Origin of the sequence: Geobacillus uzenensis (assembly GCF_002217665.1) — a bacterium.
GTDB classification, from domain to species: domain Bacteria; phylum Bacillota; class Bacilli; order Bacillales; family Anoxybacillaceae; genus Geobacillus; species Geobacillus subterraneus.
Genome location: NZ_NEWL01000010.1, coordinates 114,963 through 230,305, shown reverse-complemented (window position 1 = coordinate 230,305; position 115,343 = coordinate 114,963). Strand labels below are relative to the sequence as shown.

113 protein-coding genes and 3 pseudogenes (2 of these 116 cut by a window edge) are annotated in these 115,343 nt (G+C 53.0%); 29 read left to right on the top strand and 87 right to left on the bottom strand.

Annotated elements, in window-relative coordinates; genetic code table 11:
* The 33 genes from B9L21_RS16615 to B9L21_RS16455 all read right to left on the bottom strand — a co-directional run.
* On the bottom strand, positions 1-1,165 hold the 5' portion of the coding sequence (locus B9L21_RS16615; protein ID WP_063167201.1) for an NADH-quinone oxidoreductase subunit C. The gene continues 485 nt to the left of window position 1, outside the view; 1,165 of the gene's 1,650 nt are visible here — the first part of the coding sequence; it begins with the start codon at positions 1,163-1,165; the stop codon falls past the left edge of the window.
* A gap of 3 nt (positions 1,166-1,168) precedes the next feature.
* Positions 1,169-1,681: a NuoB/complex I 20 kDa subunit family protein gene (locus B9L21_RS16610; RefSeq protein WP_063167200.1), complete on the bottom strand. Its 513-nt coding sequence runs from the start codon at positions 1,679-1,681 to the stop codon at positions 1,169-1,171.
* A complete protein-coding gene (locus B9L21_RS16605) occupies positions 1,672-2,040 on the bottom strand; it encodes an NADH-quinone oxidoreductase subunit A (protein ID WP_063167199.1) in 369 nt (122 codons plus the stop codon). The genes B9L21_RS16610 and B9L21_RS16605 overlap by 10 nt, the downstream gene beginning before the upstream one ends.
* A 373-nt stretch (positions 2,041-2,413) precedes the next feature.
* Positions 2,414-2,815 (bottom strand): F0F1 ATP synthase subunit epsilon, encoded by a 402-nt coding sequence (locus B9L21_RS16600; protein ID WP_063167198.1) that lies wholly within the window; start codon positions 2,813-2,815, stop codon positions 2,414-2,416.
* A gap of 22 nt (positions 2,816-2,837) precedes the next feature.
* On the bottom strand, positions 2,838-4,259 hold the full coding sequence (atpD, locus tag B9L21_RS16595; protein WP_063167197.1) for a F0F1 ATP synthase subunit beta: 1,422 nt from the start codon (positions 4,257-4,259) through the stop codon (positions 2,838-2,840).
* 27 nt (positions 4,260-4,286) lie between these two features.
* The gene (gene atpG / locus B9L21_RS16590) at positions 4,287-5,144 is read right to left on the bottom strand and encodes an ATP synthase F1 subunit gamma (protein WP_063167196.1); all 858 of its coding nucleotides are present in this window, start codon (positions 5,142-5,144) and stop codon (positions 4,287-4,289) included.
* Between the two features lie 65 nt (positions 5,145-5,209).
* The gene (gene atpA, locus B9L21_RS16585) at positions 5,210-6,718 is read right to left on the bottom strand and encodes a F0F1 ATP synthase subunit alpha (protein WP_063167195.1); all 1,509 of its coding nucleotides are present in this window, start codon (positions 6,716-6,718) and stop codon (positions 5,210-5,212) included.
* A 24-nt stretch (positions 6,719-6,742) separates the two neighbouring features.
* Complete coding sequence (locus B9L21_RS16580) at positions 6,743-7,279, bottom strand: F0F1 ATP synthase subunit delta (RefSeq protein ID WP_063167194.1); 537 nt, start codon at positions 7,277-7,279, stop codon at positions 6,743-6,745.
* Entirely contained in the window at positions 7,276-7,818 is a 543-nt protein-coding gene (atpF, locus tag B9L21_RS16575; protein WP_063167193.1) for a F0F1 ATP synthase subunit B, read from the bottom strand. The genes B9L21_RS16580 and atpF overlap by 4 nt, the downstream gene beginning before the upstream one ends.
* A gap of 187 nt (positions 7,819-8,005) precedes the next feature.
* Complete coding sequence (gene atpE, locus B9L21_RS16570) at positions 8,006-8,218, bottom strand: F0F1 ATP synthase subunit C (RefSeq protein WP_003253662.1); 213 nt, start codon at positions 8,216-8,218, stop codon at positions 8,006-8,008.
* Positions 8,219-8,296: 78 nt separating this feature from the next.
* Entirely contained in the window at positions 8,297-9,007 is a 711-nt protein-coding gene (gene atpB, locus B9L21_RS16565) for a F0F1 ATP synthase subunit A (protein WP_063167192.1), read from the bottom strand.
* 18 nt (positions 9,008-9,025) lie between these two features.
* The gene (locus B9L21_RS16560; RefSeq protein WP_063167191.1) at positions 9,026-9,394 is read right to left on the bottom strand and encodes an ATP synthase subunit I; all 369 of its coding nucleotides are present in this window, start codon (positions 9,392-9,394) and stop codon (positions 9,026-9,028) included.
* Positions 9,395-9,400: 6 nt separating this feature from the next.
* On the bottom strand, positions 9,401-9,619 hold the full coding sequence (locus B9L21_RS16555) for an AtpZ/AtpI family protein (protein ID WP_063167190.1): 219 nt from the start codon (positions 9,617-9,619) through the stop codon (positions 9,401-9,403).
* A 378-nt stretch (positions 9,620-9,997) separates the two neighbouring features.
* Positions 9,998-10,627, bottom strand: a complete 630-nt coding sequence (gene upp, locus B9L21_RS16550) for a uracil phosphoribosyltransferase (RefSeq protein WP_020961512.1) — start codon at positions 10,625-10,627, stop codon at positions 9,998-10,000.
* Positions 10,628-10,828: 201 nt separating this feature from the next.
* On the bottom strand, positions 10,829-12,067 hold the full coding sequence (gene glyA, locus B9L21_RS16545) for a serine hydroxymethyltransferase (protein ID WP_063167189.1): 1,239 nt from the start codon (positions 12,065-12,067) through the stop codon (positions 10,829-10,831).
* A 93-nt stretch (positions 12,068-12,160) separates the two neighbouring features.
* A complete protein-coding gene (locus B9L21_RS16540; protein ID WP_063167188.1) occupies positions 12,161-12,739 on the bottom strand; it encodes a TIGR01440 family protein in 579 nt (192 codons plus the stop codon).
* Between the two features lie 68 nt (positions 12,740-12,807).
* Positions 12,808-13,254 carry a ribose 5-phosphate isomerase B gene (gene rpiB, locus B9L21_RS16535; RefSeq protein ID WP_020961515.1) on the bottom strand — a complete coding sequence of 149 codons (447 nt, stop codon included), beginning with the start codon at positions 13,252-13,254 and terminating at the stop codon, positions 12,808-12,810.
* A 142-nt stretch (positions 13,255-13,396) separates the two neighbouring features.
* Positions 13,397-14,686, bottom strand: coding sequence for a methyl-accepting chemotaxis protein (locus tag B9L21_RS16530; RefSeq protein WP_063167187.1), 1,290 nt, complete (start codon positions 14,684-14,686; stop codon positions 13,397-13,399).
* Positions 14,687-14,714: 28 nt separating this feature from the next.
* Complete coding sequence (locus B9L21_RS16525) at positions 14,715-15,161, bottom strand: low molecular weight protein arginine phosphatase (protein ID WP_063167186.1); 447 nt, start codon at positions 15,159-15,161, stop codon at positions 14,715-14,717.
* A 123-nt stretch (positions 15,162-15,284) separates the two neighbouring features.
* Complete coding sequence (locus B9L21_RS16520) at positions 15,285-15,836, bottom strand: manganese efflux pump MntP family protein (RefSeq protein ID WP_020961518.1); 552 nt, start codon at positions 15,834-15,836, stop codon at positions 15,285-15,287.
* Between the two features lie 247 nt (positions 15,837-16,083).
* Positions 16,084-17,127 carry an L-threonylcarbamoyladenylate synthase gene (locus B9L21_RS16515; RefSeq protein WP_063167185.1) on the bottom strand — a complete coding sequence of 348 codons (1,044 nt, stop codon included), beginning with the start codon at positions 17,125-17,127 and terminating at the stop codon, positions 16,084-16,086.
* 147 nt (positions 17,128-17,274) lie between these two features.
* Positions 17,275-18,210 (bottom strand): stage II sporulation protein R, encoded by a 936-nt coding sequence (spoIIR, locus tag B9L21_RS16510; protein ID WP_051391606.1) that lies wholly within the window; start codon positions 18,208-18,210, stop codon positions 17,275-17,277.
* 59 nt (positions 18,211-18,269) lie between these two features.
* Positions 18,270-19,136, bottom strand: a complete 867-nt coding sequence (prmC, locus tag B9L21_RS16505) for a peptide chain release factor N(5)-glutamine methyltransferase (protein ID WP_063167184.1) — start codon at positions 19,134-19,136, stop codon at positions 18,270-18,272.
* Complete coding sequence (prfA, locus tag B9L21_RS16500) at positions 19,126-20,202, bottom strand: peptide chain release factor 1 (RefSeq protein WP_063167183.1); 1,077 nt, start codon at positions 20,200-20,202, stop codon at positions 19,126-19,128. The genes prmC and prfA overlap by 11 nt, the downstream gene beginning before the upstream one ends.
* A 93-nt stretch (positions 20,203-20,295) precedes the next feature.
* Entirely contained in the window at positions 20,296-20,736 is a 441-nt protein-coding gene (locus tag B9L21_RS16495) for a hypothetical protein (protein WP_063167182.1), read from the bottom strand.
* 319 nt (positions 20,737-21,055) lie between these two features.
* The gene (locus B9L21_RS16490; protein WP_063167181.1) at positions 21,056-21,679 is read right to left on the bottom strand and encodes a thymidine kinase; all 624 of its coding nucleotides are present in this window, start codon (positions 21,677-21,679) and stop codon (positions 21,056-21,058) included.
* 161 nt (positions 21,680-21,840) lie between these two features.
* Positions 21,841-22,041: a 50S ribosomal protein L31 gene (rpmE, locus tag B9L21_RS16485; protein WP_008880715.1), complete on the bottom strand. Its 201-nt coding sequence runs from the start codon at positions 22,039-22,041 to the stop codon at positions 21,841-21,843.
* Between the two features lie 255 nt (positions 22,042-22,296).
* On the bottom strand, positions 22,297-23,571 hold the full coding sequence (gene rho, locus B9L21_RS16480; protein WP_063167180.1) for a transcription termination factor Rho: 1,275 nt from the start codon (positions 23,569-23,571) through the stop codon (positions 22,297-22,299).
* Between the two features lie 262 nt (positions 23,572-23,833).
* Positions 23,834-24,796, bottom strand: coding sequence for a class II fructose-bisphosphatase (gene glpX, locus B9L21_RS16475; RefSeq protein WP_011888409.1), 963 nt, complete (start codon positions 24,794-24,796; stop codon positions 23,834-23,836).
* A gap of 34 nt (positions 24,797-24,830) precedes the next feature.
* On the bottom strand, positions 24,831-26,117 hold the full coding sequence (locus B9L21_RS16470) for a UDP-N-acetylglucosamine 1-carboxyvinyltransferase (protein ID WP_063167179.1): 1,287 nt from the start codon (positions 26,115-26,117) through the stop codon (positions 24,831-24,833).
* Positions 26,118-26,247: 130 nt separating this feature from the next.
* Entirely contained in the window at positions 26,248-26,889 is a 642-nt protein-coding gene (gene fsa / locus B9L21_RS16465) for a fructose-6-phosphate aldolase (RefSeq protein WP_063167178.1), read from the bottom strand.
* Positions 26,890-26,981: 92 nt separating this feature from the next.
* Positions 26,982-27,845 carry a class II fructose-bisphosphate aldolase gene (locus B9L21_RS16460; protein ID WP_063167177.1) on the bottom strand — a complete coding sequence of 288 codons (864 nt, stop codon included), beginning with the start codon at positions 27,843-27,845 and terminating at the stop codon, positions 26,982-26,984.
* Between the two features lie 163 nt (positions 27,846-28,008).
* Positions 28,009-28,371: a response regulator gene (locus B9L21_RS16455; RefSeq protein WP_063167176.1), complete on the bottom strand. Its 363-nt coding sequence runs from the start codon at positions 28,369-28,371 to the stop codon at positions 28,009-28,011.
* A gap of 123 nt (positions 28,372-28,494) precedes the next feature.
* Here B9L21_RS16455 and B9L21_RS16450 point away from each other — a divergent pair, with 123 nt between their 5' ends.
* Positions 28,495-29,016: a DUF2529 domain-containing protein gene (locus tag B9L21_RS16450; protein ID WP_063167175.1), complete on the top strand. Its 522-nt coding sequence runs from the start codon at positions 28,495-28,497 to the stop codon at positions 29,014-29,016.
* A gap of 79 nt (positions 29,017-29,095) precedes the next feature.
* On the opposite strand, the gene B9L21_RS16445 is transcribed toward B9L21_RS16450, so the two are convergent.
* The 9 genes from B9L21_RS16445 to B9L21_RS16405 form a co-directional block, all read right to left on the bottom strand.
* Positions 29,096-30,691, bottom strand: coding sequence for a CTP synthase (locus B9L21_RS16445; protein WP_063167174.1), 1,596 nt, complete (start codon positions 30,689-30,691; stop codon positions 29,096-29,098).
* Positions 30,692-30,856: 165 nt separating this feature from the next.
* A complete protein-coding gene (gene rpoE, locus B9L21_RS16440) occupies positions 30,857-31,414 on the bottom strand; it encodes a DNA-directed RNA polymerase subunit delta (RefSeq protein WP_063167173.1) in 558 nt (185 codons plus the stop codon).
* Positions 31,415-31,706: 292 nt separating this feature from the next.
* A complete protein-coding gene (gene icmF / locus B9L21_RS16435; RefSeq protein WP_063167172.1) occupies positions 31,707-34,964 on the bottom strand; it encodes a fused isobutyryl-CoA mutase/GTPase IcmF in 3,258 nt (1,085 codons plus the stop codon).
* 17 nt (positions 34,965-34,981) lie between these two features.
* Complete coding sequence (locus B9L21_RS16430) at positions 34,982-35,614, bottom strand: TetR/AcrR family transcriptional regulator (protein ID WP_063167171.1); 633 nt, start codon at positions 35,612-35,614, stop codon at positions 34,982-34,984.
* Between the two features lie 284 nt (positions 35,615-35,898).
* Positions 35,899-37,041 (bottom strand): acyl-CoA dehydrogenase, encoded by a 1,143-nt coding sequence (locus tag B9L21_RS16425; RefSeq protein ID WP_063167170.1) that lies wholly within the window; start codon positions 37,039-37,041, stop codon positions 35,899-35,901.
* A 42-nt stretch (positions 37,042-37,083) separates the two neighbouring features.
* A complete protein-coding gene (locus B9L21_RS16420; RefSeq protein ID WP_063167169.1) occupies positions 37,084-38,226 on the bottom strand; it encodes an acyl-CoA dehydrogenase in 1,143 nt (380 codons plus the stop codon).
* 48 nt (positions 38,227-38,274) lie between these two features.
* A complete protein-coding gene (locus B9L21_RS16415) occupies positions 38,275-39,126 on the bottom strand; it encodes a 3-hydroxybutyryl-CoA dehydrogenase (RefSeq protein ID WP_063167168.1) in 852 nt (283 codons plus the stop codon).
* Positions 39,127-39,566: 440 nt separating this feature from the next.
* A complete protein-coding gene (locus B9L21_RS16410; RefSeq protein ID WP_063167167.1) occupies positions 39,567-40,745 on the bottom strand; it encodes an acetyl-CoA C-acetyltransferase in 1,179 nt (392 codons plus the stop codon).
* A 164-nt stretch (positions 40,746-40,909) separates the two neighbouring features.
* A complete protein-coding gene (locus B9L21_RS16405) occupies positions 40,910-43,006 on the bottom strand; it encodes a (Fe-S)-binding protein (protein ID WP_063167166.1) in 2,097 nt (698 codons plus the stop codon).
* A gap of 359 nt (positions 43,007-43,365) precedes the next feature.
* Here B9L21_RS16405 and cls point away from each other — a divergent pair, with 359 nt between their 5' ends.
* Positions 43,366-44,556: a cardiolipin synthase gene (gene cls / locus B9L21_RS16400; protein ID WP_063167165.1), complete on the top strand. Its 1,191-nt coding sequence runs from the start codon at positions 43,366-43,368 to the stop codon at positions 44,554-44,556.
* Positions 44,557-44,853: 297 nt separating this feature from the next.
* Here cls and B9L21_RS16395 read toward each other — a convergent pair whose 3' ends face one another.
* From B9L21_RS16395 to speE, 6 genes are all read right to left on the bottom strand, one after another.
* On the bottom strand, positions 44,854-45,021 hold the full coding sequence (locus tag B9L21_RS16395; protein ID WP_063167442.1) for a XapX domain-containing protein: 168 nt from the start codon (positions 45,019-45,021) through the stop codon (positions 44,854-44,856).
* A gap of 74 nt (positions 45,022-45,095) precedes the next feature.
* Positions 45,096-46,769, bottom strand: a complete 1,674-nt coding sequence (gene argS / locus B9L21_RS16390; RefSeq protein WP_063167164.1) for an arginine--tRNA ligase — start codon at positions 46,767-46,769, stop codon at positions 45,096-45,098.
* 4 nt (positions 46,770-46,773) lie between these two features.
* Positions 46,774-47,205 (bottom strand): DUF1934 domain-containing protein, encoded by a 432-nt coding sequence (locus B9L21_RS16385; RefSeq protein ID WP_063167163.1) that lies wholly within the window; start codon positions 47,203-47,205, stop codon positions 46,774-46,776.
* Between the two features lie 119 nt (positions 47,206-47,324).
* Entirely contained in the window at positions 47,325-47,702 is a 378-nt protein-coding gene (locus tag B9L21_RS16380; protein WP_063167162.1) for a hypothetical protein, read from the bottom strand.
* A gap of 366 nt (positions 47,703-48,068) precedes the next feature.
* Positions 48,069-48,944 (bottom strand): agmatinase, encoded by an 876-nt coding sequence (gene speB / locus B9L21_RS16375; RefSeq protein ID WP_063167161.1) that lies wholly within the window; start codon positions 48,942-48,944, stop codon positions 48,069-48,071.
* A gap of 13 nt (positions 48,945-48,957) precedes the next feature.
* Positions 48,958-49,785, bottom strand: a complete 828-nt coding sequence (gene speE / locus B9L21_RS16370) for a polyamine aminopropyltransferase (RefSeq protein ID WP_063167160.1) — start codon at positions 49,783-49,785, stop codon at positions 48,958-48,960.
* A 236-nt stretch (positions 49,786-50,021) separates the two neighbouring features.
* Between speE and B9L21_RS16365 the strand changes: the two genes are divergently transcribed.
* Positions 50,022-52,067, top strand: a complete 2,046-nt coding sequence (locus tag B9L21_RS16365; protein ID WP_063167159.1) for a transglycosylase domain-containing protein — start codon at positions 50,022-50,024, stop codon at positions 52,065-52,067.
* A gap of 131 nt (positions 52,068-52,198) precedes the next feature.
* Here B9L21_RS16365 and B9L21_RS16360 read toward each other — a convergent pair whose 3' ends face one another.
* A complete protein-coding gene (locus tag B9L21_RS16360) occupies positions 52,199-52,714 on the bottom strand; it encodes a YwhD family protein (RefSeq protein ID WP_063167158.1) in 516 nt (171 codons plus the stop codon).
* Between the two features lie 17 nt (positions 52,715-52,731).
* The gene (locus B9L21_RS16355) at positions 52,732-53,400 is read right to left on the bottom strand and encodes a site-2 protease family protein (protein ID WP_063167157.1); all 669 of its coding nucleotides are present in this window, start codon (positions 53,398-53,400) and stop codon (positions 52,732-52,734) included.
* A 132-nt stretch (positions 53,401-53,532) separates the two neighbouring features.
* Here B9L21_RS16355 and B9L21_RS16350 point away from each other — a divergent pair, with 132 nt between their 5' ends.
* Both B9L21_RS16350 and B9L21_RS16345 read left to right on the top strand, forming a co-directional pair.
* Complete coding sequence (locus B9L21_RS16350) at positions 53,533-53,721, top strand: 2-hydroxymuconate tautomerase (protein ID WP_020961553.1); 189 nt, start codon at positions 53,533-53,535, stop codon at positions 53,719-53,721.
* Positions 53,722-53,823: 102 nt separating this feature from the next.
* Positions 53,824-55,125, top strand: coding sequence for an NCS2 family permease (locus B9L21_RS16345; RefSeq protein WP_063167156.1), 1,302 nt, complete (start codon positions 53,824-53,826; stop codon positions 55,123-55,125).
* A gap of 56 nt (positions 55,126-55,181) precedes the next feature.
* Here the strand turns inward: B9L21_RS16345 and B9L21_RS16340 are convergent, their stop codons facing one another.
* The 3 genes from B9L21_RS16340 to B9L21_RS16330 form a co-directional block, all read right to left on the bottom strand.
* Positions 55,182-55,700, bottom strand: a complete 519-nt coding sequence (locus B9L21_RS16340) for a YwgA family protein (protein WP_063167155.1) — start codon at positions 55,698-55,700, stop codon at positions 55,182-55,184.
* A gap of 13 nt (positions 55,701-55,713) precedes the next feature.
* Positions 55,714-57,012, bottom strand: coding sequence for an HD domain-containing protein (locus B9L21_RS16335; protein WP_063167154.1), 1,299 nt, complete (start codon positions 57,010-57,012; stop codon positions 55,714-55,716).
* A 144-nt stretch (positions 57,013-57,156) separates the two neighbouring features.
* On the bottom strand, positions 57,157-57,384 hold the full coding sequence (locus B9L21_RS16330; RefSeq protein ID WP_011232879.1) for a DUF1450 domain-containing protein: 228 nt from the start codon (positions 57,382-57,384) through the stop codon (positions 57,157-57,159).
* 173 nt (positions 57,385-57,557) lie between these two features.
* Between B9L21_RS16330 and B9L21_RS16325 the strand changes: the two genes are divergently transcribed.
* Positions 57,558-58,214 (top strand): RsfA family transcriptional regulator, encoded by a 657-nt coding sequence (locus tag B9L21_RS16325; protein ID WP_063167153.1) that lies wholly within the window; start codon positions 57,558-57,560, stop codon positions 58,212-58,214.
* A 144-nt stretch (positions 58,215-58,358) separates the two neighbouring features.
* Here B9L21_RS16325 and B9L21_RS16320 read toward each other — a convergent pair whose 3' ends face one another.
* Together B9L21_RS16320 and pta are read right to left on the bottom strand one after the other, a co-directional pair.
* Complete coding sequence (locus B9L21_RS16320) at positions 58,359-59,210, bottom strand: biotin/lipoate A/B protein ligase family protein (protein WP_033011015.1); 852 nt, start codon at positions 59,208-59,210, stop codon at positions 58,359-58,361.
* Positions 59,211-59,409: 199 nt separating this feature from the next.
* Positions 59,410-60,390: a phosphate acetyltransferase gene (gene pta, locus B9L21_RS16315; protein ID WP_015376084.1), complete on the bottom strand. Its 981-nt coding sequence runs from the start codon at positions 60,388-60,390 to the stop codon at positions 59,410-59,412.
* 228 nt (positions 60,391-60,618) lie between these two features.
* On the opposite strand from pta, the gene hemQ reads away from it, so the two are divergent.
* The 5 genes from hemQ (at position 60,619) to B9L21_RS16290 (ending at position 64,296) form a co-directional block, all read left to right on the top strand.
* Positions 60,619-61,365 (top strand): hydrogen peroxide-dependent heme synthase, encoded by a 747-nt coding sequence (gene hemQ, locus B9L21_RS16310; protein WP_011232883.1) that lies wholly within the window; start codon positions 60,619-60,621, stop codon positions 61,363-61,365.
* Between the two features lie 321 nt (positions 61,366-61,686).
* Complete coding sequence (locus tag B9L21_RS16305) at positions 61,687-62,133, top strand: cell wall hydrolase (RefSeq protein WP_011232884.1); 447 nt, start codon at positions 61,687-61,689, stop codon at positions 62,131-62,133.
* 18 nt (positions 62,134-62,151) lie between these two features.
* Positions 62,152-62,739, top strand: a complete 588-nt coding sequence (gerQ, locus tag B9L21_RS16300) for a spore coat protein GerQ (RefSeq protein WP_015376086.1) — start codon at positions 62,152-62,154, stop codon at positions 62,737-62,739.
* Positions 62,740-62,873: 134 nt separating this feature from the next.
* The gene (locus B9L21_RS16295) at positions 62,874-63,374 is read left to right on the top strand and encodes a hypothetical protein (RefSeq protein WP_033011019.1); all 501 of its coding nucleotides are present in this window, start codon (positions 62,874-62,876) and stop codon (positions 63,372-63,374) included.
* A gap of 19 nt (positions 63,375-63,393) precedes the next feature.
* On the top strand, positions 63,394-64,296 hold the full coding sequence (locus tag B9L21_RS16290) for a prenyltransferase (protein WP_063167152.1): 903 nt from the start codon (positions 63,394-63,396) through the stop codon (positions 64,294-64,296).
* Between the two features lie 52 nt (positions 64,297-64,348).
* On the opposite strand, the gene B9L21_RS16285 is transcribed toward B9L21_RS16290, so the two are convergent.
* The 6 genes from B9L21_RS16285 to B9L21_RS16260 all read right to left on the bottom strand — a co-directional run bounded on the left by B9L21_RS16285 (position 64,349) and on the right by B9L21_RS16260 (position 69,701).
* Entirely contained in the window at positions 64,349-64,720 is a 372-nt protein-coding gene (locus B9L21_RS16285; protein ID WP_015376087.1) for a DUF423 domain-containing protein, read from the bottom strand.
* A gap of 70 nt (positions 64,721-64,790) precedes the next feature.
* Positions 64,791-66,044: an RNA-guided endonuclease IscB gene (iscB, locus tag B9L21_RS16280; protein ID WP_255211279.1), complete on the bottom strand. Its 1,254-nt coding sequence runs from the start codon at positions 66,042-66,044 to the stop codon at positions 64,791-64,793.
* 109 nt (positions 66,045-66,153) lie between these two features.
* A complete protein-coding gene (iscB, locus tag B9L21_RS16275) occupies positions 66,154-67,386 on the bottom strand; it encodes an RNA-guided endonuclease IscB (protein WP_063167151.1) in 1,233 nt (410 codons plus the stop codon).
* 761 nt (positions 67,387-68,147) lie between these two features.
* A complete protein-coding gene (locus tag B9L21_RS16270) occupies positions 68,148-68,447 on the bottom strand; it encodes a YwdI family protein (RefSeq protein WP_063167150.1) in 300 nt (99 codons plus the stop codon).
* An 18-nt stretch (positions 68,448-68,465) separates the two neighbouring features.
* Entirely contained in the window at positions 68,466-69,155 is a 690-nt protein-coding gene (locus B9L21_RS16265; RefSeq protein ID WP_011232888.1) for a uracil-DNA glycosylase, read from the bottom strand.
* 162 nt (positions 69,156-69,317) lie between these two features.
* A complete protein-coding gene (locus B9L21_RS16260) occupies positions 69,318-69,701 on the bottom strand; it encodes a YkvA family protein (RefSeq protein ID WP_063167149.1) in 384 nt (127 codons plus the stop codon).
* Positions 69,702-69,831: 130 nt separating this feature from the next.
* On the opposite strand from B9L21_RS16260, the gene B9L21_RS16255 reads away from it, so the two are divergent.
* The 3 genes from B9L21_RS16255 to B9L21_RS16245 are packed head-to-tail and all read left to right on the top strand — an operon-like array spanning position 69,832 to position 71,400.
* Positions 69,832-70,182: an STAS domain-containing protein gene (locus B9L21_RS16255; protein ID WP_063167148.1), complete on the top strand. Its 351-nt coding sequence runs from the start codon at positions 69,832-69,834 to the stop codon at positions 70,180-70,182.
* Positions 70,179-70,667: an anti-sigma B factor RsbW gene (rsbW, locus tag B9L21_RS16250; protein ID WP_063167147.1), complete on the top strand. Its 489-nt coding sequence runs from the start codon at positions 70,179-70,181 to the stop codon at positions 70,665-70,667. Before B9L21_RS16255 ends, rsbW begins: the two co-directional genes overlap by 4 nt.
* On the top strand, positions 70,627-71,400 hold the full coding sequence (locus tag B9L21_RS16245) for a sigma-70 family RNA polymerase sigma factor (RefSeq protein ID WP_063167146.1): 774 nt from the start codon (positions 70,627-70,629) through the stop codon (positions 71,398-71,400). Before rsbW ends, B9L21_RS16245 begins: the two co-directional genes overlap by 41 nt.
* Before the next feature lie 49 nt (positions 71,401-71,449).
* On the opposite strand, the gene B9L21_RS16240 is transcribed toward B9L21_RS16245, so the two are convergent.
* The 4 genes and pseudogenes from B9L21_RS16240 to B9L21_RS16225 form a co-directional block, all read right to left on the bottom strand.
* Entirely contained in the window at positions 71,450-73,330 is a 1,881-nt protein-coding gene (locus tag B9L21_RS16240; protein WP_413229280.1) for a SpoIIE family protein phosphatase, read from the bottom strand.
* Between the two features lie 245 nt (positions 73,331-73,575).
* Positions 73,576-74,211: an FMN-dependent NADH-azoreductase gene (locus tag B9L21_RS16235; RefSeq protein WP_063167144.1), complete on the bottom strand. Its 636-nt coding sequence runs from the start codon at positions 74,209-74,211 to the stop codon at positions 73,576-73,578.
* Between the two features lie 181 nt (positions 74,212-74,392).
* Entirely contained in the window at positions 74,393-74,539 is a 147-nt protein-coding gene (locus B9L21_RS17760) for a hypothetical protein (protein WP_168157863.1), read from the bottom strand.
* Between the two features lie 549 nt (positions 74,540-75,088).
* Positions 75,089-75,451: pseudogene (locus tag B9L21_RS16225) on the bottom strand (transposase).
* Positions 75,452-76,058: 607 nt separating this feature from the next.
* On the opposite strand from B9L21_RS16225, the gene B9L21_RS16220 reads away from it, so the two are divergent.
* Complete coding sequence (locus tag B9L21_RS16220; protein WP_063167441.1) at positions 76,059-77,378, top strand: IS4 family transposase; 1,320 nt, start codon at positions 76,059-76,061, stop codon at positions 77,376-77,378.
* Between the two features lie 145 nt (positions 77,379-77,523).
* On the opposite strand, the pseudogene B9L21_RS16215 reads toward B9L21_RS16220, so the two are convergent.
* From B9L21_RS16215 to B9L21_RS16205, 3 genes and pseudogenes are all read right to left on the bottom strand, one after another.
* Positions 77,524-77,740, bottom strand: a pseudogene (locus B9L21_RS16215) (UPF0236 family transposase-like protein); the annotation flags it as partial.
* A gap of 158 nt (positions 77,741-77,898) precedes the next feature.
* Positions 77,899-78,396, bottom strand: coding sequence for a PIN domain-containing protein (locus tag B9L21_RS16210; RefSeq protein WP_033009759.1), 498 nt, complete (start codon positions 78,394-78,396; stop codon positions 77,899-77,901).
* A 3-nt stretch (positions 78,397-78,399) separates the two neighbouring features.
* Positions 78,400-78,696 carry a hypothetical protein gene (locus tag B9L21_RS16205; RefSeq protein WP_033009761.1) on the bottom strand — a complete coding sequence of 99 codons (297 nt, stop codon included), beginning with the start codon at positions 78,694-78,696 and terminating at the stop codon, positions 78,400-78,402.
* A 106-nt stretch (positions 78,697-78,802) separates the two neighbouring features.
* On the opposite strand from B9L21_RS16205, the pseudogene B9L21_RS17985 reads away from it, so the two are divergent.
* A pseudogene (locus tag B9L21_RS17985) lies at positions 78,803-78,964 on the top strand (DUF4351 domain-containing protein); the annotation flags it as partial.
* 756 nt (positions 78,965-79,720) lie between these two features.
* On the opposite strand, the gene B9L21_RS16195 reads toward B9L21_RS17985, so the two are convergent.
* The 9 genes from B9L21_RS16195 to B9L21_RS16150 all read right to left on the bottom strand — a co-directional run bounded on the left by B9L21_RS16195 (position 79,721) and on the right by B9L21_RS16150 (position 89,938).
* Complete coding sequence (locus tag B9L21_RS16195; RefSeq protein ID WP_063167142.1) at positions 79,721-81,103, bottom strand: glycine--tRNA ligase; 1,383 nt, start codon at positions 81,101-81,103, stop codon at positions 79,721-79,723.
* Positions 81,104-81,397: 294 nt separating this feature from the next.
* Positions 81,398-82,228 (bottom strand): glycosyltransferase family 2 protein, encoded by an 831-nt coding sequence (locus tag B9L21_RS16185; RefSeq protein ID WP_089135023.1) that lies wholly within the window; start codon positions 82,226-82,228, stop codon positions 81,398-81,400.
* Between the two features lie 83 nt (positions 82,229-82,311).
* Complete coding sequence (locus B9L21_RS16180; RefSeq protein ID WP_063167140.1) at positions 82,312-83,508, bottom strand: MFS transporter; 1,197 nt, start codon at positions 83,506-83,508, stop codon at positions 82,312-82,314.
* 224 nt (positions 83,509-83,732) lie between these two features.
* Positions 83,733-85,184 carry a glycoside hydrolase family 32 protein gene (locus B9L21_RS16175; protein ID WP_063167139.1) on the bottom strand — a complete coding sequence of 484 codons (1,452 nt, stop codon included), beginning with the start codon at positions 85,182-85,184 and terminating at the stop codon, positions 83,733-83,735.
* A 10-nt stretch (positions 85,185-85,194) separates the two neighbouring features.
* Positions 85,195-86,568: a sucrose-specific PTS transporter subunit IIBC gene (locus tag B9L21_RS16170; RefSeq protein WP_063167138.1), complete on the bottom strand. Its 1,374-nt coding sequence runs from the start codon at positions 86,566-86,568 to the stop codon at positions 85,195-85,197.
* 188 nt (positions 86,569-86,756) lie between these two features.
* The gene (locus B9L21_RS16165; protein ID WP_063167137.1) at positions 86,757-87,587 is read right to left on the bottom strand and encodes a PRD domain-containing protein; all 831 of its coding nucleotides are present in this window, start codon (positions 87,585-87,587) and stop codon (positions 86,757-86,759) included.
* Between the two features lie 18 nt (positions 87,588-87,605).
* The gene (locus B9L21_RS16160) at positions 87,606-88,100 is read right to left on the bottom strand and encodes a PTS glucose transporter subunit IIA (RefSeq protein ID WP_063167136.1); all 495 of its coding nucleotides are present in this window, start codon (positions 88,098-88,100) and stop codon (positions 87,606-87,608) included.
* A gap of 90 nt (positions 88,101-88,190) precedes the next feature.
* Entirely contained in the window at positions 88,191-89,252 is a 1,062-nt protein-coding gene (locus tag B9L21_RS16155; RefSeq protein WP_063167135.1) for a tartrate dehydrogenase, read from the bottom strand.
* Positions 89,249-89,938: a GntR family transcriptional regulator gene (locus tag B9L21_RS16150; protein WP_063167134.1), complete on the bottom strand. Its 690-nt coding sequence runs from the start codon at positions 89,936-89,938 to the stop codon at positions 89,249-89,251. The genes B9L21_RS16155 and B9L21_RS16150 overlap by 4 nt, the downstream gene beginning before the upstream one ends.
* 439 nt (positions 89,939-90,377) lie before the next feature.
* Between B9L21_RS16150 and B9L21_RS16145 the strand changes: the two genes are divergently transcribed.
* The 5 genes from B9L21_RS16145 to B9L21_RS16125 all read left to right on the top strand — a co-directional run bounded on the left by B9L21_RS16145 (position 90,378) and on the right by B9L21_RS16125 (position 95,771).
* Positions 90,378-91,613, top strand: a complete 1,236-nt coding sequence (locus tag B9L21_RS16145) for a PucR family transcriptional regulator (RefSeq protein WP_063167133.1) — start codon at positions 90,378-90,380, stop codon at positions 91,611-91,613.
* 116 nt (positions 91,614-91,729) lie between these two features.
* On the top strand, positions 91,730-92,863 hold the full coding sequence (gene ald, locus B9L21_RS16140) for an alanine dehydrogenase (protein ID WP_063167132.1): 1,134 nt from the start codon (positions 91,730-91,732) through the stop codon (positions 92,861-92,863).
* 213 nt (positions 92,864-93,076) lie between these two features.
* Positions 93,077-93,676 (top strand): Uma2 family endonuclease, encoded by a 600-nt coding sequence (locus B9L21_RS16135; RefSeq protein WP_063167439.1) that lies wholly within the window; start codon positions 93,077-93,079, stop codon positions 93,674-93,676.
* Positions 93,677-93,721: 45 nt separating this feature from the next.
* Positions 93,722-94,537 carry a pyridoxine/pyridoxal/pyridoxamine kinase gene (gene pdxK / locus B9L21_RS16130; RefSeq protein ID WP_063167131.1) on the top strand — a complete coding sequence of 272 codons (816 nt, stop codon included), beginning with the start codon at positions 93,722-93,724 and terminating at the stop codon, positions 94,535-94,537.
* A gap of 343 nt (positions 94,538-94,880) precedes the next feature.
* Positions 94,881-95,771 (top strand): carbon-nitrogen hydrolase family protein, encoded by an 891-nt coding sequence (locus B9L21_RS16125; RefSeq protein WP_063167130.1) that lies wholly within the window; start codon positions 94,881-94,883, stop codon positions 95,769-95,771.
* A gap of 141 nt (positions 95,772-95,912) precedes the next feature.
* Here the strand turns inward: B9L21_RS16125 and putP are convergent, their stop codons facing one another.
* On the bottom strand, positions 95,913-97,370 hold the full coding sequence (putP, locus tag B9L21_RS16120) for a sodium/proline symporter PutP (RefSeq protein ID WP_063167129.1): 1,458 nt from the start codon (positions 97,368-97,370) through the stop codon (positions 95,913-95,915).
* 408 nt (positions 97,371-97,778) lie between these two features.
* Between putP and B9L21_RS16115 the strand changes: the two genes are divergently transcribed.
* From B9L21_RS16115 to B9L21_RS16105, 3 genes are all read left to right on the top strand, one after another.
* On the top strand, positions 97,779-98,591 hold the full coding sequence (locus B9L21_RS16115; RefSeq protein ID WP_063167128.1) for a basic amino acid ABC transporter substrate-binding protein: 813 nt from the start codon (positions 97,779-97,781) through the stop codon (positions 98,589-98,591).
* Between the two features lie 69 nt (positions 98,592-98,660).
* Positions 98,661-99,317, top strand: coding sequence for an amino acid ABC transporter permease (locus B9L21_RS16110; RefSeq protein ID WP_063167127.1), 657 nt, complete (start codon positions 98,661-98,663; stop codon positions 99,315-99,317).
* Positions 99,314-100,036, top strand: coding sequence for an amino acid ABC transporter ATP-binding protein (locus tag B9L21_RS16105; protein ID WP_063167126.1), 723 nt, complete (start codon positions 99,314-99,316; stop codon positions 100,034-100,036). The genes B9L21_RS16110 and B9L21_RS16105 overlap by 4 nt, the downstream gene beginning before the upstream one ends.
* Before the next feature lie 113 nt (positions 100,037-100,149).
* On the opposite strand, the gene qoxD is transcribed toward B9L21_RS16105, so the two are convergent.
* The 7 genes from qoxD to B9L21_RS16070 form a co-directional block, all read right to left on the bottom strand.
* Positions 100,150-100,449, bottom strand: coding sequence for a cytochrome aa3 quinol oxidase subunit IV (gene qoxD / locus B9L21_RS16100; protein ID WP_063167125.1), 300 nt, complete (start codon positions 100,447-100,449; stop codon positions 100,150-100,152).
* A 1-nt stretch (position 100,450) separates the two neighbouring features.
* Positions 100,451-101,065, bottom strand: coding sequence for a cytochrome aa3 quinol oxidase subunit III (gene qoxC / locus B9L21_RS16095; protein ID WP_063167124.1), 615 nt, complete (start codon positions 101,063-101,065; stop codon positions 100,451-100,453).
* A gap of 3 nt (positions 101,066-101,068) precedes the next feature.
* Positions 101,069-103,015 carry a cytochrome aa3 quinol oxidase subunit I gene (qoxB, locus tag B9L21_RS16090; RefSeq protein ID WP_063167123.1) on the bottom strand — a complete coding sequence of 649 codons (1,947 nt, stop codon included), beginning with the start codon at positions 103,013-103,015 and terminating at the stop codon, positions 101,069-101,071.
* Between the two features lie 17 nt (positions 103,016-103,032).
* Positions 103,033-103,944, bottom strand: a complete 912-nt coding sequence (gene qoxA, locus B9L21_RS16085) for a cytochrome aa3 quinol oxidase subunit II (RefSeq protein WP_413229279.1) — start codon at positions 103,942-103,944, stop codon at positions 103,033-103,035.
* A gap of 259 nt (positions 103,945-104,203) precedes the next feature.
* Entirely contained in the window at positions 104,204-104,917 is a 714-nt protein-coding gene (locus B9L21_RS16080; RefSeq protein WP_063167121.1) for a TrmH family RNA methyltransferase, read from the bottom strand.
* A gap of 71 nt (positions 104,918-104,988) precedes the next feature.
* Positions 104,989-105,225 carry a hypothetical protein gene (locus B9L21_RS16075; RefSeq protein WP_089135020.1) on the bottom strand — a complete coding sequence of 79 codons (237 nt, stop codon included), beginning with the start codon at positions 105,223-105,225 and terminating at the stop codon, positions 104,989-104,991.
* Between the two features lie 436 nt (positions 105,226-105,661).
* Positions 105,662-107,050 (bottom strand): ATP-binding protein, encoded by a 1,389-nt coding sequence (locus B9L21_RS16070; protein WP_063167120.1) that lies wholly within the window; start codon positions 107,048-107,050, stop codon positions 105,662-105,664.
* A 184-nt stretch (positions 107,051-107,234) separates the two neighbouring features.
* Here B9L21_RS16070 and B9L21_RS16065 point away from each other — a divergent pair, with 184 nt between their 5' ends.
* Positions 107,235-108,761, top strand: a complete 1,527-nt coding sequence (locus B9L21_RS16065) for an FAD-dependent oxidoreductase (protein ID WP_063167119.1) — start codon at positions 107,235-107,237, stop codon at positions 108,759-108,761.
* Between the two features lie 156 nt (positions 108,762-108,917).
* Entirely contained in the window at positions 108,918-109,880 is a 963-nt protein-coding gene (gene manA / locus B9L21_RS16060; protein ID WP_063167118.1) for a mannose-6-phosphate isomerase, class I, read from the top strand.
* Positions 109,881-110,145: 265 nt separating this feature from the next.
* On the opposite strand, the gene B9L21_RS16055 is transcribed toward manA, so the two are convergent.
* Positions 110,146-111,300, bottom strand: coding sequence for a glycerate kinase (locus tag B9L21_RS16055; protein ID WP_063167117.1), 1,155 nt, complete (start codon positions 111,298-111,300; stop codon positions 110,146-110,148).
* Between the two features lie 584 nt (positions 111,301-111,884).
* Between B9L21_RS16055 and B9L21_RS16050 the strand changes: the two genes are divergently transcribed.
* From B9L21_RS16050 to B9L21_RS16040, 3 genes are all read left to right on the top strand, one after another.
* Entirely contained in the window at positions 111,885-113,123 is a 1,239-nt protein-coding gene (locus B9L21_RS16050) for a GGDEF domain-containing protein (RefSeq protein ID WP_063167116.1), read from the top strand.
* 177 nt (positions 113,124-113,300) lie between these two features.
* Positions 113,301-114,224 carry an NAD-dependent epimerase/dehydratase family protein gene (locus B9L21_RS16045; RefSeq protein WP_063167115.1) on the top strand — a complete coding sequence of 308 codons (924 nt, stop codon included), beginning with the start codon at positions 113,301-113,303 and terminating at the stop codon, positions 114,222-114,224.
* 187 nt (positions 114,225-114,411) lie between these two features.
* Positions 114,412-115,173, top strand: a complete 762-nt coding sequence (locus tag B9L21_RS16040) for a glycosyltransferase family 8 protein (protein ID WP_143424862.1) — start codon at positions 114,412-114,414, stop codon at positions 115,171-115,173.
* A 69-nt stretch (positions 115,174-115,242) separates the two neighbouring features.
* Here the strand turns inward: B9L21_RS16040 and rlmH are convergent, their stop codons facing one another.
* A protein-coding gene (rlmH, locus tag B9L21_RS16035; protein ID WP_063167113.1) for a 23S rRNA (pseudouridine(1915)-N(3))-methyltransferase RlmH crosses the window boundary here: on the bottom strand, positions 115,243-115,343 show its 3' portion. The gene runs 379 nt beyond the window's last position; the window shows 101 of its 480 coding nt (coding positions 380-480); the start codon falls outside the window, past its right edge — the gene reads right to left on this strand; its stop codon occupies positions 115,243-115,245.

The window sequence follows — 115,343 nt, the reverse complement described above, 5'->3', positions numbered from 1 at the left end:
AAGACGGCTGTTCCGTTCCGCCGTCAGCGCCAGCGGCTTTCGCCTTCGCCCGGGCGGCGGCTGCTGCTTTTGCCTTCGCGGCGGCTGCTGCCTTTTGTTTCGCCGCGTCATCATCGGCGGCGTCGCCTTGTTGCTTCGCCATGGCGGCAGCCCGCGCTTTCGCCGCAGCGGCAGCTTTCGCCTTCGCGGCGGCTGCCGCTTTTTGCTTCGCCAGCTCGTCGTCGCTTCCCGCCGCTTCAGCGGCCTTTTGTTTAGCCAACGCCGCCGCCTTCGCCTTCGCCGCGGCGGCGGCCTTTTTCTTCGCTAACTCGAGGTCTTCTTCCGCCGCCCCTCCGGACGCCGCTGCCTCGCGCTGCCGGCGCAGTTCGGCCGCCTTCGCTCGCGCTGCTTCCGCCGCTTTTTTCTTCGCCGCCTCAAGGTCGTCGCCTGTCGCCCCTCCGGACGCTGCCGCCTCGCGCTGCCGGCGCAGTTCAGCCGCCTTCGCTCGCGCTGCTTCCGCCGCTTTTTTCTTCGCCGCCTCAAGGTCGTCGCCTGTCGCCCCTCCGGACGCTGCCGCCTCGCGCTGCCGGCGCAGTTCGGCCGCCTTCGCTCGCGCTGCTTCTGCCGCTTTTTTCTTCGCCGCCTCAAGGTCGTCGCCTGCCGCCCCTCCGGACGCCGCTGCCTCGCGCTGCCGGCGCAGTTCGGCCGCCTTCGCTCGCGCTGCTTCCGCCGCTTTTTTCTTCGCCGCCTCAAGGTCGTCGCCTGTCGCCCCTCCGGACGCCGCTGCCTCGCGCTGCCGCCGCAGTTCAGCCGCCTTCGCTCGCGCTTCTTCCGCCGCTTTTTTCTTCGCCGCCTCAAGGTCGTCGCCTGTCGCCCCTCCGGACGCCGCTGCCTCGCGCTGCCGGCGCAGTTCGGCCGCCTTCGCTCGCGCTTCTTCCGCGGCCCGTTTTTTCGCTGCTTCGAGGTCTGCGGGTGATGCCGGCTGCGCTGCGCCCGACTCTTCCTTTACCGGGCGGGTGGACGAATCCGAAGGCGTTTTCAAATCGCTGTCCGGAGCGCCGCCTTGGCCAGCGGCTGACTTGGCCTGTTCGGCTGCCTGCTTGGCGGCCAGCCGTTCACGCGCCAGCTGCTTCGCCCGCTCGGCTGCTTCTTTTTTTCGCTGGGCCAAATCTTTTTCCTCATCCATCGGTTACAACACCTTCTTCCCTGTTTTGGCTTCCAAGCGGATTTTTTCTTTTAATTTATGGATGCCGTAAATCAGCGCCGCAGGGTTCGGCGGACAGCCGGGTATGTACACGTCGACCGGGACAATTTGGTCAACCCCTTTCACGACGCTGTACGATTTGACGTACGGTCCGCCCGCCGTCGCGCACGACCCCATGGCGATCACCCATTTTGGCTCCGGCATTTGATCATACAGCCGGCGCAAAAGCGGCGCCATTTTTTTCGTCACTGTTCCGGAGACGATCATGACGTCTGATTGCCGCGGCGAGGCGCGGAAAAATGAGCCGAACCGGTCAAGGTCATAATGGGCGCCGCCGACGGCCATCATCTCAATCGCGCAACAGGCAAGGCCGAACGTCAGCGGCCAGAGCGAGTTGCTTCGCGCCCATCCTTTTAACTGTTCCAGCGTCGTAAAAAACACGTTTCGCTTTACTTCTTCCATCTCGGCGAAAGTTAAACCATCCCATTTTACATCCATCGTAACACCTTCTTTTTCCAGGCATAAATGAGGCCAATGGCAAGCAAAACGATGAAAATGATCATTTCCACTAAAGCAAACAGGCCGAGTTGATCGTAGACGACCGCCCACGGATATAAAAACACCGTCTCGACGTCAAAAATGACAAATAACAAAGCAAATAAGTAATAGCGGACTTGGAACTGGATGCGCGAGTCATGAAACGGAATGTTACCGCTTTCATAAGTCGTCGCCTTCATCTCGTTCGGTACGTTCGGGCGCAGCCATCGTCCGGCCGTAAGCGCCCCGATCGGCAGCAGCACGCCGAGGCAAAGAAAGACAAAGACAATCAAATAACTGTTGGCGTAAATGTTGCTCAACAAGCTCGCCCCCTTCCTGGTTTACTACATACGTATGATGTTAATGGTGAAATTTTTAAACAATTCCTTCGATTTCATTATAACATTTATATCCAGCCGTGTCAGCAACACTTCGGGTTATCACTGCCAACACTGTAGGAAATCGTGAAACGCAGCCACACCTTGTTCGATTGACGCGCCAAGCGCAGACAGCATGCTCTTCTCCCCATTTGGTCCAAGGCGAATCAGGCCCCCGACAGCCCCCTTGATGCCCAATGGGATGGTTCGAGTCGAGTTTTCACCGAACGCTTACGCCGCCTACGCTCACGCGTAGAAGCGGGGATCTGCCCGGTTTAGGATAATAAAAAAAGCAGAGAAGCGTTTGCTTCTCTGCTTATCTCGTTTCAGCAACGTTCAAGCGATTCAAGGCGCGTTTTAACGCCAGTTCGGCCCGCTTGAAGTCAATATCATCCTGCTGGCTTTGCAGGCGGCGTTCCGCCCGTTCTTTCGCCGCTTTGGCGCGGAGGACATCGATGTCTTCCGCCCGCTCAGCCGCTTGGGCCAAAATCGTCACTTTGTCCGGGCGGACTTCTAAAAAGCCGCCGCTGACCGCAACATAGTCCGTCTTGCCGTCCTTTTTCAGACGGGCTGCGCTAATCTCAAGCGGAGCGACAAGCGGAATGTGCCCCGGCAAAATACCGAGCTCGCCGCTTTTCGCCTTCACGCTTACCATCTCCACATCGCCTTCGTACACCGGGCCATCAGGAGTGACCACGCTCACATGGATCGTTTTCATTGTCCAATCCCCCTATCCCGGGTCACACTGCGACACCCATAGCTTTCGCTTTTTCGACAACTTCTTCAATGCGGCCGACTAAGCGGAACGCATCTTCCGGAAGGTGGTCGTATTTGCCCTCCAAAATTTCTTTAAAGCCGCGCACCGTTTCCTTAACCGGCACGTACGAACCCGGTTGGCCCGTGAACTGTTCCGCCACGTGGAAGTTTTGCGACAAGAAAAACTGAATGCGGCGGGCGCGGTGGACGACGAGCTTGTCTTCGTCCGACAGTTCGTCCATCCCTAAGATGGCGATAATGTCTTGCAATTCTTTATAGCGCTGCAGCGTTTGTTGCACGCGGCGAGCCACTTGGTAATGCTCTTCGCCGACAATTTCCGGCGCCAATGCCCGCGATGTCGACGCAAGCGGGTCAACGGCCGGATAAATCCCCATCTCGGCGAGCTTCCGCTCAAGGTTGGTCGTCGCATCCAAGTGCGAGAACGTCGTTGCCGGAGCCGGGTCCGTATAGTCGTCGGCCGGGACGTAAATCGCCTGGATCGAGGTGATCGAGCCTTTGGCCGTCGACGTAATCCGCTCCTGCAATTGACCCATCTCCGTCGCCAATGTCGGCTGATAACCAACAGCTGACGGCATACGGCCTAACAACGCCGACACTTCCGAACCGGCCTGCGTGAAGCGGAAAATGTTATCGATAAAGAGCAGCACGTCTTGCCCTTGCTCATCGCGGAAATATTCGGCCATCGTCAAGCCGGTCAACGCGACGCGCATCCGCGCGCCCGGCGGCTCGTTCATTTGCCCGAACACCATGGCCGTTTTGCTGATAACGCCGGAATCTTTCATTTCATGGTACAAGTCGTTCCCTTCGCGCGTCCGTTCCCCGACGCCGGCGAAGACGGAAATCCCGCCGTGCTCTTGGGCGATGTTGTGGATCAGCTCTTGGATCAAGACCGTTTTTCCTACGCCGGCACCGCCGAACAAGCCGATCTTACCGCCTTTAATATACGGGGCAAGCAAGTCGACGACTTTAATCCCTGTTTCCAAAATTTCGACTTCCGTCGCCAATTCCTCGAATTTTGGCGCCGGACGGTGAATCGGGTCGCGGCGGGCTTCAGCCGGAATGTCATCTTGCAAATCGATCGGCTCGCCTAAGACGTTAAAGACGCGGCCGAGCGTGACATCGCCAACCGGAACCGAGATCGGCGCACCGGTGTCCACCACTTCCATGCCGCGGATCAACCCGTCGGTGGACGCCATCGCGATCGTCCGTACCGTATCATCGCCAAGGTGCAAGGCGACTTCCAATGTCAAGTCGATGTCGACTTCGTTTTCGTTGCGCGCTTGATGTTGAATTTTCAGGGCGTTGTAGATGGCCGGCAAGTGACCGTTTTCGAACTTGACGTCTACAACCGGACCCATGACTTGAATAACGCGTCCTCTTGTCATCGTTTTCCCTCCTAACTTGCTAGTCCGCTATTGCAAGGCGTTTGCCCCGGCGACAATTTCTGTAATTTCTTGCGTGATCGAAGCTTGGCGAGCGCGGTTGTAGGAAAGCGTCAACGTGCGAATGAGTTCGTGCGCGTTGTCGGTCGCGTTCTTCATCGCTGTCATCCGGGCGGCGTGTTCGCTCGCTTTCGCATCGAGCAACGCGCCGTAAATGAGGCTCTCCGCATATTGCGGCAATAAGACGTCCAAAATTTCTTCTTGCGACGGTTCAAATTCGTATATCGTGCGCTTCTCGTTATCAGCCAAATCGGTGAGCGGAAGCAGCTTCCGTTCCGTCACATCTTGCTGGATCGCGCTCACATAATGGTTATAGTACATATACAGTTCATCAAACGTGCCGTCGGCGAACAATCCGACCGTTTTGTTGGCAATTTCTTTAATATCGGCGAACGACGGCTGATCCGGCAAGCGGGTAATGTCAAGAATGACCGGCATGTTCCGTTTGCGGAAAAAGTTTAACCCGACGCGGCCGATGACGATGATCGCATACTCATCCGGGGAGGAGTGGCGCGCTTGAATCGTCTGGTAGACGGTGCGCAACACGTTGCTGTTGTATGCTCCGGCCAAGCCGCGGTCCGACGTAATGACCAAATACCCCGTCTTTTTCACCGGGCGCGAAACGAGCATCGGGTGGGAAGCGCCGCCGGCGCCAAGTGCGACGTTGGCCACGACTTCCTGCAGTTTTTCCATGTATGGAATGAACGACTTCGCGTTTTGCTCCGCGCGGTTTAATTTCGACGTCGAGACCATTTCCATCGCTTTCGTAATTTGGCTCGTTTTTCTCGTCGAGTTGATGCGCGTTTTAATGTCGCGTAACGATGCCAAAGGTTTCACCACCTTTTTGCTGCACGAGATCTAACAGGCGCGGGGGCCGAACGCCCCCGTCAGCCTTATTGGGAAACGACAAACGTTTTCTTGAACGCTTCGATCGCTTTATTGAAATCTTCCTCGTTCGGAAGGTCTTTCGTCGTACGGATGTGTTCAAGCAAGTGCTGTCCGTTTTGGTCAAGCCACAAGAAAAATTCTTTTTCAAAACGGCGCACGTCTTCGACCGGAATGTCATCCAAAAAGCCGCGCGTCAAAGCGTAAATGATGGCGACTTGCTTTTCGACCGGAATCGGTTGGTGCAAGTCTTGTTTCAGCACTTCAACCGTGCGCGCCCCGCGGGCAAGCTTCGCTTGCGTCGCTTTATCGAGGTCGGAACCGAATTGGGCGAACGCTTCTAATTCACGGTATGCCGCCAAGTCGAGACGGAGCGTCCCCGATACTTTTTTCATCGCTTTAATTTGCGCGGCACCACCGACGCGCGAAACGGACAGCCCTGCGTTGATCGCCGGGCGGACGCCGGAGAAGAACAAGTCCGATTGCAAGAAAATTTGTCCGTCCGTAATCGAGATGACGTTCGTCGGGATGTAGGCGGAGATGTCGCCCGCTTGCGTTTCGACGAACGGAAGCGCGGTCAAGGAGCCGGCGCCTTTGGCATCGCTCAATTTCGCTGCGCGCTCAAGCAGGCGGGAGTGCAGGTAGAAGACATCCCCCGGGTACGCTTCACGGCCTGGCGGACGGCGAAGCAACAGCGACAGCTCGCGGTACGCAGCGGCTTGCTTCGACAAGTCGTCGTAAACGACTAAGACGTGTTGGCCTTTGTACATGAAATACTCGCCCATCGATACGCCCGCATACGGCGCCAAGAACAAGAGCGGAGCCGGCTGCGACGCCGAAGCGGTGACGACGATCGTATAGTCAAGCGCGCCGTGTTTGCGGAGCGTTTCGACAACCGTACGAACCGTCGATTCTTTTTGCCCGATGGCGACGTAAATACAAATCATATTTTGGCCTTTTTGGTTGATGATCGTGTCAATCGCAACGGACGTTTTCCCGGTTTGCCGGTCGCCGATGATGAGCTCGCGCTGTCCGCGGCCGATCGGCACGAGCGCGTCGATCGCTTTAATCCCGGTTTGCAGCGGCTCATGTACCGATTTCCGATCCATAACGCCCGGCGCCGGGCTTTCGATTGGACGCGTTTCCGTCGTTTCCACCGGACCTAGGCCGTCGACTGGCTGGCCGAGCGGGTTGACGACGCGACCGATGAGCGCCTCCCCGACTGGCACTTCCATAATCCGTCCGGTACGGCGCACTTCGTCTCCTTCTTTAATGCCGGTGTACGGACCTAAAATAACAATACCGACGTTGTTTTCTTCCAAGTTGAGCGCCATGCCCATGACGCCGTTGGCGAATTCAACGAGCTCGCCGGACATGACGTTATCAAGCCCGTGAACGCGGGCGATCCCGTCGCCGATTTGGATGACGGTGCCGACGTCGCTCACTTGGATTTGCGATTCGTAGTTTTCAATCTGCTGCTTAATGAGCGCGCTAATTTCTTCCGCTCTAATGCTCATGCCTTTCACCCCTGTCTCCAAATGTTAACTAATGAGCTGCCGCTGAATCCGTTCCAGCTGTCCGCTGACGCTGCCGTCATAAATGCGGTTGCCGATGCGCAACTTCACACCGCCAATGAGTTCCGGGTCGACGATATTTTCAATGCGGAGCGTCTCTTTGCCCACCTTTTTGGCAAATACGTCAGAAAGCGCCTGCAGTTCTTCATCCGTCAACGGCCGTGCTGAATAGGCGATCGCCTCGGCGATGCCGCGCGCGTCGTTAGCGAGGACGATAAACTGCTCGGCCAGTTCGGGCACAAGGCCGAAGCGATGGCGCTCAAGAAGAAGCAAAAGCGTATGTTGCACCGGAGCGGAAATGCCGGCAAACGCTTCGCGAACGAGCGCTTTTTTCTTGTCTAAGGAAAGTTTCGGATTGGAAAGAAGCGATAAAAACTCGCCGTTTTCCACCAACGCTTGGCGCACGGCGCGAATGTCTTCCTCGATCTTGTCCAGCTGCTGCTGTTCAAGCGCGATTTGAAACAGAGCGGATGCATACCGTTTAGCGATCACTTCTTGGTTCATCGCGCTCCTCCTACCTCTTGCACGTCTTTAATGTACGCTTCAATCAGCTTGCGCTGGTCTTGTTCGGTCAATTCTCTTTCAATCACTTTCGAAGCGATGAAGACAGACAACGACGCCACTTGTTCGCGAAGCGCGGCCATCGCCTGTTCTTTTTCGCGCTCGATTTCTTGTTTCGCCGCTTCTTTTACCCGCTCCGCTTCCGCACGGGCCGAGGCGACGATTTGTTCCTTTTGCTCTTCGGCGAGCTTGCGCGCATTTTCAATGAGCGTTTGCGCTTCCTGGCGCGATTGCTTCATCAGTTCACGCTGTTCTTCAAGCAGTTTTTCCGCCTCTTGGCGGCGTTTTTCCGCTTGGTCAATTTCATTGGCAATATGCTCTTCGCGTTGTTTCATGACGCTCATAAGCGGTCCCCAGGCAAATTTGCGAAGCAAAAGCATCAACAAAATAAACGCGACAAGCTGAAAAATGATGTCCCCGGTGTTGACCGCTCCATGCCCAGCCGCTGCGCCGAGCGCCGCTGTTTGTAATGCTGCCAACATATTTTCGTTCACTCCTTTCGGCCGTTGCGTCTTGACCGAACATTGCTGATCGGTCGTCCCTCTATATCAAGGCATACATAAAGCAATGGCGAAGGTTCTTATCGAATGATCTTCGCCATCATGACTTTGACCTTTCTTTTTGCTGAAGGCGCTTGTTAACATTCCGTTAACAAGCGCTCCCCATTTGTTATCTTCCTTGTACCATAAACGCGATAACGACCGCGATGATCGGAATCGCCTCAACAAGCGCAACCCCGATAAACATTGTCGTTTGCAGCATGCCGCGCGCTTCCGGTTGGCGTGCAATTCCTTCTACTGTACGAGAAACGATTAAACCGTTACCGATACCCGCACCAAGTGCGGCAAGACCAATAGCAATTGCTGCAGCTAATACACCCATCTGAAGAATCCTCCTTATTAACTAAAAAGTTGATTTATTTTTTAAAAATAGTAAACAGAACATGGATCAAGATGAAGATTAATGATCATGGCTAACTTTATGCGCCATATATACCATTGTTAACATGGTGAATATGAATGCTTGAATGGCCCCGACGAAAATACTAAACGCTTGCCATACCATCGTCGGAATGATCGCGGCAATCGTTCCTCCGACACCGGTGGCCAGCCCCCCGACAAGCAATGCAAGCAAAATTTCGCCGGCAAAAATGTTTCCGTAAAGACGGAGACCAAGTGTCAATGTATTGGCGAATTCTTCAATGATCTTGAGGGGAAACATAAACCACATTGGGCTTGCAAACCCTTTTAAGTATTCGGAAGCGCCGCGCAGTTTAATGCCGTAGTAGTGGGAAAGGGCTACAACCATCACAGCCAACGTCAACGTAATAGCCGGATCGGCTGTCGGTGATTTCCACCATAATTCATCATGGACGACAACGGAGAATGGAAGACCTAACATGTTGGCGACAAAAACATACATAATTAACGTTAAACCGAGTAAATGAAAACGCCCCCCTGTTGCCCAGTCCATGTTGCTTTTAATGATTCCTTTCACAAAATCGACAACCCACTCGATAAAATTTTGCAATCCTGTCGGCCTCATCGAAAGATTACGCGTTGCCGCAATGGCAATAGCCAGTACAATGACGCAAGTGATAGTCACCATTAATACGTTGGCCAAATTAAATGTAAGACCAAACAATTCATAAAGTGGCGCTTTATGATCCATTATCGCTCACCTCACTTTCTATGCAGCTGATTGATCATTATGTAAAAAATGATTTACTACCAACAAAATATACGGGGTGGATAGGCCGATCACCGCCGGCACCACCGACAAATGTTGGGGGTAACGGGACACAAGAAAGGCAACCGCCATCGCCAACGCAAAACGGATCATTGTCCCAAGCGACGGAGGGCGACGCCCTTCAGCGACCGCTTCTCCGACCTTTCTTACACGCCGAGCCAACAGCCGTATGCTGTACCATCCTGCCGCTGTACCGACGAGCAGACTAAAAAACCACCCTTCATACTTTGTCCATATCGCCCCTAATGCATAACAAGCCATCAAGATGAACAGTTGGTTTTGAATTCGTTTGATGATCGTATCGAGCATGGCTCCTTATTCCTCAAAAAAGCGTCGGACTGTTTTCAGCGTGGCAAAAACTCCTGCCGCTAAACCGAGCAACAGGCCAATAATTAGAAAAATCGGCTCACTGTCTAATTGCCGGTCGGCCCATCTTCCACCGAACAAACCGACTAACGTGCAGCCGACAAGTTGTGATGTAATTGCCGACATCAACCCGATCGCTCGAAACGGGTGGCGGTCATTTTTTTTCATAGACCATATACCCCACTAAGTTGATAACAAGAGTAGTTTTAGACAGTGAAAACCCTCTCAACATATCCCCTGTAAAGCATACAATACCAATAGGTTCATGTCAATGTATTTCCACACAAAACCTCATTAACACAGGGCAAATATTAATAATTTGTGACAATTTCTCATTTTCTTTTCACAAATATCATGTATAATGGTATATTTTATTTTTAGCTGCTCTTTCTGCCTGACTTGGCCGTTCAGCTTCCCGCCATAGCAGGCGGCGTCGCAGGTAATCATAACGCAAGAAGGTTTCCATATGTATGCCGAAAAAGGGTGTCCCGGCCATGCGGGCACCCTTTTGTTCGCCGTATGCGCGGCGTCTTGTTCAGTTGACTGTCATTTTGTTCCAAACAGCCGGTCGCCGGCATCGCCGAGGCCGGGGACGATATAACCGTGGTCGTTCAGCCGCTCGTCAAGGGCGGCGATGTAAATGTCGACGTCCGGGTGCGCCGTTTCCACCGCCTTGACCCCTTCCGGCGCCGCGATCAGGCACATAAACTTAATGCTTTTCGCCCCCCGCTTTTTCAACGCTTCGATCGCCGCCACTGCCGAGCCGCCGGTCGCGAGCATCGGATCGACGATGATGAAATCGCGCTCTTCGACATCGCTTGGCAGCTTGACGTAATATTCCACTGGCTTGAGCGTTTCCGGATCGCGGTATAGGCCGACGTGGCCGACTTTCGCTGCCGGGATGAGCTTCAAAATGCCGTCCACCATGCCGATACCGGCGCGCAAAATCGGGATGACGCCTAGCTTTTTGCCGGCGATGACTTTCGCTTTCGCCCGGCTGACAGGAGTTTCGATCTCCACTTCCTCAAGCGGAAGGTCGCGCGTAATTTCAAACGCCATCAGCGTCGCCACTTCTTCAACGAGCTCGCGAAATTCTTTTGTACCTGTATGCTTGTCGCGAATGTACGTCAGTTTATGCTGGATGAGCGGATGGTCAAATACATACACTTTTCCCATGGGTCATCTCCTCTTCCGTATGTATGGCAGTACACTTCTATACATTCTACTGGAAAACGGGCGCCCGTTCAACTGTTGAAACAAAGGAAAAGGCACACTGCCGAACCGATCATTGGCAGTGTGCCTCGCCCATTCTGAGCCGAGAAGACCCCCATGTCTACATGTGAACGCAGACGGGAGCGTTCCATTGCCGTTGTCTCCTTAGTCTTGGTAGAGCGGGAATTTTTCCGTCAAAGCGGCGACGCGTTGGCGCGCTTCTTCAAGCGCCTGTTCATTATCTTTGTTTTTCAGCACGAGACCGATAATGGCGGCGATTTCATCCATTTCTTCCAAGCCGAAGCCGCGCGTCGTGACCGCGGCCGTCCCGATGCGGATGCCGCTCGTGACAAACGGGCTTTCCGGATCATATGGAATCGTGTTTTTGTTGACGGTAATGCCGACTTCATCCAATACTTTCTCCGCTGTTTTCCCTGTCAGCTGCTGCGGGCGCAAGTCAACAAGCAGCAAATGGTTGTCCGTGCCGCCGGAGACAAGGGTGAACCCTTCTTTTTGCAAGGCGTTCGCTAAGCGCTGGGCGTTGTCGATGATGCGCTTGGCGTACACTTTAAAGTCCTCTTGCAGCGCCTCGCCCAACGCGACTGCCTTCGCAGCAATGACATGCATGAGCGGGCCGCCTTGAATGCCAGGGAAAATCGATTTGTCGATTTGTTTCGCAAACTGCTCTTGGCATAAAATCATCCCGCCGCGCGGGCCGCGCAATGTTTTATGCGTTGTCGTCGTGACAAAGTGGGCGTACGGCACCGGATTCGGATGAAGACCTGCCGCAACAAGACCGGCAATATGGGCCATATCGACCATTAAATAGGCACCGACTTCATCAGCGATTTCCCGAAACTTGGCAAAATCGATGACGCGCGGATAGGCGCTGGCGCCGGCGACGATCAGCTTCGGCCGATGGAGGCGCGCTTTTTCGCGCACATCGTCATAGTCGATGACATGCGTTTCCGGATCGACGCCATATTCGACAAAGTTGTACTGGATGCCGCTGAAATTGACCGGGCTGCCGTGCGTCAAATGTCCGCCATGCGACAAGTTCATGCCGAGCACGGTGTCGCCGGGCTTGAGGACGGTGAAATAGACGGCCATGTTCGCCTGCGCTCCGGAATGCGGCTGGACGTTCACATGCTCTGCCCCGAACAACTGCTTCGCCCGTTCACGCGCCAAATCTTCGACCACGTCGACGTACTCGCAGCCGCCGTAATAGCGTCGGCCCGGATAGCCTTCCGCATATTTGTTCGTCAATACCGATCCTTGCGCTTCCATGACGGCGCGGCTGACGAAGTTTTCCGAAGCGATCAGCTCGATTTTCGCGTGCTGCCGCTTCCGCTCTTGTTCGATGGCCGCGAACACTTGCGGATCTTGTTGTGGCAAGTAGTTCATCAATAGCTCCCCCTTACACAAAATTCAGTGAATATCCGTTTTTATTTTATCAGCTTTCACCGGACAAATCCAAAGAAAAAGTGAATAAAATGACTAGAAAGTGCAGGAATCATTCGGATTTTCCAACGAATAGACAGCGCGGGCGCCGCCGATCAGCTTCGGCCGTGTTTTCGCCAACGTCACATGCGCCGCTCCGACTTGCTTCACCGGGACGCGCACGGGGACGACGACCGGCTTCAAATGCATGCCGATGAGCGTATGGCCGATATCGATCCCGGCGTCGGCGCGAATCGCCTCGACGACGACCGGATCCGCGAGATTTCGATAGGCGTAAGCGGCCATCGCTCCCCCCGCCTGCGGCACCGGAACGACGGAAACGACCTCCAGCCCGTGAGCGCGCGCCGTCTCCCGCTCAACGACAAGCGCCCGGTTTAAATGTTCGCAACATTGAAACGCCAGCTCAATGCCGGTTTCACGCCGCCACGCCTCAAGCTCGGCAAAAAGCATGGCGGCGACATCCATCGACCCGGCCGTGCCGATTCGCTCGCCAAACACTTCGCTCGTGCTGCAGCCGACCACCACAATGTGGCCGCGGCCAAGCGGCGCCTGTTCGCGAAACGCGCGCAAGATGGCTTGCCATTGTTGCCGCCATTCGGTCAATGGTGCGTCCATGGCCATCCCCCCCTTATTGATGCGCCGATATATCGGCAATTTTTGCGAAACGATGCGCCTTTTATTTTTTACAAATGTTCGTTTTCATAATCGGCGATTTTGTCGATCCGCCGCGCGTGACGGCCGCCTTCGAATTCTGTCTCGAGCCACGCTTTCGCGATCTCACGCGCCAAGCCAGGGCCGATCACGCGCTCCCCCATCGCGAGGATGTTGCTGTCGTTATGCATGCGTGTCAGTTTGGCGCTGTAAACATCATGACAAAGGGCGCAGCGCACCCCTTTCACTTTATTGGCGGCGATCGTCATGCCGATGCCGGTCCCGCAAATTAAAATGCCGCGGTCAAACTCGCCGCGCGCCACTTTTTCAGCGACCGGGAGCGCGTAATCCGGGTAATCGACCGACGTTTCACAGTCGCAGCCAAAATCGGTATATTCGATGCCCATTTCATCAAGAAGGGCTTTAATTTCTTCACGGATACGAATTCCGCCATGGTCGGAAGCAATGGCCACTTTCATGTTCGTTCGTCTCCTTTCTGTTCGCTCTGCCCCTTGTCTCTCGGAGCGGGCGTTTCATCGATACCCTATCACATGATGCTAGCGCGGTTTTTTTGTTTCCGGCAGCGAAGTCGACAGCGTGTTTGTCGGTGCGCCTGTCATGTTAACTGGCGCGAAAACGGGCGACCGCTGCCTGCAGCTGTTCCGCCTGTTCGACGAGCTCGTTGGCCAGCTTGTGCACGTCGCCGATCGCTGCCGTTTGTGCCCGCGTCGCCGCCGCGACTTCGAGCGCACCGGCGGATGTCTGTTCGGCAATCGCTGCCACTTCTTGCGCCTGTGCAGCGGCTCGCCCCATATGCACCATCTGATTTTTCGCCAACCCGGCGATCTCATGGACGGCGCGGATCAATTCATCCGCCGACGCCGTCATGGCCGCAATGGCCGCGTTCGTGCGCTCCCCTTTGGCCGCCGCAGCGTTGGAAGCGGCTACTTGCTTGTCCATTTGTGCCACAACATGGGCGACTTCGTTTTGAATGTTGCCGACGAGTTCAGCGATTTGCTTGACCGCTTTAGCGCTTTCATCGGCTAGTTTGCGCACTTCTTCAGCCACAACGGCAAAGCCGCGGCCATGCTCGCCGGCGCGGGCGGCTTCAATCGAGGCGTTGAGCGCCAGCAAGTTCGTTTGCTCGGCAATATCGGTGACAAGCAACGTAATATTGCCAATTTGTTTGGCGTTTCCTTCAAGCTGTTTGACGACTGCCCGCGACCTTTCTTGATCGTCGGCGAGCTGTCCGATGCCGTCGACAAGGGAACGGATCGCATCGCAGCTCGCTTTGAGCGTTTCTGCCATCGCCTGCGCGGATTGTTCGGCGCGCTCGGCCGTCCCTTTCACTTGCTCGGCGATGGCAAGCACATCTTCGACCGCCGCGGCTGCCGCCTGCGTCGCTTCAGCCGAGGCCGCTGCCCCTTTGGAGATGTCGTCAATCGTCGCCGCGATGTCGTGCGCACGACCCGCCGCCGCCTCAGACGCTTCTTTTATCTCTGCCGTCTTTTCGTTCGTGCGCACCGCGTTTTCTTCAATGTTGGCGACGACCGCGCGCAAATGGCCGAGCATGCGGTTGAAAGCGACAGCAAGCGAGCGGATTTCGTCATTGGACGGAGGGAGCGGGACGTCCGCTTCAATGTGCCCGCCGGCTGCCTTCACAGCGGCTTCTTCGAGGCGTTGCAGCGGCCTCGTAATCCAGCCGGCCGCGACATAGGCGAGCACCCCCGACCAAAAAATGCCGAGCAGCAGCACAATAATCGTGAACACGCCTTTATTGAACGATGCAAACCACCAATCGTACAACACATACAAGAACAAGGCGCTCGTTGAATATGTAATGAGCGCCAGCGCCGTCGTAAAGACGACAAGCTTCAGGCGCAAACCAAACGAACGATCTGTTCCCCCCATCGTTTTCCCCCTCACCGATCATGTCAGATCATTGTCTCTCTTGCAATTTTTCCGCCAAGCGGTCAATGAGCGCCGCCAACTCATCGCGCGCCGCCCGGTACGCCTCGACCGGGCCGCCGAACGGATCGGCGATGTCACCGTCTGTTCCTGAAGCGAACTGTTTTAACGTAAACGTTTTGTCTTTCGCCTCCGGAAAACGGCCAATGATCATCTCTTTATGGCCGGACGTCATCGCCAACACATGCGTCGCCCAATCAATATGCTCTTTTTTTAACGGCGAGGAACGGTGGGATGCGTCAATCCCCTTTTCTTTCAGCACCGTTTTCGCATGGGCGGACGCCTCGCTTCCTTCCGCAGCAAACACCCCAGCCGATTTCACCTCGACACCGGGCAGCTGCTTGCTCTCAAGCAATGCCGCTGCCATCGGGCTGCGGCACGTATTGCCTGTGCAGACGAACAAAATGCGGTACGACATGACAACCACCTCTTCACAACAATGGCCTACCACCAATATACCATAGGAAAAAGAGCAAAAAAAAGCAGGCAGTCCGCTTTTTCCCACGTAAATGAAAAAGCCGGCATCGCCTGCCCCGATTTTTCACGAAAAGAGCAGCTTCAGCCCGAACGCGAGCAAAATGCTGCCGCCGAGCGCTTCGCTGTATGAACCGAGCCATTGCTGAAAATGGCGGCCCACCAACAGCCCGATCCAAGTCAATACCGTGCTGAATAGGCCGAACAGAAGGATCGTCACCATCGTCCGCGCCCCGAAAATGCCAAGACTTAGCCCGACCGAAAAGCTGTCGAGGCTAACGCTGAACGCAAAAAAAAGCAGCCCCGCCCCGCGCGGAAACAACGGTGACCCGTCTCCCCGCTGAAACGATGTAACGATCATTTGCCCGCCCAGCCATAATAGCAACAGCCCGCCCGCATAAGTAGCGATGCTGCCGAACTCGCGCGACAAAAAGCGGCCGACTGCCATGCCGACAAGCGGCATAAAAATATGAAACAAGCCGATCGTGAGCCCAATATAAAAAATTTGCCGAAGCCGAAGACGCAACAGCCCCATTCCTAGAGCGACCGAAAATGCGTCCATCCCTAGCGCCAGCGCCATTAGCGACAGCGCGATCATTTCGCCGATTAACGCGCCCATTCCCCTTCCCTCCCGGACTGGCCTTACTGCTAACATATGCACGTCCAGAATCGTTTAGAAGCAAACTGGTCATACAGGGGGAAAGACGGCTTCATGTGCAGAACGGCGAAAAGAAAAAGGGTGCCGCAACACAATGAGACCCCCTTTTTCACCGCTCTATATACACATCAAATGGATTCGTTTCACTAGCAGATGACCTTTTGCGTCAGCTTCTTTGCGCTTTAGCCAACGGGCGCTTTCGTTTCCGCTATTCGCGAATGACGCGCCCGCCGGCTGCTTTCTTCAACCGGTTCATGATCGCAACGCCGATCCCTTCTTCTGGAAACGCCTCGCTGTAAATGAGGTCGACGCCCGTCTCATCAAATCGGCGCAGCGTATCGTACAGGCGATGGGCGACCGTTTCGAGCTCGCGGCGCGTCCCGCACGCCAACACGACATCAGCGGCATAACGGCTTTTATTTTCTTCAGTCGTCAGCACACCGACGGTTTTTCCCCCCGCCCGGCTTTCATCGACAAGCTGCTGCAACAACGACGGCGGGCCGGAGACGATCGAAAGCGGCGCTTTTGGCGCGTAATGCGTATATTTCATCCCCGGCGCTTTCGGCGCTGTCTGTTCATCTCCCATGCCGACGGCCTCCTCAACGCGGCCGACCGCTTCGCTCAGCGCCTCCTTCGTCACCCCGCCCGGGCGCAAAATCGTCGGCACCTCCCCGCTGCAATCGAGCACAGTCGATTCGACGCCGATGCCGGTCGGCCCGCCATCAATCACCCCGGCGATGCGCCCGTTTAAATCGGCGAGCACGTGGGCGGCCGTCGTCGGGCTCGGTTTTCCTGACCGGTTGGCGCTCGGAGCGGCAAGCGCCAAGCCGCTCGCCTCGATCAAGGCGAGCGCCAGCGGGTGATCCGGCATGCGCACCGCCACCGTCGGCAGCCCAGCCGTCACCCGTTCAGACACCGCTTTGGCCCGTTTTGGCAATACTAACGTGAGCGGCCCCGGCCAAAACCGCTCCATCAATGTTTTCGCCATCGGCGGGATCGCTGCGGCGATCGCTTCCACTTGCGCTACGTTCGCGACGTGAACGATGAGCGGATTGTCGCTCGGCCGCCCTTTGGCGGCAAAAATTTTGCCCACCGCTGCCGTATTGGCCGCATCCGCCCCTAAGCCGTACACCGTTTCCGTCGGGAACGCCACCACTTCCCCGGCCCGCAGCCATTCGGCCGCCTCTTGTATTTGTGGATAAATTTGCTGTTTATCAACAATATTATCCACAGTCCAAACACGCGTTTTCAATCGTTTCACCTTCTCTATCGTCTTGATTCGCCTTGAAGATAGCGGCTTTGTCCGGAAGCGCTGAACCGGTTTTCGCCGCCCGTCCATAGTTACGCACAAGTTGTGAATAAATCTGTTATTTTTGTGGATAACTTTGTGGATAGGATCTTATGGAATGAGATGGGCCAGCCACTCTTTGAAGAAAAATTTCACTTCGATCCGCTGTTCCGGCTCAGCGATGACGACAGGAGAAGCGTTTCCGCCGTCTATTCCTCCCCCTTCACTCGCATCCTCGCCCGTGTTCTTCGCAGCGGTGCTCGCGTCGTCTGCCTCATTGTCCACACCGCCCACACGAATCCCCACGTCATCCACATCTTTGCTCACACTATCTGTCTCAGCACTTATCGTGTCCTCGGCCGCTGCGCGGCGCCCCGTCTTCTCCATGGCCGCCGCGGTGCTCCCGCCTTCTTGTTCATCCGGCTGCACCGCCTCCTTGTCACTCTGCTTTCTCTTAACGGGCTGATCGGCCTCGGCCGGTGCCGGCTTACTTGTCTCGTTTGCCGGCCTTTCTTCCGCTCTCATCATCACAGCGTCACCGTTGGAAAAGTCGAGAAAACAAAGCGGCGGGAACAAGACACACCACCAGTTTGACCCTTTCCCTTCCCCGAGCGTAATGAGGACCGCATCGTACGTGCCGGCCGGATAGACGTAGTCGCCATACACTTTCGTCGGAAAGCGAACCGGGCCAAACTCTACTTTGTACGACTGGCTGCTTTGCTCATCACGGAGCACGCGAGCGACTGTCTGTTCAATGTCCGGCAGGCGGGAGCGGATGACGCGCTTCGCTTCGTCGAACGACGTCAGTTCAGCGACCCAGCTGTTGATTTGCGCGTTCACCGCATCGCGCACGTTTCGTTTCAATTCTTGGTCAGCAGCCGCATCGCTGTTGGCTAAAATGCGCAAGCGAACCGCCTCGTCGGGAACCGCGACCGCGGCGTTGGCCCCAGCATCGGTCTGCTGGCCGTACAGCTGAACGAGGACGCCTGTTGTTAATAGAATGATATATAAACATACAGCGATGGAATTTCCCTTCATTCTCATCATCGGCACCGTCCTTTCACCTCTCATTGTGGACGGCGCCGCCTCATTTTAAACCTATGAATCTAATTTTTTCTTGTCATATAAACCATTCGGTCCTTGCCGTTCAAATCAAAGGCCACTTCGACCCGCGCCTCGGGAAACGCTGCCGCTAAAAGCGCAGCGACCGCTTCCCCTTGTCCGGCGCCGACTTCAAACGCGACAAGCGCCGGGACGCCGAGCACAAGCGGCAAATCGCGAGCGAAGCGGCGGTAAAAGTCAAGCCCGTCGCGGCCGCCAAAGAGCGCGGTGTGCGGCTCGTAGTCTTTCACGACCGGAGAGAGCAACGCAGCATCGGCCTCGGGAATGTACGGCGGATTCGAAACGACCACATCGACGGTTCGTCCTTGTTCGATGAGCGGCTGCAATAAGTCGCCGCGCAAAAACGAAACGCTTGCCCCAAGCCGGCGAGCGTTTTCCCGAGCGACTGTGAGCGCTGCTTCGGAAATATCGGTGGCAGTCACCGACAACGCTTTGTTCTCTAGCGCCAATGTCACAGCGATCGCTCCGCTGCCGGTGCCGACATCGACGACATCAATCCGCTCCCGGCCGGCAAATAGGCGCGGCACGCGCTCAAGGACGCCAAGCACCAACTCTTCCGTTTCCGGGCGCGGGATGAGCACATGACGGTTCACAAGGAACGGCCGTCCGTAAAACGATTCATGGCCGATCAAATATTGAACCGGCACATGGTGTAAGGCATGGCGGCGCACATCGGCCGTAAACCGTTCGTACACCGCTTCCTCAACGGGCTCGCGCCAACGGGCGAACAGCCCGGCCCGGTCAGTGCGCAAATGGTGGCACAACAGCCACTCGGCCGCCCGCTCCTCCTTCCCATGGGCGCGCAAAAAAGAAGAAGCCCAGGCGAGGACTTCATGCACGTTACGACGCATCGTTCGCTTGCTCCAATTTTTTCGCCTGGTCGTCTAAAATGAGCGCCTCGATAATTTCATCAAGCTGCCCGTCCAACACGAGGTCAAGCTTTTGAATCGTCAGCCCGATGCGGTGGTCGGTGACGCGGTTTTGCGGGAAGTTGTACGTGCGGATGCGCTCTGAACGGTCGCCGGTGCCGACCGCCTGCTTGCGCGTCTGGTCATATTCGGCGCGCGCCTCTTGCTGGTATTTGTCGTAAATGCGGGCGCGCAACACTTTCATGGCCTTCTCTTTGTTTTTAATTTGCGATTTTTCGTCTTGGCATGTGACGACAATGCCGGTCGGAATATGGGTGAGGCGTACGGCCGACATCGTCGTGTTGACGCTTTGCCCCCCTGGCCCGCTCGAGGCGAACGTATCGACACGAATGTCTTTTTCATGAATGTCGACTTCGACTTCTTCCATTTCCGGCAGACAGGCGACCGTTGCCGTCGACGTGTGGATGCGCCCGCCCGACTCCGTTTCCGGAACGCGCTGGACGCGGTGGGCGCCGTTTTCAAACTTCAGCTTCGAATACGCCCCTTTTCCGTTGACCATAAAGATGATTTCTTTATAGCCGCCAAGGCCGGTCGGGCTCGCTTCGATCACTTCTGTTTTCCACCCTTGCGACTCGGCATAGCGCGTGTACATTCGGTACAAGTCGCCGGCAAACAGCGCCGCTTCCTCGCCGCCGGCGGCGGCGCGAATTTCCATAATGACGTTTTTCTCATCGTTCGGATCTTTCGGCAAAAGCAGCACTTTCAACTTCTCAACGAGCGCCGCTTCCCGTTCTTCGAGTTCATCAATTTCCTCTTTCACCATCTCGCGCAGCTCTGGCTCAAGCTTTTCTTCCAACATGGCCTTCGCTTCCGCGAGCTGGTCGCGAACGGACTTGTATTCGCGGTACGTTTGCACCGTTTCCGCCAAATCGGCCTGCTCTTTCGAATAATCGCGCAACTTTTTCGGATCGTTGATGACGGCTGGATCCATCAACAGCTCGTTTAATTTTTCATACCGTTGTTCGACAGCTTCTAACCGGTCAAACACATCATTCACCTCTGTTTTTCAGCACAGTCTAATTTCAAATTATATCATGAAACAAGACCAAACAAAAACCCCCGCTTTTGGCAAGCGGGAGTGTTAGTTCACGCGCACGATAATTTCGTACGTCGGAATCGCTTTTGTCAGCAGTTTGTCGATGCGGCTCGCCTCACGTTGCCGCTCTTCGGCGGACAATGTTTCCGGCACATCGACTGTGACATACATATTGCTGCCGTGAAACCAGATGGAGTCGGCGCGGTAATCGGTATGCCGCTCAATGAGTTGTGCGGCTTTCCGCGTATCGGCGCGCTGGTTTTCGCTTCCTTCGGTCAAACTAATGAAGTTCGGGTTTTGCCGCGTTTTTTCTGGGTCGTCAAAGTTGTTGTACAAGTCGTGATCCGCATCCATTTTCGGCCGCTCGTCCGTCATCAGCCGCGTACCGTTTTTGTCTTCGCTTTGCTGGCGGTAAGACGAATGATCCGGGGTCAACGAACAGGCCGAAAGCAACAAGGCAATCCCTAACAGCCAGATGCGTTTCATTGTTTTCGCCTCCCTGCTGTTAGGATGCCCGTGACAAGCCATAATATTTATATCCTCTCCGAGCGGAGAGGCCACCGCCTTTAAACAAAGGAAAAAGCCAAGCCGCGGTTTGTGGGCAACTATGTCATTCATTCCCCCATTGAGCGGGGCGGCGGAAACATCCGGCGCGCGCCGGCATTGGTCACCGTTGGTAAATGGCGCATTCAGTAAACAAACGGCTTGCGGTTTGCCGCGAATTTTCTCTTTTCCCGTTGTTTACCGACACGTCTAGCAAGCGATGGGAACACCGATACGTATCGTTCTTGATCCCCTGATCCTGTCACTCGCCGGCACGTTCAGCGAGCGGATGGCCATGGCGCTTTTTCGGTTTGCCCGGCACTTCGTGATGATGGCGGCAACGGGGTTCGTACGCTTCGCTGGCACCGACAAGAATGATCGGATCGTCATAAGAAGCAGGCGCACCGTTAATAAGCCGCTGCGTCCGGCTGGCTGGGGAACCGCAGACGGTGCATACCGCTTGCAGTTTCGTCACCGACTCGGCGATCGCCATGAGCGCGGGCACCGGTCCGAACGGTTCGCCGCGGAAGTCTTGATCCAACCCGGCGGCGATGACGCGATAACCGCGATCCGCGAGCGTCTGCACAACATCAACAATGTCATCGGAAAAAAACTGCACTTCATCAATGGCGACGACATCGGTGGCAGCGGAAATGTAACGAAACAGTTCGGCCGGCGTCGCGACCGGGATGGCGATCACCGAATTGCCGTTGTGCGACACGACTGCGTCTTCGCTATAACGATTGTCGATCGTCGGTTTGAACACTTTCACTTCCTGCTTGGCAAACTGGGCGCGGCGGATGCGGCGGATCAGTTCTTCCGATTTGCCGGAGAACATGCTGCCGCAAATGACTTCCAGCCAACCGGACTGCGTCATCACATACATCGGGGGCCTCTCCTTTCGCTCAACACTGTCATCGAAAAACGAGCCAACCGCACCGGACCGAAACGGCCGGCAAGATCCGCTCTATGGGCAACGGTTCGTCCATCTGCCCTCACGAAAAAGCAGGCAAGCGGTGCGCTTGCCTGCTTTCGTCCGTTCTTTTTTTACTTAAGGCCGTATTTTTTATTGAATTTATCGACGCGGCCCGCTGCCGAAACGAATTTTTGTTTGCCCGTGAAGAACGGATGGCATTCCGAGCAAATCTCGACGCGCAGCTCGTCTTTGACCGAACCGCTTTCGAACTCGTTTCCGCATGCGCAGCGGACGATCACTTTTTTGTACGCTGGATGGATCCCTTGTTTCATCGTTTTCATCTCCTTCCGCCCTGTATCTCATCGAAACAGAGTTATTCGTTCGTGCGGGCTCGATGCCCGAGGCGCTTCCGCCTTTCCGGCGAAGCGCCGCGCATGGAACGGCCGGGGCTTTATGAGAGCAGCCCGGCCGGTGCAGACGGTTCATCGTGTGAACACATAAGCGCTAGCTAAAACACACATGTTAAGATTATAACAGCTTTTCCGCTGATTTGCAATGGGCGATTCCCGGCAAATTCCGCCAGCCATTTAGAGGCGAAGCGGGCCGCCGCTTTTCCATTCTTGATCGAGCAAGGCGAAAAATTCTTCGTTCGATTTCGTGCGGCGCAGCTTGTTTAAAAACCGCTCGATAAAGTCCGGAGAATCAGCCATCGTTTTGCGGATCGCCCACAGTTTATCCAAATGTTCTTTCGGAATAAGCAACTCCTCTTTGCGCGTTCCGGAGCGGCGAATGTCGATCGCTGGGAAAATGCGACGCTCAGCGAGCGACCGGTCGAGGTGGAGCTCCATGTTGCCTGTTCCCTTGAATTCTTCGTAAATGACATCGTCCATGCGCGAGCCGGTATCGACTAAGGCCGTCGCCAAAATCGTTAAGCTGCCGCCCTCTTCGATGTTGCGGGCCGCACCGAAAAACCGTTTCGGGCGGTGAAATGCGGCCGGGTCGATCCCGCCGGAGAGCGTGCGACCGCTCGGCGGAATGACTAAGTTGTACGCCCGGGCCAAACGGGTGATGCTGTCCATTAAAATGACGACATCGCGCTTATGCTCGACCAAACGCATCGCCCGCTCTAAGACGAGCTCGGCCACTTTAATATGGTTTTCCGGCACTTCGTCAAACGTCGAGCTGACGACATCCCCTTGTACGGACCGCTCGATGTCGGTCACTTCTTCCGGCCGTTCGTCAATCAAAAGGACGATCAGCTCGACGTCCGGGTGGTTGGCGGTGATGCTGTTGGCGATTTCTTTAAGCAGCATCGTTTTCCCTGCTTTCGGCGGCGCGACGATCAGCCCGCGCTGCCCAAAGCCGACCGGGGCGATGAGGTCGATGATGCGGGTCGACAACTTGTCCGGCGTTGTCTCGAGCTTCATTTGCCGATTCGGATATAAAGGGGTTAACGCTGGAAAATGGACGCGCTCTTTCGCGATTTCCGGGTCTTCCCCGTTGACCGCCTCGACGTGGAGCAAGCCGAAATAGCGCTCGTTTTCTTTCGGCGGCCGCACTTTGCCGGATACTTTATCCCCGTTGCGCAAATCAAAACGGCGAATTTGGGAAGCGGAAATGTAAATGTCTTCCGAGCTCGGGGAGTAGTTGATCGGGCGCAAAAAGCCGAATCCTTCCGACGGAATGATTTCGAGGACGCCTTCCATGAAAAAGAGGCCGTCTTGCTCGGCACGCGCTTTCAAAATAGCAAAAATAAGCTCTTTTTTTGTCAATTTGCTGTAATACGAAATTTTATATTGCCTGGCGAGCTCATACAGCTCTTTTAACTTCATGTTTTCTAAAGCCGCTAACGTTAACTCCATCTTGACACCACACTTTGCAAAGTTTCCTATGCTCCCATCGTTCGCGTTCGGACATATTTGTCATCAATTCGACAGGCGAAGGGATCATTCGTTTAGAAGATGATGAAGGCTGAAATAAGGAAGTAGAATGGCAGAGCTTATTTTTGCACAGGTAACACGACTATTTTACCCTTTTTTCCTATTTTTAATCAATCTTTTTTTGCTTTCCCGGTCAGGGAGCGGCCCGGGAAACCGGCGCCGCCGCCAAGCCGGATAAGGGGCGCTACTTAATGACTAAGTTCGGTTTTTTCTTCAAGCTATGCCGCCCCTCAATGAAGCGGACAGTGCCGGATTTGGCGCGCATGACGACCGAGTGGGTGAGGCCGTATGCCCCTTTCAGCTGCACGCCGCGCAGCAGCTCGCCATCCGTGACGCCGGTGGCGGCAAAAATGGCGTCGTCCCCTTTCACTAAGTCGTCCATGCGCAACACTTTGTTCACGTCGATCCCCATTTGTTTGCACCGCTCAAGTTCGGCGTCATTTTGCGGCAGCAGTTTCCCTTGCAGTTCGCCGCCAAGGCACTTTAACGCAACGGCCGCGAGCACCCCTTCCGGTGCGCCGCCTGAGCCGAATAAAATGTCGACGCCGGTATGGTCAAACGCCGTGTTAATGGCGGCGGCGACATCGCCGTCATTAATGAGCTTAATGCGCGCGCCAGCCTCGCGCAGCTCTTGGATGAGCCGTTCGTGGCGCGGACGATTGAGGACAATGGCGACCACATCTTCAATGTCTTTGTTTTTCGCTTTCGCCACCGCTTTTAAATTGTCGATGATCGGCGCTTCAATATCAATCATGCCGACCGCTTCCGGACCAACGGCGATTTTTTCCATGTACATATCCGGCGCATGGAGCAAATGGCCGTGGTCAGCGACGGCGACGACAGCCAGCGCATTCCAGCCCCCGGAAGCGACAATGTTCGTCCCCTCAAGCGGATCGACAGCGACATCGACGCGCGGGCCGTAGCCGTTGCCGAGCTTTTCTCCAATATACAGCATCGGCGCCTCATCCATTTCCCCTTCACCGATGACGACCGTCCCTTTCATCGGCACCGTGTCAAATACATCGCGCATCGCCGATGTCGCTGCGTCGTCAGCCTCATTCTTTTTTCCGCGCCCCATCCAGCGGGCCGCGGCAAGCGCGGCTGCTTCGGTGACGCGCACAAGTTCCATCGACAAGCTTCGTTCCATTGTCGTTCTCCCCTTCCCCTTTACTTGCCAGACGTCAAGCGTTTTTCACCTGCTCAATTTCCTCATCGGTCATTTTTTCGCGCCAAATCGTAGCGCCGATCTCAGACAGCTTTTCAACTAACCCGCTGTAGCCGCGGTCGATATGCTCGACGCCGGTAATTTCCGTCACTCCTTCGGCCATGAGCCCGGCGACAACGAGCGCCGCCCCGGCGCGCAAGTCGCTCGCTTTCACTTTTGCCCCTTGCAACCTGACCGGCCCGGTGATAATGGCTGAGCGGCCTTCGACTTTCACGTTCGCGTTCATGCGCCGCAATTCGTCGATATGTTTGAAGCGCGCGCTGTAAATCGTATCGGTGACGACGCTCGTGCCGTTCGCTTTCGTCAACAAAGCGGTAAACGGCTGCTGCAAATCGGTCGGAAACCCCGGGTAGACGAGCGTTTTGACGTCAACCGCTTTCAAAACATCGGAGCCGCGAATCAAAATTTGATCCGCGCCTGTCTCGACGTGCACGCCCATTTCACGCAACTTCGCCGTCAGCGATTCGACGTGCTGCGGGATGACGTTGTCGACGACGACTTCGCTGCCGATCGCCGCAGCGGCGATCATATACGTACCGGCCTCAATCCGGTCCGGGATGATGGCGTGGCGGCAGCCCGATAATTTTTCGACGCCGTCGATGCGGATGACATCGGTGCCCGCGCCTTTAATTTTTGCGCCCATGTTCGAAAGCAATGTCGCCACATCAATGATTTCCGGCTCTTTCGCGGCGTTTTCGATAATCGTCCGCCCTTTGGCGCGCACCGCCGCCAGCATAATGTTGATCGTCGCACCGACGCTGACGACGTCCAAAAAAATGCGGGCCCCGCGGAGCTCCTCAGCGCGCAAATAAATGGCGCCCTGCTCGTTCGTCACCGTTGCACCGAGCGCCTCAAACCCTTTAATGTGCTGGTCGATCGGACGCGGCCCGAGATGGCAGCCGCCCGGCAGGCCGACGACCGCTTTTTTGAATCGGCCAAGCATCGCTCCCATCAAATAGTACGAGGCGCGCAGTTTTTTCACTTTTCCGTTCGGAAGCGGCATGGAAACCATGTTCGTCGGATCGATGACCGCCTCTTTGCCGTCAAACGAAAACGAACCGCCGATCTCCTCGATCAAGCTTCCTAAAATGTGCACGTCGGAAATGTCCGGCAACCCTTCGATCGTCACCGGCGAATCGGCTAAAATCGCCGCGGGAATCAAGGCGACCGCGCTGTTTTTCGCGCCGCTCACTTTGATCGTCCCCCGCAGCCGATCCCCGCCGATAATTTTCATTTTATCCATCGTCGTCTCCCTTCTTTGCTCGGAAGTTGGCTTCACCCCTAGGAACGAGAAAGCGGCCGGGCGGGCTCGACTCCCCGACCCGAACGCGGTCGGGTGAGCCCGCTTAACCTAGGAGGCAAACGGCCTATTTTCATTGTTGCCGATTCCAGTCGGCGAGAAACTTCTCGATCCCTTGGTCAGTGAGCGGATGGTTAAACAATTGCATGAGCACTTTGTACGGGACAGTGGCAATATGCGCCCCACGCAAAGCCGCTTCTGTCACATGGAGCGGGTGGCGGATCGAAGCCGCGATGATTTCTGTTTCAATGCCATGAATGTTGAAAATATCAGCGATGGTGGAAATGAGCTCTAAGCCGTTATGGCCGATATCATCGAGGCGGCCGAGGAACGGAGAGACGTACGTCGCGCCGGCGCGCGCAGCCAACAGCGCCTGGTTGGCGGTAAACACGAGCGTGACGTTCGTTTTGATGCCTTTTTCGCTGAACGTTTTTACCGCTTTTAACCCTTCCGGCGTCATCGGCACTTTAATCGTGATGTTTGGAGCGATTTTCGCCAGCTCCTCGCCTTCTTCGATCATGCCGGCCGCCTCGGTTGAAATGACTTCCGCGCTGACCGAACCGGAGACGATCGACGTAATTTCGCGCAGCCGGTCATGGAACGAGACGTTTTCTTTCGCCACTAAACTCGGGTTGGTCGTTACGCCGGCCAAAATACCGAGTTCATGGGCGTGTTTAATCTCCTCTAAATTGGCTGTATCAATAAAAAATTTCATTAGTGACCCTCCTTGTCGTTGTTTGGATGCAAGCGGGCAAGCCCGGGCGGCGGCCGAAAGCCGCCTGCTAGGCCGATCTTGCCGTTTGCCTGTTATTGTGCTGCTTTTCCGGACGAACCGAACTCGCGCATTTTACCGATGACCGTCGCTTTGATCGCATCGCGGCCCGGGCCGATGATTTTGCGCGGGTCATAAACGTTCGGATCTTTTGCGAGCAGCTCGCGGACGACTTTCGTGAACGCCATTTGGTTTTCTGTATTGACGTTGATTTTCGATGTGCCAAGGGAAATCGCGCGCTGGATTTGCTCAGTCGGGATGCCGGTACCGCCGTGAAGCACGAGTGGAATGCCGGTTAAATCGCGGATTTGTTCCATCTCGGCAAACCCGAGTTTCGGCTCCCCTTTGTACGGGCCGTGCACGGAACCGAGCGCCGGAGCAAGGCAGTCGATGCCTGTCCGCTTGACAAGCTCTTCACATTCTTTCGGATCGGCGTAAATGACGTCTTCACCGACGACGTCGTCTTCTTGCCCGCCGACGATGCCGAGCTCAGCTTCAACGGAGACGCCGCGTGCATGGGCGTATTCAACGACTTGCGAGGTGATGCGGACGTTCTCTTCAAATGGATGATGGGAGGCGTCAATCATGACCGAGGTGAACCCGGCGTCGATTGCCGCTTTACATTTTTCAAAGCTCGAGCCATGGTCGAGGTGAATGGCGACAGGAACTGTAATGTTCATGTCTTCCATTAAGCCTTTCACCATGTTGACGACCGTTTTAAACCCGCCCATATAGCGAGCCGCTCCTTCAGAAACGCCGAGAATGACCGGCGATTTTTCTTCTTCGGCTGCCGCTAAAATGGCTTGCGTCCATTCCAAGTTGTTAATGTTAAATTGGCCGACCGCGTATTTGCCGCGCAGCGCCTCGTTGAGCATCTCTTTCATCGATACTAACGGCATGGTTACATCCTCCTTAGCTGATCGTCGTCTTTGTCGCCATGGCGGAACGTAGGCCCACAGGCGCAAAATACATCTACGTTATAAGCATACCAACTTGCCGGCAAAACAGCAACATTTCCCTTCTTCATTCTGCTAACGTTGCACAGGCAGCTGAAAAGAGCTTTTACAAGGAAATATATTTTTTGACGGCAGCGCGCAAATCATCGATATCAAACGGCTTGGCAAAATGCATCAGCGCGCCGAGCTCTTTTGTTTCCTGGATCATATCGAGCTCGCCATACGCCGTCATGATGATCACTTTAATATCCGGGTCGATGTCTTTTAACCGCTTTAAAATTTCAATACCGTCCATGCCGGGAATTTTCATATCGAGAAGCACAAGGTCGGGATGGTGTTTGCGAACGATTTCAAGCGCCTGCATGCCGTTGGCCGCCTGGTATGTCACATACCCTTCCCGTTGAAACACTTCGTTTAACAAAATGCGGATGCCATACTGGTCGTCGACAATTAAAATTTTGTTTCCCACGGTTATGCACCTCTATTCCCTTTTTTCTCCCTATTAATGTTTCGCATTTCCCGAACGTATTTCCTGCTTGCTTTTCTTGCCATTTGCAGATTTTGTATAATAACGGCGAAAGGAGGCCGAACGATGAAAATTTTGACGACACAAACAATCGGACTGCTGCAAAAAATCGCCGCCGATGAAGAGCTGGCGCTCGAAGACGGAGCGCGCTTGCTCGCCCAGGCAGCCATTAGCAACGGACGCATTTGGCTGTATGGAACAGGCGAGCTCGATGCGGTCGTTGCTGCCGCCCTTCTCGGCCCGGATTCGCTGCCAAAAGCGGCGCACCTTGAACCGGAGGCGGCCGATGACTGGAACGAAACGGATCGGGCGCTTGTGTTCGCCCGTTTTTCCAACGACAAAGAGGCGATCCGTCTCGTCGAACAGCTGCAAGCGAATGGCGTTGATACGGTCGCTGTCTCGACGCTTGTCAAAGACGAACCCGGATTAGCGGATATCGCCGCCGTCCATATTGACAGCAAGCTCTCCCGCCCGCTCGTGCCGACCGAAGACGGCCGCCGCATCGCCATGCCGACGGTCGTTGCCGCTTCGTTCATCTACTACGGGCTGCTTGTGTTGCTTGACGAAATTTTGGAAGAGTATCAGTAACCGCCGCCGCGAAAGCGGGTGCGCCTACCGGATGAAGCTATCAAAAAACGGTGTCCGGCAAACGGACACCGTTTTTTCGTCATTGTTTCAACGACGCTTTGACAAACTCGCGGAAGAGCGGCTGCGGCCGCGTCGGACGGGAAGTAAATTCCGGATGGAACTGCGCGGCGACAAACCACGGATGGTCTTTTAACTCGATCACTTCGACGAGCCGCCCGTCCGGGCTCGTGCCGGAGAAGACAAAGCCGTGTTCTTCCATTAAATGGCGGTACTGGTTATTGAATTCGTACCGATGGCGATGACGCTCGTAAATGACTTCATCGCCGTACGCCGCATGGGCGAGCGTCCCTTCTTGCAGCTTGCACGGGTACAAGCCGAGGCGGAGCGTTCCGCCTAAATCTTCGACATCTTTTTGTTCCGGAAGCAAGTCGATGATCGGGTGCGGCGTGTTCGGGTCAAACTCCGCCGAATGGGCGCCCGCAAGGCCGACGACATGGCGGGCGAATTCGATCGACGCAAGCTGCATCCCTAAGCAAATGCCTAAAAACGGCACGCGCTGTTCGCGGGCGTAGCGGATCGCTTCAATTTTTCCTTCGACGCCGCGGTCACCAAACCCGCCCGGAACGAGAATGCCATCAGCCTCTTTCAACAGCTCGGCCACATTATCGCGCGTCACATGTTCCGCATTAATCCATTGAATGTCAATATCCGTATCAAACGCATAGCCGGCGTGGCGGAGCGCTTCAACGACTGAGATGTAGGCGTCGGGCAGCTCGACGTATTTGCCGACGAGGGCGATTTTCGTCGTTTTTGATAAGTTGCGCACTTTCTCCACGAGCGCTTTCCATTCGGTCATGTCCGCGTCGCGGCAGTTGAGGCGCAAATGTTCACAAACGATTTGGTCGAGCTTTTGCTCCTGCAGCATGAGCGGCACGGCATACAGCGTATCCGCATCGCGCGACTCGATGACCGCCTTCGGGTCGATGTCGCAAAAGAGGGCGATTTTGTCTTTCATTTCTTGCGGCATCGGCATTTCCGTACGCACGACGATGATGTTCGGCTGAATGCCAAGGCTGCGCAGCTCTTTCACGCTATGCTGCGTCGGCTTCGTTTTCATTTCCCCGGCCGCTTTAATGTACGGCACGAGCGTACAATGAATGTACATGACATTTTCGCGGCCGACATCGCTTTTGATTTGGCGGATGGCCTCTAAAAACGGAAGCGACTCAATGTCACCGACCGTGCCGCCGATCTCCGTAATGACGACATCGGCGTTCGTCTCCTTCCCGGCGCGGAAGACGCGGTCTTTAATCTCGTTTGTAATGTGCGGAATGACTTGCACCGTACCGCCTAAGTAGTCGCCGCGCCGCTCTTTGCGGATGACGGCGGAATAAATTTTTCCGGTGGTGACGTTGCTGTATTTGTTCAAGTTAATATCGATGAACCGCTCATAATGCCCTAAATCCAAATCCGTTTCCGCACCGTCATCGGTGACAAACACTTCGCCGTGCTGGTACGGGCTCATGGTCCCCGGGTCGACGTTAATATACGGGTCAAACTTTTGGATCGTCACGTTCAAGCCGCGGTTTTTCAACAGCCGCCCGAGCGATGCGGCCGTAATTCCTTTTCCTAGCGAAGAAACGACACCGCCCGTCACAAAAATGTACTTCGTCATCTTGTCTTCCCCCTTGCCGAAATTACAGTAACAGTTTCAGTGTTTGCGAAAGGCGCAAATAAAAAACGCTCCGCTTACCACACGTAAGGGAGCGATGATTTCATTCATCCGTTTTTCAAGAGCCCAACACACATTGTACCGAGTTCCCCCGGCAAAGTCAAGCGGTTATTCGTCTTCCTCCGGCTCCTCGAGATCGAGTTCTTCGTCGAGCGGCTCTTCGTCCAGTTCAAACTCTTCCTCGTCGAGCATGTCGTCTTCAAAATCGACATCTTCGTCAAGGTCGAACTCCTCGTCTTCAAGCAGTTCTTCGTCGTCGACTTCAAGCTCTTCATCATCGTATTCGTCAAGATCCTCGTAATCAAGATCCTCTTCGTCAAGCAGCTCTTCGTAATCGTCGTATTCGTCATCAAGCGCTTTTTTCTTCTTCTTCGGCTTGACAATCGTCACCGTTTCGTCTTCCGTCTGATCGAACGGATACCATGCGCGCAGTCCCCAGACGTTTTCCCCGACGCAAATAAACCGTCCGTCGATGTTTAAATCGGTGTAATACTGGGCAAGCCGCGCGGCGATGTCATCCTCCGCTGCGCCGGTCAATGCCGCTACCTCGCGGACGATTTGGTCAAACGGCAGCGCCCCCCGCTTATCAAGCAAAATGAGGTTCGCCAACTCGACGAACGACATCTCCTGCAATTCCTCTGGCGAGTATTGCTGCTGCAGGCTCAAATTCAGCACTCCCCTTCTATATAATGAAACAAATGAATGCAAGTGGAATACATACCATTCATTATAAACAAATTGCCGGCGTTTATGCTAGCTATTTAGCGAAAAAAGCAAAAAGAGAACCGCCCCATAGCGAAGGCAGCCCTCTTTTCGCCATAGCCATTCAATGACAGCCATTCTCTTCGACCCAGCTTTCCCGTTTTGACCTAGGCAAGCGAAGAAGCATACATAGTTTGCGTCATGCCAAGCAAGGAGGCGGATCACTACGTCCGGCCAAGACTAGCGAACACACGTTCTACATATTCCGCCGGTATTGCCCGCCGACTTCGTACAACGCGCGGGTAATTTGCCCGAGGCTCGCGACTTTGACCGTTTCCATCAATTCTTCGAAAATGTTGCCGCCGCTGATCGCCACTTGTTTTAAGCGCTCAAGCGCCGGGCCGGCTTTATCTTTGTTCCGCGCTTGGAATTCACGCAAATTGTGGATTTGCAGCTCTTTTTCTTCATACGTCGCCCGGGCAAGTTCAAGATTGTTCAGCTCATCTTCTGACGGCGGGTTCGGATTTAAGAACGTATTCACGCCGATAATCGGCAGTTCCCCGCTATGTTTTTTCGTCTCATAATAGAGCGATTCGTCTTGAATTTTGCCGCGCTGATACTGCATTTCCATCGCTCCGAGCACGCCGCCGCGGTCATTTAACCGCTCGAACTCTTGCAAGACGGCTTCTTCGACAAGGTCGGTGAGCTCCTCAATAATGAACGATCCTTGGAGCGGATTTTCGTTTTTCGCCAGGCCAAACTCTTTTGTAATAATGAGCTGGATGGCCATCGCCCGACGGACCGACTCCTCGGTCGGTGTTGTGATCGCTTCGTCATAGGCGTTCGTATGGAGCGAGTTGCAGTTGTCGTAAATCGCCAACAACGCCTGCAATGTCGTGCGGATGTCGTTAAAATCGATTTCTTGGGCGTGGAGCGAACGGCCGGACGTTTGAATATGGTATTTCAGCTTTTGGCTTCGTTCGTTGGCGCCGTATTTCTCGCGCATGGCAACCGCCCAAATGCGGCGGGCGACACGGCCGATCACCGAGTATTCCGGGTCGAGGCCGTTGCTGAAGAAAAACGACAAGTTCGGCGCGAAGTCATCAATATGCATGCCGCGGCTTAAATAATATTCGACGTACGTAAAGCCGTTGGCGAGCGTAAATGCCAGCTGGGTGATCGGATTCGCTCCAGCCTCGGCGATATGGTAGCCGGAAATCGACACGGAATAATAGTTGCGGACGCGGTGCTGAATGAAATATTCTTGAATGTCGCCCATCATTTTCAAGGCAAAATCGGTGGAGAAAATGCACGTATTTTGCCCTTGGTCTTCTTTTAAAATGTCGGCCTGCACCGTGCCGCGCACCGTTTGCAGCGTCGCGGCTTTCACTTGTTCATACTCTTCCGCGGTGAGCGGGCGGCCGAGCTCTTGTTCCCGCTTTTCGACTTGCTGATCGATGGCGGTGTTCATAAACATCGCCAGCAAAATCGGAGCCGGGCCGTTGATCGTCATCGACACCGAGGTGAGCGGATCGCACAAGTCAAACCCTTTATACAGTTTTTTCATGTCATCGAGCGTACAAACGCTGACACCGCTTTCCCCGACTTTGCCGAAAATGTCCGGCCGGTAGTCCGGGTCTTCGCCGTAGAGCGTGACCGAGTCAAACGCCGTGCTGAGCCGCTTCGCCTTGTCTTCTTTGCATAAGTAGTGGAAGCGGCGGTTTGTGCGCTCCGGCGTCCCTTCGCCGGCAAACTGGCGCTTCGGGTCTTCCCCTTGGCGCTTGAACGGGAAGACGCCGGCCGTATACGGGAACGAGCCAGGAACGTTTTCTTTATACACCCAGCGCAAAATTTCTCCGTAATCTTTAAACTTCGGCAAGATCACTTTCGGAATGTCCAAGCCGGACAACGTTTTTGTCGTCAGCTCAGTGACGATTTCTTTGCCGCGCACGTTCGTCACGAATTGCTTAGCCGCGTATTTCGCTTTCGTTTCTTCCCACGTCGCCAAAATGTGTTTCGATTCCGGCGTCAGCTTCGCCTCGTAATCGGCCTTGAGCATCTCGAGCGCGCGGATGACGTCCTCAGCCTCGCCGCGCTCATTGGCCGCTTCAATCGCCCCTTCGATTTGAAACAGGCGGCGCGCAATCTCTGCCTGCTGTTCGGCACGGCGGTGGTACGAGCGCACCGTCTCAGCGATTTCGCGCAAATAATAGCGGCGCTCGTTCGGAATGATGACGTTATGCTTTTCAACGTTGGCAACCGTTTTTAAATTCGTTTTCCAATTTGTTCCTGTTTTCTGGTTGATCGTATCGATGAGGGCGACAAAAAGCGTGTTCGTGCCCGGGTCGTTAAACTGGCTGGCAATCGTGCCGTACACCGGCATTTCCGACACGTCGCGGTCAAACAGCTGACGGCTGCGCTGATATTGCTTTTGCACTTGCCGCTTCGCATCTTCCGACCCTTTGCGCTCAAATTTGTTAATGGCGATCAAATCAGCATAATCGATCATATCGATTTTCTCAAGCTGCGTCGGCGCCCCGAACTCGCTTGTCATCACGTACATCGACACGTCGCACACTTCTGTAATGGCGGCATCGCCTTGGCCGATCCCGCTCGTTTCAATAATGACGAGATCAAAACCGGCCGCTTTGACGACTGAAATGGCGTCGCGAATCGCTGGCGACAGCTCGGAGCGGGAATGGCGCGTCGCTAGGCTCCGCATATAGACGCGCGGCGAATGGATGGCGTTCATCCGAATTCGGTCGCCTAACAGCGCCCCGCCCGTTTTTTGTTTCGTCGGATCGACGGATAAAATGGCGATTTTGATCTCAGGAATTTCATTTAAGAACCGGCGGACGAGCTCGTCGGTAAGCGAGCTTTTCCCCGCTCCGCCCGTACCGGTAATGCCGAGCACCGGCACGCGCTGTTCCATCGCCTTCACTTGCTCGATGACTGCTTCAGCCGCAGCGGCCGCCTCCTGTCCTGCCTCGGCGCGGTATTCGCACAGCGTGATGAGCCGGGCCACGGCTTGCACATCGCCGGTTTGGAGCCGTTCGATTTCATCGGTCACGGCAGTCACGGTCGGAAAATCGCACTCTTCCAGCATCACGTTAATCATCCCTTGCAAGCCGAGGGTGCGGCCGTCTTCAGGCGAGAAAATGCGGGCGATTCCGTATTCATGCAATTCCTTGATTTCGCGCGGGATGATGACGCCGCCCCCGCCGCCGTAAATGCGAATATGGGGCGCCCTCCGCTCTTGCAGCAAATCATACATATATTTAAAAAATTCCATGTGGCCGCCTTGGTACGAAGAAACGGCAATGCCTTGCACATCTTCCTGAATGGCCGCATTGACGATCTCTTCGACCGAACGGTTATGGCCTAAATGGATGACTTCGGCGCCGCTCGCCTGCAAAATGCGGCGCATAATGTTGATCGAGGCATCATGGCCGTCAAATAAGCTTGACGCTGTCACAAAGCGGACGTGATGCTTCGGACGATAAATATGCGCCATCGTCTCTCCCCCTTTGTTCAAACTTGCTGTTTCTCCATAATCCCCTTTAATAAAAACTCGGTCTGCCATTCAATGTATTCTTCGAGCGTATACATTTTCCTCAGCGCCCATCGCCGGAACGCCCACATTTGCCCAAGCACGATAATGTTGTGGGCAAAGAGGCGAATCTCGCCTTCGGAAAGCTGCAGCGCCCCGCTTTCGACGCATGTGCGCAAAATACGCTCGAAAATGGCCGTCATCTCGAGCTCTTTATTGAGAACGTACGGGAGCGACTCTTTGCTTAACGCCTTCAGCTCTTGGTACATGACGAGCACTTCGTCATCGAGCTCATCAACGACGCGAAAATAGTGGGCGATCGCACGCCGCAGCCCTTCAACCGTGCCGTGATGATCGCCAAGATCTTGTTCGGTCCGCTCCCGCACCTCGTCGTAAATGCGGTCGCACACTAAATACAAGACATCTTCTTTTTTGCGAATGTATTCATACAGCGTGCCGATGCTAAACCCGGACGCTTTGGCGATTTCCCTCGTCGTCGTTTGGTGGAAGCCTTTTTGTTTAAAAAGAGAAATGGCGCCTTTAATCATTTCGTTGCGCCGTTTTTTCACGAGCTTCTCATCTTTGACCGATGCGATCACTTCCCGTTTTTTCATGCAGATTCCTCTCCCCCATTCCCGTTTAGCAGCTAGGCTGGCGCCCCGCACAGCTTCCCGTTCGCGCCGCAGAACGGGACATGTCGTGCGGCATACGGTTGAAATCATCGCCATGACCCGCACGGCACATCCCCGAAATCATTAAGAACCCCCTGACAGCAGCACAGAGAGCGCGCTCCTTGAAACGGCTGCCGCGATTCGCGCATCCAAACGAGGAAATGGCGCGCAACCAAGCGCCGCGGCCATCAATCACGCGTCAACACGAATGAGTTGACGCGCAGCGTTTAATCGCGCGTCAACATGCGCGAAATAACGAGGCGCTGAATTTCTTGTGTTCCTTCGTAAATTTGCGTGATTTTTGCATCGCGCATAAACCGTTCAACCGGATAGTCTTTCGTATAGCCGTTGCCGCCAAAAATTTGCACCGCATCAACCGTCACTTTCATCGCCGTGTCGCCGGCAAACAGTTTTGCCATCGCCGATGCCTTGCCGTACGGCAAGCCGTTTGACTCAAGCCATGCCGCTTGGTATGTCAAGAGCCGCGCCGCTTCAATGGCGGTGGCCATGTCGGCGAGCTTAAAGGCGACGCCTTGCTGCTCAGCGATCGGCTTGCCGAATTGGATGCGCTGTTTCGCGTAGTCAATGGCGGCATCGAGCGCTCCTTGGGCGATGCCGACCGCTTGGGCGGCGATGCCGTTGCGGCCGCCGTCTAACGTCATCATCGCGATTTTAAATCCTTCTCCCTCTTGGCCAAGCAAGTTTTCTTTCGGGATGCGGCAATCTTCAAAAATGAGCTCGGTCGTCGGCGATGAACGAATGCCGAGTTTCTTTTCTTTTTTGCCGATCGAAAAGCCCGGTGTCCCCTTTTCAACGATAAAAGCGCTGATTCCTTTATGCCGTTTTTCCGGATCGGTGACGGCAAAGACGACGTAAATTTCCGCCTCACCGCCGTTCGTGATCCACACTTTCGACCCGTTTAACACGTAATGGTCGCCGTCTTTGATGGCGCGCGTTTTCATCGAGGCGACGTCAGACCCCGCCCCCGGCTCGGACAGTCCGTACGCCCCGAGCTTTTCTCCGGTCGCCAAAGCGCGCAAATACTTCTGCTTTTGCTCTTCCGTGCCGAACTTGTAAATCGGCCAACTCGCGAGCGAAATATGGGCGGAAAGCGTCACCCCGGTCGAGGCGCAGACGCGCGACAGCTCCTCAACGGCGATGACATACGCCAAATAATCGCTGCCGATGCCGCCGTACTCTTCCGGCCACGGGATGCCCGTTAAGCCGAGCTCGGCCATTTTGTTAAAAATGCCGCGGTCAAACCGCTCTTCCTCATCGCGCTCAGCGGCGGTTGGCGCCACTTCGTTTTCGGCAAATTCGCGCACCATTTTTCGCAGCATTTCATGTTCTTCGCTCAATTGAAAGTTCATCGTTTCATTCCCCCGTTTTCTATAAACATCCTCTTCCCCTTGTTACTGTTTGGTCAGCTGCTTGCTGATGACGATTCGCTGGATTTCGCTCGTTCCTTCGTAAATTTGCGTAATTTTCGCATCGCGGAACAGCCGCTCGACCGGGTAGTCTTTCGTATAGCCGTTGCCGCCGAAAATTTGCACCGCTTCAATGGCGTTATCCATCGCCGTTTGCGAGGCAAATAGTTTGGCCATCGACGCTTCTTTGCCGCACGGCAAGCCTTGGGCGCGCAGCCAGGCGGCGCGGTAGACGAGCCATTTCGCCGCTTCCGCCGCCGTCGCCATATCGGCAAGCTTAAAGGCGACGCCTTGCTGCTCGGCGATCGGTTTGCCGAATTGGATTCGTCCTTTTGCGTACGCCGCCGCATGTTCGACCGCGGCTTCTGCGATGCCGAGCGCTTGGGCGGCGATGCCGATCCGGCCCGCATCAAGGTTGGCCATGGCGATTTTAAATCCTTCCCCTTCTTGGCCGAGCAAGTTTTCCGCCGGCACCTCGGCGTCTTCAAACGTCACCGTCACCGTCCGCGAGCCGTGCAGCCCCATTTTCTTTTCATCTTTGCCGATCGCCATCCCCGGCGTTCCTTTTTCAACGATAAACGCGGAAATGCCGCGGCTTCCGGTTTCCTCCGGATTCGTGCGGGCGAAGACGATGTATGTGTCCGCTTCTCCGCCGTTGGTGATGAACATTTTCGAGCCGTTCAATACGTACGTATCGCCGCGGCGCACCGCTCTCGTTTTTAAGCTTTTCGCATCCGAGCCGGCGCTCGGTTCGGTGAGGCAAAACGCCCCCAAATAGTCGCCGCGGGCAAGTTTCGTCACGTATTTTTGTTTCTGGTCTTCCGTGCCGAAATACAAAATCGGGTTTGTGCCGACTGACGTGTGCACCGATAAAATGACACCGACCGTCGGGCTCACTTTAGAAATTTCGTGGATGGCGATAATATATGAAACAAAATCCATGCCCGCGCCGCCGTACTGTTCCGGAACAGTGATCCCCATCAGGCCGAGCTCGGCCATTTTCGTTAAAATCGGACGCGGAAATTCGCCTTGCTCCATGCGCTCGACAAACGGGGCGATTTCCGCCGCCGCGAATTCGCGCACCATTTGCCGCATCATTTCTTGTTCTTCCGTAAACCGAAATTGCACGGGACATCCCCCTTTGTCATGTTGCTCGTCAATGTTGCTTTGACCCGCTTACTCGTACGTGTAAAATCCGCGGCCTGTCTTGCGGCCAAGCCAGCCAGCCTTGACGTATTTACGCAACAGCGGGCATGGGCGGTACTTGTCATCGCCGAACCCTTCATGAAGCGTTTCCATAATGTATAAGCACGTATCCAATCCGATAAAGTCAGCGAGCGTGAGCGGCCCCATCGGATGGTTCATGCCCAGTTTCATCACTTCATCGATCGCCTCTTTGGTCGCTACCCCTTCGTACAGGGCGTAAATCGCTTCGTTAATCATCGGCATGAGGACGCGGTTGGAAATAAAGCCCGGAAAGTCGTTCACTTCCACCGGCACTTTGCCGAGCGTCCGGGTGACCGCTTCAATCGTCTCATACACGTCATCGGCCGTCGCTAAGCCGCGGATGATTTCCACCAGCTTCATGACCGGCACCGGATTCATAAAGTGCATGCCGATCACTTTCTCCGGCCGCTTCGTCGCCGCCGCGATTTCCGTAATCGGAAGCGACGACGTGTTCGACGCTAAAATCGTTTCCGGGCGGGCGATTTCATCCAGTTCGGCAAACAGCTTCGTTTTCACGTCCATGTTTTCAACGACTGCTTCGATGACAAGATCGGCGTTGACGGCAGCGCGCAAGTCATTGGAGCGAGAAAGCCGCGCCAGCGCCGCATCTTTGTCCGCCGCCGCCATTTTCCCTTTTTCCACTTGACGGGCGAGCAGTTTTTCGATGTTTTGCATTCCTTTGTCTAATTGCGCTTCGCTAATATCATATAAAAGCACGTCATAGCCGGCGACAGCGCATACTTGAGCGATGCCCGATCCCATTTGTCCGGCGCCGACGACCATGATCGTTTTGACGTCCATGTTCCTATCCCCCTGTCTATGTGTATTTCTGAAAAATGAACGTGCATCACATCCGCTAGATTCACGGCGCTAATGGCGCGGTGCCGACAGCAAGGAACATCGCGGCGGCACACCGCTTCCTCCCCCGCAGCGGCTGCACGGGGGCGCGCGGCCGCATCTTGCGCCTTGACGTTGTTCTGGGGATACCGCTCCGGTTCATAGACGCGCTGCTAGCAGCAGGCCGCGTCCTCTGCCGTTTTGTCCCCATCGCCGAAGGGCGGGGCGGCGACACGTCCCGTTTCGCGCCGCGTCACCAAGGGACAGGATCGCAGCAAGCCGCTTCCTGCATCTTGGCGACAGCCGGCGACACGCGCCTTGGCGGCGGGCTGTCGTGCGGGGACATGCGGCGACAGCCATGTCATCCCCGCACGGCTACGGGAGAGACGCGCCCTTGGCTTCCCTTATACCTCAACTAAGATGGCGTCGCCTTGGCCGCCGCCGCTGCAGATCGCGGCGATGCCGAGGCCGCCGCCGCGGCGTTTCAGCTCATGAATGAGCGTCAAGATGATGCGCGCACCGCTCGCGCCGATCGGATGGCCAAGGGCAACGGCGCCGCCGTTGACATTTACTTTTTCCGGGTCAAGGCCGGCGATTTGGATGGCCGCCAGTGCGACGGCGGCGAACGCTTCATTCACTTCGAACAAGGCGATGTCATCGACCGTTTTTCCCGTTTTGCGGAGCAGCTCGTTAATGACAAGCCCCGGCGTTTTCGGGAAGTCTTTCGCCTCGACAGCGATGGCCGTGTGGGCGACCACCGTTGCGAGCGGCTCGAGCCCTTCGCGGGCGGCGCGCTCTTCGCTCATTAAAACGAGCGCGGCGGCGCCGTCGTTGACGCCCGGGGCGTTGCCGGCCGTAATCGTGCCTTCATGGTCAAATACCGGCGGCAGTTTCGCCAGTTTTTCAAGCGACGTATCTTTCCGCGGCGCCTCGTCGTGTTCAACGACAAGCGGGGCGCCTTTGCGCTGCGGAATCGTCACCGGAACGATTTCTTCCGCGAGGCGGCCGGTTTCGATCGCAGCGATGGCGCGCCTATGGCTGCGGTACGCCCACTCGTCTTGTGCCTCTCTGGTGATGCCGAGCTCACGCGCTGTATTGCCGCCGTAAACGCCCATATGGACGCCGGTGAAGCTGCATGTGAGGCCATCATATACCATCAAATCTTTGACCGTGCTGTCGCCCATCCGCAGCCCCCAGCGCGCTTTCGGCAACACGTACGGCGCGTTGCTCATCGACTCCATCCCGCCGGCGACGACGACATCGGCGTCGCCTAAGCGGATGAGCTGGTCAGCAAGAGTGACGGCGCGCATGCCGGACGCGCACACTTTGTTCACCGTCTCGGTGCGGACGTGCCACGGGATGCCGGCATGGCGCATCGCCTGCCGCGACGGAAGCTGCCCTTGTCCGCCTTGCAGGACCGTACCTAAAATGACATGATCGACTTGTTCTGCGCTCACGTTGGCGCGGGCGAGCGCCTCTTTCACGGCGATGCCGCCGAGCTCTGATGCTGATAACGCTCGCAACGCGCCGCCTAATTTTCCGAACGGGGTGCGCACCCCGCTGACAATCACCGTTTTCCCCATCATTCCTCTCCCCCTTTTCAGATAAGAAAGCGATTACAAAATACAGACTGAACGTTCGCTCGATAGCGAGGCGAAAGAGAAGGCGTACAACCGTACACCATCTCTTTCCAAACACAATTTGTTACTTACTATTTTAAAAAATAGAAATTGTCTATGCAACTATTTTATGATGCGGCTTCGTTTTTTTCCTCCCCAAACACCGATTTCGCCAACAGTTCCGCGACATCGTACGTCGAAACGCGGTCTTCCACTTCTTTCGCCTTCGTGCCGTCCGACAGCATCGTCAAACAGTACGGACAGCCGGAGCTGATGACCGTCGGGTTAACAGCGAGCGCCTGCTCCGTGCGGGCGACGTTGATCCGGTTGCCGGTCGTCTCTTCCATCCACATGAGGCCGCCGCCGGCACCGCAGCACATGCCGCGTTCGCGGTTGCGCTCCATTTCGACGAGCTCGACGCCCGGGATGGCGCGCAAAATTTGTCTCGGTGCGTCATAGACGTCATTGTAGCGCCCTAAATAGCACGAGTCATGGAACGTGATGCGCTCGTTGACCGGATATTTCGGCACAAGGCGCCCTTCTTCGATGAGCTTGGCAAGCAGCTCGGTATGGTGGTACACTTCGGCTTCGAGCCCGAAGTCCGGGTATTCGTTTTTAAACGCATTGTAGGCGTGCGGGTCGATCGTGACGATTTTGTTAACGCCCGCTTTTTCAAACTCGGCGATGTTGTTCGTCGCCAACTCCTGGAATAAAAACTCGTTCCCTAACCGGCGCGGCGTATCGCCCGAGTTTTTCTCCTTGTTGCCTAAAATCGCAAACTTGACGCCCGCTTCGTTCAGCAGTTTGGCAAAAGCAAGGGCGATTTTTTGGCTGCGGCTGTCGTATGAGCCCATCGAGCCGACCCAGAATAAATACTCGATCTCTTCCCCGGCCTTGGCCGCTTCTTTGACCGTTGGGACGTGGACGTCGTCGCGCAGCTCGCGCCAGTTTTCCCGCTCTTTCCGGTTTAAGCCCCACGGGTTGCCTTGGCGCTCGATGTTCGTCATCGCCCGCTGCGCATCCGGATTCATCCGCCCTTCGGTCAACACGAGATAGCGGCGCAAGTCGATAATTTTATCGACGTGTTCGTTCATGACCGGGCATTGGTCTTCACAGTTGCGGCACGTCGTACAGGCCCAAATTTCTTCCTCGGTGATAACATCGCCGATCAAGCTCGGCATTTCAATCGCTGCCGCCTGCTCCGATGCCGCGGCGAACGCGAGCTGGTTGCCTTTCGTGTTTTTAAAGGCGAACGTCGGCACCCATGGGGCGCGCGACGTGACGACCGCCCCTTTTTCCGTCAAATGGTCGCGCAGCTTCAAAATCAAGTCCATCGGCGACAACATTTTCCCGGTGCCGGTCGCCGGGCACATGCTCGTACAGCGGCCGCACTCGACACAGGCATACAAGTCGATCAACTGCTTTTGCGTAAAATCTTCAATTTTGCCGACGCCAAACGATTCTTGGCTTTCGTCTTCAAAGTTGATCGGCGAAAGCTTCGGCCGCGTCAGCCGGCCGAAAAAGACGTTGATTGGCGCCGCGATCAAATGGGCGTGCTTTGACTGCGGCACATACACGAGGAACGTCAGCAAAATCAACAAATGCACCCACCAGGCAACAAAGAACAGCACCGCGGCCCCGGTTTCGCCGATCCATGAGAACGCGCCGGCAATGAGCGAGGCAACCGGCTCGCTCCATGTCGCCTCTTCGCCGTGCCAAATTCTGCTCATCCCGTTGCCGAACAAAACGGACAACATGAGTCCGCCGATAAAAAGGAGCACAAGTCCGGCTTTGAAATCGCGCTTTAAGCGGACGAGCTTTTCAATGTAGCGGCGGTAAAAGGCAGCGAGCACGGCGATTAAAATGAGCAACGTGACGATTTCTTGGAAAAACGTAAATCCTGGATACAGCGGCCCGAGCGGCAAATGCGCTCCGGGCGCGAGCCCTTTGATGATAAAGTCAATCGCGCCAAACTGAACGAGAATAAAACCGTAGAAAAAGACGACGTGGATCAGCCCGCTTTTTTTGTCTTTGAGCAGCTTTTTCTGGCCGAAGACGTTGATCCAAATGTTGCGCAGCCGCTCGTTCACTTTTTCATCAAACTCGACTTTTTTGCCGAGCTTAATGTACATCGCCCGTGTTTTCACGACATACGCAAACAAGTAGATGGCGTAAGCGGTTACAAACAAAAACGCGAGCCAATTCACCAGTACTAAGGCGTTCATCTTCTCTCCCCTTCCCCCGCTTTTCCGGCGAATTTGTTGCCATAACAAAACAAATTTTCAGAATTGTGATTTACGTCTATTGTACAAATGAATGAGCATTCAGTCAATAGCTTTTTTCTCATTTCTTTTCGCGTTCGAGCAAAAGCCGGAGAGGAGGCCGATATATTGGCCAGCCAGACGGTTCGCTCCTGCCCGCGCTTCGCCTCACCGCGGGCACGATTGAATCATTGAGTCTCCATAAGGAACGGTTTGGCGCCCGTCCGGCAAAGCCGGATGGAATCGGCGGCGATAGCTTTGCTATTTTTGTACGTTGTAGGACACATTAATAAGTACTGAAGCGATGCACAGGAGGGGAAGGCATGGTCGTCATTGCTGTTATTGCCATCATATTCGTGCTCATTTATCTTGATGACAAGCTCGGACAGCTCGTCTTCCGGAACGGACGCAAAAAAGTTGTCTATCCGGAACGGAGAAGCGATATTGCGCTCTACGTAAACGGCAGACATTTATTTTCCGACTATTTTGCTGATCTGCGCCGCGCCCGCGACCATATTCACATCCTGTTTTACATCATCAAAAGCGACGAAACGACCACGCCTTTTTTCCAAATTTTAAAAGAAAAGGCGGCTGAGGGAGTGAAAGTACGGGTGTTGGTCGACTGGGTCGGCGGCCTCGGGCTGCCGAAAACGCTCATTCGTTCGCTACGGGCGAACGGAGTGGAGTTCGCCTATGCCCGCCCGCCGCGCTTTCCGTTTTTCATTTACCGCCTCAACCGCCGCAACCACCGGAAAATCACGGTCATTGACGGACGAGTCGGCTATATCGGCGGATTTAACATCGGCCGCGAGTATAATGGGAAAGACGCCGATTTCGGGGAATGGCGGGACTACCACTTAAAAATCAGCGGGGAAGGCGTATATGACTTGCAGGAACAGTTTTTGCATGATTGGGAAGAGGCGACAGGCAAGACGGTGACTGACAAGCGCCGCTACTTCCCGGAGCTTCCCGCCGGCACCATTCGCCATCAATTGGTCGCCACCGATGGCGCCGCCCTCGAAGAGCAGTATATCGATGTCATCCGCCACGCCAAAAAAGAAATTATGATCGGCACCCCGTACTTTATCCCGAGCCGTCCGCTGTTTAACGAGCTGATGCGCGCACTCAAGCGCGGGGTGCGCGTCACCGTGCTCGTGCCGCTGAAGGCAGATCATTTATTTGTAAGGGAAGCCGCCTATCCGTATTTTTATCAAATGCTGAAAGCCGGTGCACGCGTTTACCGCTTTTACCAAGGGTTTTACCATGCTAAAACAATCGTGATCGACGAAGAATGGTGCGATGTCGGCACGGCCAATTTCGACCGGCGCAGTTTGTTTTTAAACAGCGAAATCAACTGCTATGTGTTTGACCGTGCGTTTACTCGGCTCGTCAAACAGGCGATCGAACGCGACTTGACACGCTCCGAACCGCTGACGCTCGATTTTTGGCAAAACCGTTCGCTCCTCGACCGCGGCAAAGAATCCATTTCCCAGCTACTTTCCACTTGGTTGTAGCGGCTTCCCGGCAAAAACCGTAAAGAAAGAACGTTCATCCATCCATAGGGCTCGCGTTCGGAAGCGCGCCTTTTCCTAAGAGAGGGATAGCACATGGTCTTGCAGAAACGTTCGTCGCATATATAGCGATGAAAAAGGGTGCCCCGCTGCGCTGGGACACCCTCACTCCTATCGAACTGCTGCCGAAGCAGCAAAAACAAAAACCCGGCCGGCGCCCGCGGCGATCTCGCATCGCCAAAACGGCGCCAGCCGGGGGATTGAACCGTCCCGATCGGCTTGCCATTGCGCGGCTGCTGCTCATTTCCAAAACAGCGCCAGCCATTGAAACAGCCGCATGCCGAGATATACGCCGACGATGCCCGCAATGCCGGCCAACGCCGGGGGGGCAGGAATCGGCAGACGAAACAAGGTAAACAAAAGGCCGACAACCATGCCGGTGATAAGCGATAATATGACTTCTTTCACCTGTTGATCCTCCACCGCTGTTTTCCTTTAGCATGCCCAAACAAAAGAGGGAGCAATCGCTCCCCCCTGTTCGTTTACATTTGTTCCGGCGCTGAGACGCCGATTAACGCCAGGGCGTTTTGCAGCGTGATTTGCACCGCCTTGACAAGCGCGAGGCGGGCTTTCGTTTTTTCGATATTGTCCAGGTCAAGCACTTTCTCCGCATTGTAAAAGCTGTGAAGCGCCGACGCCAAATCAAACGCATAGGCGGTGACGCGGTGCGGCATCCGCTTCAAGGCTGCCTCAGCGACGACATCCGGGAAGTCGCCGAGCACTTTGAGCAGCTCGATTTCTTTTTCCGTTTCCACGAGATGATGAAGGGCGGCATCCCCTTCATATGACAGCTGCTGCTCTTCCGCTTGGCGGAGAATGCTTGAGACGCGGGCATGCGCGTATTGGACGTAGTAAACCGGATTTTCATTCGACTGCGACACGGCCAAGTCCATGTCAAAATCCAAATGCGTATCGCCCGAGCGCATCGCAAAGAAGTAGCGGACGGCATCGACGCCGACTTCTTCCATCAGCTCGCGCATCGTCACCGCCTTGCCGGTGCGCTTGCTCATTTTGACGCGCTCGCCGTTTTGGTATAAGTTCACCATTTGGATGATTTCGACTTCGAGCGCCTCCGGATCGTAGCCGAGCGCGGCGATCGCCGCTTTCATGCGCGGGATGTAGCCGTGGTGATCCGCTCCCCAAACGTTAATCAGCTTGGTAAATCCGCGCCGCAGCTTGTCTTGGTGGTAGGCGATGTCCGGAAGCAAGTACGTATACGTGCCGTCCTGCTTAATTAAGACGCGGTCTTTGTCGTCCCCAAACGCCGTCGAACGGAACCATGTCGCCCCGTCCTGCTCGTAAATGTAGCCGCGCTCACGCAGCGTGGCGAGCGCCTCGTCGATTTTACCGCTCTCATAAAGCGACGTTTCTGAATACCAAACGTCAAACGGCACGCGGAACGCGGCTAAATCGTTTTTAATTTTGTCAAGCTCGTAACGGAGGCCGTATTCGCGGAAAAAGGCGAGCCGTTCCTCTTCGTCAACGTGAACGAACCGATCGCCGTATTCATCGGCGAGCTGTTTGCCGATTTCCACGATGTCATCGCCATAATAACCGTCCTCCGGCAGCGGCATATCGGTGCCAAGCGTTTGGAAATAGCGGGCTTCGACCGATTTCGCTAAATTGTAAATTTGCTTGCCGGCGTCGTTAATATAGTATTCGCGTGTCACGTCAAACCCGGCTTTCGCCAAAATGTTGCAAAGCGAATCGCCGACCGCCGCGCCGCGGGCATGGCCTAAATGCAAGTCGCCGGTCGGGTTGGCGGAGACGAACTCGACTTGCACTTTTTCCCCGTTGCCGACGTTCGATTCGCCATACGCTTGTCCCGCCTGCAAAATCGCCGGCACGACCGCCGTCAAATAGCGGTTGTCCATGTAAAAGTTAATAAATCCCGGCCCCGCCACCTCAATGCGCGCCACCGATACGCGCTCGCGATCAAGCTGCCCGACGATGGCTTCGGCAATCGCCCGCGGCGGCTTTTTCGCAATGCGGGCAAGCTGCATGGCGATGTTCGTCGAGTAATCGCCATGCGCCTTGTCGCGCGGCACCTCCAGCAAGACGTCCGGCAGCTCATCAGCCGAAACGAGCCCGGCTTTCACCGCCGCCTCGCGAATTTCCTCTTTCAGCTTTTCTTTCATTTGCCCGACAATGTTCATCGGCTTATACCCCCTTAAATGTTAACGTCAACGTATGGCGCCCGCTCCGCTCATGCTCTAGCATCAGTTCATACGAGAGAAAGAGCTGCCCTTGTTTCCGTCTTTCGTCATATCGGAACTCGATCGCATCCGTTTTTGTCGCCAGCGCCCACCGCCCGAACACCGTTTTGTAATGGCCCGGCATTTCCTGCCGACAGCGGAACGTTTGCCGCATCTCGACCGCCCCAGAACGGAGAACGGTCACCTCATCGGGTGCGATTTTCACGATGTTATTCACCCGGCCGAGTTCGTTTTCCTCGGCAAACTGCAAATACATCGCTTCCCCTTTTATGTAATACATGCCGTCCACTTCAAGCACGACCGTCTCTTGGTGCGCACCGTCGCGGATGACGGCCACCTGGCGAAGCCGCACCGGAATGCCGTTTGTTTCTTTCATAATGGATGAACACACCTTTGCGAACACAGTCATAACAATAAGTATAAAGAACTGTTCCGCCTGATTCAAGGGGCGAGAAAAAGAGAAGGCCCAAAGCAAGCGCTTTGAGCCTAGTCATCTCAGCTTGACGATGAGGCGCGAACGCGTTGCAGCACGGCAATGGCAAAGGAAATGACGCCGAGGACAACAAGTACTCCGCCGAAGGCCGTCAACGGTACGAACGCCTCATGACCGTACACGACAAAAATAAGACCTATCATCATGAGCGGCAGGCCAATATTGTGCAGCCAAAAATGGACTTTCGCCCATTTCGTCGCTGCTGCCTGTGGAAATAAATGATAGATGATGCCCGCGAGCGTCAAAGCCGTCCAACCTAACAGATTGATATGGACGTGAACCGGTGTGAGCACAAACGAATGGGTCATCGACATGCCAAGTCCAATCAAGACACCGATGACGAAGTATACGACGGAAATTTTGATCAGCCTAATGCCCACTTTTTCCTTATCCCCCTTCTAATGGTAAATTTGTTAAGCATATTGAATATTATTCCATATGGCACACCCATATTCCTGCAACCTTTCTCCTACACACAAAAAGGGGCTGACCCAAAAGTCCGCCAAAAAGCGGACTTTTGGAGTCAGCCCTCTCTGGTTTTTGTATATTTTACCAAACGGAACAAAATTCCGACTCTGTTCTCCCCCTCATTTACGCCACCAAGGACAATCGCCCTTCTTTCGGTGGTAGTGGTTTTGGTGACTCTATTCTACCAGAAAAAAGGGCGATTCTTCTATATTTGAGGCAAAAAAGTGGGGGCTGATCCCAAAACGCATTCGCGTTTTGGGTCAGCCCCTTTTCTCTATTCACTTCGCCACCCAGCCAAGCAGCATTTCCCGAACAAGTTTGCTCGCTGTGTTCGCGGTTTGTTCTGAATGGTCGTAAATCGGCGCCACTTCCACTAAATCGGCGCCCACGACGCGGACGTCAGAGCGGGCGATCTCGTGGATGGCGGCTAATAGTTCTTTCGATGTAATCCCACCGGCATCAACCGTTCCCGTGCCCGGGGCGTGAGCCGGGTCGAGCACATCGATGTCGATCGTCACATACACCGGACGGCCGGCAAGCTTCGGCAGCACGGAGCGAAGCGGCTCAAGCACTTCAAACTTGGCGATGTACATGCCGTTTTGTTTCGCCCATTCGAACTCTTCTTTCATGCCGGAGCGAATGCCGAACGAAAAAACGTTCGTCGGGCCGATGAGATCAGCGACTTTGCGGATCGGCGTCGCGTGCGACAGCGGCTCGCCTTCATAATGTTCGCGCAAGTCGGTATGGGCGTCCATATGAATGACGGCCACATCCGGGTAATAGTCGTGCACCGCTTTAATCACCGGCCAAGAGACAAGGTGCTCACCGCCAAGGCCGAGCGGAAACTTGCCGGCATCGAGCACTTTTCGGACGAACTGTTCAATCAGCTCCAAGCTGCGGGCGGCGTTGCCAAACGGCAGCGGAATATCGCCGGCGTCAAAATAGCGAATGTCACCGAGCTCGCGGTCTAAATATGGGCTATACTCTTCAAGCCCGATTGACACTTCGCGAATGCGGGCCGGGCCGAACCGCGAACCAGGCCGGTAGCTGACCGTCCAGTCCATCGGCATCCCGTAAATGACGGCCTCGCTTTCTTCAAAGTTCGGGTGGCTGCCGATAAACACGTTGCCGGAATAAGCTTCATCAAAGCGCATCGGTCTGCCCCCCTTATTTCACCAAATCCGCAACAAATTTTGGCAATACGAAACATGCTTTATGCAGCTCTTTGGTGTAATATTTCGTATCGATGTCGTGGAAGCGGTCATCGCTCACTGCGAGCGGATCATATTTTTTCGAGCCGAGCGTAAACGTCCAGAGTCCGCTTGGGTAGGTCGGAATGTTCGCCGTATATAGACGCGTGACCGGGAAAATTTCCTTCACATCACGGTAAACGGTGCGAATCAACTCCGCCTTAAACCACGGGTTGTCCGTTTGGGCGACGAAAATGCCATCCTCTTTCAACGCTTTTGCAATGCCGGCGTAAAACCCTTTTGTAAACAAATTCACCGCCGGGCCGACCGGCTCGGTCGAGTCAACCATAATGACGTCGTACTCGTTTTCACTTTGGGCGATATGCATAAACCCGTCATCGACTTTCACTTCGACGCGCGGATCGTCAAGCTGGCCAGCGATTTCCGGCAAGTATTTTTTTGAGTACTCGATCACCTTGCCGTCAATTTCAACAAGCGTCGCTTTTTTGACGCTTGGGTGTTTCAGCACTTCGCGGATGACGCCGCCGTCGCCGCCGCCAACGACCAGCACGTTTTCCGGATGCGGGTGGGTAAACAGCGGCACATGGGCAACCATCTCATGATAGACAAATTCGTCTTTTTGCGTCGTCATCACCATACCGTCCAAAATAAGCATGTTGCCAAACTCGGCTGTTTCAACCATGTCGAGTTTTTGAAACGGCGTTTGTTCTGTATGTAAAGTGCGGATGATGCGTGCCGTGATGCCGAAATGTTCCGTCTGCTTTTCCGTAAACCATAGTTCCATTCGGTAACATCCTTTCTCCGAGCGTTTGCTTACTATCAAGTTTCCCTTGCCAACGAAAAACTAAACATGAAAAAGTATAGAGCAATCTAGCAAAAATGCAAGGGGAACAAGTTTAAAATAAAAAATTTTTTTTCATACTAGTAAGAAAGCGGAAAGCGCCCGCCTAAGGCAGCGGGCCGGAGGGAAACCCATCCGCCTGTCCTAACATACTGTTGAAACCATTGGGGTGATGCGCAATGGAACCGATCCCGGGCAGCCGTTTTCGCGGCACGTGGAAATATGTGCGCGCCGCCGTCTTTATTGGCGTTTTCCTCGCAATCTTTGCTTCCGCTGCCCTCGGGAGCTTTATTTTGTTTGCCAAAATCGAAGGCGCTCCGCCGGTCGCTGTGCCGCAAACGACCATTTTTTATGCCGACGACGGCAGCAAAATCGGGGAAAGCGACCACGGGCAGAAGCGCTACTGGGTTCGTCTCGATGACATTTCCCCGCACGTCATTGAAGCGACGATCGCCGTCGAAGACCGAAAGTTTTACGAGCACCACGGATTTGATTTGAAACGAATCGCCGCCGCCGTCATCGCCAATGTGCAGGCGATGGCCAAAGTCGAAGGGGCGAGCACGATCACCCAGCAATACGCGCGCAACTTATTTTTGACGCACGAGAAAACGTGGTCGCGGAAAATTCAAGAGGCGCTCTATACGATCCGCCTTGAAGCCAACTACAGCAAAGAAAAAATTTTAGAAGGCTATTTAAACACCATTTACTATGGACACGGAGCTTACGGGATCGAAGCGGCAGCCCGCTATTATTTCGGCAAGCACGCGAGCGAGCTGACGCTCAGCGAAGCGGCGATGCTGGCCGGCATCCCAAAAGGCCCATACTATTATTCGCCGCTCGTCAACGAAAAGCGAGCGAAAGCGCGGCAAAAAATCGTCCTTCTCTCGATGGTGGAAGCAGGCTACATCAGCCGCCAAGAGGCGGAACAGGCGTACCGCGACGAGCTCGTCTACGTCCGGCACCGCGAGAAAGAACGGCCTGTCGCCCCGTATTTTCAAGACGTCGTCAAGCAGCAGCTTCGCACCAAGCTCGGCCTTGACGAGCGCACGATTGAATTAGGCGGGCTGCGCGTGTATACAACACTTGACCCGCGCCTGCAACGAATCGCCGAGAAGCAACTCGAGCGAGTGATCAATCCAACGTCCGCCATCCAAGCCGCGCTAGTGGCCATGGACCCGCGCACCGGAGAAGTGAAAGCGCTCATCGGCGGACGCGACTACGACGAAAGCCCGTTCAACCGGGCGGTGCAGGCGGAACGCCAGCCGGGGTCGACGTTCAAGCCATTTTTGTACTATGCGGCCATTGAACAAGGGTTCACCCCCTCGACCGAATTGCGTAGCGAGCTGACGACGTTTACGTTTGACAGCGGCCGGGCGACGTATACGCCTCATAACTACAATGATTATTATGCGAACGGCCCAATTACCCTCGCCCAAGCGCTCGCTGTATCCGACAACGTCTTTGCGGTCAAGACGCTGCAATTTATCGGAGCCGACAAACTCGTTGACACAGCGAAGACGCTCGGCATCACGAGCAAGCTAAAAGCCGTGCCGTCATTAGCGCTCGGCACTTCGCCAGTGAGGGTGATCGACATGGTCGCTGCCTACAGCACCATCGCCAACTATGGCAAACGAAACGACCCGGTGTTCATTAAAAAAGTAGTGGACAGCGCCGGCAACGTGATCTACGAGCATCAGCCGGCAAGCCGGCAAGTGCTCGACCGCGACGCGGCGTTTGTCACGACTCATTTAATGACGGGGATGTTCGACCCGAAGCTGAACGGCTATACGACCGTCACCGGACAATCGATCCTCGACGAAATAACGCGCTCGTATGCCGGCAAGTCCGGGACGACGAAAACGGACAGCTGGATGATCGGGTTCGCCCCACAACTTGTTGCCGGCGTCTGGACCGGCTACGACCGCGGCGAGCCAATGGATCGCTTTGACGAAAAACAATACGCCAAACAAATCTGGGTTCACTTTATGGAAGAAGGGCTCGCCGATGAACCAAAACGGTCATTCAAACCCACGAAAGGAGTCATCGGCGTCGACATCGACCCGCAAAACGGCAAGCTGGCCACCGACGCTTGTCCGGTGAAGCGAAAAACGTATTATCTCATCGGCACCGAACCGACCGACTATTGCACCGACCATCTGGAGAAGAAAAAGAAGAAAAAAGAAAACGGAAAAAGCTGGTTTGAGAAATGGTTCCCGTGGTTTTAACATTAAGAAAATCCCCTGCGCATGCGCAGGGGATTTTCTTGTCCTAGTTTTCCTGTGTTATACATGTAGGTTTAGTTTATCCTTTTTTCCAAACAAGAACAAGCCCTTGCACAAATATGTTCACAAAACCGTCACAATTCGCCTTCAAGCCCTTTTTTCAGCTCATCGCTCGAACGGTTCCACATGTCGATGTCGTGCCCTTTCAAAAAGTCGGCGAGCACCCGCTTGGATTTCGCATCCATATGATCGACGATGATGTGCCGCTTTAGCGACTTATCGAGACGGTTCACATGTTCCGGCAATAGCTTATAGCCGCGGCGCGCCTCGCGGTCAACAGTCATTTCACACGCCGTCACCCCGGCGTAATACGGGCCGTCCTCGCCGCGCTCGATCGTCACCCAAACGATCCAGTACGGCTTGCCGTTTGGCACAGCCGAACGGTCGGGCAAAAACTTAATGCCGCGCTCGACGGCGCTGCGCGCATGCATCGCCCCCATATCGACAAACGCTTCGCCCGCCTCGACGTCAATGATGACCGGCGAGACGTTTTCCAAGCTCAACGCCCCGGCGCCGAAACCGCGGTGCCCGTCGGTCGGATCGTCTTTAATAATGTGAAAACCGATCGTTTTTTTCTTTTTTTGTTCCATCCGCTTCTTCCTCCTTTCTACGTAAACAAGTTGGCAGCGAACGTCTGCAAATGTTCGAGCACGAACGGCAACGCCACTTGAAATACCGGCTCAATCGTGTACCGGTCGAGCGGCGTCAGCACAAGAATGAGAAAAATGAGCGCCCCGTAGGTTTCCCATTGCGTCATTTTTGCCCGAAGCCTATCCGGGGCTAAGTCTTCAATAATACGATACCCATCAAGGGGCGGAAACGGCAATAAATTAAACACAAACAAGACAGCGTTCAAGCCGATAAAAATTTGGAAAAACATATCAAACCCAGCGGCAAACCAATCCGGCAGCGCCCGCATGATGCCGAAATCGACCATCGCATACCAAATGACAAACCCAAGCCCGGCGAGCACAAGATTGCTTAGCGGCCCGGCAACTGAGACGAGAATGCCGGCTAGGCGCGGGTTTTTAAAATGGAAGCGGTTGACCGGCACCGGCCGCGCCCAGCCGAACCCGGCCAGGAAAATGAGCAGCGTGCCAAGCAAATCCAAATGGGCAAACGGTGATAACGTCAGCCGTCCTTGGTTTTTCGCCGTCGGATCGCCGAACTTGTAGGCGACGTACGCATGGGCAAACTCGTGCACGGAAAACGCCAGCGCCAACGTCAACAGCACGTACGGAATTTCACTTAACGAATACGGCAACATGTGTTCCACTTGGTTAACTCCTTTTCCCCTGTATTCACTATCCTTAGTATACATGATTTACCGTGAAAAGTGGACTGAACTTCACCGTTCCATGGTATAATAAGCGCGACAGCACTCGACAAGGAAATGGGAGGAATCACGATGCCGTATGTAACGATCAAAATGCTCGCCGGCCGCACGGACGAGCAAAAGAAAGCGCTTGTTGAAAAAGTGACGGACGCCGTTGTAGAAACGACGGGGGCGAAAAAAGAGAGCGTTGTCGTTTTTATCGAAGAAATGACGAAAGATCATTATGCCGTCGCCGGAAAACGGCTGAGCGACGCGGAGTAAAGGAAAGACGGGGGCGCTTAAGGCGCTCCCGTTGCTTTTTGAAGTAAAAACGAATATTATTATACTTGCTTCTACTATTGTTCGTCTTTTAGGAGGTTGCCTATGATTCGTTTCGCAGAAAAACAGACTGACCGCAAGACGGAAATGCTCGCCGGTTTGACCACGTTCCTCACGATGGTGTATATCATCGTCGTCAACCCGGTTATCTTGTCGGACGCCGGCGTCCCGTTTGAACAGGCGTTCACGGCGACCGTCATCGCCACGGTGATCGGCACGCTGTGGATGGCCATGTTCGCCAACTACCCGATCGCCATCGCCCCTGGCATGGGGCTGAACGCCTATTTCGCCTATTCGGTCGTCGGCTCGCATGACAACATTTCGTACGAAACGGCGTTTTCCGCTGTATTTGTCGCGGGATTGCTGTTTTTGTTGCTGTCGCTCACCCCGCTCCGCAGCAAGCTGATTGAAGTGATCCCCGACAGCTTAAAGCACGGTATCACCGCCGGCATCGGGCTGTTTATCGCCTTCATCGGCCTGCGGCTGACCGGGATCATCCAAGCCCACCCGCAAAATTTGGTGGCGCTTGGCGACTTGCATGCCCCATCGGCTATGTTGACGCTTGTCGGCCTCGCCGTCACGCTCGTTCTCATGATGCGCGGCGTTAACGGAGCGCTCTTTTACGGCATGGTCATCATCGGGATCATCGCCTACACGACCGGTCAATTGAAATTTGACGAAGGAATCGTGTCGCTGCCGACGCTGCCGGACGGGGTGATCGTTGCCAATCCGGTTGCGGCCGTTGGGGACGTCATCAGCCATCATTTGTACGCCGTCGTCTTTTCCTTTTTGCTTGTGACGCTGTTTGACACGACCGGCACGATGATCGGCGTCGCTCAACAAGCGGGATTGATGAAAGGGAACACGCTGCCGCGCGCCCGCGAAGCGCTCTTGGCTGACTCCGTCGCGACCACGATCGGGGCCATGTTTGGCACAAGCCCAACGTCAGCGTACATCGAGTCGTCCACTGGCATCGCTGCCGGCGGACGGACCGGATGGACGGCGCTCACCGTCGCTGTCCTGTTTGTCATCGCGGTCTTTTTCAGCCCGCTAGTCGGCGCGGTCGCCGGGTTATCGGCCATCACCGCCCCGGCGCTCATCATCGTCGGCAGCTTGATGATCAGCCATATCGCCCATATTTCGTGGCATCAGCTCGACGAGGCGTTCCCGGCCTTTCTCATCATCTTAAGCATGCCGCTCACCTCGAGCATCGCGACCGGCATCGCGCTCGGCTTCGTCTCGTACCCGCTCTTAAAAATCGCCTGCGGCCGCTGGCGCGATGTGCCGTTGCTGCTGTACGTGCTTGCCGTGCTGTTCTTTTTGCAGCTGGCGTTTTTGCCGCACTGATGGAATCAACCCGACGGTCGTCGGCAGCACCGGTTTTCAACTACTAAAAAGCCCGCTTATACGCGGGCTTTTGTGTTGCATCGGTTGCGGAGCGCATCAATATACGCATACGCCTCTTCGATCTCTTCCTCCGTATAGCGCTGCTTGCTTTTTACGACAGCGATTTTCTCTTTTACTTCCTCTTTTGACAAATGTTCAAAATAGAGCACCGTGGAGACAAGCTCCAAAAAGCGTGCGTTTTGTCCGTTCATCGCCTGCATGCATTCGGCAAGGCCCGGCATCTCCCAGTCGTAATGGCGCAAAAACTGTTCGCCCGCTTCGGTCAGTGTATAGCGGTATTGCACATAGCCGCTCTTTTTCTCTTTCACTTCATGCAAAAAGCCGAGCGCGCATAACTCCTCGACGCGGCATGTCAGCTCCTCGGAATACGGGCCGTAAAAATGGAAATCGAACTTCTCGTAAAACGGAAAGTCGAGCTTTTTCGCGATGTAAATCATTTTTTGCAGCTTTTTGCGGCCCGCTATTTCCCCGGCGGCCGCCAACGCCTTCATCACTTTCGCATGCTCCGTGAGCACTCTCCGTCATCTCCTAACCCTTTAAAATGTCCATAATCTTTTTCTTCACTGTCCGCTTCGTTGATACGTCATGGAGAAAGTCAGCCGGAAAATACAGCTTATGGTCGGTGCGCCGCTTGCCGGAAATGGCGTCAACGAGCACCGATTCGCGCGACAGCTCGCGCAGTTCTCCGTTTGGCATAAGCAGATAAATCGGCAGGCGCTCGCCTTCCTCGCCAGGCCGGTAAAAATCGTACGGCAAGTCGGACGATGAGTCGACGACCAAGTAATAGTCTGGATCGATCCCGGCCTTTTTGAACAAGCCCGTCAGCTCAATCAGCTTTGTCATTTGCTCGTTCGTCGGATGAAATTCGGTATATTGAAACAGACGGCGGTGGACAAACCGTTGGCATAAATCGCTTAAAATCGGATCCCGCTCGTATTGCCATTGCTGGAAGTAAAACAGGATGATCGCTTCATCGAGCGCCAAATAGTCGCCGAGCGTTACATGGCCGGCAAAAAACGATAAAAAATGGGTTGGCTTCGTCGCAAACGTATACCCGTCCTCGTACAGCTTTTTTGCCCGATGCAAAATTTTCGTCAAAATGACCTCCGCGCTGCGCGTGACCGGATGGAAATACACTTGCCAATACATTTGGTAGCGGCTCATAATGTAATCCTCGACCGCATGCATGCCGCTCCGCTTAATGACGACTTGGTCTTCGCGCGGGCGCATGACGCGCAAAATGCGCTCCATGTCAAAATAGCCGTAGCTGACGCCGGTATAGTACGCGTCGCGCAATAAATAGTCCATCCGGTCGGCGTCAATTTGACTCGAAATCAAGCTGACAACGAGTTTGTTTGGATACGTTTTGGCGATCACCTCGGCCACTTTTTGCGGAAATTCGCTGTCAACGGCGCGCAAGGCGGCGTTCACTTCCGTCTCACCGACAATAATGGCCCGGGTGAAATCTTCATGGTCTAAATGAAACACTTTTTCAAACGAATGGGAAAACGGGCCGTGCCCTAAATCGTGCAAAAGCGCCGCGCATAGGCAAAGGAGGCGTTCGCTATGATCCCAATGGTCGCGGCCGACAAAAACGTCATCAAGAATGCGGCGGATGATTTCGTAGACGCCGAGCGAGTGGTTAAACCGGCTATGTTCAGCGCCATGAAACGTCAAGTACGTCGTGCCGAGCTGCTTAATGCGGCGCAGGCGCTGAAATTCTTTTGTGCCGATCAAATCCCAAATCACTTTGTCGCGAACATGTATGTATCGGTGCACCGGATCTTTAAACACTTTTTCTTCGTCAAGCTGCCCGCCGGAATACATCGCATCCTCCTCTTCCGTCTCCAACATACATCTATTATACGCCGTTTCTTTTGGCAAAGAAATAGTTGACTTTTTTCTCCGTCTTTCTCCATTATTGACGGAAAAAACAAAAAATCACCTTCTTTCGGCAAAGAAGGTGATCGGTTATCGCTTTTTCAACCTTTCAGCAATTTTATCAATCAGTTCGTCTTCCGTCAGCGCCGCCACCGGACGGTTGTTGACGAAAGCAAACGTCTTTTTCCGCCCTGGGCCGCAATACGACTGGCAGCCGATTTTGATGACCGCATCCGGATCCAGCTTTTTCAAACGCGGAATCAATGTTTTTAAATTCGGTGCCTTGCAGTCGTCGCAAACGCGAAACTCATTCGCCATCATCCGTCATCCCTTTCCACAGCGTTTGCTTTGTGTATTCTACCGCTTTCGCGAAAAAATTGCAAGCGGGCGGCTTTCATTCTGGCAATTTGCCAATCCTGTAAACTTGCAACGTATAAACTTGCCTCGTTTTGCCCATCCTTTTACTAGCAGCGAAAAAGGAGTGGAGAATGATGAAACAACGGCAAGACGCTTGGACGGAAGAAGACGACTTATTGTTGGCGGAAACGGTGCTTCGCCATGTGCGCGAAGGAAGCACCCAGCTGAATGCGTTTGAAGAAGTCGGCGACAAGCTGAACCGGACGTCAGCCGCCTGCGGGTTCCGCTGGAACGCGGTCGTCCGCCACCGATATGAAGAGGCGCTTCAGCTGGCGAAAAAACAGCGGAAAGAGCGCCAGCGGCTGCTCGCCAAACAAGGCGGCGCGAAAAAGCGGCGTCTGTACGAGCCGCCGATGCCATCATTCGAAGAGCTGGGAGAGGTGATGCAGCTGCCTGCCGTCATCCAAGCGGCACCACAGCCCCAATCAGTCACGCTTGATCAAGTGATCGCCTTTTTGAAAACGTTCCAATCGCACGAGCGGAAACGAGAAACACTAGTGAAAGAAAACGAGCGGCTGCGCCGCGAAATTGAAGAATTAAAGCGAAAAAATGAAGAATTGGAAGAAAAGGTTGCGAAATTAGAAGAAAACTCGTCCACCGTCCAAGAAGATTTTGAGACGCTTGTCAAAATCATTAACCGAGCGCGCAAAATGGTGTTAAAAGAGGAAGAAGAGCGGGGGCTGACCTTCCGTATGGACCCGAACGGCAACTTGGAAAAAATAGCAGAATAAACAAAATGAGGATGCCCTATCCATGGCTGCGCCTTGATCGCACTCTCTCCGGTGCGGCCGAGACACGGGGCATCCTTTTTGTCCGCCGGCGGCGTCAGGCGATGAACGCAGGCTCTTCGCCTGCCGCCGGACGGACTGCTTCCCTTACTCCCCTGCTGAAAGCGCACCGCTGAGCGCCGTTTCATTCCGTTCGACGATGCGCGCCCAATACTGCTCATACCAATTCCATTCGCCGTTCTCGAGGGCAGACGAATACAGCTCGCCGCCAAACGACTGCAGCGTGCGCCAAAGGGCGACAAGCAGCTCATCGATCGACAACTCGCAGCCGAGAAGCTCAGACAGCGACGCCATGACAGTTGGGACAACATCGGGGTAGGCGAATTTCGTTTTCTCTCCTTGGCGGCCGAGCTCATAAAAACGGCGAATAAGCTCAGCCCGCGCGGCTCCGCTCCCGTTGACGCAAAGGTAGATTTGCACGGCAACGCCGCCGCGCACGCGCCGTTGCGAAATGCCGGCAAACTTTTTGCCGCCAATGCTCAAGTCATAGCTCCCCGGGCAATACGAACCGACGATTTCCCCCGCCTCAACGCGGGCGCCGTATGAGGCAAGCATGGCGGCCATGAGCGCATACATCGCCTCATACCCTTGCTCGATGGCAATCGTGTTTTTCGTTTCCGGAAAAATGAGCGAAATATTCAACACCCCGCTGTCAAGGACAACGGCCAACCCGCCGGAATTACGGACGACGACGCGATACCCTTCCTGGCGCAAAAACGAAATGGCCTCATCGATGTACGGAAGCTTCGTATCAGCGGCGCCTAAGACGACGGTATTCTCATGCACCCACGTGCGGACGACCGCATCCGACTGTCCCGCACCAACCGCGGTGCATAATGCATCATCGATGGCAAACGATTGTTTCGCATCAAACAGCGGACCGAAATGCGACTGGTCGATGACCCGCCATTTCGGCTGCCGCAGCAATTCATGGCTCATCGCAGCAAACCCCTTACGTTGAACGTTCCGCTCTCATTATACCACATCAAACTGGAACGATTACGGCCATTAAAAAAGAAAGCGGCTAAACAGCAACCAGCCGCCTTCTTTGACACGAATCCATGCATGAAACAAGAGATCGCCCATTCTTTGGCAAAACGAACCGGTTCCGACTCCTCTTGCTCAGTTCGCCGCCTCTTTACTCCCCAAGCGACTGCGCCGCGGTGATGAGCGCGAGCTTGTAGGCGTCTTCGGCGCTGCAGCCGCGCGATAGGTCGTTCACCGGCTTGTTCAGCCCTTGCAAAATCGGGCCGACCGCTTCAAAGCCGCCAAGGCGCTGGGCGATTTTGTAGCCGATGTTGCCCGCCTCAAGGCTCGGGAAAATAAAGACATTTGCGTCCCCTTGAATGACCGAGTCCGGCGCTTTCTTTTTCGCCACCTCTGGCACAAACGCGGCGTCAAATTGAAACTCACCGTCAAGGATCAGATCCGGCGCCATTTCTTTCGCCAACCGCACCGCCTCAACGACTTTTTCCGTCTCCGGCGACGAGGCCGACCCTTTCGTGGAAAAGCTTAACAGCGCTACGCGCGGCTTAAGGCCGAACATTTTGGCCGTCCGGGCGCTCTCGACCGCGATTTCAGCCAAATCATGACTGTTAGGAGCAATGTTGATGGCGCAATCGGCAAACACATATTTTTCGTCGCCGCGCACCATGATGAACACGCCGGACGTTTTGCCAACGCCTGGCTTCGTTTTAATGATTTGCAAGGCTGGTCGGACCGTATCCGCCGTCGAATGTGCCGCCCCGCTGACGAGGCCGTCGGCCGCTCCCGTATAAACGAGCATCGTACCGAAATAATTTTCATCGAAAAGCAACTCGCGCGCCGTTTCTTCTGTCACTTTCCCTTTGCGCCGCTCCACAAACGCCGAAACTAGCTCATCAAACCCGCCGTAGCGGCGCGGGTTGACAATCTCCACCCCTTCAAGCGGCAAGCCAAGCGCAGCTGCTTTCACCCTTATCGCTTGCTCATCGCCAAGGACGATCGGCTGAAGCACTTGCTCCGTCGCCAAACGGCTCGCCGCCGTTAAGATGCGGTCATCGGTTCCCTCCGGAAACACGATTTTTCGACCCGTATCGGTTACTTTCGCTTTTAATGCCGTAAATAAATCGGTTGTCACGATTCATGCCTCCTTCACGGTTGGCCCGCCTGTCTCCAGGCATCAGCCTTTCTCTACATTAAGCATACCGCTTCGATACGAAAACGCAACGATCGTAAGCCCTTCCAATCAATAATTCACCTTTTGGAACAATTCAGTATCTTTTGCTTTATGCACGGACACCCGCTTTTTTGGCCAAACTATGATATAGTGGTACTGTACAATTGATTGAATAAAGGAGTGACGATGATGAGCGAAGCGGCCCAAACGTTGGACGGTTGGTATTGTTTGCACGATTTCCGCACGATCGACTGGAGCGCGTGGAAAACACTTCCAAACGAAGAGCGCGAGGCAGCGATCAGTGAGTTTTTAGCGCTTGTCGACCAATGGGAGACGACGGAAAGCGAGAAGCAAGGAAGCCATGCCGTCTACACGATCGTCGGGCAAAAAGCCGATATTTTGTTCATGATTTTGCGGCCGACGCTGGATGAGCTGCATGAAATCGAAACAGCGCTTAACAAAACGAAACTCGCCGACTATTTATTACCTGCGTATTCGTACGTTTCAGTCGTGGAGTTGAGCAACTACTTGGCGTCCGGCAGCGAAGATCCGTACCAAATTCCAGAGGTGCGCCGCCGTTTGTATCCAATTTTGCCGAAAACGAACTACATTTGCTTCTATCCGATGGACAAGCGGCGCCAAGGCAACGACAACTGGTACATGTTGTCGATGGAACAGCGGCGCGAACTCATGCGCGCCCACGGCATGACCGGCCGAAAATACGCCGGCAAAGTGACGCAAATCATCACCGGCTCCGTCGGCTTGGATGATTTTGAATGGGGCGTCACCTTGTTTTCAGATGATGCACTCCAGTTCAAAAAGCTCGTCTATGAAATGCGCTTTGATGAAGTGAGCGCCCGCTTTGGCGAATTTGGTTCATTTTTCGTCGGCACTCGCTTGTCGGTGGAAAAAGTTCCTTCGTTCTTCCATGTATAAAAAAGAGGGGCCCAAACGCGGCAGGGCCCCTTCGCTTATTTTCCTGTTCTTCAAGCAACCGGCGAGCTCCTCCCCCTGAAAGGTCAGCCAAACGAGCGATTTCTTCCGCCGTCATCCCTTTGCACATCATGTTACGGGTCTTTCTTGCGCAACGGGTTTCCCTTTTTGGTCAACCTCCCCTGTTTCTGTCATATCCAGCCCAACTGCCCCATACATATAAATCAGAAATTCCTCCGAGAAATCGCCTGTCTGTCTGTCACCATTTTCTTGTTCCACCAATAGCCTATTACTGTCGAAATTCACAACGACTGAGGTGACGATATGGGTCAGATCGCTCCCTCCATTGTAGCCCACACAGAAGAGGAAGTAAAGTTGTTGGCTCGGCTCATGCGAGCTGAAGCGGAAGGAGACGGGCGGCTTGGGATGCTCATGGTCGGCAACGTCGGCGTCAACCGCGTCATCGCCGACTGCCTTGACTTCCGCGGCATCCGCTCTATCCGGCAAATGGTGTTTCAAAGCCCGGGCGGCTTTGAGGCGGTGCAAAAAGGGTACTTTTACCAACGGGCGCGCGAAGTGGATATAGGCCTAGCCCGCCAAGTGCTCCGCGGTTGGCGCTACCACCCAGCGACAAACGCCCTTTGGTTTTTTAAACCACCTGAAGGTCAACCGTGCCCACCGCAATGGTTTGGCCAGTGGAACGTCGGCCGCTATAAATCGCATTGCTTTTTTGCACCGACTCCATCCGACTGCCCACGTGTCTATTCTTAATATTGAGGAGGGTTCTTTATGCCGAACAATCCAGAAAATCAATTTTATCCACTTGATGAGGAGCAACAATCATTTTATTATTCGCCGTTCGGTCAAGAACGGCAACAACCGTATGCATCCTATCCATACGGCTATCCGTATCCGCAGCCGTACTATCCGGCGGCGTACCCGTATTATTACTATCCGCAAGCGGCTGCCGCTCCAACGATGACACCGGCGACAGCCGCCGCTCCGACGTTCGGTTTGCAGGCGCCGACGTTTACGGCCCCGACACCGATGCCGACCACCACCGGCCCATCGATTCCAGGGATGCTGCCGATTGAAGAATCGTACATTGAAAACATTTTACGGTTAAACAAAGGAAAAGTCGCCACTATCTATGCGACGTTTGAAAACAACCGTGAGTGGAATGCCAAGGTGTTTCGCGGCGTCATTGAAGCGGCTGGACGTGACCATGTCATTTTAAGCGACCCACAAACAGGCACACGCTATTTGATCCCGATGATTTACCTCGATTACGTCACGTTTGAAGGAGAAATCGCCTACGAATATCCGTTTGCCGGTGCTACAGCCGCAACACCGCTTGCTACGTATTCTCCACGCTAAACGGAAAAACTGTCTTTTGACAAGAAGGTTGCCGATGGCAACCTTCTTTTTTTGGTTGACGTGATGGCCATCACAAGCTGCTACTACACGGCCTTATATAATGGTGGTAAATGACACAAAAGAGGTGTCTACTGATGGTTTGGACGTCGCGTGATTTCCTGCTGGGGGTACATCTTATCGCGGCGATCATGTGGGTGGGGGGCGTGGCATTCATCGGCTGGGCAGTGTATCCAGCCTCCCAATTCATGCCGCCTCTTGAGCGCCGGCAATTTTTCCGCTCGCTCATGCAGTGGTCGCATCGGCCGCTCGCCGCGGCAAGTGCCGTCGTCATCGCCACTGGCATATGGCTTGGCACAGCCGCCGGACCGATCAACCGTTGGGCAGATGTATGGCAGACCGCCTATGGCCGTGTATGGCTGACCGCCCTTCTCACAGGCATCGCAACGCTCGCTTGGGGGATGTTCGTCGGCTACCGCAAGGCGATGACGGTGTTTTCCAATGAATACCTTTGGCGCCAAGCCAATGGCGGTGACGATGCGCCGTTAAAAAAAGCGATGACCTCGATCATTGCCGTTCAGTCGGTCGAAGCGGCCGGATTTGTCGTGCTCATCGTATGCATGCTTTTACTCTCCTAACGGAAACGAGGGGTTCGCATTGCGATATGAACATCGTGAAGAAGATCGGCATTGGGTTTACCGTTTTTCATGGCTTCACTTAATGCGCCCGCCGACATGGAGCGGAACGATCAGCCCTGTGCTGGCCGCCACCGCGCTGGCGGCGAAAAAGGGCGCCGTTCGGATCGAGGTGCTGCTGGCGATGTTAGCCGCCTCTGTGCTGATTCAGTCAGCCGTCAACATGCTGAATGACTATTTTGATCGGTTGCGCGGCCAAGACGATGACAAATGGACGAACGGGCATGGCCATGGACCTGCCCATCGCTCGATCCCTGCCGTTGCTGGCGCCATGCTGGCCGTCGCGGTTGCGTTAGGCGCGTACTTGGCGTGGCAAAGCGATCCAGCCATCGCGTGGATCGGCGCCGCAGCGATCATCTGCGGGATCGCCTACTCAGCCGGGCCGCGTCCGCTCGCCTCGCTCGGTTTAGGTGAGTTGACCGCCGCCGTTTGCATGGGGCCGGTCGTGACCGCACTCGCTTATGCCGTACAAGGGCATGTTCCAAACACCGCTCTGTTTGCCTTGTCCATCCCGTTCGCCTTGCTGATCACCTCGATGATTTTGACAAACAACATCCGCGACATCGAAAAAGACCGGCCGTTTCGCCGCACATTAGCCATCCGGCTCGGACGGAACAACGCCGTGCGCCTTCTCGGGCTTCTTCTCGTCTCCGCCTACTTGTCCATTGCTGCTTTGATCGTTTGGCATATCGTTCCTTTGCTTGCCGCGGTCACAGGGCTCGCGATGCCGCTTGCCATCCGGCTTCGTCTCTGTTTCCGCCCCGGCGCTAGTCGAACCGAGGAAAGAAGCGGCATGAAATGGGCCGCCCGCCATCATTGGGCCGTTGGACTGTTGTTGACGTTGAGTCTATGGCTTTCGCTATAGAGCGGAGAGGGACGGCGGCAAAAAAACGGAGCGCTCCGCTCCTGCGCTCCGTTTACAACCATTTTAATGCCGCATATCCGATCATCACCCAGGCGACCAAAAAAGCGACGCCGCCAAACGGAGTGATCGCGCCAAGCGGCTTAATCTGCGTTACACTTAATACGTACAAGCTCCCGGAAAACAACACGATGCCGGCGAACATCACCCAGCCCGCCGCACCGATCAGCCCGACATTCGGCGCCTTGCCAGCGAGCAATCCGACAACAAGCAGCCCTAATGCGTGGAACATCTGGTATTGGACCGCCGTTTTCCAAATCTCCAAATAACGATCCGGAATCTTCCCTTCCAGCCCGTGCGCGCCAAACGCTCCCAATGCGACGGCTAAAAACGCATTGAGCGCGCCGAGAAGGACGAATGTTTTCATAGCTGTTCCGCCTTTCTAATGAAAGATTGTTTTCCCTCATTCATCTTCTTTGGCGAGGAGACCCCGACTTCTAAGCGAGAGCGAAAGTCGGGGAGGAATCGCCCTTCCTCCTTTCAATTAACAATGTACTAGCATGCTCAACTCTTTTTAACTTTTTCCAGCTTGCTGAAGCATGCACTTTTGTGCCATCTAACAGCCGAAGGTCAAAATAACCACTGCTTCTTCTGCCAAATATAAAACATTCTTTCCTTTCGTATACCACCTTGTCAAACAGTTGAAACCCTTTGACAAATCGTGGAGCTTTGTTTGATTTTCGTTTTCCGCCTTTTAAGATGGTTGCTTTATGCAATTGACGGTTGTTTTTTCGAACGAATTTTAGAAGATAAACCGTGCCACTTGGCTTGGCTAGTGGATTTCCACTAATACAACGAGCATCCACCATATGAGATTTAGACAGTCCATTAGCAATGCGAATACATTTGGTGATATACCCGTATGTGATATTTGCATGCGAGTATTTTTCTCTTATCCTACTAAACATTGCCCATCGCATGGCGGTCATCTGACTAGCATCCCTCATAGGCGGTCGTTTGCGTTGAAATATATGCTCAAGCCCTTTTTCGTGAATTTCATGGTGGCATGTTTTGCATAGAGTGACCAGATTATCTGGTGAATCACCTCCTGTCTTTCGACTTTCAATATGATGCACTTGGAGAACAGGGTCTTTCTTTTTTCCTTTGCAATATTGACAAGTATGATTGTCTCTGTATAGAACATACTCTCTAACATTCCAAAACCCCATTTGTTCTCCTTGTTGATATTCCACCCCTCGGATATTTAGGTTTTTTAATTTCTGTGTATCGAATGCTGCTACCTCAATAGTGACAGATGTGACAGGGAGAATATTGTGAACTAAGTCAATCAACTTTATATGCGAGTTGATTTTGTGTTGAATAGATGGTGGTAACCATCCCTCTGGTTTTCTTCTGTTAAGAAATCTGGCTTCTCGGTAGCGAGTCTTTCTGTTTCTTCGACTTCTACGGAACTGTCTCCGTATAGCAAGTAATTCCACAATATCTGTTCGAAGTTGCGCTTCCGCTTCAAACAGCACATCTTTCTTTGTTGTTGCAGAAATTCCTACATGTCGTGTCCCCATGTCAACACCCAATGACACGGGTTGTTTGTAACCACTGCTACCATATAAAAGCTGGATGGTAAAAGGTGTCCTTCTTACTACTTTTGCTTTCTTCTGTTTTAGCAAAAGTCTTGCTTTCCTTGGTGAGCATGGCATGAGTGGTTTTCCATGCTTATTGATAATGTACACGAACAAGACGTGTACCTGGTTAATATTTACCGTCACATTTCGTCCCAAATCGCAACAAAATGTGACTTTTTTGAAATATTAACCAGGAATTCACCTCCTTTTTCTATATTCAAAACCAATAGAGATTTTTGAAACGATGAATCAATGTCAATCGGTTCAGACCGTATCTTTTCAACACTTTGCCATCGATGGTGGTTAAATTGCATTGCTTCTTGTCGGGATAAAGGGCGGTAATGTAGCCTACGTACGTTTCTCCGTTACGTTTCGTATAACGGACAACATCCCGATGGCGAAAACCGTCCACTTCGTCCGTCTTTTTGTTTGAACGTCTGCGCATCGGCTTGATGTGCCATTCCTTGATGGCGCATTGTTCGTTGGTGACGAACGAATCGGTGATGACGATGGCATCGTTGGCGTGAGACTTTTCGATTCCCCAATCAATCCGTTTGTTTGCGGTGTCTCCCCCTGTTGTTAATATCACAGGGGCAACGGTTTCTAGTTCTTTCCGAAGATACATTTTCCCTTGCATGACATGCATCGCATCCCAATAACGCACGGGTCTTCCGTTGATTTTTTGGAAGAATTCGTCTTTGTAGGCTAGTTCGTTGCCTGTCACTTCCTTGTGGCAGTCAGAGCACAAACAAATCAAATTGTAAATGGAATTGCTGCCTCCCAATCTTCTTGGGATGATGTGATGCACTTCGATTCGGCAATTCGTTCTGCCGCATTTTTGGCAGGTGTTTTGGTCTCGTAAAATCACCGCTTTCCGAATGTTTTCATCCAAACGGTTGGATTGATGGTATTCCCACCGATAAGGTTGGTAGCCATTTTCAATGGCGCGGATATCGATTTGTACATCTTCCAAATGGATGAAATTTATTCGCGTCCATTTGTGAAGTTGTTGAATGACGCGCAAGACGGCTTCTTTCTTTTGCCGAATCGTGGGAGGAATCCGACCTGTTCGTTTGGATGAAGAACGATGGTGAAAGCGTTTGGGACGATACCGTTTGTAGCTTCTTCGGTATCTACGATATGCCCTTCTTGCATCTATTTTGTCTTTGACATCTTGGCGGTGTTCCAAAAACCCTTTTAAAATCGGTTTGTTTTTGGTTTTTCCGTTTTGTACCAAGGCGATGCCGACATATTTGGCACCATCGTCAATCCCTGCCCGAATGGGCGTTGTATCGATAGCTTCCTTCGGTATCGTTTTGTTCAGTCGAATGACCATTGGAAACCGTTGAACCAACGTTGCCCGCTGTTTGCGTATCAAATACCAAGCTTTATTTTCCTTTGTCGGGGAAAGTTTGTTTCCCGTTTTGTCTAAAACAAATGCGTAGGTCATCTCTGACCAACCTCCTTGCGGGAATTACGCTCCTCGCCAATGTCGGAAGGAGGGCATGCCGTTTCGGTGTTGGGTTGCCATGACCTAGGCAACGGTCTTCCTCACGGCTGCCATGGATTCGGACTGGAGCAACATCCGAATGTGGCACTTCACCTGACCTTCCAACGTAGTTCATCGTGCAGCCACCCTTTCGGGTGTCACACTCACTCAGGCTAGAAAGCACAGAACAGTTCGTACCAAAACCAAGGGTCACGTTTTGGTACGATTTTTTACGGTTTGTTATCAAAATCAACCAACTGTTCCATGCTCCTTTCAGGAGTGAGTTCCTCCTCCCCAATGTTGGAAGGGCTTGTTCGGCAGACAGCACCGCTCCTACCCATCAGAGCTTTTAACCATCTGCGACAGGGTTACGGACTGGAGGAGCATCCGTAAGTGTCATGACCCTTCCAACGTAGCCATTGAATGGCTGAGGGTAGTCAACTAGGGCTTGCCAAGCCCCCACTTCAAAAGCCGTTAGGCTTTAAGTGGTGGGTAGTTGACTAATATAATGGGAATGTTCCCCGACAACAAATTACTAATGAATGTCAGCCACTTCACTCGACAGAACCGGTCAATCGGGAGCGCCACCGGCAAGACCCGCATCCAAGCCGGTGAACCGCTTCTTGTTTTTTGGCGCAAACAAAGGCAAGCGATTCAACGGAGTTCTGTTGATCAACATTCCCCGTGGAGAAGACCGTTTTCCACGGTGTTTCGTTGCCCCCTCAAAAATCCAACAACGACTCCCCGTTCGCCTCATCGTCAATGTCAGGGGAGCGTCCCCCGACAGAAACGGCTCCAAGCGAAAGCCCGCCAGCAACCGAAATCGGCCCGCCGACGGCAAGCGACTCTGTCGAGACAGACGGAACGGACGGTTGCGGCTGGCCTGTCGTTTCCAGCATCAAATCGCATAAAACGCGAATGGCAGCGACATGTTCACGCATCCGCTGCGGGTCATGGGCCGCCTTTGCCTTGCGCAATTCGTCTTCCATTTTGGCGACAACCGCCGCCAAAGAGATCGTCATGATGTCTTCCCCCTTTCTTCATTCAGCGCGGGCGCCGATGTTCTCGATTTGCCAATCGATCGGTTCGCGTCCGTGCTTGGTTAAAAACGCGTTCGTCCGCGAAAACGGGCGATGGCCGAAAAAGCCGCGCGCGGCGGAAAACGGGCTCGGGTGCGGCGCTTCAATAATCAGATGGCGCGGATTCGTAATCCGTTCTTTTTTCTCTTGCGCGTTCCGGCCCCAAAGCAAAAAGACGACCGGATCGTCTTTTTCGTTGACGAGCTCAATGACGCGGTCAGTGAAATATTCCCACCCTTTGCCGCGATGGGAGTTCGCCTGGCCGCGGCGGACCGTCAACACCGTGTTTAACAACAGCACCCCTTGCTCAGCCCATTTGACGAGATAGCCGTTATCTGGTATATAGCAGCCAAGGTCGTCATGCAGCTCTTTAAAAATGTTCGCTAAGGACGGCGGCACCGGCACGCCCGGCTTGACGGAAAAACTAAGCCCGTGCGCCTGCCCCGGTCCGTGGTACGGATCTTGCCCGAGCAGCACGACTTTGACGTTTGCATACGGTGTATAATGAAGGGCGTTGAAAATATCGTGCATATCCGGATAAATTGTCCGCGTCCGGTACTCCTCTTTTAAAAACTCGCGCAGCTTTAAGTAGTACGGCTTTTGAAACTCCTCTTCAAGCAGCGGAGCCCAGTCGTTTTTGAGAATCGGCATTGCGAGCAACTCCTTTGCCATCGGCTTTTTCCCTTTTATCATTGTAGCCCAAAAGACACCAGCGTCAAAGCGAACGGAACGGGAAAGCCTGAACAATCATGACGCGGCCTGCTTAATGGGCAAATCCCCCGCCTCCGCCATCGAAAAAAGCGGACGGGAAGATCAAAATGTCCGCGAAATCAACCACCGAAGCAGCCAAACGCCAAGCCACACGTATAAAAGGATGATCAGCGCCCCGGCGACCCAGTTGGTCGGCTTGCCGCGCCCAGCGAGCTCTTCCGCCTTTGCCCGGTGTTCAGCGGCGATGTCTTTCGGCAGCCATTTTAGCGCCAAGTAAATGCCCAGCGGCACAAGCAACAAATCATCCACGTACCCGAGAACCGGAACGAAATCGGGGATCAAATCGACCGGGCTGAACGCATACGCCGCAACGCCAAGCATAAAGAGCCGCAGCCAGACAGAGACGCGCCGATCGCGACTGGCTGAATACAAGACAAAAATTTCCCGTTTCAGCGCCCTCGCCCATTCTTTCCATTTTTCGAACATGGATCATCTCCGCCCCTTTTCTGTTTCAAATAGTATAAAATATGGGTATATCCATTGTAAACGCCTAAGCGGCGGACAACCTGATTAACGATCCTGAAGACAAACGATCGATCATTTGAGGTGAACGAACATGGACAGGAAACGATTTCATATCGTTCATGACGAACAGTCAGACCGGCACGTAGTATACATAAAAGGGGAGCTTGATTTAGCGGCAGCCGAGCAGTTTCGGCGCGCCGTCGAGCCGCTCGCCAATGATGCAAGGAAACTGCTTGTCATCCGTTTAGACGAATTGACGTATATCGACAGCACCGGCATCGGCATGTTTGTCGCACTGTTGAAAACGAGAAAGAAACAAGGAGCGCAGTTTGCCATTGAGAACGTGCCGCCCAAAGTGCAGCGCTTGTTTGACTTAACGGGAGTATCTTACTTTTTTTCCGAAACGAACGATACGACAGAAAGGGTCGGGGGCCAATCATGAAAGAGCACGAAACCGTCGTACAGCTATCGATTCCAGCCGATGCACAGTTTATCGATGTCGCGCGTTTGACGTTGTATGGGCTGGCCGCTAAGATGGGATTCTCATATGAAGAGATTGAAGATATGAAAGTCGCTGTTTCCGAGGCGTGCAATAACGCTGTTTTGCATGCGTACAACGGAAAAAGGGGAATGATTCATCTCCGCTTTGAGATGGGTGCCGATGCCTTAACGATCATCGTTAAAGATGAAGGGAAAGGATTTGATTACAAACAGGCGGCGAAGCAAGCGGCCCCATTGTCCGCTAAGCCGCTTAAGGACGTCAAAATCGGCGGTCTCGGCCTCTTTTTAATGGAAGCGCTCATGGACGATGTGAGTGTCACGACAACAAGCGGAACAGAAGTCCGCCTGACGAAATTCCGCCATCGCGGCGAAGGAGAGCATGCCCATGAATGTATATCCCCCTCCTCTGTCCAAGAGCAAGCTTGACGCCCTCATTTCCGCCTATCAACAGACAAAGACGGAAGAAGCGGCGACGGCGCTGCTCGTTCGCTTCGAGCCGCTCATTGCGGCCGCGGCCAAAAAAATGGCGCGCAGCCGCCCCGATTTTTACGAGGATTTATTTCAAGTCGGGCGGTTATCGTTTTTGCGCCTCCTTGAGCATTACGACCCGAAGCAAGGAACAAGCTTCGAATCGTACGCGATGAAAAGCTTGATCGGTTATATGAAAAATTATTTGCGCGACAAAGCGTGGTATATCCAGGTGCCGCGCCGGGTGAAAGAAAAAGGAAGCAAAGTGCAGAAGGCGATCGATGAGCTGACCGTTACGCTTGAGCGGTCGCCGAACATCGAGGAAATCGCGAGCCATTTAGGGTTATCGGTCGAAGAAACGATTGAGATTTTGGCTGGCCGCGACCATTATCAGGCGATTTCCATCGATGCCCCGGTGCAGGACGGGGAAAAGGACGCGACAACCATCGGCGAATTTCTTGCTGATGAAACGGACGAGGTCGAGGCGCTCATCGAGCGGCTTGACTTGCAGGAAGCGATCGGCAAGCTGAGCGAGCAGGAGCGGATCGTCATCGAGGCGGTGTTCCGCCGCGGAGAAACGCAGCGCTCGCTCGCCGAACAGCTCGGCGTCTCGCAAATGACGATCAGCCGCATTCAAAAGCGGGCGATCGAAAAGCTGAAGCGGCAGCTTGCCACCGCCTATCCGTCATAACGGCAGAAGAAAGCGCCGCCTTACGCATCGGGCGATCTGAACGCTGATGTCAACGGCGGCGCAATAAAAGCAACGTCTGATCGTCTTTTTGTTCGTATTGGTGATACGCCTTCACCTGCTCGTACAACTCGCGGACGGTTTGTGCGGCAGGCTGGTCGAGGTTGACTCGTGCGACCATTGAGGCGAGGACGGAAAAGTCATCGGCCGCTTCTTCTCCGCGCTTTTCTGTCACGCCGTCCGTGTACAACAGCACAAAATCACCGGGTTCTAGCACCACCGATTTAGTTTCAAACGAAAATTGCGGAAACAAGCCGAGCGCGCATCCTTTGGCGTGCAGCGGGACGCATTGTTTCGTTTTCGCCCGGTATAGAAGCGCCGGCTCATGCCCGGCGCACGCATACGAAAACGTGTGTGTTTTTTCGTTGTAATTGCCGACAAACATCGTCACAAACATCGACGGTTCTGTGTAATCATAGGCGAACCGGTTCAACAAGTCAAGATACACATGCGGCTGCGTCCCGTAATGAACGGTCCGGTCTAAAATAAATTTCATCAATGTCATCAGCATCGCGGCTGGAATGCCTTTTCCCGACACATCGGCAATGCCGACTGAGACGGATGTTTGGTGGACGGAAAAGTGGTAAAAATCGCCGCTTAATACCCGAGCAGGAACGCTGAGGACGCCGATGTCGACATAGGACGGCAAGTTCGCTTTCGAAGACGTCTGCAAGAGCGATCGCTGCATATTCGCAGCGAGCGACAGTTCAAAATCGAGCTGTTCACGCTCGCGTTCAAGCCGCTCCTTCTCTTTTTTCTCTGTCACGTCGCGCAGCACGGCGACTAGCCCCGTCAGTGCGCCGTTTTCCATCACTGGCGCCAGCGTATAGCTCACCGGCAAACAAACGCCGTCGCGACGACAAAACGGCTCTTCTTCGACGCGAATCACTTCGCCGCTTTTCAGCCGTTTGACAACACGGCGCAGCTGCTTCCAATCCCACGCGTCACCGTTCGGCCCGGCGAGCGATACAAAGGAAAATAACGGCTTTCCTTTCGCTTCCTCAGGGACGACACCGATCAGCCGACCGGCTTCCGGGTTCATCCAAACGATTTGTCCATCCCGGTCTAACATCATCAACCCCTCGCCAAGGGCGTTCGCCATCATTTCCAGCTGCTGTTCGTGTTGCTTCAGCTCCACATATGGCTTTTCGATCGTTTCCACATACATCGCGCGCACGACATACAAAAATCCGGCCACTTCGTACAGCTGCCCCCATAGCACATGCCCGTTGCCGAGCAGAAGCAGCACTTGGCCAAAGGCAAACAGCAGCAACGCCATCAGCCAGTACAAGAGTGCAGGAGAGCCGCCCTGCCGATAGCGACGCCATACAAGCGCAGCCGCGGCCGCATCAAGCAAACCGACCGCCCCTTCTCCCGCCTGCCACCAAAGCGGCCAGCGGCTCGTCCGATCTTCCAGCCAAAGCGGCGCCGTAACATGAATGAATAGCCCAACCGCCACTGTATAAGCAAAGGCGGCTAAAAACGCCTGCCAACGCTGGCCGCTGCGACGCTCCATCACCTCGTCCGGACGCGAAAATAAAAAGAGCAGCCCCCAAGCGATCGTAAAGCGAGCGGCAAGCGAAAACAGCGACGCCTCACCGACGTCTGAGAATGAAAGGAGAAAATGAAACGAAAACAGCGTCCCTGAGGAGAAAAACAGCGCCCCCATCACAAGCCGTTCCATCGACAGCGTGTGAGGAAACACGACCCACCCTTGCACGGCGACAAGCCAACAGACGACAACGGCGGCAAGCCCTAAAGCAAGATGAATAGAATGATAGAAACTAGGCGAAAAAGGGAGCCGCCCTGCAACGAACAAAAGCAAGCCAAACAGCATGGCCGCCAACGCTGCCGCCGCGCTGTGCAGACGCATTAACTCGTTTTGTCTATGTTCGTTCACAAACGGTGAACCTCCACTCTTCGTTTATATGGTTTATTATACCATACGTTGTCTAACTGGCGTATACGAACGTCGCAGTACGTTTCTGTTTCATGCGGCTGATACAACAAAAAAAGAGGCCCTCCGAACGGAGAACCTCCCTCGATGAGCCGAGAGCCATTTCCCAAGCAATATTTCCTGCCGCAGCGGAATAGAAAAACAAATCTTGCCCGCATGGATCAAAATGTATGGGCCAAGTCTTTCGCCCGGGCAATGGCGTTTGCCTTAATTTCTTCCGCTTTTTCCGGCACGGCCGCATGCCCCTCGACGAATAAGCCTTCAAATGATGGCACGCCGAAAAACTGCATAATGACGCTTAAATAGCGGTGTCCCATTTCCATCGCTGCCGCTGGGCCTTCCGAATAAAAACCGCCGCGCGCCTGAATGTGGAGTGCTTTTTTATCGGTGAGCAGCCCAACCGGCCCTTGTTCGGTATACTTGAACGTTTTTCCGGCCACCGCCACCGCGTCAATGTACGCTTTCAATACGGGCGGGAAAGAAAAGTTCCACATCGGCGTGACGAACACGTATTTGTCCGCGGAGATGAACTGATCGCACAGCTCGTTCATCCGTCCGACTTTCGCTTTTTCCTCGGCCGAGAGCTGTTCAAACGATTGGCCAGAACGGAGCTTGCCCCATCCACTGAATACGTCGACATCGATTTCCGGAATGTATTCTTTATACAAGTCGAGATGAATCACTTCATGATCCGGATGCACTTGCTTGTACGTGTCGATAAACGCCTTCCCGACCGCCATGCTGTACGATTGTGTATCGTCGTGGGGATGGGCGGTGATGTACAATACTTTCGTCATGATGCATACTCCCTTTCTTGATGATCTCAGCATTTTAGTGTTTGCCGTTTGTAAAAACGACATGCATTTATCTCTACTCCAAATATCTCGAACAAGAGATAATTATAGAAAGAAGATGCGAATTTGGCAAATCATTTGCCCAAAAAAAAATTGCCCTTGAGGCAATTGACGTGCGGATCGGTTATTCGCTTTGTTCCACAGCAAACGGATTGCCGCTGATTTGTTTTCGTATCTCATCCGTGAGCGTAAACGGCTCGCTTTTGACACCGCTTTCATTTTCGCTAGGCAGATGACCGCTGCCATCGTAGTAGATCGGTTTTCCTTCCATGATGGCTAACCTCCTTGATTCGTGCAGGATACAGGAACTAGTCTGTGCTTCTATTTTACCATTTATGCGGCGGGAATTCGATCGTTTTTTGAAATTCGAGTCGGCCAAGACTTGGTGGAGAACGTTTTTTGGCTCCCTATGGAATTTTGAAATCACGGGTGATTGGGCCATTTTCAGGAGTTTATATCCGTAAGCGCTTTTGTACTCTCATCCCTCATCATGAGGTGACTCCATTTAGTCTCATTTTTTACATCCAACCACCATCGCGAAGAGCCGGCAACGCTTGATCGATGGGCGTCCCCGATGACGGTTGAAGACACAGGATGTTTTGTCGCCTCACATCCGCCACCGCCGTCCTGCCTCCCGTTTGGCCTGTTCGACTCACTTGGCCTTCTTCGGGGCCGAGGCTGCCCTCTGGGGTTCTTCCTCCTCCAACTTCCCTTTCTCCGCCCTATTCCATCGATTTGGGTGATCATGGTCCGTGAACTACCCCCACTTAATTTTCTAGCGAAAATTTGAAGTGGGGGCTTCCAAAGAAGTTTGACTGCTTCAAGCAATCCTTATTCTTTGAGGCGTGTCCACTTCGCCGCTAGAGCATAAGACACTCAGGTCTACAGCTTTACTTTTCTTTAAGATGTTTAATGCGCCATTGGTTGTAATGTTTCCGCATAGCCAATGACAAGTTTGCCAATTTGATTTTCAATACAGTAGTTAATAATGTAACGGCAAGTCTTGTTGATATAATCATTCACTTTATTATTGCGATTCATAGCAAGCAACGCCTGAATAGTATTGTCTGACATTGTACAATCCGACGTTGTACATGTTCTTGGCAATATGGCACAGTTCTCGAAGAGTCAAGTATTCTTCTTTGGTCAAACCATTTAGCTGTTGTTTGATACAAAAATACATTTTTTCACCTCCCATCTAACTATATTATACTATATTTTACTGAATCTATCCTATTTTCAGCAAAATATAGTTAAGGCGATTCATCTCCCACTTACTCCGCTTCGCTTCGTCGAAGTGGGAGTCTTCTCGCCTAATTAAGATAAACGCCCGAAGCCGCTTCCCTTTCTCTTAGCGGGAAACAGAGTCCATCCGCTTCCACCAACAGCACCCGACCATATCGTTGGGAAACAGAGGGGAGGAGCGAGACAGGGGCCCATACCCATCAAGTTAAGAATTTTGGTCTTTGTGCATCGTCAAAAACATGGTATCCTTTCTAACGAACACTCCACGTTAGAAAGGATTTTTTTCATGGAAAAGTTCCATGAGCAATTTTTGCTCTCCACCCGGGCATGAAAATCTCCCTTTTCTTCCCATAATGAAGAGTAGGCGCAAACAGTTCAACAGGACGTTATGCTTAATGGTGGCTTAGACCCTGTATTATACGAGATGCCTAAAATCGGGCACCTCTGCTTTCCTATTGCCTTTTTTGGCCATTTTCAGTATACCCTCACGGATCAGGAGCGTATACCGCACTCACCAAGTGGTGGGGATTTTCACGGAAAAACAAATGAAAGCATGGATTCAAACCATTTGTCAACTCTTTTCTCCCGAAGAATTAACCCGTCTCGCACGGAAAACAGGCTTTATCCGGCGGCAGCGTTCGTTAACGGCGGAAGCCTTTCTGACTCTCTGTGCATGGGGAGATGGCTCACTGGCCAAACAGTCGCTTCAGCGGTTGTGTGCGGCCTTGACGCTCTGGCATGGCTGTTCCCTTTCAAGCGAAGGCTTGAATCAGCGTTTTACCGATCGGGCCGTGGCATTTTTGCGAGAAGTGTTTTTCCTTCTCCTCCTGCATCAACGTCCATTGCTTTTGTCAGCCATGGAGACCTATCGAACTTGTTTTACCCGCCTGCGGATTTTGGACTCAACCAGCTTTTTGGTTCCCGCTGACTATGGGGAAGACTATCGAGGTTCCGTTTCGTCGGGGGTGAAAATTCAGTTTGAATATGACTTGTTATCCGGCGCCTGCCTTCAGCTATGCGTTCAATCGGCCAATGACTCGGACGCTCGTTTTGCCTATCATGCCCAGCATACGATTTTACCGAATGACCTATGTATTCGGGATTTGGGCTTTTTCTCCGTTGCCGCACTGGCCGAGATCGACGCCCGCGGAGCGTATTATATTACTCGGCTCCGTTCCGATATGAAAGTGTATATCAAGGAGAATGGCCAGTGGAAGGAATGGGATTGGGAATCCCTTGGGAATCAATTAGAGGAAGGGGAATCAGTGGAAATGGAACATGTGTACATCGGACATGAACGCTTGTATGTTCCACGGTTGGTTTTCCGCCGTCTGACGGCGGAAGAATGGCAAAAACGGATGGCGTATGTGCGGAAAAAGGAAAAAAGAAAAGGGAAGGCGCTGGCACGCCAAACCCTCGAACAAAAGAAATACCACATCTTACTGACGAATTTACCACAAGAGTCGTTTGATGGTCAACAGGTTTATGAGCTCTATTCCCTGCGCTGGCAAATTGAATTGTTGTTTAAAGCCTGGAAATCCGTATTTGATTTGGAGAAAGTCAAGGAGATGAAAAAAGAACGTTTCGAATGCCATTTATACGGGACGTTGATTGCCATTTTGGTCACCCAGACGTTTCTGTTTCAAGCTCGGATGTATTGGCATCAAAAGGAAGACATTGAAATCAGTGAACGGAAAGCGCTCGATCTTCTCCAATCGTATTGGCACCAGTTGCTTTTGCGTTCGCATATGGCGGAAATCAACCTTTTCTCTCTCCTTTCCCTGTTACGAAAACATGCCAAGAAAGGTCGAAGGAAAGGGGAAGAAACGGCATCAGATATCTTAACGAAATTAGAGATATGGTAGAATTAGATATGGATATAAATACCAAATACCCCTCTTCTGGAGGGGTATTTGGTATGCCCAATAATGGATGTGATCCCCATCATTCACTGCGGGGATGAACACGAGTATCGTCTTAAAAATTTTATACCGCTAAACTTGACGGGTATGAGACAGGGGCCTCCAACACCAGCTGACGAATCACCTCATGGCTGAGGACCGCATCTCTCACGATCGACTCCAACGAACGGGCGGCTTTGCGGTAGGAAGAGCACCCCACAACCAACTTGACTGCCGTTTCCCCCTAGGCAAGGACCGATCGGTTAGACTCCATTAAAGCCCTGTTCAGCATTGAGCAAGAAAATATAGGCGCCCACTTGTCGATCGCAGTCTTAGTTCCGTTGAATGGATTAATTTTATTTTGCGGTAATCGGATTGGAAAATATCTTGTTGCGGAAGACGTATTTTGGAAATATTTTGGTGATGGGGTCACGAATGTCGTTAATCGGGTTGCCATAAGGGATAATATGTTCAAATAAAATTTCTAAAACCCTCTGCTTTCGATATAGGTTTTGACAAACTCGCCGTAAGCTTTCTTATCTATTATCGGATTCACATAATCTAACTTTCGATCTTTATAAGTATAGTTATCTCGAATCCAATGAAAGTCTTTATCGTTATTACTAACTAATATGGCATTATGTAGAAGAGCTGCAGCTGCAACAAGAGCATCTGGTGCTTTAATACTCTTTTTGCGTGTACTGTCCGCTCTCGCTTTTCTTCTTATGTCAGCTGCTAGCTCCATATCTTCTCTAGTGACTTCATAGATTTGATCAGCCATTTGAATATATCCTTTTCTATTTTCTCTTATATCAGGATCTGTTTCGATTTCGAAATGAGACATGATCTCCATCTCAATGAAGGTAGTCATAATAATCTCTACCTCATCTTCAATCAGCTGTTCAATGAACTCTACTGCATCAGGGTAACCCATTTCATGTGCTGCGTATATATTTGTATCGATTAGTACTTTGGTTGACAATGCTTAATCCTCCCACTCTTCTCTATTTGCAATTCTTAATGATTCCAACACGCCTTCTTTGCTAAATAACTTCGTACTGCCAGCCAGACGTTTGTGTAACGCTTTCTTTTCTTCCTTGGTTAGCTTCTTTTTTTTAGATCGCACTTGAATGACCTCCTTCATTTGCTCTTCTGTTAGAACAGATGGTCCAATTCGGTAATGATGACGGTTTTGACGCACTATTCTCTTTAAAATTGGGCGTTTTGCCGTTCCAGTTGTTATATGATATGCGCCACGGCTCCTTTTTTTGTTAGTGCTCATTTGCATCCCCACCTTGGTTGAGGTTTTATACATAATTATATCATGTTTCAAGAAGTCAGGTTATTAATTTTACTGTAGATGAGCAGGCTCTTCACCACAAGTTGTAAATGAACCTTCATCATTTACACTCCCGTTTCCGTTTTTCGATGTGCTCCAATTTCAATTTCTTGCAGTTGAGTTGCGTAAACAAAACTGGCGTGATTACATTTGCCATGACAACCCCATCGCGGCTGCGTTGTTAAGCAAAATGGCGTATACTGAGTTTGAAACATGTATCATACCTTCAAATGTTTCTATTTCGTTTTGAAATTGGTGGGACTTTTAGCGTATTAGGGCGAGAAGACTCCTGCTTCACCGGAGCAAAGCGAGGATATGCCGCGAAAACTCCCTGACACGCCTGTTCCTTGACAACATGATCATTTGTCCGGGAAGGCGATCGGCAGGGAGACTTGCCGGTCTTACCTACCGTACGTCAAGTTATCAGATCCATGTTGTCTATCAAAGGGGAATTTACACAATAATTTGGACTTAACCTATGTGTTTCATCGCTATTTACTGCATGTACCGTTACGTACTCTTATGCACAATTTTGGGTTTTTACTCTAGAAGGTTGGTGAAAAACCGTTGTTTGCCTTGATCGATGATGGAACGCGTGAACATAGAGGCTGATGCAACAAGTTTTCTCTACTTGAGAACTGATTCCCAGAAGCGGTTGTGCGAGTCAATCACCGGCCTCCTAGAAGGCCGATGAAAAATGACTGCCATGAGCAAATCAACGGCATTTCGCCAAAAAAGAAGGCCGATTTCACCAGGCTTTTCTAACTGAGACACAGATGGAATAGCAGGATTTTGTACGAGATCATCGCCTCTCTAGGATCCGCATGTGAAATCTTTGCGAGCAAAGCATTTTGGCTCTTTTAGATGACCTCAAACCGTCAAACTCAGAGGGGTGAAGGATCAAAAAAAGAGGCTGTCTGCGAAAGCTCGGTTTCACGATCTTTTGAGACAGCCTCCGTTCCCGTCATCAAAAAGCGATTTTTTCCTCCAAAAAGGCTTTGAGCTCTCCAATCGGCAGCCGCACTTGTTCCATCGTATCGCGGTCGCGGACGGTGACTTGGCCGTCTTGTTCGGACTCAAAATCGTACGTAATGCAAAACGGCGTGCCGATTTCGTCTTGGCGGCGATACCTCTTGCCGATCGAGCCGGTTTCGTCGTAGTCAACCATGAAATGTTTCGCGAGTTCCTCATAAATGCGGCGCGCGCCGTCGCCAAGCTTTTTCGACAGCGGCAAGACGGCCGCCTTGTACGGCGCGAGCGCCGGATGCAAATGCATCACCGTCCGGGTCGTTCCGTCTTCCAGTTCTTCCTCGTCATAGGCATCGATCATAAACGCCAGCGTGACGCGGTCGGCGCCAAGCGACGGCTCAATGCAGTACGGCACGTAGCGTTCGTTCGTTTCTTGGTCGAGATAATGGAAATCCTCTCCGGAGTATTCCATATGCCGCCTTAAGTCGTAGTCAGTGCGCGACGCGATGCCCCACAGCTCGCCCCAGCCGAACGGGAACTGATACTCGATATCGGTCGTGGCGTTACTGTAGTGGGACAACTCTTCTTTCGTATGGTCACGCAGGCGGATATGTTCTTCGTTCATGCCGAGCGACAACAGCCATTCTTTGCAAAATTGCTTCCAGTAGTCGAACCATTTCAGCTCTTCGCCCGGTTTGCAGAAAAATTCGAGCTCCATTTGTTCGAACTCGCGCGTGCGGAACGTAAAATTCCCTGGCGTGATCTCGTTGCGGAAGCTTTTGCCGATTTGCGCGATGCCAAACGGCAATTTTTTGCGCATCGTGCGCTGGACGTTTTTAAAGTTGACGAAAATGCCTTGCGCCGTCTCCGGGCGCAAATAAATTTCGTTGGCGCTCGACTCGGTGACGCCTTGGTACGTTTTGAACATTAAGTTGAATTGGCGCACGTTCGTAAAGTCGCGGCTGCCGCATTCGGGACAGGCGATGCCATGCTCGCGGATCAGCTCATCCATTTTCGCTAGCGGCAAGCCGTCAACAATCATCTCGATCCCTTTTTCCTCAAGTGCCTGCTCAATCAATTTGTCGGCGCGATGGCGCGCTTTGCACTGTTTGCAGTCGACCATCGGATCGTTGAAGTTGCCTAAGTGGCCAGACGCTTCCCACGTTCTCGGGTTCATTAAAATGGCGGCGTCCAAACCGACGTTGTACAGCGATTCTTGGACGAACTTTTTCCACCACGCCCGTTTAATGTTGTTTTTCAGCTCGACGCCGAGCGGGCCGTAATCCCACGTATTCGCCAGCCCGCCGTAAATTTCCGACCCTGGAAACACGAAGCCGCGATGTTTTGCGTGGGCTACGATTTCTTCCATGGTTGCAGCCATGTCGTCATCCTCCTCCAAATATGTGTGTGGTGCCAACAAATCAAAAACGCCCTCGCCCCTAGGCATGACGCCTAGGGACGAGAGCGTAGCTCCCGCGGTTCCACCCTAGTTGATGCGCAAACAGCGCATCCCCTTTTTCCATTTCCGCTCCGGACTGCCGTTTCATTAACCGTCTTCGCCGGGCTTCCACCGCCCCCGGCTCGCTTTGGAAGAGAGGGTTAACTACTATTGATCCGTCATCGCGATTCGCTATACGATTTTGTTCACTATCATAGCAAACCTGCAAATCCTCTGTCAATAGTTGCCTCCCTTTTTTTGCGCCCAAAATCGCGACACGATGGGCTTTCCGTCCCAGATGACTTCACTTTCGGCGCGGCGGCGCGCGACTTGCGGCTCATCAAGCAAAAGCCAAAAGTTTTTCATCGGCAAATCGCCGAGCCCATGTTTCTCGCAAAGCCGTCGCAAATATCGGCGCCGCCTGTCGTCGAGCTGTCGCGACATGTTGTCGCCGTCCGCGCTGAACGCGTACAACACGGTCGCCGCCGCGACACGGGCGACGCGGCAAGCAGAGGCGGCACGCAAAAAGAAGTCCCAATCCCAATAGTTGTGGATAGACGGGTCAAAGCTGCCGATTTCGTCATGGAGCGACTTGCGATACACGCTCCCGGACGGAACATATGTTGAGAACGTCCGCATGGCTTCCAAATCGTACTCATAGGCAAATAAGAAACGAGCGAACGGGATGCGCTGATCGTTTTCGACCCGATATTGGACAATTTCTGCATCGGCATAGGCGAAGTCCGCATGCTCGAGCGCCGCGACCATCCGCTCGAGATGGCACGGCAACACTAGATCATCGTCGTCGCAAAGCATGATGAGTTCGCCGCGCGCCGCTTGGACGCCTGCGTTGCGGGCCGCGACATGTCCTTCGTTGTCGCGGCGGTCAATGACGTGGATGTCCAGCTCCGGATACAAGACGACGACATCATCGATCGGCTCGCCGCCGTCGTTCACAACGATCACTTCAAGTGAACGATACGTCTGCCGGCTTAACGCTTCAAGCAGCTCGGCAAGCGGATATGGTCGATTGTATGTCGGAATGACAACGGATACAGACGGACACAACGGACGATCCACCGCCTCTCCCATTTTTCCCAAACCAAAAGGGGCTTACCCTTAAGGTATAGCCCCTGTTTCCGTTTGTCAACTTAGGCGAGTTCCTGTTGCTTCGTCTCTTTACCAAGAACAGTGACCGAGAGGACGGCGACAAGGACAGACAGGCAGAACAGGGTGAAAATCGCTGTCACGGACACCCCTTTGGCGACAAGCGAGCCAACGAACAGCGGGCCGAAGATGCCACCGATACGGCCAAACGCCGCCGCCATGCCCGCTCCGGTCGCACGAATCGACGTCGGGTATTGCTCCGGCGTGTACGCATACAGCGCTCCCCAAGCACCGAGGTTGAAAAATGACAAGAAAATGCCCGCCGCCATCAACCCCGCAAGCGACTCGGCCGTGCCGAAAAAGTAGGCGCTTGCCGCTGTGCCAAGCAGATATGTGATCAAGACGAACTTCCGCCCGGCCCGCTCGATCAGCCATGCGGCGCTGAAATAGCCGGGCAGCTGGGCGAGCGTCATCACAAGCACGTATTCAAAGCTTTTAATTAAGCTGAACCCTTTCATAACCATGACGCTTGGCAGCCATAAAAACATGCCGTAATACGAGAAAACGACACAAAACCAAAGGATCCAAAGCATCGTCGTTTCCTTCCGGTACGGCGCCGACCATACGTTGGCGATATTGTCCCATACCGTTCCCTCTTTTTTCGTTGCCATAAACCGTGGCGAGTCGGGCAGCCGGAGGCGTAAGTAAATGGCGTACAGCGCCGGCAAAGCCGACAGCCATAACGCCGTCCGCCAGCCGTAAGCCGGAATGACAAAATAGGAAATGAGCGCCGCCAGCAGCCAGCCGCCGGCCCAAAAGCTTTCAAGCAGCACGACAGCCCGGCCGCGATCCTTAGCTGGCACCGCTTCTGAGACGAGCGTTGACGCAACCGGCAGCTCGCCGCCAAGCCCCATGCCGATCAAAAAGCGAAGCGCCAAAAACGCCGCCAACGTCGTCGTCAGCGCCGACAGCCCGCTGCCGATCGAGAATAATAACAATGTGACAATAAAAACGTTTTTCCGGCCGATCCGGTCGGCGAGCAACCCAAACACGAGCGCCCCAACGGCCATGCCGATCGAGTTGACGCTGCCGATCCAGCCGACTTGTTCGGCTGTCAAGTTCCAGTCTTTTTGCAAGGCGGCCATCAAAAACGACAACATGCCGACATCCATCGCGTCAAACAGCCAGCCAAGGCCGGCGATGCCTAACAGCTTGCGCTGGGAAATCATCGGTTGATTCATGTGTATCCCCCTGTCATTATTAGTGTCAAGACACGATCTATATTCATTATAGAAGGGGAAAGGGGCAAATTCAATCATATATTGCTCATTCTCTCACAAAACGAACCGCCACACGGAAACGATCTCTCCCCTACGCCCTCGCTGGGAATGGCGCTTCTTGACCCGAAATGATAAAAAAGCCGCCAAACGACCAGCGCTTGTTTGGCAGCCTGTTTACTGCAAGTTCATCTTAACAAATCCCATTTCTCGATATCCATATGAAGATGTCCGTGGGTTCCGAACAGAATCGTTCGGTCATCCGGATGCGGGAAAAACCGGGCGGTGAATGTTTCTTCGCCGTCATTGACGAACAGTTCGAGCGATGACGTATCAAGGAAAAGGTGAAGCGAACGAAGGCGCGGCAGACGGCATTGCCGCTTTTCCGTCAGCCCGTTCACGAAGCTTTTCCGTTCAAGTGTCAACACGCCTTCATCGCCATTGTAAACGAGACGGGCGGCATGGCGCAGATGGATTTCCAGCATGCTCCCGAACAGTTCGATATTGTCAAGGCGAAGCTCGATGGCGTCTCCCTCGATCCCTGGCCATGACCGCAGTTCATTCACAATAGCGACGTTTCGATAAGCGACTTTTTGTTTGCGCAACTGTTTCAGTTCCTTGACCGGCGTCTGTCTCAGCTTGCCGTCGACGAGGCGGAGTTCACGCGGCAAGGTAAGGGCATGCACCCAGCGATGGCGCACGGTCGGCTGTCGGTCTTCGTCTTGGTCGGGCACACCCATCCAGCCAATGAGAATGCGCCGTCCATGCCGGTCGAGCATCGTTTGCGGGGCGTAAAATTCAAAACCGCGGTCAAGCTCCTCAAACGGCCCATGGAGAAATTCCGTTCGTTCGTAATCGAGGTGGCCGACAAAATAGCCTGACTGGTAGACATTTTGATAGCGCATCCCATCCGGTTTTAATCCTTGCGGGCAGACGATGAGCACGTCCTGGCCGTCCAACGGAAATACATCTGGGCATTCCCACATATAACCGAACGGTCCGAGCCAGTTCGAATTTCCGCCAGCAATCGGGCCAAGGTGCTCCCATTGGAAAAGATCAGTGGAACGAAACAGCACTGCTTTTCCATCGCCGCTTTCGCTTTGCGCCCCGACAATCATATACCATTGGTCATCTTTTCGCCATACTTTCGGATCGCGGAAATGGGCAGTGTAGCCGTCCGGGAGGGTGATGACGATCCCTTTTTTTGTAAAATGGAGCCCATCCTCGGATACAGCCATGCATTGGTATGTCTGGCGGTTTCCTTGTTCATCTTTCACATTGCCGGTGTAAAACAACACAAGCTTTCCTTCATGATCAACGGCACTTCCGGAGTAGCATCCGTTTTTATCATACCATTCGCTTGGCGCTAGGGCGATCGGTGCTGATTGCCAATGAACCAAGTCTGGGGACGTGTAATGTCCCCAGAACTTTGCCCCATGGCCAGTGCGAAACGGCATCCACTGATAAAAGACATGATACGTTCCGTTCCAGTCGATCAGCCCGTTCGGGTCGTTCAGCAGCCCGACCGGAGGCATGAGATGGTAGCGAAGCCGATACCGGTCGCGATTGACGAGATCTTGATACTTGTCGATTTCGGCATAGGCCTGTTCCATGAGCTGCTGTTCACGTTCGGATTTCATCGCGCGCCCCTCACTCTTCTTCGCGGAATTTCAGAAGCAGTGTCGCCACAAACGCCGAAACAACCGCAATGGCAAAACCGATTAAATAGTGCATGACGTTCGTGAGCCCTTGCGGCGCGACGATGGCGATCATCGGGATGCCGGTCAGCCCGTAAGCGTTCGCCACCACGTTCATAAACACAACGTACGCCCCGCCGAGCGCGCCGCCAATGGCTGCGGCGATAAACGGCTTCCGGTATTTTAAGTTCACACCGAAAATGACTGGCTCGGTAATGCCTAAAAACGCGGATAAGGCCGCTGGCAGTGCAATTTCTTTCGTTTTTGCCCGCTTCGATTTGACGAAAACAGCTAAACCAGCCCCGCCTTGAGCGACGTTGGCCATCGACCAAATCGGCAACAAATAGTTGACGCCAAGCTTCGCCAACAAGTTCGCTTCAATCGCATGGAAGCTATGGTGCACGCCAGTAATAACGATCATCGAGTACAACCCACCGAAGATCAGGCCGGCTAACGCGCCACCATAATGGTAAACAAAGTTCAACACGGTTGTAATGCCGTCACCAAGCAAATTGCCGAGCGGACCGATGGCTAACATCGTAATAAACCCGGTCAAAATGACGGTCATAAACGGAACAACAAGCAAGCTGACGGCATCGGGAACAACTTTGCGCAATCCGCGCTCAATTTTGCTCATTACATACGTCGCCAGCAAAATCGGTACCACTGTCCCTTGATACCCGACCATGGCAATATCAAAGCCGAGAAATTCCATATAATTCGGCTTCGCTTCCGCCAGTCCCCACGGGTTCAATAGCGCCGGGTGGGTCATAATCCCGCCGATGACCGCCCCTAAAAACGGTGTGCCGCCAAATTCTTTCGCCGCGCTGAAGCCGATTAAAATCGGCAAAATGATAAACGCTGCACTGGAGAACATATCAAGCAAAATATACAGGGCGCTGTCCGCCGCCACCCACTTGAATGCTTTCATCATCCCGAGCAATCCCATAAGCAGACCGCTCGCGACGATCGCCGGGATGATTGGTACGAAAATGTTCGACAACGTTTTCGCAAAGCGGGCGAGCGGATTCATTTTTCGCTTGATGGCTTCTTGATGCACATCGGCACCGCCCTGCGGCACTCCTGCTTCCCGGGCGAACGCCTCGTACACTTTATTGACCACACCGGTGCCAAAAATAATTTGAAACTGTCCGGAGCTGGAAAACGCTCCTTTTACTCCTTCGACGTTTTCAATGGCCTTTGCATCAGCCTTTTGATCATCTTTTAAAACAAGCCGAAGCCGTGTCGCGCAATGGGTCGCGCTAATGATGTTTTCTTTCCCACCAAGGAGCGGGATGAGCTGTCTGGCAATGTGTTCGTAGTTCATTGGTGAACTCCTCTCCTTCTTGATGATGATAAAAAACAAAAAAGACCTAAAACATACAAAGGATGATCTGACGGCATGATCCGTCTGCCGTCCCCTTCATACGTTTTAGGTCTTGCCTGCTCGAAGCAGTTACAATCCCACAATATTTCGTTGTCTGTTTTGCATTATAAGACAACCCGCTGTTTTTGTCAACGCTTTCTCAACCGTTGAATATGCAGCGCAATATAGGCGAGTTCCTCTTCCGGAAAGCGAATGCCATATTCTTTTTCCGCATATTCCGCCGCTTTTTGCGCACACGCCCACTCGCTCGCATATTTCGTCTGAATGAGCGCAAGCATCTCCTCATCCATCGAATGAATCGACTCCCCGTTTTCAATGCGGCTTAAGGCAAACCGCAAATGGGTGAGCAGCCGTTGGTACGAAATGCTTTCCTCATCGATCGATATGCCGAGCTCTGTTTGGATGAGATCAACGAGTTCATGAATAAGCGTCGTCTCCCGCAGCGTTTTGTTCATGCTGGCGGCGTCCATTTTCGCGGTATGGATATGCAAGGCGATATGGGCGGCTTCATCATCAGGGACCTCGATGCCGAGCCGCTCTTTGATCAGCTGTTTCGCCCATAACCCGATGTCATACTCCGCTTTATATAACACCTTAATTTCACCAAGCAATTTGTTTTGAATGCGGTAGCCTTGCTTTAGCCGCTCAATGGCAAATGACAAATGGTCGGTCAGTGCGATATGGATATGGTCGCTCAGCGGCGCTTGCAGCTTTCCTTCCGCATAGCTGATAATTTCTTCGGCAATATCGATATGTTCCTCTGGCAGCGTGCGAAGCAACTGCTGGAACCTTTCATTTTCTTCTTCCATGACGAAAATTTTTTCAATACGGTCCGGAGAGATAAGGTCATTTTTCCGTTTTTGAAACGCAATCCCCGGACCCATCACGATTTTCTCCTTGCCCTCGTCGATCACGACAGCGGCGTTATTGTTTAAAATCCTATGGATCCGAAACGCCATATGCTCCCCCTGCCGCTCTCATTTCGTTTGGACATGCAACAGGATCGTCTCCCCTTTGGTCGCCGAGGCTTCGGCTTTTTTCTCGAGGTAGGCAAGGGCGTCGCCGTTCGTAATGATGATCGGCGTCACCGCGCTTTTGGCCTTGTCGCGGACGAGAGACAAATCAACAGAAAGGAGCCGCTCGCCCCGCTTCACCCGGTCGCCGGCCTTCACATAGGCGGTAAATCCTTCCCCGTTCATCGATACGGTGTCGATGCCAACGTGAATCAGCAGCTCAACCCCTGCTTCCGAGCGCAAGCCAATGGCGTGTTTCGTCGGAAAGAGCTGAATGATTTCGCCATCCACCGGAGCGACGACGTCCCCGTCCGTCGGGTCAATGGCGATGCCGTCGCCCATCATTTTTTGTGCAAACACCGGGTCAGGCACGTCCTCAAGCGGCACGATTGTTCCACTCAGCGGCGCAACGATCGTTTCTTCCTTCGGTGGTTGTTTGCCAAACCATTTTTTGAACAAGGTGTGTCATCCTTTCTTTTCAGTTCTTCCGACAACAAGTATACCCGAATGGAAGAAAACTGCAAACCGCGCCGCTCGCTCCCCGATCGATCAAGCGTGCTCACGCAAGCGCCGGCAAATTTCCGCGGCCACTTCCTTCGTCGCCGCCGTGCCGCCAAGATCCGGCGTTTTGACACCATCAGCGGTGACGTCCTCCACTACTCTTAACAACAGAGCGCCGAGCTCTTCTTCACCGAAATGGTCAAGCATGAGTTTCGCCGTCCAAATTTGTCCGATCGGATTGGCGATGCCTTTGCCGTAAATGTCCGGCGCCGAGCCGTGTACCGGCTCAAACATCGATGGATAGTTGCCGTTGACGTTAATGTTCGCCGCCGGGGCGATGCCGATGCTGCCCATAATGGCGCCGCCAAGGTCAGTCAAAATGTCCCCGAACAAGTTGCTCGCGACAACGACGTCAAACGTATGCGGCCTTGTGACGAAAAAGGCGGCTAACGCGTCAATATGGTACGACGCGGTCGCGACATCCGGGTAGTCGCGCTTGACGTCGGCGAACACTTCGTCCCAAAACGGCATCGTATGGAAAATGCCATTCGATTTCGTCGCGCTCGTCACATGCCCTTTCCGCTTTCGGGCCAGTTCAAACGCGTAACGCATCGCCCGCTCCGTTCCTTTACGGGTAAACACGGCATTTTGGATGGCGATTTCATCGTCTCCACGATGGATGCGCCCGCCGACTTCGCTATATTCCCCTTCGCTGTTTTCGCGGACGACGATGAAATCAAAGTCGCGCGGCTCGGCCAGCGGCGAGGATAAGCCGCGGAAATATTTTGCCGGACGAATGTTGATCACTTGTTCAAATTCGCGGCGGATTTTTAACAGCAATCCCCATAATGAAATATGATCAGGGACAAGCTTCGGATTGCCGACCGCTCCGAGAAAAATCGCATCAAAATTTCGCAAAGTCGATAACCCGTCATCCGGCATCATTTGGCCGTGTTCAACATAGTAGTCGCAGCTCCACGAAAATTCGATGAACGAAAACGCTATTCCCCCATGCACATCGGCGACCGCCTGCAGCACGTCAAGCGCTGCTGGCACGACTTCCTTGCCGATGCCGTCGCCTGGAATGACGGCGATTTCCCACTTTTTCAAGGCTTCTTCCCCCTTGCTTGTTGGCTTTCCTTTGTTAACAGGTTCTTTAAGTGAAGCAAGTCATGTTGAATATGCACTTTCATTGTTTCTGCCGCTTCATCCGCTTTTCGTTCTTTCATTTTAGAAAAAATTTGCTTGTGTTCCTCTAAAATTTGGTTTGCCCTCCCTGGCCCGTACACGTTCAGCGTCCGATAATAGTACGTTAGCGACCTAAGTCCTCCTAACAACTTGCCTAGCTCGCTATTACCACTGAACAAAACAATAAAATCGTGAAACTGGACATTGAATGCAATCACGGATTCAAGGTCACCGATTATAATGCTTTGTTCTGTTTGGCGGAGCACTTCTTCAATCTCGTCCAATTGAGAGGCAGACAGCCGTTCACAAGCCAGTTTAACAGCCAACGATTCAAGGGACATGCGGCATTGATAAATCTCCTCCACATTCCTCATCGTCGGTTCGTATACGGTGATCCGCGATTTATGATCAATTTGGAGTAATCCCTCTTTTTCAAGCGCCCTTACAGCCTCACGCACCGGACTTCTACTTACATTTAATTCTCTGGCCAGCTTTGCTTCGTAAATACGTTGTCCGGGTTTGAATTCTCCTTGAAGAATTTTCTTGCGCAGCAAATGATAAATTTGCTCGTAAAAGGGAGCGGATCGGTCCGGTTGAGCTTGACTCATTTGCCTTCACCTACTTTGTCGACTGTCGACAGATATACTTTAAGTCCATTTTATTTGACATATCTTCTTTCTGTCAATGAAAATTTAGCATATTATGAAGTTATATAATATTTTGAAACATTGAATTCCCGTGCAGGATAGACAGTTCCCTCACCCCGAAACAAAACATAATACATTGCCTCACCATTTCACAGATATGGCGCAAGGAAAGTGGGAAGCTGCTACAAACCTTAGGCGCTTGCCCTCGTTTAAACAGCAACATGTTCAGTCATCTCAAAATATACCCATACGTGCTGATTTACAGCTGACGATGCATAAGTTATGATGAAACCGTTATATAGTTGGTAAAACAATGTCTAGTCATATATGCCTGCTAGCCACAACTTGAAAACGAATATCTTTATATTCTCTAATAACGAACGTTAGGGGGAAAGCAAATATGCCCTCGTATACTGACCCGTTCCGCGGCGAGTTTGACAGCCTTGAAGAGTTTGCCGACCGCGTCAGCGATGTGCTGCGCTGTCCGGTGACGATCGAGGACGCCAATCATCGGCTGATCGCCTACAGCGCCCATGACGATTACACCGACCCGGCGCGGACGGCGACGATCATTAGCCGGCGCGTGCCGGAAAAAGTGATCAACAGCTTATGGAAGCAAGGCGCCATCCCCGCGCTGCTGAAAAGCCGCGAGCCGGTGCGCGTGCCGCCCATTGAAGATGTCGGCCTCGGCAGCCGTGTCGCCGTCTCTATTTGGAAAAACGATGAAGTGATCGGCTTCATTTGGGTGCTCGAAACGAACCGGACGCTCTCCCCTGAGGAGATGGAATGGCTGAAGCTGGCGGCCAAAGCGGCGAAAAACAAAGTGCTGCAGCTGTATATGCGCAAAAACAAAAAAGAGGAGCGGGTGCAAGAGCTGTTTTGGAAACTGCTCACCGGCCATATCGCGACCGAAGACGAAATCCGCGCCCATCTTGCCGCGATGCAAATTACGGCAGCGCCGCAGTTTGCTGTCGTTGTCTTCCGTTTTGCGGCCGATTTGACCGCTGAAATGGAACGGCAAATTTCCTACCTGTTGCAAACGACCCAACAACTTTCGCTCCTCCTTTATACGACCGACGGCCGTGACGTCATTTTGCTGGCGGCGCCGAAAACGGACCAGCCGTTAAAAGAACTGAACGCATTCATCGAGTCATTTTCCGCAAAAATGAAGGAGCGGTTTCATATTCACGATGTGCAAAGCGGATTCGGCGGCGTGTACGAGTCATATCGGCTGATCGAAAAAAGCTATCGCGAAGCGCTCGCTGTGCTGGCGCTGAAAGAAAAATTCGGCAGCGAAATAAAGGCCGTTTACGGCTACGCCCAGCTCGGCATTTATCAGTTTTTTGATTTTCTGCTTGAACAAAAGCGGCAAGGGGAATGGACCAACCCCGCTTTGGCCAAGCTGCACATGTACGATCAAAGGCATCATAGCGACTTAGTGAAAACGTTCGAAACATTTTTTGATCATAATGAAAACGTACAAGAAACTGCCGACGCTCTCAACGTTCATCCGAACACGCTCGCCTACCGGCTGAAGAGAATCGCTGACATCGCCGAGCTCGATCTCCATGACATGAATCAGAAAATCAAATTATATATCGATATTAAATTAGCAAAATATGAAGCGCACAACTAATTTGTGAAAATCCACAAAAACCGTGCGCTTCTTTCTCTTTTTTGAACAATGCCCGGCCTGTTCCTTCTCTTTTATACTATAAGTAAGGCTACTTTTGATGAGGAGGAACGATATTCATGATTATTGGAGTGCCAAAGGAAATTAAAAATAACGAAAACCGTGTCGCCATTACGCCCGCGGGCGTATTGTCGTTCGTTCAGGCAGGACATACGGTACTCATTGAGAAAGAGGCAGGGATTGGAAGCGGTTTCAATGATGATGATTACGCCCGTGCCGGGGCGCGAATCATCGAACGCGCCGAAGACGTTTGGGCGCAGGCTGATATGATCATGAAAGTCAAAGAGCCGCAGCCAAGTGAATACGGCTATTTCCGTCCGGGTCTTATTTTGTTCACCTATTTGCATTTGGCGGCAGAGCCAGAGTTGGCGCGCGCCTTAAAAGAAAGCGGCGTCATCGCCATCGCTTATGAGACGGTGCAAGTCGGCCGCACGTTGCCGCTGCTCACGCCGATGAGCGAAGTCGCCGGGCGGATGGCTGCGCAAATCGGGGCGCAATTTTTGGAAAAACCGTACGGAGGCAAAGGCATTTTGCTTGGCGGCGTCCCTGGCGTTGCCCGCGGCAAAGTCGCGATCATCGGCGGCGGGGTCGTCGGCACGAATGCAGCGAAGGTCGCGGTCGGCCTTGGCGCGGACGTGACGATCATCGACTTGAACGCTGATCGTCTCCGTGAGCTTGACGACATTTTCGGCCATCAAATTACAACACTCATGTCCAACCCAATGAACATCGCTGAAGCTGTCGCCGAGGCTGACCTTGTCATCGGTGCGGTTCTCATCCCGGGCGCACGGGCGCCAAAACTAGTCACTGAGGATATGGTGAAAGCAATGAAACCGGGGTCAGTCATTGTCGATGTCGCCATCGACCAAGGCGGCATCGTCGAAACGAGCGACCACGTCACGACACATGATGACCCGACCTACGTGAAACATGGTGTCGTCCATTATGCGGTCGCCAACATGCCGGGCGCTGTTCCGCGCACATCGACGATCGCCTTGACGAACGTCACGATGCCGTATGCCTTGCAAATCGCTAATAAAGGCGTCACCCAAGCCATTGCAGACAACCCGGCGCTCGAGCTTGGCGTCAACGTCGCCAACGGCGAGATCACGTACGAAGCGGTCGCCCGCGACCTCGGCTACCGCTATGTCCCGGCCCGTGAAGCGCTCGGCAAAACATTGGCCGCCAACTAACCGCTGATTGACGCGGCCGGCAACGCGCGCGGTCGGCCGCATGTTCATCGCTGCCCATTCACTGCCAGAAATGGCCGCCCTATGCGGGCGGCTTTTTTTTATCATCCTAAACCGACAAGGCCCCCATTTCTCCAAGTGAACGTAGGTGGCGGGAGTATGTCACCCGTTGCGTTGTGCCAAATCATTTTCGTTCGGCAAAGCGGCCAGTGTATAATGAAAATAGAAAGCTGGAAAGAAGGTGATTTCGTGAACGTTCCGGGAAAACAGGCGGTATCGCTTGAAGAATTTTATCGCATGCGGGAAACAACCGACCGCGTTTTAGAATACATTGATGGCGCTGTGTTGATGTCTCCCTCCCCTTCGACCCAGCACCAACGCATATCGGGACGGCTGCACGTCCAACTGTTCCATTTTTTAGAAGGAAAGCCGTGTGAAGTGTTTCATGCCCCGTTTGATATCGAACTAAAGAACGAACGAATCGAAGGCAAGAAAATTGTCGTCCCTGATTTAACCGTGATCTGTGATCGAAGTGGATTAACGGATACAAAATTTGTCGGCGTCCCAACGCTGATCATCGAGATTTTAAGCCCTTCCAACCAGGCGTACGATCTCGTGTTCAAATTGAATTTGTATATGCAATACGGAGTCTATGAATACTGGATCGTGAACCCCATGCATCGTGTTGTGCAAATCTACTCGCTCAATGACAATGGACAATATGAACAAGCCGGCGTCTGGAAAGAAACCGGCATGGCATGTTCGCGCGCGCTTGACGGTTTTTCTGTTGATGTAGAACAACTATTTCGTCCTTGAGGGCGGCTTCATGGTATAATCTTGTAGAACAAAGGAGTGATGACGATGACGATGCCAAAAGCATTGACGATCGCCGGCTCGGACAGCAGCGGCGGCGCCGGGCTGCAGGCGGACCTGAAAACATTCCAAGAGCTTGGCGTATACGGCATGACGGCGATCACGACAATCGTCGCCATGGATCCGCACAACCGTTGGGCGCATCAAGTCTTCCCGGTAGACTTGGCGACGATCGAGGCCCAGCTGGAGACGATCATCGTCGGCGTCGGGATTGATGCCTTAAAAACAGGCATGCTTCCGACAACCGATATCATTGAATTGGCGGCGCGCACCATTGAAAAACATGGATTGAAAAACGCGGTCGTCGACCCGGTGATGGTATGCAAAGGGGCCGACGAGCCGCTTCACCCGGAAAATACGGTGTGCTATCGTGAAACGCTCGTGCCAAAAGCGACGGTCGTGACGCCGAACTTGTTTGAAGCGGCGCAATTGTCCGGTTTGACGCGCATTGAAACGGTTGAGGACATGAAAGAGGCGGCCGGACGCATTCATGAGTTCGGAGCGCCATATGTCATTGTCAAAGGCGGGCGGAAAATTCCGCACGACTACGCGGTCGACGTCCTCTATGACGGCAAAACGTTCGAACTGCTTGAATCGGAACGAATTGAAACGGCGTACACGCACGGGGCTGGCTGCACGTTCTCAGCCGCCATCGCTGCCGAACTGGCGAAAGGCCGCCCGGTTAAGGACGCCATCGCCACCGCTAAAGCATTCATCACCGCTGCCATTCGCCATTCGTTCCCGTTAAACGAATACGTCGGCCCGACGCATCACGGCGCTTACCGCCGCTACGGGGAACAATAGGCAAGGCTTCGGCCTTGTCTTTTTTCAGCAGGGAAAGCGTCCTGCTGTCAAGTTGTCCAATCGACGCCCTCGCTGTTCATGTTAAACCCCCATGCTTTTTACTATATACATGCGCATTGAAAAACCAACATTTGTCCTTGCCTGCACAGAACTTCTGACCCTGCAACCTAGTTTGCAGATGGCATCTACCGGATCTTTGGAGCAATTGCTATTAGGGTTGCAGGATGATGCGAGAGGTTAACTCTTCATCTTGCATATGTATAGTTGGGACAAAGCCTGCTGCGATTCGAAAATCGGAAAGCGACAAACAAGCTTCCCCATGGTAAAATGGAGACGATACGCCATGACAGAAGCAGAAAGGAGAGTTCCGCCATTGCGCGTTTCGGCTGTGCAATATCATCTTCATACGGTCCGTTCGTTTGATGAGTTTGCGGCGCAAGTGACGCATTACGTGAAAACGGCGCAAGAGTTTGATGCCGAGTTTGTGTTGTTTCCGGAGTTTTTCACGACGCAATTGCTTTCCATTCCGCTTGAGGGTGGGCGGCAAGCGACGATTGACGACCTGCCGAGTTATACAGAAATGTACACAGAGCTGTTTACGTCACTCGCCAAGGATACGGGCATGTATTTGATCGGCGGCACGCATGTCATCCGCCAAGACGGCAAACTGTATAATACCGCCCATCTCTTTACACCGGACGGACACGTCCATCGGCAGGCCAAACTGCACATCACCCCGACGGAAGTAAACGAGTGGAACATCGCCCCGGGTGACGGGCTTCACGTCTTTGAAACGGACAAAGCGACGATTGCCGTGCTGACGTGCTATGACATCGAGTTCCCGGAAATCGTCCGCATGGCGCGCGCCAAAGGGGCTGACGTCATCTTCTGTCCGTCATGCACCGACGACCGGCACGGGTTTTACCGCGTGAGGTATTGTTGCCACGCGCGAGCGGTCGAGAACGAAGTGTATGTCGTCACGACCGGCACGGTCGGCTCGCTTCCGACGGTTGACTTTATGCGCGCCAACTTCGGCCAGGCGGCCGTCATCACGCCAAACGATATTCCGTTCCCGCCCGGCGGCGTGCTCGCTGCCGGTGAGATCAACGGCGACATGATCATTACCGCTGACCTTGACTTGTCGCTTCTTCGCAAAGTGCGGGAAAAAGGGTCGGTCACGACATGGCGCGACCGCCGCACCGACTTGTACCCGGATTGGAACGGGACGGCCTGACGCCGCGACAGACGCTCGCACTCGGACCGGGATCGGACGACATGACGCCGCGACAACGCCTGTACTTAGGCTGAGACATCAGGAAAGGCCCCTTTTGACAACAGGGTGTCCCCGCGACAAGGGACACCCTGTTTGTCTTGTTTATGACAGCGACTGTTTAAATCGGTCAAACTGCTCGGCCACTTTCCCTTCCGGCGCTTTCGTCAGCAAGCTTACAACGACAATGGCGAGCAAGCTCGCGGCAAATCCCGGGATCATTTCATACAGCAGCCCTTTTAAGTAGTCTGACTGCGTCCATAAGATGACGGTTGCCGCCCCGGCAACCATGCCGGCAAGCGCTCCCCATTTCGTCATCCGCCGCCAAAACAGGCTAAGCAAAATGACCGGGCCAAATGACGCACCGAATCCGGCCCACGCATAGCCAACCAAGTTTAAAATCGTGTCGTTTTTCGTGTAGGCTAGCGCGGTCGCGACAACGGCGACAAGGAGCACCGACAGGCGTCCGACAAAAACAAGCTCCTGATCTGAAGCCGAGCGGCGGAACAGCACCTTATACAAATCTTCGGTCAGCGAGCTTGACGTAACGAGCAGCTGTGAGGAAATCGTGCTCATGATCGCCGCCAAAATCGCCGCCAGCAAAAATCCGGTGATGACTGGGTGGAACAAAATTTCCCCAAGCTGGATAAACACCGTTTCCGGATCATCGAGTTTCATGCCGCGCTCAAAAAAGTAAGCGATTCCAAACAATCCCGTCAACATCGCCCCGACGACTGAGAAAATCATCCAGCCCATGCCGATGCGGCGGGCGCTTTTCATTTCTTTCACCGACTTAATCGCCATAAAGCGGACGATAATGTGCGGTTGGCCAAAATAGCCAAGCCCCCAGGCAAACAACGAAATAATGCCGAGAAAACTTGTCCCTTTCCATAAATCTAACAAAGCCGGATCAATAGCGCGAATCGTCTCCATTGTATTAGCTGGACCACCTGTATGGAACAACGTCACGACCGGGACAAGAATGAGGGCGATAAACATGATCGTCCCTTGTACAAAGTCCGTCCAGCTGACGGCCAAAAAGCCGCCGAACAATGTATAGGCAACGACGACGCCGCCGACAATCCATAGCCCCGTATGATAGCTGACACCAAACGAATTTTCAAACAACACACCGCCCGAAACAAGGCCGGATGAAACGTAAAACGTAAAAAAGATCATAATAACCATCCCGGATACCATCCGCAACAGTTTCGTCGCATCGCCGAAACGGTTTTCCAAAAATTCCGGAATCGTAATCGAGTCGTCCGCTACTTCGGTGTAAACGCGCAGCCGCGGTGCGACATACAACCAGTTCGCGTAAGCGCCCAGCGTCAAGCCGATAACGATCCATGCGGCGCTCACCCCATCAAGATACATCGCCCCCGGCAGCCCCATCAACAGCCAGCCGCTCATATCGGAAGCCCCAGCGCTAAGCGCGGTGACTGCCGGTCCGAGCGTCCGGCCGCCGAGCATATAATCAGACAAGTTCGCCGTCCGTTTATACGCCCAATAACCGATCCAGAGCATGCCGACTAAATACACAATGACGGAAAATAAAACCATATGACCTCTCCTTCCTTTGCTGTCTTGTCACCACTTTCATCATAACGAAATTGATAGTATTTACACAATAGTATTTATTTTTTTCCATATCGCTACAATAAACGGGTTGATAAAACCTTTGCCAATACTTCTCTCTTCCTGGTATAATATTCTGTAAATTGAAAATCCATCGTTTATATCTTTTTTACATAAAACATTATTTTATAAAAATGCATATGAAATGATATTATCCATATGTCCTTCAGTTAATGTGGCGAAAAACATTGAAAAATTCGCCTTTTCCCCATTTATACGGCAGTACCAAAATGTTCAAACAATTATTTTTATAAAACCTATTGCATAATCACAAAAATATTGATAGTATGATAATCGTTCATCGACAATGATTCCAAAGGGGGATTTTATAGAATGAAGAAAGGTTTGATCGTAGCGGTCGTTGCTGCGTTGTTTATGGCGCTCGCCGCTTGTGGCAAGTCGACAGAAACAAGCTCTCCGTCAGGCGCTGAAAAAGAAGCGAAGCAAAAAATCACCGTCGGAACGGACGCGGCATTTGCCCCGTTCGAGTATATGGAAAAAGGGAAAATCGTTGGTTTTGACGTTGACCTTCTCGATGCGGTCATGAAAGAAGCCGGCTTGGATTATGAATTAAAAAACATCGGCTGGGATCCGCTGTTCGCTTCGCTGCAAAGCAAAGAAATCGACATGGGCATTTCCGGCATTACGATTACGGACGAGCGGAAACAATCTTATGATTTCTCAGCTCCGTACTTTGAAGCAACACAAGTCATCTTAGTCAAACAAGGCAGCCCGGTGAAAAACGCCCTTGACTTAAAAGGGAAAACGATCGGCGTTCAAAACGCGACAACCGGTCAAGAAGCTGCGGAGAAGCTATTTGGCAAAGGCGATCACATTAAAAAATTCGAAACGAGTGTTGTTGCCATTATGGAACTGCTAAACGGCGGTGTTGATGCTGTCATCACGGACAACGCGGTGGCAAACGAATACGTGAAAAACAATCCGGACAAAAAATTGCAAGTCATTGAAGATCCGCAAAACTTCGCTTCGGAATATTATGGCATGATCTTCCCGAAAGATAGCGAATTGAAAGCAAAAGTAGACGAAGCGTTAAAGAAAGTGATTGACAGCGGCAAATATGCAGAGATTTACCAAAAATGGTTCGGCAAAGAGCCGAATATGGAAGGCTTAAAACAACAACCATAAGCGCACGAACATAGAAAAATGCGTAACTGCTAGCAAGTTACGCATTTTTCTTAGAGAAAGGTGAGATCGATGGATTTTCGTTTTGATATTATTATTGAATACGCCCCTTACTTTTGGCAAGGGCTGCTCATAACGATCGGCGTATCATTAGCCGGCATCGTGTTCGGCCTCATTCTCGGCCTGTTCATCGGCCTTGGCAAAATGTCGTCCAACCCGATTATTCGTTTGCCGTTTTCGTGGTACATTAACTTTTTCCGCGGTACGCCGCTTGTCGTGCAAATTTTGCTCGTCCATTTCGGCGCCATGCCGCTTTTGCTTGCGGAACCGAACGCGATCATTTCCTTAGCCGTCTCACTGTCACTGAACTCCGCCGCCTACGTCGCGGAAATTTTCCGCGCCGGCATCCAGTCGATCGACAAAGGGCAAATGGAAGCGGCCCGCTCGCTTGGGATGACGCATGCGCAAGCGATGCGCTACATCATCTTGCCGCAGGCGCTGAAGCGGATGATTCCGCCGTTTGCGAACGAGTTTATCGTTTTGGTTAAAGATTCGTCGCTCGGGATGGTCATCGCCGCCCCGGAAATTATGTACTGGGGAAAAGCGGCGGCCGGTGAGTATTACCGCGTCTGGGAGCCGTATTTGACCGTCGCGTTCGTCTATCTTGTCTTGACATTGTCGTTAAGCAAGCTGTCACATTATCTTGAAAGGAAGTATTCGACTCAATGATCGACGTACGCCAATTAAAAAAATCGTTCGGTTCACTTCAAGTGTTGAAAGGAATCGACGCTCATATTCACGAAGGAGAAGTTGTCGTCGTCATCGGCCCATCAGGGTCAGGAAAATCGACGTTTTTGCGCTGTTTAAACTTGCTTGAGGATTTCGATGAAGGTGAAATTATTATTGACGGTATTAATTTAAAGGCGAAAGACACGAACTTAAACAAAGTGCGTGAAGAAGTCGGCATGGTGTTCCAGCGCTTTAACTTGTTCCCTCACATGACGGTGCTCAACAACATTACGCTCGCACCGATGAAAGTGCGCAAATGGCCGCGTGAAAAAGCGGAAGCGAAAGCGATGGAACTGCTCGCCAAAGTCGGTTTGCAAGATAAAGCGCACGTCTACCCGGATTCCCTCTCCGGCGGGCAGGCGCAGCGCGTCGCCATCGCCCGGGCATTGGCCATGGAACCGAAAATCATGCTCTTTGACGAACCGACGTCAGCCCTTGACCCGGAAATGGTCGGCGAAGTGCTTTCAGTTATGAAGCAGCTCGCCAATGAGGGGATGACGATGGTCATTGTCACCCATGAGATGGGCTTTGCCCGCGAGGTCGGCGACCGCGTCTTGTTTATGGACGGCGGCTACATCGTCGAAGAAGGAAAGCCGGAAGACTTGTTCGACCGCCCACAAAACGAGCGGACAAAAGCGTTTTTGTCAAAAGTACTGTAAAAGGCGGCTTGCCTCGAATGGGCAAGGCGCCTTTTCTATGGAAACATAATGAAAAAAGCAGGCATATAGCCAACGAAAAGGGTGCCCCATTGCTTTGGAGACACCCTTGCGCTTTACAACACAAACTGCATCACCCAAATCGAACCGGCAACAATCACAACCGCGATAAAGAAACTGTACACCATATTGAACGTTTGCATGCGTCCGCTGTTGCTTTCGTTGACATGCATAAACATAAACAGCTGCAAGCTGGCTTGGATGACGGCAAACAACACAATGACGACAATGACCGCCTTGAGCGGCAGCCCGGATGAGAGCGCCACCCAAAGCGCCGCAAACGTCAAGACAAGCGACAACAAAAACCCGACGACATGTTTCCACGGAAATGATTCATGATGGCCGTTAGCCCCCATTTTATACCACCATCCCTAGCAAATAGACAAGCGTAAAAATGAAAATCCAAACAACGTCTAAAAAGTGCCAGTACAAACTGACGATAAACACTTTCCGGGCCGTTTTCGCCGTCAACCCGCGTTGGAGAAGCTGGATGATGATGAGAATCATCCAGACGATCCCTAAGCCGACGTGGGCGCCATGCGTGCCGACAAGAACGAAAAAGCTTGATAAAAACGCGCTCGTCTGCATCGTCGCCCCTTCATGAACGTAATGAATAAACTCGCGAATTTCAAACGCGATAAACCCCACCCCAAGCAGAAGCGTCACGAGCAGCCAGGCAATCAGCCCGCTCATGCGGCCGCGGCGCATTTCAAAAATGGCCAACCCACATGTGAAACTGCTCGTCAACAGCAACAACGTTTCGATCAAAACGTCTTTTACCTCAAACAGCTCCGCTGCCGTCGGCCCCGAGCCGGTCCGTTGGAACAAGACGAGATACGTCGCAAACAGCGTCGCAAACAGCGCGACTTCCGCCCCGAGGAAAATCCAGAAACCCAATATGTTCAACCGACTTTCTTGCGTCCGATACTCCAGCGGCACCGTTTCCTCATAGCGATGTGCAGCTTCTCCCATTCGTCACGCCCCCTTCCGCGCCGCTCGTTCCATCCGTTTGATTTCGTCAACCGGAATATGGTAGCCATCATCGTCTTCAAATGAGCGGAGAATCAATCCAAGCACAATGAACAACGCACCAACGATAGCCAACGCAAACCACTTGAACACAAGGCCGAACCCGGCGACGAAAAACGCCACCGACATCCAAAACGGGCGTCCTGAGTTGCTTGGCATATGGATCGGCTTCAAGTCTTCTTCTTTCACGTGGAAGCCGCCATACTTTTTCTTCATCACCCAATACGCGTCCACATCTTCGACAACCGGCGTCACCGGGAAGTTGTAATGCACCGGCGGCGACGCGGTCGCCCACTCAAGCGTCCGCCCGTTCCACGGGTCGCCGGTCATGTCGCGCTCGCCGTAGCGCGCGCTGTAATAAATGTTATAGCAAAGCACGATAAACCCGATGCCCATCAACACCGCCCCGACCGTCGCGACGACGTTGAGCGGCGTCCAGCCGAGACCAGCCGAGTACGTGTACATGCGGCGCGTCATCCCCATCAACCCTAGGAAATACATCGGGAAGAAGCAGATGTTAAAGCCGATCATAAACAGCCAAAACGTCCACTTGCCAAGCCGTTCATTCAAGATATGGCCGAACATTTTCGGATACCAATAATGCAAACCGGCAAAGCAGGCGAACACCGTACCCGCGATCAACACGTAATGGAAGTGGGCGATGAGAAAATAGCTGTTATGGTATTGATAATCGGCCGCGGCCATTGCCAGCATCACACCTGTCACGCCGCCGATGACAAAGTTCGGAATAAACGCCAGCGACCAAAGCATCGCCGTCGTAAAGCGGATCTTCCCTTTTCGGAGCGTAAACAGCCAGTTAAAAATTTTCACCCCGGTCGGAATGGCGATCGCCATCGTCGTGATCGAGAAGGCAGAGTTCACGGCCGGCCCTGCGCCCATCGTAAAGAAGTGGTGCACCCAGACGATAAAGCTTAAAAACGCAATGCCCACGATCGAACCGACCATCGCCTTATAACCGAACAGCCGTTTCTGCGCAAACGTGCTGACCACTTCCGAGAAAATGCCGAACGCCGGCAAAATGACGATATACACTTCCGGATGGCCCCAAATCCAGAACAAGTTCGCCCAGAGCATCGACATGCCGCCGTTGGCCATCGTGAAAAACTGCGTATCAAACAGCCGGTCAAACGTCATGAGCGCCAAGGCGACCGTCAACACCGGGAAGGCGAAAATAATGAGCACGCATGTGATGAGAATCGTCCACGTAAACATCGGCATGCGCATCAACGTCATGCCCGGCGCGCGCATTTTTAAAATCGTGACAAGGAAGTTGATCCCGGTCATCAATGTTCCGATCCCGGAAATTTGTAAAGCGACAGCGTAATAGTTGTTGCCGACGCCAGGGCTGAATTCGTTGCCGGCAAGCGGGAAGTACGCCGTCCAACCGGCATCCGGCGATCCGCCGATGACGAATGAAATGTTAAACAGCAACGCACCGAAGAAAAAGAGCCAAAAGCTTAACGCATTCAAATATGGAAACGCGACATCGCGCGCCCCGATTTGCAGCGGGACGACGATGTTCATCAAACCGATGATGAACGGCATCGCCATAAACAAGATCATAATCGTCCCGTGCGTCGTAAATATTTCATTGTAATGTTGAGCGTCAAGAAACTTCATGTTCGGCGCGGTCAGCTGCGCCCGCATCAAAAGCGCATCGACGCCGCCGCGGAAGAGCATCAAAACTGCGCAAATAATGTACATGACGCCAATCTTTTTATGATCCACCGTCGTGAGCCATTCGTTCCACAGCCATTTCCATTTTTTAAAATATGTCAACACAAACACAATGCCGACCATCGTCAAGACGATGGCGACATCGGCGGCATAAATGAGCGGCTCACCCGTGACAAAAAACTCGCTCCACTTCATCCTTCGTTCCCCCTTTCCTACTCCCCATGATGGTGACTGTTTGTCATCGCTTCATCGCTTTGATCGTCGTTTCTCATTGGCTTTCGATCTGCATGATGGCTGTTTTGTTTCGCATGGTCAATCCATTGTAAGTGGGTGTTCGAAAACGTCATTCGCCCAACAAGCCCCGGTTTTAAAATTTGTGTATATTTTTTCTCATCGAGCTTCGGGGCGGTTTGTTTCACTTCATTCACCCATTTGCGGAAGTCCGTTCCCGTTTGTGCGACGACTTCAAACTCCATATGGGCGAACTTTTCCCCGGAAAAGTTGGCGCTCCGCCCCATGTAGGAGCCGGGCTTATCGGCTTGCAAAATCAGCTCTGTCTCCATGCCGTCCATCGCATATTTTTGCCCACCTAATTCCGGCACCCAAAACGAGTTCATCGGCCCGACCGAAGTCAGCTTAAACTTGACCGGCACACCGGCTGGAATATGGACGTAGTTGACCGTTTCAATGTTTTCTTCCGGATAGCTGAAAATCCATTTCCAGTTCGCCGCCGTCACGTGAATCGTGATCGGTTTCACGTTCTCGGTCGGCGGCTTTTCCAACGCAAACGTCGCCTTCACTGTTGGAACAGCGAGCGCAGCGACAATCAAAATCGGAATGGCCGTCCAAACGACTTCAAGCAGCGTGTTTCCTTCCTCATCCGGCGGCTCATAGCCGGCATTTTCCGGCTTCTCGCGATAACGAATGAGAAAAACGGCAAATAACGTAAATACAACAACAATAATGAACAACATAAAGCCGACAGACCACATGATCAAATCATACTGCATGCGCGCCACCGGCCCTTGCGGATTGAGCACGGCCGTGCGCTCCACGCAGCCCCCAAGCAAAAACAAAAACGGCAAAACCAGCACCGCGCGCCATCTCGCCCGTTTCATCGCTATCGGTCCTCCCTCTTCCGCCCCAACCATTTCGGGGCCTTCCATGCATTTTCTTTTGTCTCTACCATATCAAAATTGAAAATGTTTGAAACGAATGAGCGAAAAAGTTCATAAATCAGCAAAACATTTGTCACAAACTGTTCAATCATTGTTCAAGAAATCGTCACTTGTTTTCCTCCATTAGGGAAATATTGATCCGGAAGGGGATTCACGCAAAAATATTCCACAAACAATAACCGGGCTCCCTCTTACAAGAACCCGGTTACCTCACTGTATATCCTTGCTGCTCCAATTGTTTGCGGATGCGCGGATGCAATGTCTGCCACATCCATTGTTCGTACAGCGCCTTTCTCTCTTCAGGTGGCAAATAATAACGTGTTCCCGCTTGGCGGCGCGCCCGTTCCGTGACATCATACAGCGCCAATGCCGCGGCGACGGAAATGTTAAAACTTTGGACAAATCCGTACATCGGGATGATGAACGTTCCGTCCGCCAAGCAGAGCGCCTCTTCCGACACGCCGCTATGCTCGTTGCCAAACAACAGCGCTGTCGGTTGGGACAGATCGATGTCGGAAACCGGAATCGTCTCCTCACCAAGATAGCTTGCATACACTTGATACCCTTGACTTTTCAAATCGGCAATGGCCGTTTTGATATCTGGCTTATGGTGGAGCGTCAGCCATTGGTCAGCATAGCGCGTCACGAGCCGATTCGGCGAAAACGGCGCCTTCCCAGTGACGATATGAACATCTTGAACGCCAAACGCCTCGGCTGTCCGCAACACCGCCGCTTGGTTATGCGGATCATCGACCGCTTCGATCAAGACGGTAATATAGCGGGTGCGCTCATTCAGCACGTCATACATCCGTTTGAGCCGCTTTGGCAAAATCATTTCCCAAACCGGACGCGTTTGCTCGGTGAGCAATCCTTCCTGCTGCAGCTGTTCGAGAAATGCTTTCACTTCCCGTTCTTCCACTAGCATCACCTTCATTCCGTTCCGCTCATTTTGCGTTTCCCATTGTACAAAATAGAAGATAATCAGGCAATTCACACGTTTTTACACGAGTGTTGATTATCCAAAATTATACATACGCCTTCCATAAATTTGGGCATACTCAAACAAAGCAGCGGCCATCCCGGATTTCCAATCGAGAGGAAGCTGCCCAGAGAAAAAACGGCGAACGAACACGAATCACGATACCCAACCGCTTCGGCAATCAGTTGAATCTCTTCATCCGAAACAAGTTTTTGCATCAAATTCGGGAGTGTGGTATGCTTGTTCATAGAGAGCACCTCCTGGGTTTGTTTGTGTCGTTACTCACATTCTACAGGAAAGGTGCTCTTTTTTCTATACCCTTTGGATTTTATTGGATAATCAACACGCCTGACGTTTTTAAATACTATTCGGACTATTTAATAAATAACATTTTGGAAACATTGTTCATTTAAAAACCACCGTTATATCGATTAGTATTATATTGTAAGCGCCTTAATAATACTTTTTTAGAAAATGTTATTTATGATTAACTGCTAGGAAGGAAAACGAGAGGAAGCAAAAGCAGCCGCAATTGAAAAAGCAGGCTGGTTAAACGCCCTCCCGCCTGCGCCCACGGATGAGAAGCGGGGGCTTCGCGGTTCAAGGTGATAAATGAATCGATGGCAAAAGGGTGTCCAGCGTTGGACACCCTTTTCCTTTTGTTTCCATGCATAACTGACAACATCAAGATTTTCCCGTCCCAATATACGCTTGGCGCGGATGGTTTGGCTGATCGGGGTATTTCAGACGAATTTTTCCTTCCTCTAATAGTTTCCCTAAATAGTTGTTGCGCAATCCGTCCGGCGTCCGTTCGAGCAGCGTCGCTAGCTCCTTCAGCCGCAGCGGCCGCTCGCAGCATAAGCGGACGATCATCTCCTCCATCACCGCTGGGGCCAACCGCTTTTTTCGGCGCGCCAATTCCGCCATCTTCCATAACCGTTCATCCATCTTCTCGTCTTCCTCTCCTTCTCCCATATCATGAACGCTCATTTCATTATTACCGGAGTCGGATCGGTTATTCATGGAGTTAAGTTTGTTATTTACGGACTTGCCCTGCTTATTCACGGAGTCGACGGATTTTTTTACGGAGTTCGCCTTGTTGTTTATGGAGTCAATGGTGTTATTTATGGAGTTTTCTTCAGTAATAACGGAGTTTGCACTTATATTTACAGAGTTAGGTCCGTTATTTATGAAGCTCTCCTTGATTCCTCGATCCTCTTGTTCCGTCCATTCTTGTTCAGGCTGTTGCAATGATTCATCCGTCTCTGTTTCAACCGTTGCCCCCGCCTCGGCTGGAAATAGCAGCGGGCATAACGTAACAATCGTACGATCCGGGTTCGTTTGTTGCGAGATGTCGACGGGCTGGACAAGCGCCTGTTCCTGCATATCATGCATTCGTTTTAAGCCGGATCCCGCCCGCTTACATACGTCGATCAATAAAAACATTTTAAAGACGTTCGGATTGCGCAAATTGCTCATTTGTCCGGCCATCGCCGCCTCAACCGGAATGCGGAATCGGCCGGGATTAGCAAAGCGAAACGCTCCGTCTTCTTTTTCGACGGCAATGCCTCCTTCTTCCCCGTAGTCAGCGTGAACAAGCGCATTCACCAGCGCCTCACCGAGCACAATGCGCCCTTCATCCGACCAAACGTGGCGTTCCAGCTCAGCAAGCACACGGAAATAAAAGTCATACACGTTGCCGGACCATGTCCCGTCCTGCGAAGTGAACCGCTTCGTCCACCCCGTTCCGTTCGCATCGGCGTGCTCCCGGTACTCTAAAAAGTATTGCGGCAGCACCTCGGTAATGATCCGCTCCTCACTGAACATCAATAAGCCGGCGAGCGTCAGCCCTTCTTTGCTGCTGTCGCGCAGCTTGCCCCATGCGCCGATTTTGTATAAAAATTCTTTTGTCTCAAGCCCGTTCCACGGATGGCCCGGCTTTACGCGAGCGAACCGCTCCCGGTAATGGCTGACCGTCTCAAAGTTGAGCTCGCTCAAGCTGTAATGCTCCAAAATCAAGCTGTCCGCCATCGCGTTGGCGCGTTCATGGAACGAATTTGTATATTTATTCATTCCTGATCTTCCTTTAACATTATTTTTGCAAAACAGTCTTGTCTCTCCATTTCTATTGTATCATCTTTCATTCTCCTTGCGGACGGTTGCCAAAAAAAGAAAACGGTTGTGGATCTATGGAATAACTGTTCATGGCAAAGAGCAAACTACAGAAAACAATATTGGCATGCAAGGAGGCATACATATGTCATCCCTCCCTTCTACTGTTGAACCATATTGGCGCGATTCCGTGCCGCTTCCGTCTTTTCCGAGGCTTGATGAAGACGTTTCCGTCGATGTCGCGGTCGTCGGCGGCGGCATTTCCGGCCTTACAACCGCTTATTTGCTGGCGACGCAAGGAGCGCGTGTTGCTCTGCTTGAAGCCGATCGGCTGCTCAACGGGACGACGGGCCACACGACGGCGAAAATTACCGCCCAGCACGACCTCGTATACGATGAATTTCTCAACCATTTCGGCGCCGAGAAAACACGTCTTTATTATGACGCCTGCATGGATGCGCTCGGCTTCATCCGCCGCACGGTTGAACAGCACCGGATCGACTGCGATTTTTGCGAACAGGACGCCTACATTTATACGACGTCTTCCTCTTCGTTCCAAAAATTAGTGAAAGAGTGGGAGGCGTACGAACGGCTCGGCATCGACGGCGCTTTCGTTGAGTCGATCCCGCTCCCGCTGCCAGTGAAAGCGGCGGTTGTGATGAAGCAGCAAGCCCAGTTCCATCCGCTCAAATATTTAGTCAACCTTGTTGATGCCATAACAAAGGCGGGGGGCGCGATTTATGAATACACGCCGGTCGCCGACATCGAGCAAGGGGAACGGCTGTCTGTCGTGACGCGCGACAAAAAGCGGGTTGAGTGCGACCATGTCGCCGTCTGTTCCCACTTTCCGTTTTATGACGGCGGGTTTTACTTTTCCCGCATGTATGCTGAACGGTCATACGTGTTAGGGGTGACGACTGCCGAGCCGTATCCGGGCGGTATGTATTTAAGCGCCGACGACCCGAAACGCTCGATCCGTTCCGCGGCGGCGAACGGCGAGACGCTTATTCTCATCGGCGGAGAAAACCATAAAACCGGCCAAGGGGTGCCAACGATGCGCCATTATGAGGCGCTTTCCTCGTTTGCCTCACAGCTGTTTACGGTGAAAGACATCCGTTACCGCTGGTCGGCCCAAGACTTGACGACGCTTGATAAAGTGCCGTATATCGGGCCGATGACCGCCGATGCGCCAAACATTTATGTCGCGACAGGATACCGAAAGTGGGGGATGACGAACGGAACTGCCGCAGGGATGCTGCTGTCTGACCTCATTCTCGGCCGCGACAACCCATATCGCGACTTGTACTCCCCGTCGCGTTTCTATGCCGACCCGAGTGTGAAGCAGTTTTTCACGACAAACCTTGATGTCGCCAAACATTTATTGACTGGCAAAATCGAGCCGGCCGTCCGCCGGCCGCAAGACTTGGCGCGCGGCGAGGGGGCGGTTGTCTCGGTCAATGGGAAACGGGCCGGCGCCTACAAAGACGAAGCGGGGACGCTCCATGTCGTCGACACGACGTGCACCCATATGGGCTGTGAACTCGAATGGAACAGCGGCGACCGGACGTGGGACTGTCCTTGCCATGGCTCGCGCTTTTCGATCGATGGCAATGTCGTCGAAGGCCCGGCGAAGCAGCCGTTGAAGCGCCTTGAACTCGATGAATCGCCTTGATGCGCGGCCGCCTGTAAGAGCGAAATATTCATTTTTTTCCTGATGAGGGGGGATCGTATGTTCGTTCCCCCTCATTATTTTCGTTTGCCGACGGTGTATTTCATGATAAGATGAAAGCAGGATCACCGTAATTTCTACTGTTTTGGGGGGAACGATATGCATCAAGAACCGATTTTTCTTACTCCCGTCTTTCAAGAACGCATTTGGGGCGGCACGAAGCTCGCCGAACGGTTCGGCTACGATATCCCGTCATCGCAAACAGGAGAATGTTGGGCCGTATCGGCCCATCCGCACGGGCAGACGGTCGTCGCCCGCGGGCCGTTTCAAGGGATGACGCTTGGACAGCTATGGGAGGAGCGCCGCGACTTGTTCGGCCATTTTCCATCCGATCGCTTTCCGTTGCTGACGAAAATTTTAGACGCCAACGCCGACTTGTCCGTTCAAGTCCATCCCGACGATGAATACGCAAAAACGCACGAAGGCGGGGAGCTCGGCAAAACGGAATGCTGGTACATTATCGACTGCAAGCCGGGCGCCCAGTTGATTTACGGCCATCACGCCGAAACAAAAGAAGAGCTGCGCGCCATGATGGAGGCGGGAGAATGGGATCGTTTGCTGCGGAAAGTGCCGATTCACCCTGGCGACTTCTTCTATGTCCCAAGCGGCACGATCCATGCCCTTTGTGAAGGGACGCTTGTCCTTGAGACGCAGCAAAGCTCTGATACGACTTACCGCGTCTACGATTACGACCGCGTCGACAGCCAGGGGCGGAAGCGGGAACTCCACTTGGAGAAGGCCATTGACGTCACCACTGTCCCGCACCGCGACACCGATGTCCATCCCCATGTCGCCGACATGCCTGGCGCGACTGTGACGACCTTTGTGGAAGGCGACTACTTTGGCGTCCAAAAGTGGGACGTCCGCGGCGAAGCTGAGTGGGAGCAGACGAAGCCGTTTCTCATCGTCAGCGTCCTCCGAGGGGAGGGCGAGCTCGCTTGCGGCGGGCGGACATACCCGATCCGCCAAGGCGACCATTTCATTTTGCCGCACCAGCTCGGCCGGTTTGCGGTTCGCGGTGCGCTTGAAGCCATTGCCTCTTGGCCGCGAACAGGCAAATAAACAAGAGGGGTGTCTCTAAAGCAGCGAGACACCCTTTTTCATTCCCCCGTATATGTGCTCCAATGGAACAGACAGCCTTTTGAACAAGCCTCTTGATTCGCTACTATACATGCGCCAAGCGATTCCGTCAGGCTATATCTTAATTCCCTTCTTGAGGAAAGGCGGCTGTTTAGGCCAATCCGCTTCTTTTCCGCTACCAAAAAACAAAGCCATATTTTAGCGTATTCCTGCTTCCATTTCGCCAAACAGCCGCGTTTCTAAAACATCAAAGAGAAGATGATTTTCCTGCGTGACCAAGGCGGTACACGGAGGCGATATGCCGCGCGGTTTGCGCCACATAATGTTGCGCTTGTCCAAGCGCCTGTTCAAGCGGCACGACGCCCGGGACGATCGTAAATAGCGCGTCAATGCCGTGATCCAATACGGCCGCACTGTCGTCGCCCAGCGACCCGGCGATGCCGATGACCGGGACGCCGAACCGCTTCGCTGTCTTGGCGACGCCAATCGGCGTTTTGCCAAATACCGTCTGTCCGTCGATTCGCCCTTCGCCGGTGATGACTAAGTCCGCCCCTTTGACACGCTCCGCGAGCTGGACCGTTTCGATCACAATATCAACACCACGCTTTAATTCGGCTGGAAAAAACGCAAGCAATCCCGCTCCTAAGCCGCCAGCCGCGCCAGCGCCCGGGATGTCGCCCACTTGTTTGCCGAGTTCGCGGTTGATCACGTCGGCATAATGGGCTAAGTTTTGGTCGAGGATCGCCACCATGTCCGGTGTCGCCCCTTTTTGCGGCCCGAAAATGGCCGACGCCCCTTTTGGGCCGGTCAACGGGTTGTCGACGTCGCAGGCCACATCAATGCGGACGCTCTTGAGGCGCGGATCGAGTCCGGAAAGGTCGATCGCCTGCAAGTCGGCGAGCGCCCTGCCGCCTGGGCCGATGTCGCGGCCGTCGCGGTCTAAAAGCCGCCCGCCAAGCGCCTGCACCATGCCGGCGCCGCCGTCGTTTGTCGCGCTGCCGCCGAGGCCGATGATCAGATGGGTGGCGCCAGCGTCAAGCGCGGCGCGGATCAGTTCCCCTGTCCCTCGCGTCGTCGTCACTAACGGATTGCGCCGGGCGCGCGGGACAAGGTGCAGTCCTGAGGCGGCCGCCATCTCAATCACCGCTGTCTTCCCATCGCCAAGCAAGCCGAAAAACGCCACAACCGGCTCACCGAGCGGACCGGTCACTTCAATTTCCACGATGCGGCCTCCGGTCGCGTCAACGAGCGACTGCACGGTCCCTTCTCCGCCATCGGCCATCGGCACTTTCACGTATTCAGCTTCCGGAAACACCGTCCGAAACCCGCGTTCAACCGCCTCAGCGACTTCGAGCGCAGAAAGGCTTTCTTTAAACGAATCCGGGGCAATGACAACTTTCATCTTTTTCCCTCCTCCGCGTTATGAAACAAAACGAGACACGCTAACACAACGACGTGGAAAACACCTAATGATGAAACGATCGGCGGCTCGCATGGCACGACATTGAGCCGTTCTTTTTTCCTATCTGACCGTTTTCCGGTATCGTTTGGAAAACGTCTCCGTACGGCGAATGGTGAAAGACAGCCGCCGGCAAAACCAAAATCGCGCCGACCATCTTGAACTCCCTCCCATCCGATCGTCCCTTTCGTTGCCCATATTATATACGAAACAACCAACATTCAGCTACACTGTTTTCTAAGGAACAAGGAACGTCCAAGGGCGGTTGTCAAATTTTGTGGAAAAAAAGTGAAAATGAGCGCTGTTTTTTCTATTTTCAGAATTGGATATATAGTACTATAATAGATTTAACAAGAGGTTCGTTTGTTCTTATTGGGAACATATTCTGAAATTCGCTATCCGCCTTGTCTGCCAATGACCCATATGTTTGCGTAAAGCCGCTGACATATGGGGGATCGCCCCTTTTTTATCATCGCTTCGCCAGCGCCGAAGTTGTCAGAGGTCAGATCATAGGAGAGAGAGCTGAGATGTTACTCCGAGCACGATCGATTATTTTGGCTGTTTTTTTCGCGTCGATTGCCGTTGTTTTTGTGTCAAAACCGGTTTCTTTCGATCGCACGTATATTATCGCCCTGCTATTTTACTGGCTGTTTTCCAGCTTATATTCTCACTTGCGCGTCGTCGACAAAACGAAAAACAATATTCCGGTTGACTACGGCATTAACTACAGCTTATCGTTCGCCTTGTTTGCCGGCCCGCTCGGGCTGTTTATTTTTGAAACACTATTTCGCCTAACTGAACATTTGACAAAAAAATACTTGAAGACAGCGGAGCCGGATGAATGGCTGCACACACTGTACAACATCGGTTCTTTTGTGACATTCAATTCATTGGCGTTTGCCTTGTACAACCTCCTCCATCCGCTGTTTGAGCCTGTTCCGTTCATCGGATTTTGGCTGCTTATCTTTCTGCTCGTCGTCATCGTTTCCTTTTTGACTGATTGCTGCCTCATCGTCATTTTTTATATAACCGGCGACATTCGGACACAGCGCGAAGCACTCGATTTTATAAAGACAAGAAGCTGGACGGATATGGGGAAAACGGCGCTGACCAACGGCCTGCTGTTTCTCTTTTTGCAAGAACAGCAATGGGATATGCTCTTGAGCTTGTTTTTGCTCAATTACTTTGTCAGCCGCTCGTTCTTTTCCAAATCGCAAAGCATCCAGCATAAACTAGAGCGCGACCAGTTTGAAAAAATGGCGTATACCGACTTTCTGACCGGCGTTCATAACCGCGCCTATATGGACAAGACGATCGCGAAGTTAAATGAAACAGGCGAATGGATTGGCGTTGTCGTCGCTGATATCGACAATTTTAAGGCGATTAACGATACGTATAACCACGCCGTCGGCGATGAAGTGATCCGCCACTTTGCCTTGACATTGAAACGGTTTCTGAAGGAGGATGATTTTTTGTTTCGCAGCGGTGGGGAAGAGTTTACCATGTTTTTGCGCCACCGCACATTTGAGGAAAGCGTCGAGCTTGTCGAAGAGATGCGGGAAACGGTACGCCATAGCACGGTGTTGGTCGATGACGGGGCGGCCAAGCGCCCAATTGCTTACACATCGTCATTCGGTCTCTACTTTTTTCAAACGGGAGGAACGATATCGATCGAAAAGGCATACGTCTATGCCGACCACTTATTGCTTCGTTCGAAAGAAAGCGGCAAAAATAAAATCTCGGCCCAATGCGGGGGAGTTGCGTGACGGGGCAACTCCTTTTCGTTTTCTCCGCACCGTCCGGCCTAAGCAAAAACGGCCTAGCCCCCATACATTAACTAGAAAACGGAGCGATCCTCGGCTCCACTGCCAAGGCAAACCCCTTCATCCTTTGCTGTTGGCAGCGATAGTTTGGGTGGCCGGGATCCAAAAGGGGGCTTACCATTGAAAGTTTTTGTGACCGGCGGTTGTGGGTTTATTGGCTCCCATATCGTCGATTTGTTGGCGGAATCGGGGTGCGATGTGATCGTGATTGACAACCTTCTAACAGGATCAACATCGTTTCTCCATCCGAAAGCGAAATGGCACCGCACCGACCTCTTATCTTCCGCTGAGATTGATGCCTTGTTTGCACGCGAAAAACCGGATTACGTCATCCACCAAGCAGCCCAAACCCATGTCCCCACTTCCATTCTTGATCCGGTTGCCGATGCTAAGATCAACATTTTCGGCACGTTAACGATTCTTCATTGCTGTGTCAAGCACAAGGTAAAAAAAATGATCTTCGCCTCCTCGTGCGCGGTTTACGGTGATGCCGGCGACGTCAGTATCACCGAGTCGTTCCCCGCCCGCCCGGTTTCCTTTTATGCCGCCTCGAAGCAGACGGCTGAGCTGTACATCCGTCTCTTTCATCGTCATTACAACCTCACATATACGATATTACGATACGCCAACGTGTACGGACCGCGGCAATCTGTCAAAAACGAAGGCGGCGTCGTAGCGGCGCTCATCCATAAACAGCTTGCCAAGGAAGCGCCCATCATATTCGGCGACGGCAACCAGACGCGCGATTTTGTGTTCGTCAAAGACGTCGCCCGGGCAAACTGTCTCGCTTTGACCAAAGGAGACAATGAAACGTTCAATATCGGCACAAACAAAAAGACAACGATCAACGAGCTGGCCGCGCTCATTTCTTCCTTCTTCCCTTCACCAATCAGCTGCCTTTACTATCCCGAACGGCCTGGAGACATCCGCCATAGCCGTTTGAATGCCGACAAAGCAAAGCTGATGCTTGATTGGCAGCCGGCATACAATCTGGAAGCAGGTCTAGCGGAAACCGTGCATTTTTACAAAACGAACAGACGTTAGGAAAAACCGCCATCTTAACATGCGCGGTTCGGCAATGCCAGCGTGCATCGCTCGTTTCCAGTGCTTATTTTTTGGCGAGCGTTAAATGCAATCCCATTCCTGTCCGTCCAAACATAAATCGGCCGTTGTTCATAGTATATTAGGATGAAAGAAGAGGAATAGTTCAATAAGGTGGTGAGAGGCCCATTTGATCCATCTTGTTACAGCGACTAACGACGCATACGCCTTGCCTCTTGGAGTGATGTTAAAGTCGTTGTTTGCCAATAAAACGTCCGAACATCGTGTCACTGTTTATGTATTGCACGAAACGTTATCGGAACAAAATAAATGGAACTTAGAAAACGTATTAAAAAAACATCACCAACAGCCGATTTTTTTGCCTGTTACCGATCCGGCTTTTTCTAGGCTAAAAGAAACACATTATATTACAAAAGAAATGTACTACCGCATTGCGATTCCAGACTTGCTCGGTTCGAAAGTGAAAAAAGCGCTTTATCTTGACTGCGACCTCATTGTCAAAGAAGATATTTGCGAACTATGGGAGACAGACATCGATGACTACTTCGTCGCCGCTGTTGAAAGCGTCGACGCCCAAAGAAGAAAAAAGGATTTATTGATCCCCGACGATTCTCGTTATTTCAACTCCGGCGTTTTGTTAATCAACGTAGAAAAATGGCGGGAACACAACATATCCGCCAAAGTGTTCGAATTTATCCGGACATACCCGGAAAAGCTCATCCATCCGGACCAAGACGCGTTAAACGCTGTTTTATATGACAAATGGCGGCTTTTACATCCAAAATGGAATTATACAACAGGCCATGTTAAATTGCGCTTGCGCATGAAGCCGGCCATCATCCATTTCACCGGCCCAAAAAAACCGTGGAACGCCCATCATCCACTCGCAAAACAATATTTGAAATACAGGAAAAAGGTGGAGTGGACATAGCGGAAACAAACCGTTGGTTGGCGACGTAAAAAATGTATTGACTGTACAGCAAAGTAAAAGGGGAGAAGATCACTTGTGATACGGTTCCCCCCGGTTAATGCGAAACGCGCGATAAATTTGCTCGAGCAAAACGAGACGTATCAGCTGGTGCGGAAACGTCATTTTCGAAA

Coding starts and splice junctions, on each gene's coding strand:
- B9L21_RS16410 (WP_063167167.1), bottom strand. CDS start 40,745: ATGGGGAAAACGGTGATTGTCAGCGGGGTGCGCACCCCGTTCGGAAAA.
- B9L21_RS16335 (WP_063167154.1), bottom strand. CDS start 57,012: ATGTATTCCGGCGGGCAGCTTGACGAAGAAAAAGTGTTTAAAGATCCG.
- B9L21_RS16205 (WP_033009761.1), bottom strand. CDS start 78,696: ATGAGCACTAACAAAAAAAGGAGCCGTGGCGCATATCATATAACAACT.
- manA (WP_063167118.1), top strand. CDS start 108,918: ATGCATCAAGAACCGATTTTTCTTACTCCCGTCTTTCAAGAACGCATT.
- qoxC (WP_063167124.1), bottom strand. CDS start 101,065: ATGGGAGAAGCTGCACATCGCTATGAGGAAACGGTGCCGCTGGAGTAT.
- B9L21_RS16540 (WP_063167188.1), bottom strand. CDS start 12,739: ATGGACGCACCATTGACCGAATGGCGGCAACAATGGCAAGCCATCTTG.
- B9L21_RS16145 (WP_063167133.1), top strand. CDS start 90,378: ATGCCCTCGTATACTGACCCGTTCCGCGGCGAGTTTGACAGCCTTGAA.
- B9L21_RS16235 (WP_063167144.1), bottom strand. CDS start 74,211: ATGACGAAAGTATTGTACATCACCGCCCATCCCCACGACGATACACAA.
- B9L21_RS16115 (WP_063167128.1), top strand. CDS start 97,779: ATGAAGAAAGGTTTGATCGTAGCGGTCGTTGCTGCGTTGTTTATGGCG.
- B9L21_RS16560 (WP_063167191.1), bottom strand. CDS start 9,394: ATGCTCGATACGATCATCAAACGAATTCAAAACCAACTGTTCATCTTG.
- B9L21_RS16430 (WP_063167171.1), bottom strand. CDS start 35,614: ATGAAAAAACGGGAAGTGATCGCATCGGTCAAAGATGAGAAGCTCGTG.
- B9L21_RS16050 (WP_063167116.1), top strand. CDS start 111,885: ATGTTACTCCGAGCACGATCGATTATTTTGGCTGTTTTTTTCGCGTCG.
- B9L21_RS16240 (WP_413229280.1), bottom strand. CDS start 73,330: ATGCGTCTGCACAGCGCGGCGGCAGCGTTGGCGGCCATGCTGTTTGGC.
- B9L21_RS16450 (WP_063167175.1), top strand. CDS start 28,495: ATGAAAATTTTGACGACACAAACAATCGGACTGCTGCAAAAAATCGCC.
- atpB (WP_063167192.1), bottom strand. CDS start 9,007: ATGGATCATAAAGCGCCACTTTATGAATTGTTTGGTCTTACATTTAAT.
- B9L21_RS16260 (WP_063167149.1), bottom strand. CDS start 69,701: ATGTTCGAAAAATGGAAAGAATGGGCGAGGGCGCTGAAACGGGAAATT.
- argS (WP_063167164.1), bottom strand. CDS start 46,769: ATGAACATTGTCGGGCAAATGAAAGAAAAGCTGAAAGAGGAAATTCGC.
- B9L21_RS16265 (WP_011232888.1), bottom strand. CDS start 69,155: ATGCCGATTCTCAAAAACGACTGGGCTCCGCTGCTTGAAGAGGAGTTT.
- upp (WP_020961512.1), bottom strand. CDS start 10,627: ATGGGAAAAGTGTATGTATTTGACCATCCGCTCATCCAGCATAAACTG.
- atpF (WP_063167193.1), bottom strand. CDS start 7,818: ATGTTGGCAGCATTACAAACAGCGGCGCTCGGCGCAGCGGCTGGGCAT.
- B9L21_RS16525 (WP_063167186.1), bottom strand. CDS start 15,161: ATGTCGTACCGCATTTTGTTCGTCTGCACAGGCAATACGTGCCGCAGC.
- B9L21_RS16490 (WP_063167181.1), bottom strand. CDS start 21,679: ATGTATGTGATGACGCAGTCCGGTTGGCTGGAAGTCATTTGCGGCAGC.
- ald (WP_063167132.1), top strand. CDS start 91,730: ATGATTATTGGAGTGCCAAAGGAAATTAAAAATAACGAAAACCGTGTC.
- B9L21_RS16105 (WP_063167126.1), top strand. CDS start 99,314: ATGATCGACGTACGCCAATTAAAAAAATCGTTCGGTTCACTTCAAGTG.
- B9L21_RS16135 (WP_063167439.1), top strand. CDS start 93,077: ATGAAAATAGAAAGCTGGAAAGAAGGTGATTTCGTGAACGTTCCGGGA.
- hemQ (WP_011232883.1), top strand. CDS start 60,619: ATGAGCGAAGCGGCCCAAACGTTGGACGGTTGGTATTGTTTGCACGAT.
- prmC (WP_063167184.1), bottom strand. CDS start 19,136: ATGCGTCGTAACGTGCATGAAGTCCTCGCCTGGGCTTCTTCTTTTTTG.
- B9L21_RS16270 (WP_063167150.1), bottom strand. CDS start 68,447: ATGACGATCTCTTTGGCGGCGGTTGTCGCCAAAATGGAAGACGAATTG.
- B9L21_RS16330 (WP_011232879.1), bottom strand. CDS start 57,384: ATGGCGAATGAGTTTCGCGTTTGCGACGACTGCAAGGCACCGAATTTA.
- B9L21_RS16520 (WP_020961518.1), bottom strand. CDS start 15,836: ATGGGCGCGTTAATCGGCGAAATGATCGCGCTGTCGCTAATGGCGCTG.
- B9L21_RS16305 (WP_011232884.1), top strand. CDS start 61,687: ATGGGTCAGATCGCTCCCTCCATTGTAGCCCACACAGAAGAGGAAGTA.
- B9L21_RS16365 (WP_063167159.1), top strand. CDS start 50,022: ATGGAACCGATCCCGGGCAGCCGTTTTCGCGGCACGTGGAAATATGTG.
- B9L21_RS16460 (WP_063167177.1), bottom strand. CDS start 27,845: ATGCCGTTAGTATCGATGAAAGAGATGCTCAACGAGGCGCTGCGCGGC.
- glpX (WP_011888409.1), bottom strand. CDS start 24,796: ATGGAACGAAGCTTGTCGATGGAACTTGTGCGCGTCACCGAAGCAGCC.
- rpmE (WP_008880715.1), bottom strand. CDS start 22,041: ATGAAACAAGGGATCCATCCAGCGTACAAAAAAGTGATCGTCCGCTGC.
- B9L21_RS16195 (WP_063167142.1), bottom strand. CDS start 81,103: ATGGCTGCAACCATGGAAGAAATCGTAGCCCACGCAAAACATCGCGGC.
- B9L21_RS16385 (WP_063167163.1), bottom strand. CDS start 47,205: ATGAAAGAAACAAACGGCATTCCGGTGCGGCTTCGCCAGGTGGCCGTC.
- B9L21_RS16295 (WP_033011019.1), top strand. CDS start 62,874: ATGGTTTGGACGTCGCGTGATTTCCTGCTGGGGGTACATCTTATCGCG.
- B9L21_RS16405 (WP_063167166.1), bottom strand. CDS start 43,006: ATGAACGCCTTAGTACTGGTGAATTGGCTCGCGTTTTTGTTTGTAACC.
- B9L21_RS16170 (WP_063167138.1), bottom strand. CDS start 86,568: ATGAACTACGAACACATTGCCAGACAGCTCATCCCGCTCCTTGGTGGG.
- atpA (WP_063167195.1), bottom strand. CDS start 6,718: ATGAGCATTAGAGCGGAAGAAATTAGCGCGCTCATTAAGCAGCAGATT.
- speB (WP_063167161.1), bottom strand. CDS start 48,944: ATGCGCTTTGATGAAGCTTATTCCGGCAACGTGTTTATCGGCAGCCAC.
- B9L21_RS16070 (WP_063167120.1), bottom strand. CDS start 107,050: ATGAATAAATATACAAATTCGTTCCATGAACGCGCCAACGCGATGGCG.
- fsa (WP_063167178.1), bottom strand. CDS start 26,889: ATGAAATTTTTTATTGATACAGCCAATTTAGAGGAGATTAAACACGCC.
- putP (WP_063167129.1), bottom strand. CDS start 97,370: ATGGTTTTATTTTCCGTCATTGTGTATTTAGTCGGCATGCTCTGGATC.
- B9L21_RS16150 (WP_063167134.1), bottom strand. CDS start 89,938: ATGAGTCAAGCTCAACCGGACCGATCCGCTCCCTTTTACGAGCAAATT.
- B9L21_RS16055 (WP_063167117.1), bottom strand. CDS start 111,300: ATGAAAGTTGTCATTGCCCCGGATTCGTTTAAAGAAAGCCTTTCTGCG.
- rsbW (WP_063167147.1), top strand. CDS start 70,179: ATGAAAGAGCACGAAACCGTCGTACAGCTATCGATTCCAGCCGATGCA.
- B9L21_RS16220 (WP_063167441.1), top strand. CDS start 76,059: ATGAAAGCATGGATTCAAACCATTTGTCAACTCTTTTCTCCCGAAGAA.
- B9L21_RS16415 (WP_063167168.1), bottom strand. CDS start 39,126: ATGGACGTCAAAACGATCATGGTCGTCGGCGCCGGACAAATGGGATCG.
- spoIIR (WP_051391606.1), bottom strand. CDS start 18,210: ATGATGAGAATGAAGGGAAATTCCATCGCTGTATGTTTATATATCATT.
- gerQ (WP_015376086.1), top strand. CDS start 62,152: ATGCCGAACAATCCAGAAAATCAATTTTATCCACTTGATGAGGAGCAA.
- B9L21_RS16425 (WP_063167170.1), bottom strand. CDS start 37,041: ATGAACTTTCAATTGAGCGAAGAACATGAAATGCTGCGAAAAATGGTG.
- B9L21_RS16580 (WP_063167194.1), bottom strand. CDS start 7,279: ATGAACCAAGAAGTGATCGCTAAACGGTATGCATCCGCTCTGTTTCAA.
- B9L21_RS16360 (WP_063167158.1), bottom strand. CDS start 52,714: ATGGAACAAAAAAAGAAAAAAACGATCGGTTTTCACATTATTAAAGAC.
- icmF (WP_063167172.1), bottom strand. CDS start 34,964: ATGGCGCATATTTATCGTCCGAAGCATCACGTCCGCTTTGTGACAGCG.
- B9L21_RS16470 (WP_063167179.1), bottom strand. CDS start 26,117: ATGGATAAAATGAAAATTATCGGCGGGGATCGGCTGCGGGGGACGATC.
- B9L21_RS16175 (WP_063167139.1), bottom strand. CDS start 85,184: ATGAAATCCGAACGTGAACAGCAGCTCATGGAACAGGCCTATGCCGAA.
- qoxD (WP_063167125.1), bottom strand. CDS start 100,449: ATGGGGGCTAACGGCCATCATGAATCATTTCCGTGGAAACATGTCGTC.
- rpiB (WP_020961515.1), bottom strand. CDS start 13,254: ATGAAAGTGGCCATTGCTTCCGACCATGGCGGAATTCGTATCCGTGAA.
- B9L21_RS16110 (WP_063167127.1), top strand. CDS start 98,661: ATGGATTTTCGTTTTGATATTATTATTGAATACGCCCCTTACTTTTGG.
- B9L21_RS16350 (WP_020961553.1), top strand. CDS start 53,533: ATGCCGTATGTAACGATCAAAATGCTCGCCGGCCGCACGGACGAGCAA.
- atpD (WP_063167197.1), bottom strand. CDS start 4,259: ATGACAAGAGGACGCGTTATTCAAGTCATGGGTCCGGTTGTAGACGTC.
- B9L21_RS16600 (WP_063167198.1), bottom strand. CDS start 2,815: ATGAAAACGATCCATGTGAGCGTGGTCACTCCTGATGGCCCGGTGTAC.
- B9L21_RS17760 (WP_168157863.1), bottom strand. CDS start 74,539: ATGGAAGGAAAACCGATCTACTACGATGGCAGCGGTCATCTGCCTAGC.
- B9L21_RS16165 (WP_063167137.1), bottom strand. CDS start 87,587: ATGGCGTTTCGGATCCATAGGATTTTAAACAATAACGCCGCTGTCGTG.
- speE (WP_063167160.1), bottom strand. CDS start 49,785: ATGGAACTATGGTTTACGGAAAAGCAGACGGAACATTTCGGCATCACG.
- cls (WP_063167165.1), top strand. CDS start 43,366: ATGGTCGTCATTGCTGTTATTGCCATCATATTCGTGCTCATTTATCTT.
- glyA (WP_063167189.1), bottom strand. CDS start 12,067: ATGAACTACTTGCCACAACAAGATCCGCAAGTGTTCGCGGCCATCGAA.
- B9L21_RS16320 (WP_033011015.1), bottom strand. CDS start 59,210: ATGAGCCATGAATTGCTGCGGCAGCCGAAATGGCGGGTCATCGACCAG.
- B9L21_RS16245 (WP_063167146.1), top strand. CDS start 70,627: ATGAATGTATATCCCCCTCCTCTGTCCAAGAGCAAGCTTGACGCCCTC.
- B9L21_RS16555 (WP_063167190.1), bottom strand. CDS start 9,619: ATGAAAAAAAATGACCGCCACCCGTTTCGAGCGATCGGGTTGATGTCG.
- rho (WP_063167180.1), bottom strand. CDS start 23,571: ATGGAGTTAACGTTAGCGGCTTTAGAAAACATGAAGTTAAAAGAGCTG.
- pdxK (WP_063167131.1), top strand. CDS start 93,722: ATGACGATGCCAAAAGCATTGACGATCGCCGGCTCGGACAGCAGCGGC.
- B9L21_RS16065 (WP_063167119.1), top strand. CDS start 107,235: ATGTCATCCCTCCCTTCTACTGTTGAACCATATTGGCGCGATTCCGTG.
- B9L21_RS16530 (WP_063167187.1), bottom strand. CDS start 14,686: ATGGGGGGAACAGATCGTTCGTTTGGTTTGCGCCTGAAGCTTGTCGTC.
- B9L21_RS16180 (WP_063167140.1), bottom strand. CDS start 83,508: ATGAATCAACCGATGATTTCCCAGCGCAAGCTGTTAGGCATCGCCGGC.
- iscB (WP_063167151.1), bottom strand. CDS start 67,386: ATGACCTACGCATTTGTTTTAGACAAAACGGGAAACAAACTTTCCCCG.
- B9L21_RS16285 (WP_015376087.1), bottom strand. CDS start 64,720: ATGAAAACATTCGTCCTTCTCGGCGCGCTCAATGCGTTTTTAGCCGTC.
- B9L21_RS16325 (WP_063167153.1), top strand. CDS start 57,558: ATGAAACAACGGCAAGACGCTTGGACGGAAGAAGACGACTTATTGTTG.
- B9L21_RS16345 (WP_063167156.1), top strand. CDS start 53,824: ATGATTCGTTTCGCAGAAAAACAGACTGACCGCAAGACGGAAATGCTC.
- B9L21_RS16255 (WP_063167148.1), top strand. CDS start 69,832: ATGGACAGGAAACGATTTCATATCGTTCATGACGAACAGTCAGACCGG.
- atpE (WP_003253662.1), bottom strand. CDS start 8,218: ATGGGTGTATTAGCTGCAGCAATTGCTATTGGTCTTGCCGCACTTGGT.
- B9L21_RS16495 (WP_063167182.1), bottom strand. CDS start 20,736: ATGAAACGCATCTGGCTGTTAGGGATTGCCTTGTTGCTTTCGGCCTGT.
- B9L21_RS16075 (WP_089135020.1), bottom strand. CDS start 105,225: ATGAACAAGCATACCACACTCCCGAATTTGATGCAAAAACTTGTTTCG.
- B9L21_RS16125 (WP_063167130.1), top strand. CDS start 94,881: ATGACAGAAGCAGAAAGGAGAGTTCCGCCATTGCGCGTTTCGGCTGTG.
- B9L21_RS16610 (WP_063167200.1), bottom strand. CDS start 1,681: ATGGATGTAAAATGGGATGGTTTAACTTTCGCCGAGATGGAAGAAGTA.
- B9L21_RS16445 (WP_063167174.1), bottom strand. CDS start 30,691: ATGACGAAGTACATTTTTGTGACGGGCGGTGTCGTTTCTTCGCTAGGA.
- qoxB (WP_063167123.1), bottom strand. CDS start 103,015: ATGAAGTGGAGCGAGTTTTTTGTCACGGGTGAGCCGCTCATTTATGCC.